Source organism: Bombiscardovia coagulans (assembly GCF_002259585.1).
In the GTDB taxonomy this organism is placed as follows: Bacteria; Actinomycetota; Actinomycetes; order Actinomycetales; family Bifidobacteriaceae; genus Bombiscardovia; species Bombiscardovia coagulans.
Window position 1 is genome coordinate 575,575 of the sequence record NZ_MWWS01000004.1, and the last position, 115,343, is coordinate 690,917.

Genomic DNA, 115,343 nt, shown 5'->3' on the forward strand with positions numbered 1-115,343 from the left:
AGAAATATTCCTCATCGACACCTGCGGCCTCGAAGTTGGAATCCATACCAAGCTTGTTATCACGATAATCTTCTAAAGCTTGAGCGTACTTCTCAACAGCATCAGCAGGAGATGAAGACTGAATCCCTATTGCTTTCGCTAATTCCTGGTAGCGCTCCGCTGCAATGTACTCACTATACTTCGGCCAAGAGGTAGGTTCCTGAGGAACTTGCCCGTTATACCGCACTACGTAGGGTAGAAGAATGGCATTAGTGCGACCATGGATAAGGTGGCACAAGGCACCTATAGTGTGCGCCATACCGTGGCACATACCTAAGAAAGATGAGCCAAAGGCCATGCCAGCCATGGTTGCAGCATTGTGCATCTTCTCTTGAGCTCGGATCTTACCCTCCCCCGGCTCCTCATTAACAGAAGGAGCTAGGTTATCCCAAATCAATTGGGCAGCGCGCAGAGCCATGGCATCGGTGTAATCGTTAGCATACACCGAAACAAAGGCTTCGGTTGCGTGAGTAAGCGCATCAAAACCAGAATCGCAAGCCAGGCTCTTAGGCTGAGTGCGGGCCAAAACAGGATCGACGATGGCCACTGATGGTGTCAAAGCATAATCAGTAATCGGATATTTGTAGCCGGTCTTGTGATCAGTAATAACAGCAAAAGGCGTTACTTCTGAACCTGTGCCAGAAGAGGTAGGGATGCAGATCAACTTCGCTTTATTCCCGAGTGGAGGAATTTTAAAGGCACGCTTGCGAATATCGAAGAACTTCTCGCGTACATCAGAGAAAGCGATATCGGGATGCTCATAGAGTAACCACATAATCTTTGCTGCATCCATGGGAGAACCACCACCAACAGCAATGATGGTGTCGGGTTTAAACTCCTCACGCATCATCTGAGCGCCTCGCTCAACGGTTTCTACGCTTGGTTCTGGTTCAACATAATCAATGGTCCGGAAGGTTACTGGCTCCTGACGCGCACGCAGCTGGTCGATAATCTTGTCAACCACCCCCAACTGTTCCATAACCTTATCGCAGACGATGACTGCCCGATGGATGCCGAACATATCACGCAAATACTTAATGGAATTAGGCTCGAAGTATGTTTTAGCAGGCACTTTGAACCATTGCATATTGTTGTTCCTCCGCGCTATCCGCTTGACGTTGATAAGGTTGACAGCCTGAACGTTGCCAGACACAGAATTCCCACCGTAGGACCCACAACCCAGAGTGAGTGAAGGAGCAATAGCGTTGTAGATGTCACCGATACCACCGAGGGAAGATGGTTGGTTCCAAATAATACGACAGGCATGCATGCGTATTCCAAACTCACGGACCAGTTCTTCGTTGTCAGTGTGAATAGCGGCAGTGTGGCCTGCACCGTGAACCAACATCTGCTCACACATCTCGAAGGCCTGCTCTTTGTTATCCGCTGTCAGTACAGCTTGAACAGGAGCCAGCTTCTCCATAGTGAGAGGTTCCATCTCACCAACTTCCTTGCACTCAGCAGCGAGGATGGTGGCATCCTCAGGAATCTCGAAGCCAGCTTCACGAGCTATGTACTGAGGAGACTTACCGGGTACTACCGAATTGAGCTTAGGAGCAGGAGCACCTTCACCAGGGTAAGCAGTCACTCCAAACATGTACCGTTCCAGGAGAGCTTTTTCTTGCGCATTCACGAAGTATGCCTTCCGATGCTTCATCTCCGTAACTAACCGAGCGTACACATCCTGGTGAGCTATGATTGCCTGCTCTGTAGCACAGATCATACCGTAGTCAAAATGCTTAGAAAGGATAAGATCGTTGACCGCTCGAGAAATGTTAACATTTGCATCTACATACGCTGGTGCATTGCCAGCTCCAACACCAAGGGCAGGTTTGCCTGATGAATAAGCAGCCTTTACCATGCCTGGACCACCAGTAGCTAGGATGGTTGCCACACCAGGATGCTTCATCAATGCACCAGTCGCTTCAACAGAGGGGTGCTCAATCCACTGGATACAATTGTCTGGCGCACCAGCGGCTATAGCAGCATCACGTACAATTCGGGCAGCTTGCGCCGATGACCGCTGCGCAAAAGGATGGAAGCCAAATACAATAGGGCAGCGGGTTTTCAGAGCAATTAAGGACTTGAAAATGGTTGTTGACGTCGGATTGGTCACCGGAGTCACTCCAGCAACCACACCCACTGGTTCTGCGATCTCTACAATGCCATCGACATCATCTTCCCTGATTACACCAACGGTGCGCTGATGAGCCAGATGGTTAGTCACATGCTCACAGGCGAAAATATTTTTGGTTGCCTTATCTTCTACCAGACCTCGCCCCGTCTCTTCGACGGCCATTTGAGCTAGTTCTAGGTGCTTATTCAAAGCAGCGATAGAAGCCTTGGCAACAATCCGGTCAACCTGCTCTTGATTGAGCTCCTCAAACGCCTTCAGTGCAACTTGAGCCTGAGCTACTAGGTTATCTACTTCAACTTGAGCCTCAGTCTTGGCCTGCTCGTTATTGCTTGCTTCTTGTGTTACTTCCTTTTGTGCCGAAACCACGGCCCCTCCTTGCAACAGCCTTCTTTGGTGTCACTCTCTATAGGCAACTTCCTGATAGATCAGGCACCCGATCTCAATTCAATACACTGGCACACGTAAAGTGTGACCAATATCACAATTTACTGGAAGGACCGTATTTTGCTGTCTCTCAGGTAAGAAAGTTCACTTATCAGGCGTGTCGCAAACATTAATGAGTCATAGATGCTCGTTTTGCGCACATAAGTTTGCAAGTCTTGACAATATTCATCACAGGCGCGCTCACCGAGTCTTGAAGTAGTGGAAGAGCTGTGACTCACGTATCAAGACACCAGTTCCCAAAGCACCGAGCATGGTACCCATATCCAAGGTTAGTGGCGAGCGCAAAGCCGTCAAGAGCACCTGTACGGCACCCGCAGGTGCTAACACGTAACTGAGTGCTGTCAAGATACCAATGGCAGCAGCAGTGCCCAATGTCAACCAGACCAGTGTCTCTACACCAATCGTCAGAAGCTGGGAACTCTTGTCTTCTCCCACATGAAGAGCTCCAGCATATTCCAAACGCCGGCGAACCACTGTCCAAATACCAAACAGGGTTCCCAGAGCCAAAGACAAGTATGGCATCCAACGCGTTAGCCTTGCCCGATAGGAAGCAAGCCCGTTATAATGCGCATCAAAACCCTTGTTTAAAGACGTAGTTGCACCTGCTTTATCATCCCCATCACCTACCGGTTGAGCTACCCTCATCAGGGCATCTAAATCCGGTGAACGAGGCCATTGCTTCGCCCAGCATTCTTGAAAATTCCCATCCGATGTAGCAACCGGTGTGACCAGAGCATAGGCCAGCCGGGTATCGCGACCATCATTGGGCCAATCAAATATACCTGCGATATGTGCATTACCGTAGTCAGTAGGCAGCATTGAGCCAACACTCAAACCAAAATCGTGAGCTAAACTTCGCGACACCCATACGCCCGTTGGATCCACAGGCTTCGAAGATCCAGCAGCAAGAATAGAGAGAAGGCCGGCGGAAACTTGAAAGGAAGCTAGGTCCATACCAGGTGTAGCCAAAGGTGTTATTTGAGGACCCTTGCGGATGGCTCCTGCATAATTGGGCCCTCCCCCAGCCTGAGTAAGTCGTTCACAGGTGACCCCATCAATATTGTCGCCCAAAAGTATCGTCACATCTGCATCTGCCTGCACCCTTGTCTTAGCTTGATTTTGTAGACCGGTGATGGTCAAAACTTCATAGCCTCCCGTCAGCAAGCCCAGACTCAATGTGACAAGCACCATCAGTGCCAGTTTGGCGGTACCGCACGTTAGGTTCCTCCACGCCTCGGAACAGATAGAAGACAATCTCATCGTTGCCTCCCAGTCTCATTGACTGCATTACTGGCCAGTTCAACGACCGTTTCCTTACGGGTATCATCCAATACTTCTGGAGGCACGAGGTTACTATGGTTAGTCTCGCTTGGTGCATAATCGGCAAGGTCAATGGCTCGCTGACAAGCTTCACGGGTATCTGTGTCGTGCGTTGCAACAACAACAGCCATGCCCTGTCCAGCCAAATTACCTAATACCCGGCTTATCGAGTGTGCCGTGCGTGTATCAAGCTGGGCAGTGGGTTCATCAACTAATAAGAGGTCGGGGCGGGAACAGACAGCACGCGCTAGCATAAGGCGCTGGGCCTCACCACCAGAGAGTGCCGAAAATGGACGCATAGCAGTTGCTTCGAGATCAAAGAGCCGTAAGGCATCATAAGCACAGATTTCCGCCTGCCTCCGTCGTTCCCCCTTTGCTAGCAGAGGAAGGACAACGTGGTCAAGTGCTGTGCGCTGAGCTACTCCATATGGGTTTTGGAAGACCCATCCAATTCGACCAACCCCCTCCAAATGCACTGCGCCAGTAGTCGGTACCTGCCAACCAGCCAAAATAGACATGAGCGTAGACTTACCACAACCCGAGGGGCCACACACTGCTAGGGTCTGACCTGGTTCAACACTAAAGGTCAGATGCTCAAAGAGGATGTCAGTGCCAGCAAAGCGATGGCCTAAATCTTCTACGTTTACGAACATTGCACACGTGCCAGTCCTGGACCTACATCTACCTGTTGCATCTTATCTGCTGCTTGCGGATTACTCTCTTCTAACTGAACCAAGCTCACCCCAAGCTCAGAGCCAACGATGGAGACTTTACTTACTTTTCCTTCTGATGCAATACAACCCTTATTCTCTTTTATCCCCACAATAGCGGCAGCTGGTATGCGAAGTGCTTTTACCGGTTGAGCGAACGCAAGAGCGCCATCCAGGCCAGCTTTCAGTTCTTCTTCCTTGTATCCAGCAAACTCCGGCTTAGAAGCCACCTTGCTGCAAAAAACTCCATCTGTTATTTCTGTAGAGCCAGCCGGCAGCCTAGTAGACTCTCCAAAAATGGTAATAATCTGCTCACGGTTGAGCGGCTTCCCGTTCTTAATGGTGAGCTTAGTGATAGTACCCGGAACCTCAGCAATCGGTGCCCCAGCTTGAACTGTCATACCAGTTTGTTGCACCCAAGAGGAAATATTGACTGCCTGTGCCGGCAACCAGACAATGCTCTCTAATGTAAAGTCACCTTTCGGCGTGATCCCGTTGTCTTTCAAGAGTTGACGCCAGCCTGCTGCCGTAGCTGACGTGTAGGAAGTAGGAGAATATGATGAAGCATAACCTAGCCGTGATAACTCAGCATTCAGCGCTTTAACATCATTACCAACATCTCCGGGTTTCAAATCTCTGTACGGAGGCGTCTCCAGAGCAAGTGCCAACACCGGCCGATCATTTACACTAAAAGCCGTTTGACCAGATGTCAACGTCGAAGAAGCAGACAAAGCTGTCAGCGTGCCAGCCATATTACTTACTAGCTCACGCTTGGCGCTGATGTAAGGAATCACACTCACCTGTTTACGACCCTCATAGGTCTGGTGAGCCACCGGCGCCGAGGTCACAGTTGCAGGCGCGCTGAGAAGTTGAGGTGCTTTATCAGGCAACACAAGAGCACACACGCCCACACTCACAGCAACTGCAACCACGACTGCAACCACAACCCACTGCCAACCCACAGCCTTCACCCGAGGAGCTTCCTGTTGCGAAGCAGTTGAGCTTAACTGAAGTCTTGTATTGGTAGCCATTCAAACCTTCTGTCCACTATGTTCCCCGTCAAAGGTCATTACTGTTTTCTGACATCATATAAAGAAATGCCATTGGGCACTAAACAGTCTTGAACAGGGGTGCTGAAGATATTGATACTTGCCTCAGGCCCTTTCTCTATATCCTTGTTTAACTGTTTAAGGCTATAGTTTTTGGGGACTGCACTGGATTTATGCAAGCAGTCTAGAGCTGCCTCATGCGGATTAGAGTACAGGTTGGGATTACCTACCTGCATTTCGTATACCAAGGCAACATATGACTCGTATTCATCGGCACATGTTTGGAAATCACGTTGGATCTTGTCAGAATTGGACTTTTCATCTGGAGGAATTTCATAGGCCTGGTTATAGATGCCGGTGCTGGTTCTTGTAAAGGCAATGTTGCCATGCCCTTTTTCTGTAAAACACCGCTTAAACAGACCCCAAGCATTTTCATAGTCGCCAGCGCTCATTGAACCTTCTCGAACAACTTTTTCGAGAAGGTTTCGCTGAAAGTCAGAGGGAGAATCTTCCCGTATAACCTTGCTCGCAAAATCTGATATCGAAGACGCTAACTTACCACCAGTGCTTTGATAAACTTGCTCAGTGCTGCTATGAGATGGCGATCCCGAATCGCGAGATTCATCAGCACCTTCCGTCCCAACACCACATGCAGAAAGGCAGAACAATAGGGAACAACAAATAGCGCAGATACAACAACCAATCCCTCTCCTCTTGGCTACCATCACTTGATATTCCTTACATCTGTATGCTTGTAGTGAGGTCTCAAAGCACTGAGACGGACCAACTGCGCTCTCGCCAGTATCGTGATGCAGATTTCCCCTTAAGCGTAAGAGTATAAAGCAACACATGGTACAAATGCAAGTTCAGCAAGCTCTACTTTTGAGCCCAAGCCATACTTCTAGACTAGGAAGGACAGCATCACAACTATGTGTTTGACAGATGACAGAACGATTGGACGTGCAAGAGCTTTTGTGTATATCTGAAGTTGATGGGGAAGATATTCGTACTGGATTCACTTTCAAAAAAAAAACGAAGGTGCTTGTCACAGCCCACAGAACCACCACAACGATATGCTTCATAGCAGGATTTTGCCTAGTAGGTGCCCTTTACTCGCCGCAAGCGCACAGACATCCCGTGGCTGCCTAAAGCTACAATCCACGAGCTGCTAGCTGTTGATGACAGCTACATGCAGTCATTCAAGCTTCTTCTCAGACAACGCTGGAGAATAAACTGTCTGCTTCCATCCCTCCGCTAGTTCAAAAAACCTAACAAGCTGGACATAGCGCTTCTGTTAGCACTACCTTACGGTCTAGTTCTTTAACAGGGCATTCGCTCGATGCAACCAGTACGCGGCTGCCTCATTCTGGTTCGCACACAGGTGCAGCATTCCCAACTTGTTTTCATATACATCAGTACCGCCAGGGTGAACTCTTGCGAGCCGGTATTATAGTTCTGACGGCACTTGTCCCCGATTTCATGATGCTTATCAGCCGTATCCGCAACCGAACCATAAATACCATTACATTACCGGTTTTCCACTATTTAAATCAGCAGAGCCCTGTCCAACCATACTGCATTTAAGCTGTCCCCCAAAAGCATTTCATAATCAGCAATGAGCATGGAACCCTCTTGCACATTTTTCGCAAGAGGTCCTTCTGAAAACCGCGGAACTGTGCTGAAAAAGTATGACGCTAGCGAAATCAGCAATCGAAGTAGCTAATGCACTCGCCTGACAGGCGCCCAATGAGCCTTGTTGTTGACTGTGAAATGTCAGAAGACCCATTCCCGTCCGCATCAGATCCTCTACCACAGGCAGAGCAGGTGATGTTTTCACTAACCTACAAACTGCATTTGCATACACAACAGCCCTTGCGAGTCCACACTGTGAACAAGCAAGGGCTGTGATATAGCTTGATAGCCTGATGCTTTTAACGCTTCGAGAACTGAGGAGCGCGACGGGCCTTATGCAGACCTGCCTTCTTGCGCTCGACGATACGAGCATCACGAGTCAGGAAGCCAGCCTTTTTAAGGGCTGCACGGTTGGCATCGCGATCAATAGCATTGAGAGCGCGGGCCACACCCAAGCGGACTGCTCCAGCCTGACCGGTCACGCCACCACCGTCGACGAGAACCTTAACGTCAAACTTACCTTCGAGCTTCAGGAGCACGATAGGAGAGTTAACTTCGCGCTGGTGCAGGCGGGAGGGGAAGTACTCCTCCAGGCTGTGGCCATTAATGGTCCACTTGCCAGTGCCAGGAACCAGACGGACACGAGCTACTGCTTCCTTACGACGGCCAGTGCCGTATCCCGGAGCAATCGTTGAAGTGCCAGTACCGGCACCAGCGTTTGTTTCAGAAGTGTACGATGCCGCGTTCTGCTCTGCTTCGAGAACCGCGGAGCTGTTGTTATTTTCAGCCATAGTAATCTTGTCTCCCTTCGGTTCTACTTAGCCTGTTGTGAGACCTGAGTGATGGTGTACTCTACAGGTTTCTGGGCTTCGTGCTTGTGGTCTTCGCCTGCGTATACATGCAGACGGGACATCTGGGCGCGTGACAGCTTGTTCTTAGGCAGCATACCCTTGACAGCAGTGGAAATAATCCGCTCTGGGTTGTTCTGCATGAGCTCGCCGTAGGAGTCACGACGCAGACCGCCGGGACGACCTGAGTGAGTGTAGAGCACCTTGCCATCCTTGTTGCCAGTTAGAGCAACCTTGGAGGCATTAATGACGATAACGTGGTTACCAGAGTCGGCGTGAGGTGCGAATGTTGGCTTGTTCTTACCGCGTAACAGGTTTGCAACCTGTGCAGCTAAACGACCAAGCACCATATCAGATGCGTCGACGATGTACCAGTCGTGAGTTAGATCGGCTGGCTTAGGGGTGAACGTTTTCACAGTTTCAACCTTTTCCTTGCATTGTGTTTCGGGCTGTCCGCAGCGCTGTTAAGGCAACGTGCAAACGACCGCATTATCCGTGGGCTCCCTGCAAGTCCTAAACGGCGAGTGGGAAAAGCGCTTTGAGGACCCCTGAGGGAAACACAACATTACACAATTGTAGCGCGCCCTTAGACAAGCTTCAAGCTCAGAAGCACAGGCATGTCACATACTCAACGGGATGCAGCCGCAGTTGCCACGTGTCTTTCTTGGTCAGACTTCAACCTCTCGATGGTTTCCGGGCTTGTAGAGGGGTTGAGTGCTACCGCACGCCGAACCATAGCAGCCAGCACTACAGGAGCTTTTGGCTCTATTTCAACTCCAAGCTTACCTAAATGATCGAGGGTTTGCGCATCGGTATCTGCATTTTCAGCCCCCTCTAAACGCATTTTCCAGGAAGTCATAGGGTTAGTGAGCGCTGCCGCCCGCACACCCTGATCTGGATCTTTAGTTAACAAACCAGCCAGCCAATTTTTATCATTGGTGTTAGCCGCTACTGCACGGCGGACAACAGGATCAGGATCCTTTGAAAGTTTGACCAAAATGTTGGGGAAGGGCATGGATTCTGCCAAGTACACCCGATCTTCTACAGGAGTATGTTCGTTACCAGCAATAGCTTCCAACAAGGCCGTCGCACGCGAAAAAGCAGCATTATCTGCCCTGTCTGGGAGATCACGCCGAGCTAATTGACTCAAAACTTCAGCATTCGTTGAATGTCGTAAACGCTCGTATGAAACCGTCAGAACTTCTCCCGGCTGATTCTCTTGTGACTGGTCTTCTTCCACATCGCTCATACTGTAAGCATATGCAGCACACCCGATTTCAGCTAGGTAGATGACATTGCAACCCGATAATACTGCTGATGGCGTTCACGAGCTATGGCATCTACGCAACGAGGCATAGTCCAAACAGTTAGGAGATTGGTATTGAAGAGCCCACTACCTCCCTTCCAGAAAACCGATCTCCTTGCCTCTTACAGCAATCTCGTGACTGGGAATTACAGTTAGGACTGACGATTTCCAGAACTACTGATTGGAGACAGGATGCATACGCTTCTCAATGCACCTGACCAGCCAGCAATCGGACAGTTTGAGGAACGTAAGTCAGTGTTCATAGGAGCAGCCTGCCGAATTAACGATCAGTCCCAGGCCTTAGCATTTTTAGAAACCCGCAGACTGGCAGATCCTAAAGCCAGACATGTGTGCCATTGCGCCATCTGGAAGTCACCGGACTCTAGCAGCAGCAATCAAGGTACCGGCAATCTGAATGAGCACATGAGTGACGATGGTGAACCGTCTGGCACAGCCGGAAAGTCCATATTAGAAGTTTTACGCCGTAACGAAATAACGAACTGTATCGTCACTGTAACCCGCTATTTTGGCGGTATTTTGCTGGGATCTGGTGGTCTTATTCGTGCATACTCTACAGCCGCTTCCCTAGCGTTACAGGCTGCCGACCTAGCTCAGATTGTGCCAGCACAGTGCCTGGCTATACAGGTAGATTACTCTCAATACCAGCGACTGCAACGTCTTATTGCAAGCGTCCACGGGCAGGTGTCCGGTGAAACTTTTACCGATCGTGTGAGTGTACAAGTCAACATATCAACGGAGCAAGTTCCGGCTTTTATTAGTTCACTCACCAACCTTTTCAATGGGCAGGTCCAGGCCAGCAATATCGGATCAGCAATCTTACTTGATCCCTGCTGACTCTCTCCACACCCAGGCCGTCAGAAAGCACCTAAAGTTCTACCCTTCAGGCAATAAAAAGGGCCGACACCGTTACCCTGATGTCAGCCCATATGCACATTGCGCAATATTGCGAATTCACACTGCAAACAGTGACTTGAAAAGGAAAACGCCTATGCTTGCACCCAAGATCGGCGCAAGCACCGGAATCCAAGCCTCATCCCAACGAGATGAGCCCTTGTGAGCAATGGGTAGAAGCTGGTGAAGTAAGCGAGGCACAAAGTCACGTGCTGGGTTCAAACCGGGTCCGGTAGGACCACCAAGGGATGTTACTAGTCCCCACACAATGAAACCAACTACAATTGCGGCGGCACCCTTTGACTTTACTCCCCATGGTCCTTCCAAACAGCACAGAGCTCCGAGAACCAGCAGCAAGGTACCTACACATTCATTGATAAAGTAATTAACCTTGGAGCCAGCAGCATCTGTTGTTGAAAAAGTAGCAAGGATTGCGTCCTGCGACTCAGTTTGCTGATAGAAGGGATAGTACGTTGCATAAACGACGAGCTGGCCGACCGCAGCTCCTAACAGTTGCGCGACAATATACGGCAGCACCTGTGCCCACGGAAACATGCCGCTGATTGCCTGTCCGATAGTCATTGCTGGATTAATATGGGCTCCAGAAATACCACCGAACATAAGCACTGGGAACATAACTCCGAAGCCGTATCCCATGGCAATAGTTAACCAACCCGAATGGGAACCTTTGGTACCTTTGAGTTCTACATTAGCTACAGCACCATTTCCGAAAATCATCAACATAGCTGTTCCCATGAATTCCGCAACCAATTTAGTTATGAAAGCGTAGTCCATATTATTTCCTTTACTTCATGCGCATCACTGCCGGTCATCCAAACTGGCGACGCTGCCAGACGGTTATAAGCAGTATTTTACAATACATATTCTGAGAACAGCACCAATTTTTACAGTAATTTTTCTACCGGCTCGGCAGCAAAAGAGAACCCGAAAACCGCTTACTTCCGACGGTTTTCGGGTTCTCATTCTCTACCTGCGGAGACGAGGAGATTCGAACTCCTGGACCGTTTGCACAGTCAACACCTTAGCAGGGTGCCCCTTTCGGCCACTCAGGCACGTCTCCACTCTCGTACGAACAGATAATCCGCTCGAGAGTTCAATCATTTAGTGTATCACCTCAGCAAGATCAGACGCGCCGAGAGCCGGATCAGCCATCCAGACATAGTCTCCTCGTTATGTAGACCTGTTCCTACAACATCGATGTCCGGGCGAATACCTCAAACAGACGCTAGGATAGGAATATGAGTACAGCACCAAGGTTAGCGGCCGCCAAGCGCGACTGGGGAAGCGACGAGACAGACTGTACTGTGCTCCATATTGACATGGACGCCTTCTACGCTTCTTGTGAGGTCGCCCGTCACCCAGAACTCAAAGGCCAACCACTCATCATCGGAACAGGACCACGATCCGTGGTATCTGCTGCCTCCTATGAAGCTAGACAATTTGGCATTAATTCAGCTATGCCAGTTTCACGAGCCCAGCGCCTGTGCCCGCAAGGCATCTTTTTACCTGTTGACATACGTTATTATCGCACTATTTCCTCGCGCATATTCTCTACTGTCTTTGCTCGCATCACTAACCAAATTGAGCAAGTATCTGTAGATGAATGCTACATGGACGTTTCCGGAACTTTACGACAGTGGAAGCGGCCTAGCAACATCGCACGGTGGATAAGGGAACAAGTAGCTTCAGGCTTTCACGTAACTTGTTCTGTGGGAATAGCTTCCAATAAACTCATTGCTAAAATGGCTTCTACCAACGCTAAACCAGACGGAATGCTGCTCATACCCAAAACTCAGCAGGCTCAGTTTGTTCAACTTATGCCCTTACGCAGTATACCCGGCATTGGTCAGTCCTTAGAAAAACGGCTCAAAGCTTGGGGTATTGATGATGTTGCCACACTTAGCCGGTGTTCAGAAGAAGAACTGTTTCAGGCTACAGGATCACACATCAGCGCACACGGACTATTCCTAGCTTCCCACGGCCTAGATGAACTTCCACTACAAACGCATAGCCAAGAAAAATCAATAGGAGCGGAACGCACTTTCCTTCATGACACTACATCCTTATCCAACGTTTCCGGCCTTCTACGTCAATGCAGCGACGAGGTAGCCACTTCCCTGCGCAAACGTCAGTTATTAGCCCGAACCATAACAGTAAAACTCCGTTTTGAAGACCTACACTACGCCACCAAGTCTCACACGTTACAAAAACCAGTGAACTCTGCTGCTGACATCTATCCTGAAGCTCTCAGATTATTACATTCAATGCTTGACTTAGACGAAACGCAGATCAACAGAGGGGAATTACCTCGACTCATTCGACTAGCGGGAATCAGCACTTCAGGATTAAGCAAGGTGCAAGATACTCTTATTCAGCCATCTCTTGATGACATTCTCCAAGAGGAGCAGCCCGAGACAGAACATGCTCAACGCTCACAGCTAGCACACGCTGAACGGATTTTGGACTCTATCCGCGGTCGTTACGGAAAAGACTCGGTCAAGCTAGGACTATGATTCCCGCCCTACACTAACGTTGTTTGGGGAGAGCTAGGACCCGAGGATGGTCATGATCGTATGGGCCTTGCGCTTGAGCCCCACCAGCATCCCCCACTTCATCGAAGAATTCAACTGAAGCATCCTTATACCAAGCCCAATCGTCGGGTAAGTCATCTTCATAGAAGATAGCTTCTACAGGGCAAACCGGCTCACAAGCTCCACAGTCTACACACTCATTGGGGTTGATATACAAGTTTCGAGGACCCTCATAAATGCAATCAACTGGGCACTCATCTACGCATGCCTTGTCCTTGACATCAACACAGGGCTGTGCAATTACATACGTCACGATTAGGCCTCCCTCATAAGTACCATCAGCCTACTGCCAAGAGGGGACTCACTGTAAACCGAGAACCTGGTTTTACAAGTACTACAGCTTTTATCATTATTCCTTTTCGGTACTGCTATGATTCCTCACACAATAAGAGTTTTAGCTGTTGTGACCCCTACCGAAGACACCCTTGTCTGAATAAATAGTTTCCATTCACAAGACTAGGTTTCAGTAAACCGGTCTTGTCTCACCTTGCGTTTGGGGATCAGCCAAACCTATACTGTCCTTGCTGTATAAGTCAGGATCTTTTACCATACGAATTACCAAATCAGCCACACTCTTACGAGAGACTGACACCCCCAAGTAGGGCTCATACCGGGTGGTAACCTGGTATTTCACTTCATCTCTGTCATTGAGCCAAGGCAGGCGCAAAGTAGTATAGTCAAGTCCTGACTCATTGAGCAGACGGTCAGAATTGATAGCAGCTGGTAGTCCCCAAGCAACTTGTTTCTTGTTCCAGGCACCGAACTCTCCTGGAACTTCATCATAGAGGCCCAAAATATTGGTAAACACTACCCTGTTCACCTGATTGGACCGCATGGCCTTAATAACATTGGTAGTCATGGCATTGTCTTGGTCGTGGTCAACCACTGCAACAAATACCATATCTTGCCCAACCATGGCCTGTTGAACCGAAGTAGCATCCTCTATATCCACATCTATCAGGGTTACTCTTGGGTTGTCAGACAGGGTAGATAACCGTTGAGGCTCTCGCAGCCCCAAGGTTAAGTGAACACTTCGCAGGGAATCATCTTGCAGGATCCCATCTTCAACGAGACGTGCAATTTGCCCATTGGCCGCCAATATTAGCAAATTCATCCTAGCTCCTTTCTACGTAGTTCAATTGCATTACGAACAACTATGAGACTTGAAGGCCTTTACGTATGGGGGCGCAACCACATATGGTTCAAGCACACTAGGGAGAAAGTCACGACAGACGTGTTGTATGTTTTTCACAGGCTGGAAGTTTTCCCCTAAAATCGTCCAGGTCAGCACAGCGCCATACAGTTGGGTCATCGATAGTTCCGCAAGCTCTTGTACTGGTGTTGCCTTTTTCAAAGAGCCGGAGGCAATGAGCTTTTCTAAAAGGCTGGTTATATTGGACACATCTTGGTCCCACTTACCTGTATTGCCAGCTGCGGATGAAATATATCTGACCCACTGCCTAGCCAGACCTATACCCGCATCCTTGATGACTTGCATGTACTCAGTCAGATACTGACCCATAGCTTCAACAGGTGCCTTACTCGCGTATGTGTCTGTGATGTCAGTAACCTGACGAAAATGCTGCTGACTGAGTGCCGTAATCAACGCAGCTTTACTCTCGTAATAGTTGTAAAAAGTGCCTTTAGCAATACCACAGGCCGCTACAATTTGATCAACTGAAACCTCTTCATAACCGTGTTCAGCAATCATCCTGTCAGCAATAGACAAAAGCCTTGATCGCGTCTGATGAATCTTATCTTCCCGCTTCCCCACACCAGGCCTCCTTGCAACGTTCAGCACTTTTCAAAATATGACTATCAGTCATTTTTATATACAGTGTAGCACTTTTACTAACAGCAGCAACATATGCGACACTAAGAATGTCGGCTACATTGCACCACTATTGAAGGGCAGATTTTCCATTAGACTCACTTGAGAACACAAACAAAAACAACAGTGAATAGGTTAATGTTGCGCTGGACCCAAGCAATCAAAGTGCCCTTACCACTACCTCAAACACTTGTGATGCTACTCGAAGGAACATTACAGGCAAGACCCTAGGCAGAAACAGTGTCAGCCGAGAGTTCCTCCCCCAACCTTGAATGACGGTAAGAATACCCAAAATACACGCAGAAGCCTATACCAAGCCAGACAAGGAAACGGACCCAAGTCAGCACTGTTAGGTTGAGCATCAACCAGAAGCACGCCAAAGCAATAAGTATAGGAATCCATGGGTTACCAGGGATCTTAAAAGACCGATCCAAGTCAGGTCTTTTCTTGCGCATAATCGGGATAGCAATAGCAACCAACGTAAAAGCGGACAGAGTACCAATGTTAACCATGTCTGAAAGCACATCAATATTACAACATGCAGCTACCAGAGCAACCACAATTCCCGTTATGACCTGAATGCGCACAGGGGTACCATGCTTTCCAGTTTTCGATAGACTGCGCGGCAAGAGACCATCTCGGCTGAGCGCAAAAATAACACGAGTTAAGCCCAGCAACAAGACCATAACTACAGTGGTAAGGCCTATGACAATGCCAAAAGAAATCACGGTAGCAGCCCAGGTAGCACCCGCTAATTCGAACCCAGTTGCTAACGAAGGACTTGGTATCTTAGCTAAATCTTTATAAGAAACCATACCAGTAGTTACGATAGCCACCAAGACATAAAGAACTACTACTATAGCCATGCCAAAGAAGATGCCTCTCGGCACAGTTTTACGAGGATCCTTAGCCTCCTCACAGGTTGTGGCGACAACATCGAAACCCAAAAAAGCAAAAAAGACCAGGGCTGCACCAGATAAGATACCGGGGACACCATAGACACTTGGGCTCATACCTGTTGCCCATTGCCAGAGAGGTTGAGCCATTGCAGAAGAAACCGCAGCACCACTGACTTCTGAAGCCGGCTGAGAAGGTGGAATGAAGGGATGATAGTTCTCGACCTTGATATAGAAGAATCCGACCACAATAACAAACAAAACAATGCCAATTTTAAGCACTGTCAGCACTCCGTCGAATCGAGCAGAAATCTTGGTTCCGAGGGCCAGCAGAACAGTAAAAACAGCAACAATAACCAAGGGCGCAATATCGATAGATACCGAACCAAAATTCATTACCGTACTGAAGTTTTTGCCACCCATAAGATGCACAAAATCATTCAGATAGACACCCCAGTATTTTGCAATAACCGAACTGGCCATTAACATCTCCAGGATTAAATCCCAACCGATAACCCAGGCCGCAATTTCGCCGATTGTAGTGTAAGTAAAGGTGTAGGCGGAACCAGACACGGGAAGCATCGAAGCGAACTCCGCATAGCACATAACCGCAGCACCACAGACGACACCTGCAATAATAAAACTGATAATGACTGCTGGCCCTGCATAAAAGGCGGCTGCTTGGGCGCCGATCGAAAAGATTCCTGCACCTACTGCTACAGCAACTCCCATTACCGCCAAATCCCAAGTATTCAAACTGCGCTGTAAACTGTGTCCTTCTTCGCTCGTTTCGGCGAGCGTCTGCTCCACCGATTTTGTTCGAAACACGCGCATAGAGAAACCCCCGATTCCATGTGGCTAGTTATCAACACTGGAAAACTGTAATCCTAGAACCACGCTTTTTCTACTTAAAAAGCCACTTTCATCTTTGAGCTATGACGACCGGTTCAGGAATGATACGTATACCAAAAGTCTTCTCAACGCCATCTTGAATTGTTCGCGCTAAGTCGTATACATGCTGAGCAGTGGCTCCACCACGATTAGTCAAAGCAAGAGTATGTACACTGGAGAGAGCAGCCATAGAATTTTCCAAATGGAATCCCTTGTGAAAACCTGCATGGTCAATCAGCCAAGCTGCTGAAGTCTTAACTGTCCCACTAGGCCTCCCCTGATACAGTACCTGGTATTGAGGTGCTTGTGGTGGAAGCTGAGCAGCTTTCTTTTGGTCAAGAACAGGGTTCATAAAGAAAGAACCACACGAATGCCGGTTGGTACGTATGTCACATTCAGTCGTTCCGCCTGATTGCTGAATCACAGACATGTGCAGAGCTTCAGTCGCAGCTTGTATGTTAGAAGTCTCACGAGTACCTTTCATCCAGGACAGCTGATAGCGTCCAGGGTCTTCCAGCATTCCCTTGCGTGCCCTAATTGCTAGCACAGCATCGCGTATTTGCTCAATTGGCATCAGATTACCGGTCTCAACTTGTAAGGCTTGAGCAAGTTGATCAGAATCTACTCGACTGGTGTGACTATGCCGCAGCACCAGAGTAACTGAGAGCACGATATATCGAGGAGTCGGAAAGAACTCCACACCAGGAACACCAGGCGCCCTATACATAGTTGCCTTCAATGCTGATGTCCGGTAACCAAAGGACATCTGACGAGCATTGAGTTCTTGAACAACTTTGAGCTGTCGGTCCCATACTTCAACTGTATCTACTGACTGACCGACTTCCTGCCCGTATGCTCCAATATTTTGCACGACAGATGCGCCGACAGTTCCAGGAATTCCAGACAGCCCCTCTATTCCAGATAGTCCCATGCGTACACAGTAGTTGACTAGGTCATCCCAATGAGTACCAGCGGTAGCTGCAACATGCACACTACGGTCTTGACCTTCAACCGGCGCCGCTTCATCGAGGACGTTAATCTCACGCCTCGCGTCACGAACCACGAGTCCAGAAAATGCTTCGTCGGCAGCGAGGATATTGGAACCGCCTCCGATAACACATAAGGGCTGGCCTTGAGCATCGGCCCCCTCGACTGCCTCGATCAAACCAACCCGGTCTGTAGGGCAAAGAAAAGACTCGATTTGACCGCCAACGCCCATGGTGGTCAAATCCGCAAAAGAAGGCGCTTGCACTGTGTCTTGCCTGGGTTGCAACATAGAGATTATCGTATCTTCTACCATGGTCCTGTAGGAGTCATCGGGAAATAAAAAAGACCTGGCACACAGCCAGGTCTTTAAGCATTCGTAATGGTGTACTCAGCGAGTCTCACGATGCAGGGTGTGCTTGCCGCAGCGAGAGCAGAACTTCTTCAGCTCGAGGCGGTCAGGAGTGTTACGACGATTCTTGGTCGTAATGTAGTTGCGCTCCTTGCATACGGTGCACGCCAGCGTAATGCCAGGGCGAATATCTGCGGCTTTTGCCATGGTTCACCTCTATAGTCTTTCTTCGCAAACTTATGCTTGCGATCGTAGCGAGGAAGAGACTCGAACTCTTGACCTTACGATTATGAGTCGTACGCTCTAGCCAGCTGAGCTACCCCGCCAGAGAGCCTCGGGTGAGAATCGGACTCACGACCTCTTCCTTACCAAGGAAGTGCTCTGCCACTGAGCTACCGAGGCGTGGCGGATAGAGGATTCGAACCTCTGAAGCATTACGCGGCTGATTTACAGTCAGCTCCCTTTGACCACTTGGGAAATCCGCCATGCCGTAATCAATCTAAACTGAATATGGCAACTTGGCTATAATGCCACTTTTTTCGTTATTGCGCAAGTCGAACCGTTAATCGTGTCGCGTGTCGAATCTCAGACCCTGCTAATAGGGTTAAAAATCCCAATCATCATCATCTGTCTCAACAGCCTTACCCATCACATACGATGAGCCAGACCCTGAGAAGAAATCATGGTTTTCGTCAGCGTTCGGCGAAAGCGAGGCAATTATAGCTGGATTAACATCAGTAGTATCTGCCGGGAAGAGAGCAGGATAGCCCAAATTCATCAGCGCCTTATTAGCGTTGTAGCGCAGGAATTTTTCAACATCTTCCACAAGTCCAACACCCGAGTATAGGGATTCTGTGTACTCTACTTCATTGTCGTAGAGGTCATTGAGCAGCTCATACGTATAATCATTCATATCTTGACGCTCTGCCTCAGAAACCTTAGCTAGGCCCTTTTGGTATTTGTAGCCAATGTAGTAGCCGTGCACAGCCTCATCTCGAATAATAAGACGAATAAGATCTGCCGTGTTGGTCAGCTTTGCATGGCTCGAGAAGTACATCGGCAAATAGAAGCCTGAATAGAAAAGGAAGGACTCAAGCAAAGTTGATGCCACCTTGCGTTTGAGAGGATTGTCACCTTCGTAGTAGTCCAGCACAATCTGAGCTTTCTTTTGCAAAAACTCATTCTTCTCTGACCAGTCAAAAGCAGCATCTATTTCTGGAGTATTTGAAAGAGTAGAGAAGATGGACGAATAGGATTTGGCATGAACAGACTCCATAAAGGAGATATTGGTGTATACAGCTTCCTCATGAGGAGTTAACGCGTCAGGAATCAGAGAAACGGCACCTACTGTACCCTGGATAGTATCAAGTAAAGTGAGGCCTGTGAAGACGCGCATAGTTAGCGTATGTTCCTCTTCGCTCAACGATTGCCAAGATGGAATATCATTAGAAACTGGAACCTTTTCAGGCAGCCAAAAATTACCAGTGAGCCTGTCCCAGACTTCTAAATCTTTCTCATCTTCCAAGCGATTCCAGTTAATAGCTGTAACGCGATCAATGAGTTTAAGAGGCTGACGTGGTATAGAAATTGGGACCATGAGATGGTTCTCCTTATGTTGCTAATTCATTGGTTCGTAACTTAGCTGCCCACCGGAACGATGGGCAGCACTGTCTTTCATTTGAGAGTCTGCGGGCTCACAGCATGCAGGAAACGCAATCCTTAACCTCTGTACCTTCCAAAGCTTGCTGGCGAATTCGAATATAGTAGAGAGTTTTAATACCCTTACGCCAGGCATAGATCTGAGCCTTATTAACTTCGCGAGTCGTTGTGGTGTCAGGGAAGAAGAGGGTCAACGACAATCCCTGGTCCACATGCTGTGTAGCCTCAGCATACGTATCTATGATCTTCTTCCACCCGATTTCGTATGCATCTTCATAGTAGTCGAGATTGTCATTCGTCATGAAAGGTGCAGGATAGTACACACGGCCAATCTTACCTTCCTTACGAATCTCAATCTTGGATGGAACCGGCAGGATAGAAGACGTAGAATGGTTGATGTATGAGATAGAACCAGTTGGCGGAATGGCCTGGAGGTTCTGATTGTAAATACCATCATTGATAATTTGAGCTTGAAGCTCTTTCCAGTCATCCACACTAGGAATGGCTATATGGTATTTAGCAAAGATGTTTTGCACCTTTTCAGTCTTTGGCTCCAAGGAACGACGTCCATCAGTGTACTTATCGAAGTAGTTGCCTTGTCCAGGCTGCTTGGCGTAGTCAGACTTCGGGAAGGTCTTAAAAGCATGACCACGTTCCACAGCAATCTGATGAGAAGCCTTATAAGCATGGAAGGCCACCGTCATGAAGTACATATCAGTGAAGTCCAAACCTTCATCAGACCCGTAAAGGATGCCTTCTCTAGCCAAAAAGCCATGTAGGTTCATCTGACCTAAACCAATGGCATGTCCTTCATCATTACCACGCTTGATTGAAGGAACAGCTTCAATGTTTGTGTGGTCAGAAACTGAAGTAAGAGCACGAATAGCTGTCTCTACGGTATCGGCTAGGCCACCATCAACAGCTTTGGCAATGTTCAAAGAACCCAGGTTGCAAGAAATATCTCGACCTACATGCTCATAGTTGAGGTTTTCATCGTAACTAGAAGGTTCCTGCACCTGCAAGATCTCAGAACACAGATTACTCATAGTGATACGGCCATCAATCGGATTAGCTTTGTTGACAGTATCTTCAAAGAGAATATAAGGATATCCTGATTCAAACTGAATCTCGGCTAAGGTCATAAAGAAGTCGCGCGCATCAATATACTTCTTGTGGATGCGATTATCCTTGACCATCTCTTCGTAGTGCTCGGTGATAGAAATATCAGCAAAAGGTTTACCGTAGACTCGCTCTACATCATAGGGAGAGAAGAGCGCCATCGGTTCCTTACGCTTGGCAAGTTCAAAGGTGATATCAGGAACCACCACACCCAAAGCAAGAGACTTGATACGGATTTTCTCATCTGCATTCTCTCGCTTGGTATCCAAGAAACGCATGATATCCGGATGATGAGCAGATAGGTAAACAGCACCTGCTCCTTGACGCGCACCCAGCTGATTAGCATAGGAGAACGAGTCCTCCAAAAGCTTCATCACAGGCACAACACCGGAAGACTGATTTTCAATATGCTTAATGGGAGCGCCTAATTCACGCAAGTTAGAGAGCAATAGCGCTACACCACCGCCACGCTTGGACAGCTGGAGAGCCGCATTAACGCCACGCGAGATAGATTCCATGTTGTCTTCAATACGCACCAAGAAGCAAGAAACCGGCTCGCCTCGCTGGGCTTTACCTAAGTTGAGGAAGGTTGGAGTGGCTGGTTGGAAACGGCCTGAGATAATTTCGTCGGTATACTTCATAGCCGCATTCTCGTCGCCGTCTGCCAGCTCTAGAGCAACAGCAACACTGCGCTGGGGGAAGTTCTCCAGATATTCCTTGCCGTCAAAGCTCTTCAGCGCATACGAGGTATAAAACTTAAAAGCCCCCAAGAAGGTCTCAAATTCAAACCCTAGATTGTCTGCATGCTCATAGATTCGATCCAAAAACTCTGGGTTATATTTTTCAAAGACCTGCTGGTCATAGTACAAGTTGTCCACCAAAAACTTGATTCGAGCAGCTGTAGAGTCGAACTGCTTCGTATGAGGTTCCACATGAGCATGCATGTACTGATGCTCTGCTTCTTCGTCTTTATTGAACTGTATCTTGCCATCCGTGTCATAGAGGTTAAGCATGGCATTCAAGGCATGGTAGTCATGCGCAGGATCATAGGTCTCGCCATCTGTCTGTGTCCTGTCTAAAGCCAAAGAAGTGTCTTCTTGTACTGCCATCTGGCATCCTTTCGCGGGTTACCCCTGGGGTTTGTTACCTTCACTCAAAAACCATTAATGATGCTGACCCCGCAACGCAATCATCTACCGAAGATATTACGGGAGGGTACAGCTTTTCTACTCTGGGTGATTATGGAAAAAATCCAGTACACCCTGCTTCACCTTCTGAACGTCTTCTGCTGTTCCCATAAGTTCAAAATAATAGAGAAAAGGAACCTTACACTTTTGAGAAATAATATCACCTGCCATGCAAAAAGCATCCCCAAAATTCGTATTGCCGGAGGCAATAACTCCGCGAATTCCTGCACGATTTGCTGGGTCATTCAAGAAGCGCTTAATCTGTGGCAAGACTGCCTTGTGAGCTGATCCTCCCCCATACGTCGGAACCACAAGAATGTAGGGTTCACGCACATTAAGCGGGGGTTCATGCGGCTTCACTGGAATACGAAACACATCTATGCCCTCATCCTCTAACTGGCAGTTAGCAATGAACCTAGCTGTATTTTCGGACTGTGAGGAAAAGTAAACAACAGCGCCTATTCGTTCACCTACGGCCGGGTACTCAGGGGTGCTCGCCACCTGCAACGTTTGCTCCGCTGCTACTTCCTCCATTACAAACCTCCTACTGGCAATGTTAGCCATAATAAAGCTGGGAAAGAAAATCTCAGGCATGCATGAATCACTATATCTAGTTCCATGGAGAAAGGCGATAAGCACATATAGTGTTTCATGTACTCATTACCGCAAGTGCAAGGTACTGTCGTCAAACACCAGTGTTTACATACGAAGATACAGTAAGGCCCGCCAAACACCACAAGTGCCTAGCGGGCCTTCCATCGACTAACGGTAAAGCAACTACTTCAAGATAGCCAATACATCGCGGGCAGAGACAATCAAATAGTCTTCACCCTCATAGGTAACCTCGGTGCCACCATACTTTGAGTAAAGCACCTTATCTCCAACCTTGATTTCAACAGGAATCAATTCGCCCTTGTCATCCCTACGGCCTGGGCCTACAGCTAGAACTTCGCCTTGCTGTGGCTTCTCCTTGGCAGTATCTGGGATGACCAGACCTGAAGCTGTCTTGGTCTCAGCAGGAGCCTGCTTAATAACAACCTTATCTTCCAACGGTGTGAGTGAGATCGACACTGTGGACCTCCTCTTTCTATGAGTACGCTCAATAATTGCCCGCGCGAGAATGCCGATGAGAGGCTGACGAACACCCACCTAAGTATTCCTTTGCGCTAGTCTTAATGGTAGCGCGAAATTAGCACTCTGCCAACTTGAGTGCTAACGCTGTAAGTGAACGCACAGCATCTCTGTAGCATTCTGCCGGATATTAGGCGGTTTGAGAATTCTTCTGAGTTCTCCGAGCCAAAATGGCTTCAACACCTACTTTTCCTAAGGAATCATCGCTTGCTTCTGGAGCATCGACTTCTGCCTGCACTTCTTTTTTGTGAAAATCGGCAGGTTTACTAGCGCTGCCTTTCGAAGTAAGAGCAGGCTTGGATTCTACCTGAGCCTTCTCTTCAGACGTAACTCGGGGTACAGCACGAGCAACTTGCTTGGCTGACTTAATCTCCCGACTTAATATCTCTTCCGGTTTTACAGGCTGACCATGCCTTGGCTGCCCCATAGAAAATGAGAGTAAAGTCTGACTGTTTACAGCTGCTACAGTATCGGTCTTAGCGGTCTGCATAACTAGTTCTTGAGAAGATTTTTCCTGCACGGGCTGCTCATGCTGTACCGGTGCATATGGGGATTTAGTCACGTCGACATGAGCTACCGGTTCAACAGATGGCCTTGCTGTGTGTTGCAGCTGCTGTGCAAGCATCACAGCCGCCCTAATGTCTTCTTGACTCAAAGCGGTCGTCGTCTGTTCCTTCCCATTATTATGAGACAAACGAACAGTTGCAGACTGAGGTGGTACGATAAGGGGACGTTGCCGCTTACGCTGGCGTTCAGCTATATGCCTCTCCCACTCTCTTGCCTTCGCAGAAGCTCGGGCTCCGCTCATGAGGACGAACGCAACCAATGTCAGAGGAATCAAACAATACCAAGCACTGAATGCAAACACGTACGATAGGGCCACTAAACAGATAGTCACAATGCAGAGGGTGGCTACCAGAAAACGACGTCTACGGACAGCGGCCCGACGCATCATGCGTATTTGCTTAATGCGTTTCTCTTCCTGCTGCGTCCTGCTGCCATCCTCATGTGGCTGCATAACCAACCCTTTCACCCTATGCGGCTCAACATCACCAAACCGTATCGTCTTGTTTTCGTCAACCAGGTGGAGCGAGGTAGACATACGATCCTGCTGGTGCTGGGATGCACGCTTCATACCTCTAGACGTTTTCCCTGGCAACCAGCCGAGCACTAGAATCGCTGCAATCAGTACCAGAAGCACACTAGACAACGACTCATAAACCATACTCTCTACGATAGAGGACGGTATGGCCCAATCTCAAGTGTTCACAGGCGTGTCGCGTGTACACATCGATAAACGGTTAACCACTCCACCTTCACACTCATCTGATAACAGGCTAAATGCCAAATGATCACGCCATTGACCCCGGATAAACATATACCGCTTTCGAAGTCCTTCATTATGCATACCAAGCTTGCGAACTACAGTAAGGGATCGTTTATTTTCCGGTAAAATATCTATCTCAATACGGTGCAAATGCGGTCCAGAAGGAGAGAAAAAGGCCCAATCAGCGAGCATGGCCACCGCTAAGGGCGCAAAACCATTCCCAATGTGGCCTTGATCCACCCAGTAACCTACTGTTGCTGTACGCATTGCACCATAGCAGATAGCACCCAACGATATTTGCCCCACTATCTGCTTCTGAAACTCCATCAAAAAGACGGCACCAGATCCTGCGTCCTCAGCCTTACGCAGGCTGGATACCCACTGATGAAAAGTTAAGCCAGGAGACCCTTCAGGATCCCCCGCCTCCCAAGGTTCTAACCAACTGCTATTACAACAACGAACCTCAGTCCAATCCTCTTCATCATCCGTAAGTACTGGACGTAAAACAAAATCCCCATATTTATGGGGGGACAACATACGATCAGGCATGTTAAGAGGATGATTTACAGGATCCAATCTTGGCGAACGACCTAGGGCGTCTAGCAAAGCATGGAAAACTGGCATGACTCTATTTTAGAGCTTAGGACTACCAATGAAATTCAGTGACAGTGTTTTACAGCGTAAAAGTCATCATCTGGGGCGAATCGGGGTTAATATAAGAGGTTGTACAGAAATTGATTTCACACTCTCGGAGGGAACGAACGGTGCCTACCTACCATTATCGCTGCAAGAACTGCGGGTACGACTTCACCAAAGAGCAATCTTTTAGCGACGACCCCATAACGGTATGCCCCCAATGCAAGGAAGAACAAGTACATAAAGTGTATTCCGCTGTCCCTATAGAATTCAAAGGACATGGTTTTTACCGGACAGACGGAGCTAGTTCTTCAAACTCTTCCAGCAAAGAATAATGACAGCAGAGAGGGATTGCTCCCACACTTAACCACATTAGCAATCCCCATGCAGGTTCGGTCGCCGAAAAGAGCACACTCATAAGCATGACTGACTTGCATACTTTCTCACAACATTTAGGACTTACCAATAGGCTGGCCGGGCGCCAACGCAGGGCTATACTGAAGCGAATACTCGTAGCCCTATGCGCTGGCCTAGCTATCTTTTGCGCATTACAAGCTTTCTTAGAACCGCGAGCTCAAACTCAAGTCCTTCTTACCCGTCGTGATATACCAAGAGGAACACATATCAAGGCTGACATGCTCAAAGAAGTGCAGTTACCAGTATCACCTGTTTTTGCAACCGTACTCAGCCATCCGCAAGATGCGATAGGACTCGTAGCGACCATTGATCTAGAAGCAGGACAGCCTATCACTAAAGCTTCACTCAGCTATATGCCCCGCCTACCACAAAACAGCACTAGCGTACGCATCAATCTTGCCTCAGCTCCCGAAGCTCTGTTGCCAGGGCAATTCGTCAAACTAGTTGCCTCAGCAGGGTGTGCACAGAGCACCCCCGACCAAACAGCCCATAACGCAGAACACAAACCATCTGGTTGCATCATTTCATCCTCGGCACTTATCATGGCTTTACCGAACAAAGATCAAGGTACTTCTGGAATTTCAAGCGCACTACTAGACAAAACCCCGCAGCATTACACAACATTTGCACTGCCTGTCCAAGATGCGGTTACCATACTGAGTCTGCCACCTGAGACCGCTATCGTTGCCGTCCATATCGATAATTGATTTCAATACAACTTATACGCCTTAGGAACGGTGCATATCAAATATAATCGGTCAGATGCTCGCAGCATAATAACAGTTAAGCATATCTTTCCACGGCGGAAAGTATCAGCTTTCACAATGGAGGCATCATCATGGCATCTCACAACAAGGTGAAGCAACAGGCTGCGCAAGCTGCCCATCAGCTGGCACTCACCGAGCAAAAGGAACCCCTGGCAGGCTTCAAAAAGTTCATATCCCGCGGCTCCATGATTGACATGGCAGTAGGTGTCGTCATGGGTTCAGCAGTCACAGCTGTAGTCAACTCTATAGTGAAAAACCTACTGAGTCCCCTGATTGCCATGATTTTCGGTAAACCCGACCTCAGCGGTATACTCACCATTACCAATGGCAAAGCAACCATTTCTTTCGGCGCAATTTTGGGCGAGATTCTCAATTTCTTGCTTGTGGCCGCAGCTATCTATTTTTGTATTATCCTGCCTATGAATAAGCTACGCGATCTCACTCACTCTGCATCTGGAATTAGCACCGATCAAGAGGAAAGCAAACCTAGTACCGATGAACAAACCCTACAGACACTCAACGAAATTCTCGTTCTCATGAAGAAAACTACCAGCTCATACCAGCAGCAGCAACCATCAGAAAACCTCGAAATTACTCATTCACGTTCAGCTGAGAACAGCCCCCAATGAGGGGGTAGCTCACTCAGAATACGGTTGTCGTCGTCAGTCAACTTACCTTCTGGAGGTTCGATGCTGTGTTTCCCCAGCTCTTGGTCGTCTAATCCGTCGCCTTCAAAGCGCTCATTTCCTTGACGTATAACACGACGATGCTTTTTACTAGAACGATTACTGCTGGACTGCATCCTATTACTCACTACTCATCCTTGCTTTGCAGCGAGTGGAGATGTCGGGCAATTCGATCTGCTTCCTTACCAGGGTTCACGAATGCTGAGACGCTCCAGGATGTCATGACTGGCCAGCCCAAACGTTCTAAGCCTTCCAAGCGGAAACGATGACGACTCCTAGTTGATTGTGTGTGCATGAAGTCCGCGTCATCCGTCACCACCGCTAAGTTAAATGGCTGATTTGGCAATCCAACAACCATAGGAATTCTTGTGCCTTCATTGAAGCCATAATCCAAAGCCACGTTTAAGCCCTTTTCCTTCAGGCGCTGAGCTAAGTCTACAAAGAGAACATTGTTGCTCGAATCAGCCTGACTTGCTTCAAAGTGCTGTTCATCCAGATGATCAGCCCAAGCTAACAACTCTTTGAGCAGACGGGGACCACTCTGGTGCAAACGAGCTTCCTCCATATCGTCAGCACTAAAAGCACAAACTAGGTCAACATGCCTCTGCGCAAGAGCTAGGGCATCCAGCAGCATTCCAGAACCACCATCACCCTCAAGTTTACCAAACTGCTGGAGCAGGCGACCGTGAGAAGTCTTAGCGAAACCGATAGAAATGATAGCGTCAGTGCAAGCAGCACCAGACACTTCATCAATATCAACAATACGCACATGTCGCAAGAATGCAGCAAAAGCAGAGTCTTTTGCAGCCTGCACTTTTAACTCTGCACCCAGACGAACTCGATGGGTCTGGGAAAGCGTCACTATGGTAAGGATGTATGCTCTCGGCACCACCTCAAAGCTCGCCGCTCGCTCCCGTAGCAGCCCAACGACAGCATCAATTTCCTGCTGGCTTGATTCCACCAGTCCTGAAGTAAGAACAGGAACGCCGTTGCCACTGACCTGAGTACGCGTCATCTGTCCCATGACGGCCTCTTGAATAGGTGCAAATGGAATAGCGCCGTATCCGTGATGCTGCAAAAAGTCCATTACAACTGGTGGCCGACGAGAGGGATAACCTGGACTACTCACCTTGACCAGCATCTTGCACAAATAAGAAAGACCGTCAGAAGTTATTGTTTGCTGGTGTCCCACAACAACTACTTGGCGTACACGAGCTAAAATAGACAGCATTTGAACAGAAGGAACATGAGCTGCCGCATCAATAATGGCCACATCAGCTATTGGCTCTGGCTTCGTTTGTAGAGCGAGAGTTCCAGGAGTAGCTACCATAATCGGTTTAGCTGCCGCCATCAATGTGGGGAACGTATCAATGAGTTCATCCAGGGAAGGTCCCGACTGACTAGAGAGGGCAGCATGAAGCTGGTTAGCTTCCTGTTTATGAGCAAATAGAATTTCACTCAGTCTACGTTGGCTTTCCTGCCCAACCATGGGACCAATACTCAAAACATGCTCAAGGTCAACTTGGTTGAAACGTTCCGCAGCCGAAGAAAGAGCCGAACCGTCTTGATTTGAGATGATGCGTGACGAGTGCATAATATCATCGAAAACGGTAGTCCACCAGGCCAAACTCAATTCTCCACGGACCGCGTCTTCTGAAACTTGACGGTTACGTAGATCATCTACCAGTTCCTGCAAGCCTGCGGCCTTGAATTCTCGTTCCAATGAGCAACGTTCAGGCAAGGTATCTAGGGCTGTATGGTCGTCAAAGAGAGCTCTCAAACGCTGTTCAATATCTTCGAAAGGTGTAGCTTCTAAATCACCGCCAGCTGGAGTGGAAGCAAGGACCGTATCTAGGGCAGTCATATCTCGACTGAGAGCCTCGTAAGTATCCAGAATATTGTCAAGCTTACTGGGCAGCACTGGCCATCCCCCGTGAGGAACAACAGCACGCCACTGTTTCGCCTGCCTAGCTACTACCAACAGCGCTGCATGTAAGTCATCTACCTGAGTACCTACTCGCACCAGCCCTTTGGCCTCTTTTACCAGACGTCGACGCTCCCAGAAACCCATGGAACTGCCTGCATCTTTGCGATCTTCCTTAGACTGAGTTGCCTCAATCATGGAAGGGATATCGCGCTCGAAAATCGCTGGCTGGAAAATGTCAAGAACACGACGCAAGTTCTTAAGCATCGCAACCTGCTTGCCCCATTCTTGAGCAGTCTCAGGCACAGGAAAACCACATGTGTTAACCGTTGACGTAACTTGATCCCTGGTAGCAGGTAAAAGTCGTTCAAGTAAACGAACAACTCGCTTATAGGCGTCAACTGCCTCATCTTCGGTATACAGAGAGGCTCCGTACCATGCAGTTTCTTGCGAGCCAGCAGTGAACTCTCCCAGCTTAGCTGCACGTTCTAGCTTGGTGCCCCACTCATCTATGCGGTCACGTATTTGGCGAGCTGTATCCGCACTTAAGCGGATTCTAGTAGCAGGATGGGTTGGTAAGTTGGCTGTTTGCGCCAAATTCTGAATTGTCTGGTAAGCCGAAACTCCCCACAGCTTGCTTACACCATGCAAATCGCCCAGATAGCGAGCTAACCGTGAACGAACACCCACTAACTCATCAGAAACCTGATCGAAATGAGCAGTAGCCTTACCCGGCTTGAAAGTTACGCCTTCAATCAGTTCCTGGTCAATAGCTTGTTTGGCATTGCTAGATTGGAAATCTAATACCAAATCACCCATCTGATTGGCTTGTAGGTACCGCACAAACCGCTGCTTCTGCTCTACTACGCAGGGCACATAAAGGACAGTTCGCCCGTTCATAATGCATCGAGCAGCTATCGCAGCTGAACTGCTGACACCATTTCGGCCTGAACCTTCATCAAGCAGGACTGAATGTCCTGCAGCAGCCAGGGCTGCAGCATGACGGACCTTATTGTCCACATCACCAACTTCAAACTCTGTGTGTGGGTCAGCATCAAAGGGGCTATATTGAGGTAGTGGATCACCCTGAACTACTGCTAAAGCATCTTGATCACCACTGAGCGCATCAAGAAGAATATTGCCAGTTCGGCCACTAGCCATCTGATCGATAATCTCTTGGCTTTCCGCTAAAAAGAGCGCTGATGGTTCCACAAAGCAACCCAATATAATTCTCGGGTCTATGGCGAAATCTGAAAGATGAGGTATAACGGCCGCTGTGATGGTCTTAAAGAGCGTAGATGTTTCCACGGTTCCACCCTGGTGGCGGGCCGGGTTAAAAATACCACTCATATCGAGGCTAATACCCCGATTACGAAGAAATGCAAAAAAGGCACTATTGATGCTTGCTCGACCAGAGAATCTAATTACTGCCTTGTTATTAGATTTGCCTTGGTGCTCTACTACCACCGGATACAGAAGAACCGGCATGGAAGTAGTATTCCAAGTTGCCACACCAACAGACAGAGAGAGTTGAGCAGAACCACTTCGCCGCTCTTTATTCTCGAGATCGACTAGCACTCGTTCCAGCTTGCGATGGGCTGCGCGTAGGGTGCCGTTGTCCCGGAAAAGTGCGTCCAAATGAACCTGTCCAGACGCAAAGAGTTGCGCGATGCCGGATGGATGAGCATGAGTCAAGTCCAGCTGGGCAGCCAAGCGGCTAGTGTCCTCTAACGGTGTTGGATCGCAAACACTCTCATATGACTGCCGCCAGCTACGTATACGCTCCAGCGGATCCAGAACCTCACTTTGATTCTGTTGTGCTGCCTCTTGGACTGGTTCCGCAGTAGAGTTCTGATTCTGATCCTGGAATTTATTATCGCCAGCTTGTATTGATGACGCTTCGTTCATCCCCTGCTACTCCTGTGCCGCTAAGTACTCGCGATACCCTTCATTCTTCTCTAGCGCAGAGTCAATATCCTCATTACCTTGTGCAGATAACCAAGCATATAAGTCATCGTATAAGGAAGGATTCATAGCTAGGAAGGGGAGCAGCTGACTGTGCTTGGCCATATTAAACTGCAATGTGAAGTCAGTAGAATTCTTTGCATCTTCACTGGTCATACCCTCTACCTCGATAACCTGCTCCTGGTCATCAAAGTCACCTTTTGATACCTTATCAAAAACAGATCCGGGTTCGAAAGCTGGCTTATAAGTCGGCTGTTGAGGTTCAGATTGCTCTTCCGATTCCTGGAGTTGAACGATTTCTTGTTCATCCGATTCCTGAGCTAGCTGAGCGGCAGCCAGGGGTTGGAACTGTAGTTCTCCATCGTGATCAAGTTCATGAGATTCCTCATATTCCTGTTCAAAATCTTGAGGCTTCTCTTGCTCTGGAACACTCTCGCTTTGGTGTTGGTTGACAGCCTGTTCATGCAAAGCACTGATTCTCGACCGCACTCCCTCAGCATGGAAAATGCCCGTAGGTTCTCCGGCCCTCAAATCTAGAATGTCATCTACAGATAAGTCAGCTTCGTCTGGCTCCTTGGCGTTATCATTTTCCTCATGTGCAAATGAGAAAAGATCGGGAACCAAAATATCTACGTCATCATTCTCTGCATTCTGAGACTCGTCTATTTGAGAAAAGTCCACTAGAATATCTCCGAATTGGAACCGTTCAGAGGTATGTTGCAGCGGGTAATCACTATCTTCTGATACTCGAATCAGATCACCATCATTTTGCACGACATAAGAGCCATTAGTAGAACCCAAATCTCGCACACGCGCTTGACCGGACTCATCAACAATAAACGATGCATGTCGTTTAGACATCGATTTAGTGGAGTCCTGCACTTCAAGGCGTACCATACCATCATCCGGCAAAGGCCGGATTGGCTTACGCCCAATCTCTATGCTCTGCCCGGGGCTCAAACGAATCTTTTCTACACCATTAATCGTAACTACCCATTGCCGTGTCGGCCGCTGACCGTCGCTCACCGTTCTCGACCTCCCATAATCTTCCCAAGACAGACTTCGCACGTGAATACACATGCCCTACTTGTTTATTGTGCCATGAAATATCGAAATCCAAGTAAAGAGCATGCAACTTATACACAATACTCGAACCGACAAACACGCTGAGTCCCTAAAAGTCCTTCTAGAGCGCCCAACGTCTTCCCGGTCTAACAGATTTCCGTCCTCATACTATTCTACTGCAAACAGTGCCCTGATAGTGTCTCTGTCCAGTACCCTTCTGTTATAGCAGCACTACCGACATTCATGAATTGACCAGCAACGACACATGCTATGTGAACACACCCCCTCACCAGCTCCTCATCACACACTCTAACGATGGGGTCTCAAGAAGAGCTCTATGCAGATACGCATGCTGCACACTTATCTCATCTGAAGATTGTCTCATCAATACGTACCTGGACATTATTCCCCAAGAGCCGTAGTATCCGATTAATGTGCAGCAGAGGGGATGCGTTAGAAAATTGCTTATCTCCTTGAAAGATTCGATAGCCTCGCTCTACTACACGAGCGTCATGTAATTCGACAGGCAAGCCTGAAGTTAAGCTCATGGTGGGTGCATAGCCATATGGGCTTTTTCGCGTTCTTGAGTAGCCTGAGATCGTCAGCTTACTTAAGAGTAAAACCGAACATTTGCTTTATAAGCTTCTAATACCACAAAACCCCACACCAAACATCTGATGTAGGGTTTTGAATAGCTTATATGAAGCTGGTCTGTGAACTACTTGAGTTCTACAGTTGCACCGGCCTCTTCCAGCTGAGACTTTGCGGACTCAGCGTCTTCCTTGGAAGCACCCTCAAGAACTGGCTTTGGAGCACCGTCAACCAGGGCCTTAGCTTCGGCAAGACCCAGCTTGGTGATGGCGCGAACGGCCTTGATAACTTGGATCTTCTTGTCGCCAGCACCGGAGAGGATAACGTCGAACTCAGACTGCTCCTCAGCAGCAGCACCTGCGGCAGCACCTGGAGCAGCAGCAACAGCAGCAACAGGAGCAGCAGCTTCAACATCGAACTCTTCTTCGAACTTCTTCACGAAGTCAGAGAGCTCAACTAGGGTCATTTCCTTGAACGCATCAAGGAGCTCATCAGCAGAGAGCTTAGCCATAATGGCTTCCTTTCAATCATGGCAACTGGGTATTGATAACTCGTCACCTTACAACTTTTATATATTTCTAATTCCTATGCAGCAAATCCTAGGGCTTGCACTGAAATCAGGCAGCTTTCTCCTGCTTGTCGCGCAAGGCATCGATCGTACGTACAGCCTTGGTAGGCAGAGCAACGAAAGCATAAGCAGCCTTGGACATAGTACCCTTGAGAGCACCAGCCATCTTGGAGAGCAACACTTCGCGGGATTCCAGGTTTGCAACCTTCTCTACCTCAGCAGCATCGCAGACAACTCCATCAATGTAGCCGCCCCTGATAACCAACTGCTTGTTTTCGGCAGCGAAATCACGTAGAACCTTTGCAGCTTCTACGTAGTCACCCTTGACAAAGGTGATGGCGCAAGGACCAGCAATGAGGTCATCAAGACCTTCGATGCCTGCCTCTTTTGCTGCAATGCGAGCCAGCGTGTTCTTGGTTACAGCATAGGAAGTATCGCGGCCTAGCTTGTCACGCAAATCAGAGATCTGCGGAACAGTGAGCCCGCGGTACTCGGTAAGGATAATCGCATCGGCAGTACGGAATTGTTCCGTAAAGTCGGCAACCACCTTTTCCTTTTCGGGCCTTTTCATGGCATTCCTTCCTAAGTCGACTCTTGGACCTATTCAGCAAGCCAAGCCATTGGGCAATAAAAAAGCCCTGCGCACAGGCAGAGCATACGAAATCTTTGATTCCAGCAGCAGCGGGTATTCCCACTGCCTATCTCAACCTATGCTGGCTCGGCAAGCCGAACTTCGGAAGACCTTACGGTCCTCAACCAACAGTCTTTGGTTTACGAAGTAACACTATACCCTAATAGACAGACTTTATGCAAGGCCATCAAACCCTGAGTGTCACAGCTTTGCTGCAATCCGAAGTACCAGTTGAGCTGCAGTGTTTGCATACTCTGAGATATCGAACTCTTTAAACACCTCATAATCAGTGTCAGCATTATCACTTAGTGCTCGAATCACTAGGGCAGGAACATGATTACGGGCAGCGACATGGCAAACCGCTGCTCCCTCCATCTCAACCGCATCAGCAGCGGTTTCTTTTATTACCTGGGCTGTTTTTTCAGGTGTATCGACAAAATAGTTCCCTGTAGCAATAGTTCCGACTATGTGATTAATCCCCATCTCAGTAAGCGTCTCATCGGCAACTTTCAACAAATGTGGGTCTGAGTGAAAAACCTCAGTTTTCGGTGCAAACTGAGCAATCATTCTCATGTCTGAATCCAAATAGCGCAAATTGCCACCCAAGACCACATCATTGATATGTAGCTTTTTATTAAGGTTGCCTGCAATACCTGAGAAAATAAGAGCCTTGGGCTTATACTTATCAATCAAATATTGAGCTGAAGCAGCTATGTTGACAGTGCCCATGCCACCAACAGCAGCTGCTATCTCAAGATTGCTACCGTCAGCCTGCATTACGGTACCTCTGACCACATCTAGACCAGCCTGCTGAGAAGCATGGTCATGCCTCATGCTTTTGAGCTGCTGTGCAACCAAGGCCACTTCCTCATCCATGGCTCCCAACACCGCCACCAGATTCCGGCTTTTGTTCTCTGACAGCTGCGAACTGACATTCTCCACGGACTTCTCCCAACTTTCAATAAGGGTGAATCTTCTCGTACTGTTTATACTCAGGAACCCGCATAATAGCTAGTTTCCAAACTACATCCTAAACGCACGCCTACTCAATATAATCCCAACGGAATGTTAAGACCTTCGCTCTTCAACTGCCTGTGCTAACAGACTCAATAGTTCCGCAGTTCTAGGCCAAGAGATACATCTGTCAGTAATAGATTGCCCATAAGCCAGTTGATCTAGAGGAGCTGTAGGCTGAGCACCACCGACAATGAAGCTCTCCATCATCACTCCACTGATACCTCGCTCGCCAGCAGCTATTCGAGCAGATAACTCTTCTATTACCTGAGCCTGACGGCCCTCATCCTTACCCGAGTTACCGTGAGAAGCATCAATTACGAGACCACGGGCCGCTGCACTTGCCCTTGGTAACTTCTTACGGGCTTGCTCCAAAGCAATGCGAACCGACTCAACATCACAGTTAGGACCATGAGAGGAACCGCGTAATACTAAATGACATTCGGGATTGCCCAGTGTCTGCACGGCTGAAGCCCTTCCCTCATGATTAATACCAAAGAAGGTATGTGGCTGGGCAGCCGTATAACAAGAGTCAATAGCAACACCAATATCACCGTCTGTGGCATTCTTGAAGCCGATCGGCATAGACAGCCCAGACGCTAACTGTCGGTGGACCTGACTCTCTGTATTACGGGCTCCTATAGCACCCCAGGAGATAGCATCCGAAATAAATTGCGGAGAGGTGGGTTCGAGGAATTCTGTTGCCACCGGAAGTCCAGCACCAAGTATGGCAAGCAATACACGACGGGCAAGCAACAGGCCTTTTTTAATATTGTGGCTCCCATCCACATCAGGATCGTTAATGAGCCCCTTCCACCCAACTGTTGTACGTGGCTTCTCAAAATAAGCACGCATGACCAACAGCAGCCTATCGTTGAGCTTACTGTTGAGTTCCGCAAGCCTATGGGCATAATCAACGGCAGCTTGGGGATCATGAATGGAGCAAGGACCCACGATGACAAGCAGTCGATCGTCCCTGCCCAGCAATACCGAACGAATATCTTCGCGCGACGACAGCACCAGATCCTGCGCTGCTTTGTCTAGGGGATATTCTGTAAGGACCTGAGCAGGTGTAGGTAGTGGATCTAACTCTATAACCCTTCGATTAACAATCCGGCCAACCCCTACTTCGTCTTCCCAGCGGGTAAATTCACTCTCCACCAAAGGATTGCGCCCTTGATGGATCGCTTCCTGTGCTGCTTGAGCCTCCCCAGGTTTGCTCTCCTGCCAAGACTCCATCTCACTCCCCCTGAGTATTATGCAAACGCCGCAGTCTCACAGCATCAGCCAGATTGTATAAGAGCTCACGAGTTGTCTCCCAAGACATACAAGAATCAGTAATGGATTTACCGTACACCAGCTCTTCAAGCGGAGCAGGAGATTGCTTACCTCCCACTAAGAAGCTTTCCATCATGATTCCCAAAATTCCTTTTTCACCCGAAGCAAGTCGTTGTGCCAGCTCCTCGACTACTTGAGCCTCCACTTGTTCATCCTTACCTGAATTACCGTGAGCCGCGTCGATAAGCAGTCCTTCACTACTATGCTCCTGAAGCTGAGATGACTGCAATTCTGCAAGTGCTTTCTGAACAGCCGACTTACTGTAATTGGGGCCTTGAGAAGACCCACGAAGAATGAGGTGACAGTCTGGATTACCTTTCGTTTGCGCCGAGATGACCTGTCCATCTAGATTAATGGATAGGAAACGGTGTTCAAACGCTGAAGCATAACAGGAGTCAACTGCTGCTTGTACATTGCCATCTGTTGCATTCTTAAATCCAACCGGCATAGATAAACCTGAGGCCAACTCCCTATGAACCTGACTCTCAGTGTTGCGAGCGCCTATAGCACCCCACGAAACCGCATCCGAAAAGTATTGAGGAGTAATTGGGTCCAGCCATTCTGTGGCAGTTGGAACCCCAAGAGCCACAATACTTGTTAGAGTCTTCCGAGCCAGCCACATGCCTTTGCATATATCATAACTACCATTCAAGTCGGGATCGTTGATGAGTCCCTTCCACCCAGCTCGCGTACGCGGTTTTTCAAAATAAGCACGCATAACGAGCAGCACACTATCTTCAAGGTCTTTCTGTACTTGAGAAAGTCGTCCGGCGTATTCCATGGCAGCCTGAGGGTCATGAATAGAGCATGGACCTACAATGACGAGTAAGCGGTCATCCTGTCCATGCAGAATATCGCGTATCGCTTGGCGTGAACGCATTACCACCTGAATTTGATCAGGATCGAGTGGTAATTTCTCAATAAAGTACCGGGGAGCAGGAATGGGATCGAGTTGGCGAATATGCACATCGACCGTTTCAGGATATACAGCACTACCACTTAAGCCATATGATCGATCGTGAGGTGACCTATCTGTCTGCTGCGCATCCTGCATACTTATTCTCTCCTAGCGGCGGCTCCTCACCTAATCATAAACTGGTTAATGACCAGGCAGTTTAGGACCACGAATTCTAGCTACAATTAAGCCTAATTCTAAGCCTGTTCCAATAGAACATCATAGTTGTACGCTAATTGCTTGACCAACGAAACCAGCAAAAACTTCCTCATCGTCAGTCACCTCACATGCATACATTAATCGTGAGTCTCGTTGAAAAACAAGCGACCAAATGCAACAACACTGCAAACTTCCATAGCTAGTTGCCACTTGCCAGACATGTGACCCCATCAAGCTCGGCACCAACATGAGCACACGGACTCGATCAAGTGATAGCCATCGTTAGTCCTGCAAGTTATCGCCATCCCCAAGGATCTTGCCGCCAGCTCAAGAGGTCTTCTCTTTCTTCAGCCGTTACCAGTCTGCCCTCTTCTGCTTGCTCAAGCAAGGTAGAGTAATTGGTTAACGTGACTAAGGGTAAGTTAGCCTTTTCGAAATTAGTTTGACCTTCTGGAAGTTCATAACTAAAAATAGCCGCTATTCCCAACACAGCATAACCTTCATTACGCAAGGTTTCTGCTGCTTTTATTACACTTCCACCTGTTGAAATTAAATCGTCGATGAGGACGACACTTGCGCCTTTTTCAAGATACCCCTCCACTTGTTTTCCTCGTCCATGGTCTTTGGGCGCAGATCTTACATAGCACAAAGGAAGCCCCAGACGATCAGCAACACTAGTTGCGTGTGGGATACCGGCAGTCACCACCCCTCCTATTGCGTCAACTGTGGGATAGCTTTCAATAATCAATCGTGCTAGCCCACTGGCAATCCGAGCCCTCACTTCTGGGTAACCAATTGTCAACCGATTATCAGTGTAGATCGGAGACTTAATTCCACTGACCCACTGAAAGGGTTTATTAGGCGATAAGGTAACAGCTTTGATGGCAAGCAGGTCTTGCGCAATTTGCTTCCTAATGTTCACTGGTACTCCTGTTCAAATTCGAACTTGACTTGTTGATATGCTTTCAAGGGATTTGCTGCTTTAGTAATGGAACGTCCCACCACAATTCCATTGCTCCCCTGCTCTGCTGCTTGTTGGGGGGTAACTACACGAGCTTGATCATCTGTTGCATCACTCAGTAAACGAATTCCAGGGTTAATAGTCAAAAAACCCTCCGGCGTCTGCTGATGAATTGCAGGGGCTTCGAGTGCTGAACTGATGACACCATCTGCCCCAGATTCCGCAGCTAGCTGCGCCAGGTGCACCACTGAATCAACCATTGAAGTCTGATTATTTTGGAGGGTCTCATGCATGGCAGACTCGGTCATAGAGGTAAGTTGCGTTACAGCTAGCAACTTCGGTTTTTCAATTCCTGCCTCATGAGCCCCATCCAATAAGCCCGTCTTGGCAGCTGTAATCATGTGAGCTCCTCCGAGACCAGTTACAGTTGTTAATTCAACCCCGAGTCTCCCGATTTGCGCCATCGCCTGCTGCACAGTATGCGGTATATCATATAACTTTAGATCGAGAAATACATGTAATCCCCGTTCACGCAAGCTCCTAATGAGCGCAGGTCCTTCTCCATAGAACAACTCCATTCCGACCTTCACCCACAGATTTTCTTGTGTCGTAAAGTGCTCAAGAAACTCATTGGTCTGTGCTGCGCTCGCAAAATCTAGCGCAATAATAACGGGCTTTTCCATCGTTCCCCTTCTGTTTTCAAAAAAGAACTCTGACAATCCCGCTGTCAAAGTTCTCATAGTGTTATCGTATCACCTTAACCGCAGGGGATTAGTCAGGTGGCCTTTACTCTTATTTGGCTGAGGACAGGAATTTATTCTCTGGCGTGCATGAATCCTGTTCGCTGACGATCTCTAAAAGTACCTATCCATCGTGTTAGCACTTATCAAACTCCAAAGAGAGTAGTACTGATCCCGCTTTTTCGATAACTCATAGTGAAGGATCACTGCACTGCACTCCACGCCTACGCGAAGGCAGCCAATACGTCAGACAGCACTACTGCAAAAGCAATTACAATATATGCTCTATTTTTCACGATATTGCTTTGACAACAAAATGCGCCTACCACCCTTTTAAGGAGGACGGTAGGCGCAATATAATTCGATTTACTCAGGCTAGAGCACCCATTGGATCCCATGCAGGGAGCATGATCGCTGGCTCGTCGAAAGCCTTGCGATACTCCTCAGGCAGCATGGACTTAGGTACAGCCACCTCGTAGACATACTGGGTGAACCAGTCATCACTCATTGCAAAGTAACCCTTGTCAGCAATGTCGCTACCCCAAGAGTTCTCTACTTTCCAACGGTTGGTCGTCTGACCATCATCTGCCACATCGACACCCACGAACGCCATAGCATGATTCATAGCTGACTCGCCAAAGCGTACCCGCTGTTCCTTATCCAGGTCAAAGTCCACATCGTAGACCCTTCCGTATTCGAAGAGGTCGGTCGCCCACTTGCCTTCCTTGCGATCCATCATCGGATGGCAGTCAGCACCAAACCAAACTGGCAGTCCCTGCTCAGTCATAATCTTACGGGCGCAATCCTTCATAAACTGCGCAGGCACATTCAGATATTCAGTAGGATCTCCACCAGCCACGTTTCCTAAGTGCTCGATAGCGATCTTCTTCCCTTTTGGATGCTCACGGCGAGGATCATCAATCAGGCAAACATAGTCTTCTAATCCTGCGCTGACATACTTCTGCCAGAACTCCTGAGGTGTAATCTGTCCATCACGGTGGAAGTTGCCATCCTTATCGGTCCACTCCCAGTCGAAAGCAGTAGGGGGTGTGCCAAGGTGGATGGTCAAAATTCGATGACCGGCAGCTGTGTAGTCGCTGATAATTTGTTCAATGGAACCGGGGTCAGCAACCATATGGGCTACAGCCTGATGCAGAAGAGAACGTAGCTGAGAATTCATCTGGCTAGTATTCTGCGAAGAAGCAGTCTCAGGGAAATACTGCTTAGGTACTGCACCATACTTCTTGTATAGATTCATAGCCATGATCCACTGTCCGCCATCACCCATCACATCGGAGAGTAGGAACTGCATGAGCTGTGAATCCACTGGCTCACCAGCACGAACTAGAGCGGCCATATCCTGAAGGAAGTAATTAACTCGCTCCAACTTGTCATAGTACATGGCATAGTTTTGTGAAAATTCGAAGTCACCGGCAGGATTCGAAGGACTGTTGGTATCGATGTTGAGAGCTTTACGGGCCACAAAACGAGCCACATTCAAAGAACTAAAAAGCCAGCAACGGCCAGAATGAGCCTGAGATGTTACCTTGCCATTGTCTACTGTAACCGAAAAACGATGCTGCAACAGGCGTGAGCGATCATAATTATGGGCTACTGGATCAATACCAGAGCTAGTGACCGCATTCATAGCCAGACGGTTAGCTTCTCTCTTGTCAAAATTACTACGAAGTTCCTGGAGTGCTGACGATGATAATGGATTCAATTGAACTGTCATATACCTAACTTTCCTGTATTCAAGACCGATGTTAATGATCCAGACGTAATCCTTGCTTCTAGAGACTACCCACCGGAATCAAGCAAGATAAACTCTTAATCCGAGAGCTTAGCCCATCTCATGCTTCTATTGTTGCCAGCGAAGCATTATTCTTCATGTGCTTTGCTGCGCTGAATAATCTGAGTTGGAGCAGAAGTGCTGTGATCATGATTATCTTGCTCGCTGTGCTGAGTAGTTTGCGTGGGAGGGGGAACCGGACTTGCGGACTTAAGAGCACCTGGAGCAGGAACTGGAACAGGTTCCTGCTCTTGCTCTTCTTCCTCTTCCTGTTTGTCGGCAGGCGCATCAAATTCTGTTTTATCTTCAACCACTGGTGTAGAACCGCGCTCCCCACTCTGAGTGAGGTCACTGTCCAGCTGGTCCAAACTTCCGAAAGAATGGGAGAAGATGGAACGTAACTGATCAACCCTCGCAGTGATATCAGCCTCACGGCGTTGAAGCTTGCTAATCTGTTCTTGAAGATTGTCTAATTCGTTCTGAGCTGCCTGCCTACGGTTTTCAATCTCTTCTTTAGCTTGCTTATGGCTCTCATCCAAGATTTGGGCAGCCTTTTCTTCGGCTTCCTTCCTCTTAGATGCAGCAAAGTCATCAGCTTCCTTGCGAGTCTTCTTGGCTTGCTCGATGAGTTGTTCACTCTCTTCTTCAGTACGTTTGCGACGGTCTTCCAGCCCTTTGAGCAGCTCATTTACCTTAGCGGTTGCCTCATCCTGTTGGATAGCAATCTGCTCTCGCACTTCCTGAACTTCGCTACTCACTTGTGCTTTTGTGTTTGCGCTACTTACATTGGCATCATCGATAATTTTCTGAGCCTGCGTCTTAGCTTTATCAGTAATGTCTGCTGCTTGACGCTGAGCTTCCGTCAGCATCTTGGAAACCTGCTCACGCACCGTCGATAGCTTTTTGTTAGCTTCTTCTAGAGCCTTCTGAATCTGATCATTGGAATCACTCTTGATCTTTGCTAATTCATCGTTAGCACTCTGTCGTTGCTGTGCGATTTTCTGAGTAGTCTGAGCGACAGTTTCAGTAATCTTGCGCTCGTGTTCAGCCTTTTCGGCAGCTAGTTTCTTTTCTTGTTCTTCTCGCGTGTTTTTGAGTTCGAGCTGTAAAGCTTGACGCTGTTCTTCAGCTTGCTTCTGAGCGGAAGCCTTAAGCTGGTCTGCTTGTTGGCGGGCTGTAGTAGTGAGCGTACGGGCTTGGTCATCCGCAGTCTCTAAGACTGAACCAGCCTTAGCTTTGGCCTCATCAATAATTCTCTGAGCATCAATATGCGCATCTTTAACTAGTGTCGATGCCTTTTCTTGAGCAGAAGTTCTAGTGGCTGCCGCGTCCTGCTTAGCTCGTTCTAAGAGCTCGGAAGAAGTCTGTTCTGCAGATGCCAGCAACTGCTGAGCATTAGCACCGAGTGAGGCAAAGGCGCCTTGCCCAGGAGCCGACTTTTTCTGCCTCTCCTCCTGTAGCTGAGCTTCGAGCTTGAGAATTCTTCCATCATCACTCTTTATTTGCTGGCGCAACCGTGCTAAGTTGCCTTGCAACGCGCTTAGCGCTTCATCTACTTTGTCCTTATCGTACCCTCGTAATACGACGGGAAACTGATCGTCCGCCATGCTCTCACTCCTCTTTGCCACACATTGATGATCTCATTTGTCATCCGGCGGGCTTAGTGTCCAAACAAATGACTTTTATGTCATTCTACTCTATAGTCACAACACAGTAGGTGTCCACGTATCCCACTGCGTCTTCACAACTGATACCATCCTACGTACAAGTAAACAATCATGTCAGGCAATCAGCATGTCGCAAGAAGAAGGCTGAATATAGTAGCGGACAGCTTCCCTAACAACATCTTGTCCCGCCTGGATTTGTTGTTCCAAGGGCAAACCTAGATTACGTTGATTGGTTGCCGTTGCATCCACAACAGGCGGCAGACTCACAAAACCAGCAAGCACATCTGGATGTGCTTTAGCCCAGTTCAGAATTGAATAAAATACAGCATTGCACACATAGGTACCTGCGTCTGAACTCAAGGTTGCTGCTATGCCATGCTGAGAAAAAGCGTGCAAGATAGAACGTAAAGGCAGACGAGTCCAGTAAGCTGCCGGACCTTTTGAATCGATAGGTTCGCCGTTGGATGTCAACGACCGCTCTGCCGACTCACCTTCTTGAGTGGTGTCTTTGATATTGACCGCACAACGTTCCATGGCAATACTGCGAGCCCGACGCTTCAAGCCCGTAGAAATAACAATGTTGGGTTGAAATTCCTCTATAGCCTGATGGAGAATAGGCCAAGCTTGCTCAAAAGATACAGGAAGTGCCACAGCTTTAATCTGCATACTCAGCCTATCTAGAGGGTCTTCGCCCTTTACTGAGTCATGCGATGGCGTTATGCCACGCTCAGCTAGAGCACGGGCTACTTCCATTGAGGGATTGACCTGCACTCCCTCATAATGGTCGTACCCTGAAATAATGACGTTGATCTTCTCCATACATTTACCTTAGTCCTGCTGCATTACACGATTCAATAAAGCGCTCATACTATATCGTTCGAACTATGAGAGCCAGCATTCGTCCTTCTCTTGGCTTGCTGGATAATGATGCCCTACGATGGGAATACCACAAAGGATTTTCTAAGGTACACTGAGGATGATTGAGCTGACGAATGCGCTCAACCAATCGTGAGCCTTCACCATCCTGTTCACACAGGCGTTCTAGCTCCTCATCTTCTTGCAAGTATTGGGTGGCCGCAGCAATGCGAGAGCATGAGTCAACCAGATGAACAACCCCAACATCAGCAAGCGCCTGCTTAGCAGCTGCCACAATATCGACTCCTAGACCACCAAAACGGGTCTCACCAACAGTATCGGGAAAATGTTGTGCAAATGCCTGTGATGTCTTCTCTCCCAGCTCATAGCAGTCTGCACAAATAGCAGGGCCTAAGGTTGCCACAATGGTATCAATCTGGGCGCCCTTATCTACCATGAGATTGACTGTGGAGCGAATGATGCCCGCTTCTAGACCCTTACGCCCACAATGGGCAGCTGCAATAATTCCCCGTTCGGAGTCAGCCAAGAGAACAGGCAGGCAATCAGCAGCAAAAACACCTAGTGCTATGTGGGTTTGAGTAGATACCAGACCATCAGCTTCTTGGGTAGCTAGTTCGCTTACAGAGCCGATAACGGAATCGACATCCACCGCCTTAGCTGAATGCACTTGGTTGACCAGGGCTAGTGGAGCACCTACAGCATGTTCCAACGCAGACCTGTTACTTCGTACAGCCAAGGAATCGTCTCCACTGAACTCAGATAGGTTCAGAGAAGCAAAGTCACCTATTGAGCTGCCACCAAGACGTGTGGTATATACCACTTGCACTCCTGGCGCCAGATCAATTGGTATGGTGACAGGGATCGGAAGACCTTCGCGATCATGATGAGGGACAGCAGTGCTATCTACCAGCTCATATTCATCAGTCCACTGTTCAAAACTATCTTTTCCTGGTAGATGTGTCACTGTTGTCCCTTCACTAAGGTTTGTCTTTTGTTCAGCCTAATAAAGCTAGTTCCTCGGCACTCAACTCTAATTCACCAGCCTGAAGGGAATCTAAGATTGTTTGCGGCCGATGAGCACCTGGCAGCACAAACACATGATCTCCCTGAGCAAGTTCCCAGGCTAACACAACCTCTTGGTAAGAAACGTTGTGAGCCTGAGCTACCTGACGGAAAGAATCAAATTTGGTATCGTCCTTGGGCCGGCGGAAACCGCCTAGAGGGCTCCACACCACGAAACTTAATCCCGTCTCCTGCGTGTGCTTAATAGTATCGCGCGAATCAAGGAAAATGGGAGAAAACTGATTTTGAACCGCTGTAAGATCAGCACCTATGATTCCCCGCGCTAAGTCGATTTGTTCTACCGTCACGTTGGAAATACCAATTTCTTTGGCTACACCTTCTTTTACCAGCTCAGCCATCGCTTCTATAGATTCCTGATAGGGAACCTTCGGGTCAGGTCTGTGCATGTACAACAAGTCAATAGCATCGACACCTAATGCCCTAGCTGACTCCTTAGCCCTTTTGATGAGATTTTCTGGTCTACCATCCACTCCCCAAGTCGGTTTACCGTCGGTAAAGTTTCGATAATGACCTACCTTGGTAGCCACTAAGACTTCTGTCTTAGGACCCTTCCACGAAGCTAACGCTTCACGGACTAGATTTTCATTCGTTTGCTCAGGGCCTCCCGACTCATAGTAAGACCAAGCAGTATCTAGATGCCGACACCCAGCGTCTAAAGCATCATGAATAGTCTGAACCGCAAGTTCTCTACTTGGCTTGCCTTCGATAGACAAACCCATACAGCCCAAACCAACAGCCGTTGTTTCATACGATCCTAAGGTTCTAGATAAAAGTGTCATCAATCTTCCTTCCTACGCTTTATGTTCACCACACTTTGTTGTACCAATGTCAACGTTCAATCACCACCGAAGGAACCGCCACCGGAACCACCGAAGGAGCCATCAAAACCGCCACCGGAAAAGCTACCGTCGGAATCAGATGAAATCCCACTGGCACTGATTGCTGTTTCAATCTCAAAACAACTAGAAGCTAACTCACTGCCGATATCAGAAAAGTCTGAAATAAACACCTGCTGCGAACTTTCAAAACCTCCGGATCCTAGGTCTTGCCAACCTCCTTCAAATCCGTACGGTCGATAGGACATGTAGATAAGAGGATAGCTAGTATTGCTATCCAACCAGCTGCTGTCTGTCACTTGAGGATAGGCCTGAGCTAGCTGCTCCATAGCCTTCTTACTGATCCCCATAGCAGCTGCATACACCAAATAACTGCCCCATAGTGTTAAATCAGTAACCCCTCTATCTGTGAAAGAAGAAAAATCAGTGAGATATTGATGGAGTCCTATAATCTTCCCAGCTTGCTCTTGACCGTCCACAGTCAAGACATCAGACGAACCGTAACTCAGACAAAAAACGACACAAGCAATCACGACAGCAGCCAACACACATCCTACCAGCAAAAGGCCCTTATGCGAAGCATGTATGACAAGACCAAAGGCCACAATGACTGCCAAAATACTTATCACCACTCTCAGAGAAGCATGCCTTAACACTAGAAAACCTGACTCTGAAGCTACAGCATCATCAAAGCTCTGTTTCAACTTCACACTTGAAGCATCGTCTTTAAACGTCTCCTTCACTTGAATCAAATCAAAAGTAGAAGATTCAAGCTTGCCAGACACTGCTAGCAACATATCTAGGGCTGCTTGTTCACTTCGACTCACATCCAGTGAACCGTTGTCAGCATGGGCCAGAGGGAGAATGACTATAGTTGAGGTTTTCTCTGAAGATTCATCTACGTCCTTTACGTCCTTCTGCTTGCGCAAAATCTGCCCTAAATCGCTGGTACCCATATGAGAGGGGTCACAGTCCTGATAAAGCGAAGCTGGCCCTGGATAGATCGCAATTGCTCTTTTGTTGGCCAAAGAAAGGATCGTAGCAGCCATTTGACGTGACTGGGACTGTCCCATACCAGCAAATAAAACTTCACTCAAAACAGCAGTAGCCGCTGGAGTGATTCCTGGAATTTCCCTCCAATATACGGCATCACCATGATATCGAGATTTGTTGTATGACGAGAAAGCACTAATTATCAATACGATAGCAAAAACTATTGTAATAACAGACAGTACGATAAAAGTCTGCATTTTTTCACGCGCTTTTGCGAGATTTTCCATCCGCGAACGAAGTTCATCAGATCTCTCAGATGCTTCTATGCCATCTTTGGCTTCATGTGGATTGACACGTGCAACATTCGGCGTAAGACTCTTATCCATATACACGTTGACATCTAAGTGTTGTTCTGGTTGTACAGGACCAGCTTCGAAGTGAAGGGTTCCGTCTGCATCACGCCAATTGTTGGATGGACCATTAAAATGAAGCCAAGCCTTCGAATTTTCACGATTGGTATTCTTTGGCAGGCGAATGACACCGCTTACCCGACGAATGAGAGTTTCATTTTGACCCCCAATAGGCTCCCATTCAAAGTTTGAGACATCATTGTATGCCGTTGTTACACCGTGCATAGTCATCTCTATCTCAAAGACCCTGCTATCCGCTTCTACGGTTTCCGGAATATTCCAACCTATTTCAAGAAGACAACTCTGCTCATCCGGAGCGCACCCAGCCGGTGAGCTCTCGTCTGTGCTACTTTTAGGAGTCGCTGGATCATATTCATAATCTATATAATCGTCGGAATACTGCGCAGGATATTGCTCAACTATGGCGGCATACCAATGGTTGGCTCGAACACGATTCCAATCAATAAAATTCCTGGCAATGTCCGGTGAGAGAGCTGTGGTGGGTTGATATTCCGTGCCCTGCGTGAGATCACGAACTGAGATATCTGATATACCTGTCAGATCTGAAGAGTCTAACCTATACTGTTGATACAACCTCCGCCATGTTTTATCGCCGCCGTTAGTGTCCTTCCGGGCCCGCAACTTGATATCGACTTTCTGCTTAACTCGTAGATCTCCATTCGGTAAGACCTGCATATCATAATGAAGATCGTTGTATACCAGATTAGGTTGTTTAAAATGCCCAAAGCTAACTACGAAAAAAACAAATACACCGATTGCCAACAGCACACTCAGCAGCAGCGACATACAAAAACGACGGGTAGACCACCAATACCGGCCTTTAGAGGAAACAGCTTGCGTGGGAGTACCGCTGTCGGAATGTCTGATTACGGCTTCTTGCTCTTCAATTCCTTGTTGTCCGTCTGAGTTACTCACCGCCATCCCCTTACAACATTTGTGCTCCTATAGCCGACTGGCGCATATTCGCATTAGACCTGTTCTCCCTACATGCACTACTTCACTATTTACTGAAATCTACCTTTGGAACTTCTTTTGCCTCTGGCTCCGCTTCGAAATACTGGGCCTGCTCAAAGTGGAAGATCCCAGCGATAATATTGCTGGGAACCTGCTGAATTCGAGTATTGTACTTCTGAACCACATCATTGTAGAACTGACGAGCGTAGGCAATCTTCTGTTCCAAGTCGGAAAGTTGAGACTGAAGGTTCATGAAATTCTCGTTCGCTTTTAAATCTGGATAGGCTTCAACCGTAGCTAACAGGTTAAACAGAGCGCTACTAAGCTTATTTTCCGCCAAAGAACGTTGGGCCAAAGATGAAGATCCCGAGGATGAAGAAGGAGCCGTAGCTGCCTGAACAGCGCCAGCACGAGCTTGAGTCACAGCAGCAAGAGTACTGGACTCATGGCCCGCATACCCCTTAACTGTTTCTACAAGGTTGGGGACCAAATCAGCACGTTGTTTTAATAGCACATCAATTTGAGACCAACCATTGTGCACACGATTTTTCAAACTAATAAAACCGTTGTATGCACTAATTCCCCAAAGAACTAGCAACACAATGAGACCCACAATAACAACCAGAACTATAAGTAGCGTCGACATGAATATATTATCCCACACTCTTATTTCAGATTCATACAGACGCAAAATACATTGAGCGGTTCCGACCAATTAATCGGAACCGCTCAATGTAGTACAAGTTGCGGTAGCAAGCACTATGAATCGTTACTGCTTGCTACAAGGAACTTTAGTCCTCAGTGTCAAAGGGATTGAAGTCCCTGCGAACACGGCGACGAGGACGTTCAGAACGCTCTTCACGTGTTGCCTCATATTCGTCGTAATGCTCATCAGCTGCATAGCGTGGATTTTCTCTACGTCCACGATAACCACCACGTCCAGCATTAGAACGATCTCGACGGCGGTCACCACCCCGACGCTCACCGCGCTCACGAGTATTAGACCGCTCTCCGCGGTTACGGCTTGCTCGATCGTCACGATTATAGTCACGGTCTTCACGACGGCGACGAGGATGAGCAAACTCGTTTTCTGAATCAAAGTTATCTTCGATATCAGCCAGCGGAGCATCATCCTCGTAACGGTTTGATCGCTCAGAGCTACGAGAACGGCCGCGTTCGCGGTCACGCCGATCATAGCGGCCACCCCTATCGCGATCGTGATCACGATGCCCGGTCCTATCAGAATGCTCATGGCTGTTGTGCGTATTAGAATCCTGATCCTCAAAACCAGGAACAGCTAATGAGATCTTGCCGCGATCGTCCACACCTTGGACAACGACCTGAACTTCATCTCCTTCTTGGAGCACGTCTTCAACTGCGTCGATACGCTCACCATTAGCTAAGTTACGGATCTGCGAGATATGCAGCAGACCGTCAGCTCCTGGAGTCAGATTAATGAAAGCACCAAAGCTTGTCGTCTTAACAACTTTACCGTTGAAGGTCTCACCGGCTTCAGGCATATGGGGATTAACAATCTGTTCGATGGTCTCCTTGGCCTTCTCCGCAGCCTCTCCACCCTCAGATGAAATGTAGATAGTTCCGTCATCCTCAATAGAGACTTCAGCACCGGTGTCTTCCTGGATTTGGTTGATCATCTTACCCTTAGGGCCTATGACCGCACCGATCTTATCGACAGGAACAGAAGTGGTGATGATTCGAGGAGCGAGAGGGCTCATCTCAGCTGGCTCGTCTATGCATTCGTTAATCACTTCAAGAATGGTCGTACGAGCTTCCTTGGCTTGCTGCAAGGCGCCTGCCAAAATATCTGCAGGAATACCATCAAGCTTTGTGTCTAGCTGAAGGGCAGTAATGAACTCGGCAGTACCAGCTACCTTGAAGTCCATATCTCCGAAAGCATCTTCAGCGCCCAAAATGTCGGTCAGAGTCTTGTAGGTAGGCCTACCATCGACCTCTCCAGTGACCAGACCCATAGCAATACCAGCAACTGGGGCCTTGATTGGTACACCGGCAGCAAGCAGGGAAAGCGTAGAAGCACAGACTGACCCCATTGAAGTGGAACCGTTAGAACCAATGGCTTCAGATACCTGTCGAACTGCATAGGGGAAGTCTTCGCGACTCGGCAGCACAGGAATCAAAGCGCGTTCAGCTAAGTTGCCATGTCCGATTTCACGACGCTTCGGAGAGCCCAAGCGGCCAGTCTCTCCAGTGGAATATGGAGGCATCTCATAATCATGCATGTAGCGACGGGTTGCTGGGCCCGAGAGAGCATCCACTGTCTGCTCCATCTTGAGCATGTTCAGTGTAGTGATTCCTAAGACCTGGGTCTCTCCTCGCTGGAAGAGAGCGGAACCATGGACCCGTGGAATAACATCTACTTCAGCTGACAGTGTGCGAATATCGCGCAAACCACGACCATCGATACGATAATCCTGAGTCAGAATACGACGACGAACGATGTGACGTTGCAGCTCTTTAAAGGCATTACCGAGCTCCTTGTCTTTTTCGTTTTCTTCCATGTCACTGAATTCATCGGATAAGGTCTCACGAACCTTTTCCTTGATCTCATGAATACGATCTTGCCGGGGTAGTTTCTCTGCTATAGAGAGGGCTTCATCAAGATCTGTGTGGGCAATCTGATCAACCCTTGCATACAATTCATCGGTATATTCGGGGAAGAGTTGGAATTCTTTGGTTGGCTTAGCTGCCTGAGCTTTGAGGTCATTTTGAGCTTGGCAAAGAACCTTTATGAAGGACTTCGCAGCTTCAAGACCATCAGCAACCACTGACTCATCAGGCTTAATCTGGCCTTCGTTGTAGATGAGCTCCCAAGCATTTTTGCCAGCGCCAGCCTCAATCATAGCGATAGCAACATCGCCACCTTCGATTACTCGCCCTGCTACAACTAACTCGAAAACAGCACGATCGCGCTCACTCCAACGGGGGAACGCTACCCACTGTCCGTCAATTAACGCTAAACGCAGACCTGAAACAGGACCTTCAAACGGAAGACCAGAAATCATAGTGGACGCAGATGCTGCGTTCAAAGCCAAAACATCGTATGCATCTTCAGGATTGAGAGCCAGCACAGTCTCAACAACCTGAACTTCGTTGCGGAAGGTGTGAGGGAAGAGCGGACGCAAGGGGCGGTCTATCAAACGGCAGGCGAGAACAGCCTCAGTCGAGGGGCGGCCTTCACGGCGGAAGAAGGAGCCAGGGATTTTACCCGCTGCATACATCTTTTCTTCAACATCTACAGTCAGCGGGAAGAAATCGTAATTCTCCTTGGGACTGGAACCAGCTGTGGTGGTCGAAAGAACCATCGAATCATCATCTAAATAAGCGGCTACTGCCCCATCCGCCTGCTGGGCGAGACGACCTGTCTCGAAGCGCACCACGCGCTTGCCAAATGATCCATTATCTATAATGGCTTCTACAGCCTTTATTTCGGGACCCTCCATAGGGTTCCTCCTTTGTTACTTCTAATTATCTGTTTCCTACTACTTCATTCATCCTCATACATGCTGGACGCAATATACCTGATTGCAATCGTGTGCTAGTCATCCTCATACGTAGCAGTGTTGCAACGTGTTTCAACGGCCTAGCAATACTAGGCACTCTGCGCCTTCCGGGCGCTATCCCTCAACACGTCTCTTCTGTTCACTGTTTCATTATGTTCCATTAGTCAGCATGCAAAAGCGCCCGAGCACGAAGCCCGGGCGGAAGTTTACTAGTGGCGCAATCCTAGACGCTCGACCAAAGAGCGGTAGCGCGCAATGTCTACCTTCTTCAAATAGTCCAGCAGACGGCGACGGCGGCCAACCATAAGAAGCAAACCGCGACGAGAATGATGGTCGTGCTGGTGAGTCTTCAAATGCTCGGTGAGGTCTGAAATACGCTTGCTCAAGAGGGCAACCTGAACTTCAGGGGAACCCGTGTCGCCTTCGTGCGTCGCATATTCAGCAACAATCTTATTCTTTTCTTCTGTCGTCAGTGCCACGACTTCTCCTTATGCTCGTTGCGCGGTGCCACAGCCCTACGCTGAAGCGCTCTCTATCCGCGGGCGAGTTCACGCCAAGTTTCAATTGTACACCGCTCCCCTGTCATGAGATAGGGAGTTTTGCGAGATATACGCAAAACTCAGTTACTAAAAGTATTTTGTAACAGCTACGTCCTTTGATGAACTCAAATGGGAAGCAAGAACTGAAGTCATTGCAGTCAACACCTAGGAGATAAGGTTAATAAATGGTATATAGGTATATACAGAATTTGTCGAATATAGTACCGTTGATATTGGTCGATAAAGGCACAGAAAAGACGCCAGACATGGTTGGGATATTGGAAATTTCTCTACAGTCTCGCTGACTGAATGATTAACGCACCAACCAAGGCAAAGCTATCAGCAGCATAATCTGCGCTTATATCTGCATGGAAACCAGCTACTGAAGCCGATATGGGGGTAATGACGAAATCGTGAGCACCCAACTAGACAGGCCGAGTATAGAGTAGACGCTAGTGACCAGTTCTATCTTCAATCGATCACCGAAAATACCGATCGTTGCTCTACTAATGACGGAGACTTAGCATGATACCAGAAACGACTAGAGCGCCCTCTTTAAGAGTCAAAACACGCAATACCAGTAGGTTGTTTTATTATAAAAGTTTGCGCATTTGCTAACTGTAAGCAAATGCGCAAACACAATCCCCACAGGTGCGGGGAACACTTCACCTAAAGGAAATATTCCATTAAGTACAAAGGATCATCCCCGCGGGTGCGGGGAACACTAGCTTGGATGCTGACACCATGTGCAACAGCTAGGATCATCCCCGCGGGTGCGGGGAACACAGCGTCAATAATAATAGTGCTTGTAGCTGGTTGGGATCATCCCCGCGGGTGCGGGGAACACTCCTGATATCCCAAGACCCACCAAAATACCCCGGGATCATCCCCGCGGGTGCGGGGAACACATAAAGGGTTGGAAATTTGCGCAGTCTAAGGGGGGATCATCCCCGCGGGTGCGGGGAACACTGGTGACCTTTTGCTACTTGGCTCTCGTCCAAGGGATCATCCCCGCGGGTGCGGGGAACACCAGAAAAAAAAGAAAGAGTTGTTGTAGATGAAGGGATCATCCCCGCGGGTGCGGGGAACACACTTAACAAAGTTAATAATACCGCGGATCATGAATTTCGTTTAAACGATTTTTTATCAGTTTGATCAATATGGTACAAATATCCATTTATCTCAGCTTACAAAGATGTATAAACCTACAAAAACATATGTAATTCTCAATCTCATATCAACACAGGGGTGCTTATTACTACACAAAAACACAGAAGACTACCCATAACTGCTATTACATACTCCATCCAACAATAAAAACAGTATGACTGAGACGAACAGAATTACATATGTGGAGCGGATGACGGGAATCGAACCCGCGTAATCAGTTTGGAAGACTGAGGCTCTACCATTGAGCTACATCCGCGAAGCAAGTGCTCGCTAAAAAGCATAACACAGTCCCCTCCCCTTCCGCATCAATCTTGCATGGCGCGTCTAAAAGTTTCTACTGTCTGCAACAGTCAAAGCCAAATATTTCATGTGCACAAAAATGCTAACCTACCTCACCCCAGCAAGGAGAGAATGTCATCTTTTGTGAGCGAGGAAATAGTTGGAGCACCAGAGGAAGATGCCGAATCAACGAATCGTGCGGCCAGATCAGATTTGGACTGTTGCAGGCTCAAAATACGCTCCTCTATAGTGTCTTGAGCAACAATTTGGTAAACGTTGACATCCTGTTCCTGCCCTATGCGGTGAGCTCGGTCGTTGGCCTGTTCTTGAGCAGCCGCATTCCACCAGGGATCAGCATGAACTACAACACACGCACCTGTCAGATTCAGCCCAGTATTACCAGCCTTGAGAGAAATCAGGAAAACGGGAGTGTCATCTGAATTAAAGCTGTCGACCAATTCTAAACGCTTTTTCTTAGGCGTTGCTCCGGTGATGACGTTATATGTGACACCACGCAACCGCAGGCGTTCAGCTATGAGTTCCAGGTATGAAGTGAACTGAGAGAAAATCAGCATCTTTCGTCCAGCATCTTGGCAGGATTCCACTAGTTCTTCGATAGCATCCAATTTTGCTGATGGGATCTGCTGGGCAGACCTTGCCGATTTCTGGGCTTGAGCTGTTAACTCTTCTCTTGCAATGCTCTCAATTTCAGCTGGTTTCCCAAACGTCTTCGGACTATTAGCCGCTTGAGCTATAACCTTTGCCGCTTGAGGAACTCCTTCTCCTACATTATCAAACAGCAAACGCGGGTCACAGCAGGCCTGACGCAAACGGGTCAGTTGAGCCAATACCTGCAACTTCTCATTCTTAAAATCGACATCCTTTTGCTTGTTGAGCGTCAGCCTGAGTTTCTGCTCAAGTGCCGCATAAATCCGCCTCTGTTCGCCTTGTAACTGCACAGTAATAACGTTTTCGATCTTGTCAGGAAGATCCTTTAGCACATCTGCCTTACGCCTGCGTAGAATAAAGGGCCCAACAAATGCTTGAAGTTTACTCTCTGCGTTCTGGTCACCACTCAGAATCGGTAGTTCGAAACGCTCTCTAAAACGCCTATACGACCCCAATATGCCAGGCATAAGGAAGTCGAAAATGGACCACAGCTCTGACAAACGATTTTCTATAGGTGTGCCCGTTAAGGCAAACCGATGATGAGCTTGCAATTTACGTACAGCCTGGGCAGCTTTGGTTGCATGATTCTTAATATATTGAGCCTCATCAAGGGTCACACAATAAAAATGTATGTGCCCATAGTCTCCTATGTCCCTGCGCAAGAGATCGTAAGATGTGATGAGAAGGTCATAACCGGTGGCTTGGGAGACAATCTTACGTCTCTCGGCTTTGTTACCAGCAACGGTAGCAACCCTGAGATCTGGCACAAACTTCTGGCATTCAGCTGCCCAATTGTAGACAAGAGAAGCAGGGCACACAATGAGGCTGGGACCCTGTTGACGGGCCGGTTTGAGTTGAGAAGCAAGGAAAGAAAGTAGCTGAACAGTCTTTCCCAATCCCATCTCATCAGCCAAAATTCCCCCAAACCCTTTGTCACAGGCTGCGCTCAGCCAACGGAAACCTTCCTCCTGATAGGGCCGTAGAACACCCCTTAGTCCTTCTGGAAGCTGGTAGCGGGAAGGATCAACTGTTTGCAAATTGTTGATGTAATCCTTGAATGCTTCATCCTTGTGGTCCTCTTCTACTTGAGCATCCCAATAATAAGCCTCATAGGCTGGTACGGTGATAGGACCAGATTCCAAATCGCGAGCAGGAATACCCATGTCTGCTTCAACTTCATCCAAGACAGACACATCAGTACGAGTTAAATCTACAAAAGCACCATTGCGCAGCCGATGGAACCGTTGACGTTTGCGGTAGCTCTCCAACAAGGCCGGCACCTCTTGAGGGTCGATTTCGTCCGCAACCGGCGATATCTCGACCAAACCCGAAGCAATCGACAAACCCAATTTGACGGTGGTGTGAGTGTCTAAGGTCAATCCATCAAAAGCAGGTGTTGCATATACTTCACCTAGGCTACGCAGAACTGGCAAACCTTCAGTAAGAAGCCTATAAATAGCTTTGTCATCAGATTCAGCAATTCGGGCAGTGATACCTTCAGGCGTAGGGAAATAGTGACGTAGCGCCTCTACAGCTAGACGTTCAGTTGTTTTATCCCGAATCACCGGTTCATGTGGACCTATGCCGCTGAAAACATGGAAGCGCTGATCACCATACCGTGCTTGTAGATCGCAGGATACTCCTTCACTATCTCGATCAAGATATATCTCAATAACGCAGGGCAGACGGCGCATACTCATCAGTTCTGCCGGCAAAAGAGCAGGTATCCCCCCTTCCGTTCTCGAATGATGGTCAACAGGAGTATGTGCCTCATCATCTTCATCATCGGTCTGAGTCACCTGAGGACTGAGAACGGGGAGTACAGTGCGGGAGAACACTTCCATATCTTCTTGATCAAGGAAGAGTCCTGGCGTATCCTCATTCTCACCTGAAGATGGTCCACAAAGCACTTGAACAAGCTTGTAGTTGTCCGCCAAAGCTTGAGAACATCGATATATGCTGATTTGAGCGCCGTCCAAATAGTTATGGAACTCTGCTGGCCAAGCAACCATAAAAGAAACCCTGTGACCAACAACAAAGCGCTCAACTGTCAAGCGATGATGGATGGCATACCCAGAAATCTGAGCTGGTGCACCGTCAGTGTGAGTTTCTGAGTAAACGGGCTCAATACTCAGCCCTAGATCGGGCTGCATACTACTAACCTGTGCTTGGTGAGCTAATGTGCTCGAACGCCCACCCGGCGCGTAGTCGATACTTATTCCAGTGTCAGTATAAAGATCAAGCACATCACTTACTTCTTCTTCTGACAATGACAGCTGTCCCAAGGCACCGCGATGCTGTCTGTAATAGCCCACCATGCCTTCTTGCCCGCTAGAACGAATCTCCACACCGCGTTGCAAGATATCAAAGAGCTTGAGAGATATGGGGTCGAACGTGTCTCGAGTATGAACAAAGGCCAATTTTTGACCGTAGGCATAGAAGCTTCCCTGGTTTACAGACTCAAGTAAAGCATCAATATCTTTTACCACATAAGAGATATGTCGGGTGGGTACTCCAATATGGAGCCGCAAATCCCAGCTTGAGCCAGAATATGACAAGGTTGGCCTGAGATACACACTCCCAATGGCCAGTCGAGAACGACTAGCATTGGGAGCAACTTCTAAATTGCCACCTGCGGTACCGTTGACTTCTTTGAGCAAGGCCAATTCACGCGCTTTACGCTGACGCTGCGCTTCCCTGCTGGCCTCAAGCATAAAGTCCTGCAAATCGCGAGATGTTGTCCGATGAGCAGTGCTGACCGATTGGCCCGTATGTTCAAAAAGGTCAGGAGACTCGTTATACATCATGATGAGAGCAACAACATGCTTGCATACTGCTCCTAATCTTCCATACGCCGGGCAAGTGCAAAAAGATGAACTGACAGTAGCTGAAGCAATATCTACGTCGGCATTAACCTGATAATCATCCGAAAGCTGATAACTGTTTTCCACTGATCCGCTAAGGTGAAGTTCTCTGCCTTCAGCCCGGCAGGACAGTGAACGCAAGTGCTTAGACTGCACAACTTCGTATGCCCTGTAGTAAGCCCCCCTGCCCAAACGCTTGAGTTCAGCCTCAGAAACTGTTTCTATGCGACCAAAAGCCTTACCTTCTGAATCCACCTCTGCGTAATCGTAGCTATCATCATCAATATCGAATCCCCGTCTATTCTCTCGTCCAGCTCTGGCTCCGTACACAGAAGCGTGCCAATCCAAATTTCCCACCTTTCATTCAATCGCAACCTTTTACATTACCGCGTTTTTATACGCCACGCTTACACAATGGCTCTGAGCGCAAGTTTGTACTCATTGGGTTTGCCAGTGGACAGACAACCAGTGAGTAAGGTACTTGACTATATAGTTGTTGGGAGTACAATAAATCATAGTAAGGTACCTTACCATTGAAGATAATGGTTATGCCGAGAATCATGCATCAAGCTTTTTCAGCACAACTGTACTATCCAAACCCTCAAACGACAGGAGCACACGATGAAAGATTTCTCAGAATCGTACGATCAAACAGATCAAGTGAAGATACAAATTATGGAGCGCTTCCATGAAATTTCACGGTTACTCCGTCTACCCTACAGTAACTATGAACATGATCCATTTACCAATCGTAACCAAATGTCAGCAGACCACAAACAAGCGCACGTTCCTTCATCGCGTTACCGGGGACAAGGGAGAGTGTTAGCAATTTTGGCACTCAAACCAGAGATTGAGCAACGAGATCTTGGGTATATGTTGGGGATGAGCAAACAAGCACTCGGTGAGCTCATCGCAAAACTAGAGCGATCTGGATACGTAACTCGAGAGCCTCATCCAGAAGACCGCCGACGAATGGTAGTACACCTCACCCAAGCCGGCCAACAGCAGGCTGAGAAGCTTAGAGAGCAAAACCCAGACTATGCGGGCATTTTTGATGCGCTGGACTCTGAGGAATTAACTGAACTCAATAGGCTTCTCGAAAAACTTGCAGCCTCCATGGAAGAGCACTTGCCTGAATATCGCGAGCGCCTCGAACAGAGACGTCATACTATTGCTGCATTAATGCACAACCGCCATCATGCCTGCAACCGAGCCCCAATCGATTACTTCCAGCATTATAGGAGAAGTATGGGGCAGGAATCATGGAATTGAAATTGCTAGGTTGCCTGGAGCCACAGCAAAGAAGAGCTTACATGACTCGCCAACTTACGAAAACTCAAATTTTTCTGTAACGTGACAGGCTGTCTTAGTACAGAATATTAGAGGAGAATCATGGTAAGTAAACAGACAGCCACAACACACCCTCATATAAATCATCCATGGCTCGCTATTGCTGCATTGATGATTGGTGCCTTCGTAGGAATGTTAAGTGAAACTTCTCTCAACATCGCTTTGCCTAACTTAATGCAGGCATTCAACGTTCCTGCTGCAACCATTCAGTGGCTGGTGACTGGCTATATGCTCATCATTGGCATCGTCTTACCCTTTTCAAGTCTCATTGGCAAGTGGTTTACCACCCGCCAAACCGTCATCTTTGGGTTGTCTGCCTTCCTGGCCGGCTCAATTATTTCAGCCTTAGCACCCACTTCATCCTTCTCTATGCTCTTGATTGGACGACTCATTCAAGGCATCGGCACGGGTCTTATTCTTCCACTGATGTTTACTGTGGCCATGCTCATGTTCCCACCCGCTAAGTTGGGAACAGTTATGGGCATGTGTGCCTTAGTTATTATGTTCGCTCCTGCTATAGGACCAACTCTTACCGGCATTATCCTAGGCAAACTCACTTGGAACTGGGTTTTCTGGTTCTTTACTCCTTTCTTAGCTATCGCACTTGTACTTGCCATCTTCTTCCTCAACAACGTTGGAAACATTACCCGCCCTCATATCGACCTACTCTCTATCGTCGAATCCATTGTTGGCTTTGGAGGCTTAGTGACTGGCGTGAGCATGTCCAGTAAGTTTGGCTGGCTCTCGCCAGTAACACTATGTATTCTGGTGGTCGCCATTGTTGTCTTGGTCTGCTATGCACACCGTCAGTTGAATGCACAAGAGCCTGTACTCAACTTACGAATCTTCAGTATTCCAGCTTTCCGTTCAGGTGCTTGCCTAGTCATGTTGGACTTTGCTGTGATCTTATCTTCGATGTACCTTTTGCCTCAGTACCTCCAAAGTGGTCTCTTACTACCAGTGGCTATGACGGGTATTCTCATGCTGCCAGGAGGCATAGTTAATGCTTTAGTCTCTGCTGCTGCTGGACGTCTTTACGATGGTTTCGGCGCAAAATGGCCTATACGGGCAGGATTTGTTATTGCTCTTATTGGCGCTCTGATGCTCATATTCACCAGCAGCCATAGCCCCACCGCTTTTGTCGTTGCTGCACATATCGTCCTTATGATTGGATGCCCTCTGGCTATGTCTCCAGCACAAACGTATGCACTGAATTCCTTGAGCCCATCACAGTCTGGCGACGGTTCAACTATTATCAACACTATGCAGCAAATAGTAGGCGCCGTCGCAACTGCTATTACTACAAGCCTACTAGCTATGGGTGAGGCACACTCCGCTAACGGAACGCCAGCTCAGGCTTTTACCAATGGAGTCCACTTTGGCCTCTGGTTTACAGTGGTTTTAATCGTAGCTGCTCTTGCTGTTTCACTAACAGTCAAAAACTTCTCTCATACGCATGAAGAAGCAACGACTGAGTGAAAATTAAGTAACCGTCACAGCTTTGCCCCTTAGAGTAGACCTACTACTCTAACAACAAGTTCTGAGCCTTGTCTTCCCTTGGAGACAGGGCTCTCACCATACAGTCGGTATCTTTCCATCAATTATTCAAAAACATTTCAACCCATGAACACTAGACTTGTATCAGTGGTTTGGGAACCCAAACCGATACACTGGCAGTCGTACTGGTAAGGCGTAAACAACTGAACTGTCTTCTGCACTCTCACGGTGGTGATGAGTACCTAGAAACAGACAGCCCAGAGAAGTGGGAAGGATGCCATGTTCGTCCTGAAGAACGCATGGAGAGCAATTACACGAGCTAAGGCACGCAATATAACGTTCCTTATCATTTGTGTAGCAGTAAGTGCGTCTACTGTAGTAGGCCTGTTCATCATGCAAACCGACAAAGATGCACAGACCACTATCTATGACACACAACGCGTTGACGCAGTCATCAGCCCCAAAGCTAATGGCCTCGGAAACGGTAAAACTGCTCGACCCTTGGGATGGGAGCAGTATTCAGCCTATGCTCAAGGCCTACAGATGACTGGCAACCAATTCAATGTCTACTATTACGAGACAGCACCTGCTAAGTTCCGTAATATTCATGCTGTTGGATCACAGTCTCAAGACTTGCAATTAGTTGGACTTTCAGATGCTACAGCTATAGACAAGGGCCCCTACGGATCAATTACACGCACTAACGGCAGTAATATCGACTTCTCAAATAATTCCTCAGATAGCGTCCTAGTCTCCCAAGCACTAGCTTCGGCCAACAAACTCAAGCCGGGATCTCAACTGAGCATGGAAGACCCAAAGGACCCCAACAAGACAATTGAAGTTAAGGTAGCAGGTATCTACAAACCGGCCAACAAGACATCTTCAGGTCCATCCACAAACGCTGTTTATTCTAGTTTCACCACTTTCGGTTCTCACGGTTTTGATCAAGCAAGCAAACCTGGTGACCCAGGGCATGACCTCAAAGTGGTTTTCCAACTATCCAGCCCTGCCGCATATGACAGCTTCAAAGAAAACCTCAGTAAGAGCGGCCTCAATCAAAAGCAATATGAGGTCAATTCCCCTAGCCTAAGAGATTACAATAATTCTATCGAACCCTTGCACAAGGTAGCCAGCAAAGTCAGAATGGCTTTGATAGCTATCTTGGTCTTCGGAGCCATCCTAGCTCTCGCCTGGCTTGCATTTGGATTAATGCAACGCGGCAACGAACTCGCAATGGCCATAGCTATAGGTGTAACTAAGCCACGAATCGGTTGGCAGCTGGCCCTCGAAACACTCATCATCACCCTTCCAGGTCTTGCACTTGGTATTGGTGCTGGTTCGGCCTTAAGTCCACTGGCGGTAAGATCTGCGACGTCCCTACCGGGTATCCGACAGACTCCAGCACTTTCTACTCTCTGGCAGGTAGTCGGATTGGGCTTCTTAGTATGTGCGATTCTCGCTATGCTGGCTAGCTTATATGCAGCTGCTTTTAGAACTTCACGCTTATACGCACCGGTTACACCATTGCCCCATACTTCTGACACTGACTCTAAGGAGACAGCATGAGCGACAGCGACAAGGAAACACCAACTCTGAATACAGAAGAAGGCCCAGAGTTCAAGGTCATTATTGAAGACGAGAGCATTGATATTTCGGATAATCCAGATGGTGATGAAGACCTGTTATCTGCTCTCACTCCTAGTCTCAATGAGGCAGACGTTCCGGTTCCGAGCGGGTATCCGGTCCTAGAATTACGTCATGTCAGCCTTCCTGCGCAAGTAAAAAACTCCTTGGACCTTTTGCTCGATGATGTAGACCTGGCATTTAGGATCCGCCGAACACACTATGTGCAGCTGCATTCTCCAGAGCAACTTTCTGCACTGGTTGCAGTAATGAGCGGTCTCATGGCTCCCCAAGAGGGCAGTGTGCTCTACCGAGGCACAGATATTCGCCAAATTGAGGCTTGGGATTACCGGGGGCATCAGTTAGGTGTTATCTTTGCTCATGATACTCTGCGCACAGACTTGAGTGCCATAGACAACCTGATATATACCATGGACGCTTCTGGACGCACATTCTTGAAGCCCAAAGATGTCCTAGCTCATGAACTCTTAGCGGAAATGAACTTCCCTGAGCGCCTTGAGCACAAGTCCGTACATGAGCTTACACGTCTTGACTACATGCGTGCCGCCCTGGCCCGGGCAGTTTGCTGCGAAGGCGATGTACTCCTTGCTCAAGAACCTATGATTGGACTCAAAACTCAGGAGCAGGAAATCATTTTCAACCTACTAACGAAAGCTGCTAAACGCCATGACTGTGCGGTTATTGTAGCTAGCTGCCAAGAGCCACAAGAAAACCCCTACAATCAGGTTTATCTTATTGACTGACAGTAGGGGTCTACATAGGAAAGCGCTGTTTAGCGATTTGCCTCCACAAACTTAGCAAACGTCTGGGCATATCCGTGGATAAACTCCACGGAGTTGTCAGCAATATTGCCCTGTTGGTCTAACCCAGTAGAGGAGTTAAAGTAAACCTCGGGCTGGCCCATCAGTTTCATATCTAGGAATAATGCAACGTTGCGTAAGGCAGCTTGAGCTTGAGAAGTGCCTAAGCCACCGGAACTAGCACCTACAATTGCGGCAGGTTTACCAGCAAATGAACTTTGTCCCCAAGGACGCGAAGCCCAATCGATAGCATTCTTCAAAACTCCGGGATAGCCTCTGTTGTACTCAGGAGTCACAAAAAGAACCCCGTCTGCCCGCTCGACAAGCTGCTTAAGCGCCTGCACCTTAGCGGGTAAAACGTCTTCATTGTCTTGGTTATACAGGGGCAAATCCAAGTCTGCATACTCAAACTTAACTCCCTCTGGCAACTGACGTTCGATACCTTGAGCGAGTTTCTTGTTAAAGGACTCTTTACGCAAAGATCCTACGAATACAGCGATGGTTGTCATATGCACTCCCCTTATAAGAGTATGTCGCTGCCAGAGCAGCTGAAATGGTACTTCGCCTGGCTCATACTTACCACAACACAGAAAGAGTCATGCTGATATTTAGCTTATCGGCGTTGGGGCCTGCCGTCACGCATTGCGCCTACGGGGCAAATACTGTTTTTCATAGAGTCAGACCACAAAAGCTAAAACTCATACTCGTAACAGGACTAATGGGGCTGTACAGCAATTCTGATATGACATTGACAGAAGGTGAATTATGTCACACAACAACCACATCATGATAGATAGACAGACCAAAGTCTTCCAAGTTGTTTCCCCGCATGCCTGGGTGGGGCAAACTATCACTGACACGTTGGCACAGGCAGGCCAGCCCTCTATTTGGGAGATCCGCTCATATAATGGCTTAGCACCAGTAGAACATATAGGCCAAGCGGATGGCTTGTGGATTGCTCCAGGTCTACTCATTGCCCACCAATCATGGTTGCAAACTCAATGCAGGCAACCCCTTCACCTACCAGCCCCTTCGCCTTATTGGTTGTCACAACTTGCCTCAAGCGCACCTACGCTTGCAGGCCGACAGGTATGTGTGGCACCAGTCAGCGAAATTGCTAGCTGGAAGCACTTACCAGAAGAAGTTGGTAACCAACCTTGGTCACAACTTGCTCAGGGCAGGGTCACTGCCTTTCGCGCTGCCCGCCGTAATTTGGAACAACTCCAGAAAGACGTGAGTCACGCTCCCGCAGACTCTCTCATTCAACTGAGTAGCCAAGTTGAGAGCATCACGGAAGAGTGGAGAGTTGTTGTCGCAGGCGGGCTACCAGTAGCAACTTCTGGCTATTGCGTGCACCAGCCTGCTGGGAGTCAACAGGTCACCTCCATTTTTGATGGCGCACCTTTCCTGGACACTAACCGAAATAAAGTCGAAGAAGTAGCCCTGCAAGTAGCCCAAATAACAGGATTGCAGAATGCAACTTTAGATCTGGCATTCACTGAAGATCACAGAAAAGGGCAACCAATAGTCTTGGAGTGCAACCCTCTCTGGTGTTCAGCAGCATATGACTATGGAGCAACTGGAATGGAAGCGTTTGTGAATGCTGTGTCCAGCAGCCAGCACACTGCTACTACATTAAACGAGCATAACTGGCAGCCAGACCCTTGGATGGTTCAAGAATTTGCGCACCGCTACGCGAGTTTCCTGAACGACCGTTAAGCAGATTTTACAAAGCAAGGTCTTTAAACGATAGCCATCCCATACTGTTGAGCAAGAGGAGCTACATCAGGCACACCGTACTTTGTTACTAGCATCCGCCAACGTTGCAAATTGTCATCACCAAAACGAGCAGTGCGCTTTGCAGCAGTTTGTTCACTGACAAAAATAGGCGGTTGATGTTTACTGTGGTAGTTGTCTGCATACATCACCAGCTCTTGTTCTAAGTTTTGAGGAAGGTAGTCGTCTACCGGTATATCCAAGTGCTCTTCTTGGACCTGCTGGCGGGCGAGTCCAACTCCCGTGTGATTTCGCGCAAACTGGGCAATTGACTCGTCCACTCCTTCATCTTTGAGTAACTCATAGCCAGCAATCCCGTGCTGAATATAATGATGATCGAAAGCAAGAGGTCTACCTTCTGCTCCATCAGAAGCGAGGATTTTGTATGTGCCAATGTCATGCAAGAGGCCACCTAAATATACTAAGTCGACATCCAACTCACGTTGAGGAACAGCCAAGTCGTGGTGATGCCCACTAAGCCTAGGAGAAGCCGCGCCCTTGCCCTCGGGTCCATCCTGGGAGTGATCGTGTTTTGCTGGCTCGTATACGCTCTTTGCTTGGACTGCCTTATAGTGCGCATTCACCTGCTGAGCTAGCTCCTTACTGAGACTGGCAATGATCACGCAGTGGGTATGGATCAAGTTGTAGGCTGCCTGCGAGGGCGCATACTTGCTATGCAGCTCCTCAGCCATCTGAACAGTAGGAATCATACTTTCTATGGTAGGTGCCAACCTGGTCCTTAAGCTGTTGTGTAAACACTTATGCCGTGCCTGCACTGGGATAAGCTGTTTGAAATACGTTCTCAATCTCACATATCTCGATCTATTTACAATTTAAGTACGCCTTAAGCTTGATTCAATTTCAGACAGCACTAGAATCAGAGTAAAGACCGTTGCGAGGAGCATTCATGGAAAGTCTACAATCATCAACTGATGAAGGCAGGTCAGCAGGGGACAAGCAGTGGTCCAACCCACTACTTGACCATAGGGATTTACGTATGCCGCGTATCGCAGGCCCAAGTTCTCTTGTGATCTTCGGGGTTACCGGCGATTTAGCGAAGAAGAAACTCCTTCCCGCCGTCTATGACCTCGCCAATCGTGGTCTTCTGCCGGCGTCATTTGGGTTGATTGGATTCGGACGCAGGGAATGGTCCAAAGAACAGTTTGCTGCTTTTGCAGAGGAAAACGTTCGTGCCCACTGCCGTACACCTTTTAACGAAGCAACATGGAAGCACCTTGCAGAAGGTATGCGGTTTGTGACTGGAAACTTCGATGATCCTGAAGCCTTCCGCAAACTTTCCCAAGCAGTTTCTGAACTGGACCGCGACAGGGGCACACGTGGCAACCACGCCTTCTACATGTCTATCCCGCCTAAGGATTTCCCAATTGTTGCCGAGCAGCTGGCAGCCTCTGGTCTGTCACATTCAGTACCTGGTGCATGGAAACGAGTCATCATTGAGAAACCATTTGGACATGATCTGGCTTCAGCCAAAGAACTAGACCGTGTAGTCTCCGAAGTTTTTGAACCTGACTCCGTCTTCCGAATTGATCATTACCTGGGCAAGGAGACAGTACAAAACATTCTGGCCTTGCGTTTTGCCAACATGATGTTCGAACCTGTGTGGAACGCCAATTACGTTTCCCACGTACAGATTACTATGGCCGAAGACATGGGAATCGGAGGGCGAGCAGGGTATTACGATGGTATTGGAGCCGCCCGAGACGTGATTCAAAACCATCTCATTCAGCTGATGGCTCTCACTGCCATGGAAGAACCAGTCTCATTCGCGGCCGCAGATCTTACAGCAGAAAAAACAAAGGTTCTTTCTGCTGTCCGCCTGCCAAAAGACTTAGGACTTCATACTGCTCGTGGCCAGTACTCAGCAGGCTGGCAAGGCTCAGAGCCTGTAGTTGGCTATCTGGAAGAACAAGGCATTGACCCTCAATCAACGACCGAAACCTATGCTGCCATACGTCTCAACATCGATACTCGCCGCTGGGCTGGCGTGCCTTTCTATCTGAGAACCGGTAAGCGTCTAGGTAAGCGTACCAGTGAAATCGCTGTAGTTTTCAAACGTGCCCCCCACCTACCCTTCGATGCCACAGCAACCCGAGAACTTGGCTCTAACGCCATAGTCATACGAGTACAGCCTGATGAAGGCGTTACCTTGCGTTTCGGCGCTAAAACTCCTGGCTCAGCCATGGAAGTACGCGACGTGAATATGGACTTCTCATATGGAAGCTCTTTTACTGAAGCATCGCCAGAGGCATACGAACGTTTGATCCTCGATGTGCTTTTAGGAGACCCACCCCTCTTCCCCACCACTGAAGAAGTGGACCTGTCTTGGAAGATTTTGGACCCCATAGAAGAATACTGGTCTACGCTAGGGCAGCCAGAGCCTTACAGGGCAGGAACATGGGGTCCAGCCCAAGCAGACCAAATGCTGGCAGCAGATGGATACCATTGGAGGATGCCATGATTGTAACAATGCCTAATACCACAACCGCTGCCATTTCCCACGAAATCGACGAGCTACACGTAGAACGTGGAGAAGCTGCGTTGGGAAGAGTTCTCACGCTTATTATCTCTACCCGAGAAGCTGATTTGGAAACAGCCTTGGCTACTGTCAATGCAGCAAGTCGAGAACATCCTTGCAGGGTAATTGCGATTGTGACTGACACGCAAACACTTTCGGAACAGTCAACAGTCAACTCTGATCCTGATTGCTACAAGCTGATACAACCAGACAAACAGGGTTCAGGAACCCTAGATGCACAGATTCGTTTTGGAGCCGACGCAGGTGCAGGTGAGATCATTGTGCTTGCACCGGTCAACAAGCTTCTCGACCATCTGGATGCTCTCGTCATTCCTCTGCTGGTACCAGACGCTCCAGTAGTAACGTGGTGGCCCAGCGAAGCTCCTGCTGATCCTTCAAACACTCCCCTGGGAGAGAAATCAACAAGTCGCATCACTGATGCCCAAAAATCCGCCAACCCAGCAGACACCGTAGCTGAACTGCGCCAGCATATACAACCTGCCGACGTTGATCTATCGTGGACACGTATAACTGTCTGGAGGGCCATGCTGGCTTCAATTCTCGATCAACCTCCTCACCTGCCAGTCCAATCAGTGCGAGTTTGCGGGCAAAGCAATTATTTGCCTTTGGAACTCCTTGCTTCCTGGCTGGCTTTAAAGCTACAGGTACCTGTTACTGTGGAACGCACTCCTGATGCACAGGCCATAACCGGAGTCTACTTCACCCGCGAAGATGGAGAACTTGGTATGGATCGTCTAGAAAGTGACCATGCTGTTATCCACCAACCTAACCAAGTAGACCAGACTGTTTCGCTGCCATTGCGATCTGACAGCGACTGCTTGAATGAGGAGTTGGGACGACTTGATCCCGACGAACTGTACGCTGAAGTTATCTCGCAAGGCTGGGACTTAGTTTCCCACAACTGACCTGCACCAGTCACAAGGAGTCATCATGAATCGTCACGTAATTACCTATCCAACTGCTGCCATGTTAAGCGAAGCAACAGCCGATCGCATATTGCTCGAGTTAGGCGATTGCTTGGCAGTTCAAGACCGCGTGAACGTAGCACTCACTGGTGGAACTGATGCTAATGACATCTACAGCATGATGCAGGCCAGCATACTGAGCAAGAGCGTGGACTGGGAGCGCGTCCACCTCTGGTGGAGCGATGAGCGATTTGTCCCCCCGGAGGACGAAGACCGTAATGCCGGGCAAGCTCGCGATGCCTGGTTCGGGAGCCTTATACAACAAGGACTCCTCCCGAAATCCAACGTACATGAAATGCCAGTAGACTTACGTGAACCACAACAAATACAAGAGGCGAGCGATGCAGACAATGATCGTGCCCTCTTGCTGGCTGCACAGGCATACAACAAAGAGCTTGTTAACGAATTGGGAGAAGAACCTAGTTTCGATCTAGCTATCTTTGGAGTAGGTCCAGACGGCCATTTTGCTTCTCTCTTCCCAGACCATGGTGAGGCTGAGTTAGACGACCCTCAGATTAATGTTGTCGGCGTGAGCCACTCTCCCAAACTACCTCCGCTTCGTATGAGTCTCACGGTTCCATGCATTCGCAGAACTCGTAAAGTGTGGATTTTTACCTCGACAACTCAAAAAGCAAACGCAGTCCGAGCAGCTCTGTCAGTGCACGACGATCCACATGTTCCTTCTTCTTATGGGCAAGGACGGGAAGAGACACTGTGGCTGCTAGACCGTGATGCGGCTTCTCTCTTGCAATAACAGCTAGTCTCAGACATTCGTTGTCGTAGACAGATGCAGTGGTATCTCAGATAACTGTAGCTGGCAGCAATAGCTAAGTAAGACAGTAGGTCAAACGAAACAATCCAAAAATACTATTTTATTGAGGTTGCGGTGCTGACGACTTACCGTATCGTCAGCACCGCAACCTCAATAAAATTATGAGAGATCCAACATTTCTTGAAGGTCGGACTTAGTCCTGTTTAACTTCAGACCCATCACCAGCCCATAAGGTATGGAAGGCCCCAGGCTCGTCAATACGCCCGTATGTGTGAGCACCAAAAAGATCTCGCTGACCTTGAATCAGAGCAGCAGGCAGGCGCTGAGACCGTAATGCGTCATAGTAAGCCAAGGACGAAGAGAACACAGGAACCGGTACACCGGCCTCAACTGATCGCGCAACAACCCTGCGCCAAGAATCCTGGGCTTCCTCTACAGCCTTCTTGAAGAAGGGATCGAAGAGGAGTGAGCCAAACTGCTCACCCGAATCGTAAGCGTCAGAAATACGGTTGAGGAACTTGGCACGAATAATGCAACCTCCACGCCAGATACGGGCGATAGCACCCAAATCTAGCTTCCACCCATAGACCTTAGCTCCCTCTTCCATCTCGTTGAATCCCTGTGCATAAGCCACAATCTTGGAAGCATACAAGGCCTGGCGGATGTCTTCGATGAAGGCCTCCTTCTCCTTAGGATCAGCAATCAAAGCACTGTATGCGCCTTCTGTCTTAGGGCCGCCTAAGCCCTTGTTCTGGGCTTCCTGACGCAATTGCGGAGTTGAAGATAAACCACGAGAAAAGACGGCCTCACCTATACCAGTAACAGGTACGCCCAATTCAAGGGCGGTCTGTACGGTCCATGTGCCGGTTCCTTTCATGCCTGCTTGATCTGTAACGATGTCAATAAAGGGTTTACTGGTTTTGGCATCCATATGGCGGAGCACCTGAGCAGTGATTTGTACTAAGTACGAGTTTAAGTCACCCTTATCCCATTCTTCGAAGACCTCCGCAATAGATTCAGGGTCCATGCCCAGTCCGCGACGCATTAAGTCGTAGCTTTCTGCGATAAGCTGCATGTCAGCATATTCAATGCCATTGTGAACCATTTTCACGAAATGACCAGCGCCATCAGTTCCAATATGCGTCACACAAGGCTCACCCTCGGCCTGGGCAGCAATTGACTTGAGGATTGGCCCTAAGGTGTTCCAAGATTCATCGGTACCACCAGGCATCATCGACGGCCCCAATAGGGCTCCCTCTTCGCCACCTGAAACACCACAACCAACGAAATGCAACCCACGAGCACGAATAGCCTTTTCTCGCCTAATCGTATCTTTGAAGTAAGCATTGCCCGCATCGACGATGATATCGCCCGGCTCCATGAGATCAGCAAGAGCGTCGATCATGTCATCTGTGGGTCCACCAGCTTTGACCATGATGATAGCTGTACGTGGTTTTACCAAAGATCCTACGAATTCTTCTAAGGACTGCGCTGGCACAAATGTGCCTTCATCACCGTGTTTACTGATGAGAGTCTGAGTACGCGAATAATGGCGGTTGAATACAGCCACTGTATTACCATGCCGCGCTAAATTGCGAGAAAGACTAGCTCCCATCGCCGCCAAGCCAACCACACCAATGTTCGCTACTGCTTGTGTCATATCAGACCACCTTTCCGAGGGCTGGGCGGGAATATCCAATCTCACTCCTTAAACCTAAGTTTATGGCGCAACCATGACCAAACAGGGTCGGCGGTAGAGCAAAAAAAGCCCTACTACCGACCCTGTTTTCAGCAGATATAGCTTAACTCTTGCTGCCCGATGAGGATTCTGCTGCATGAGAGACCTCGCGGGATACTTGACCGGTCTGTGTGACGGTGACTGGAACCTGTGAGGCTGTCTGCTGAAGTCCGTTGTGATTCTTTGCCTTGGGTCGTTTTCCCTTACGGGACTTGGGCAAGGCTACCCGGTTGAGCCGGGGCACTGAGCGAGTCGTAACGAAGAGCGGCTGCACTTCAACCAGAGGGTTGTAGGGGGCCAAACCGAACCATTTGACAGGATTTCCTGCCATGTGACGGATTGCATACTTCACCTTCAGGGAAATTGCACCACGCGTGGTGATCTTAGATTCAGGCATGAGAGCCTTGTGAATCAGCACGTATGTGATGGTACCAATCTGAGGATCTTCATCCACCTTAGGATAGGTTGATGTCTGCTTAGGCAGTTCACCACCATCAATGAGCTCATGCATAATTTGGTGAAGGTAGGTGGCCACATTCTGGTCTACCTTGAAGCCCAGGCGGATACGTACACGGAACAGATAGTTGGTACCGAAGTTCTCGACGGAGTACTCACGTGTAAAGGGAGCATCAGTCGTTTGGACCGATACTGCCCACCATGCACGAGCCCTCTTAGGGTGATCAGCGAAAATCGAGAAGAAGATGTCTGTATCCAACCGCCGCATTTCAGTATCTGAGGTCAAATACACTAAATTATCTGCAAAGTATGGAATACGGAAGTCGTTGTGGAGCATTTCCAAAGCGGGCAGGCACTCTTTCGGCGTCATATGCCTACGCTGGGAGCGCTCAACCTTCGTTCCCTCTTTCCAGGTGTACATAACGAAAAGAATGGCAGCGGTCAAAAGCATAGTGAACCAGCCACCGTGCATGAACTTAGCCATTGAAGCCAAGAAGAAGAGAATTTGGATAGCGAGGAAGACCACAGCAAAAACGACGGAGAAAATACGCTTGTGGTCGTACCAGAGGTAGACCATCAGCAAGATTGTCGTCGTAATCATCGTAATGGTCAGTGCAAGTCCATAAGCGGCAGAGATGTGCTCAGAATCCTTAAAGATGAGGAGCACAGCCAGTGTGGCAACGCACAATACCCAATTAATGGTTGGGATATAAAGCTGTCCTCGAGTCCGAGCTGGGTAACGAACCTGCAAATGAGGCATCCAGTTCAAACCAGTTGCCTCAGAAACCATAGTGAAAGCACCAGTAATCAGAGCTTGGGAAGCAATAACACCTGCTGTAACCGAAAGAATCACCGCTGGGTAGCGAACTGTCGTTGGCATCATCTGGAAGAAGGGATTCATATCGGTAGCACCCTGTAAATCAGGATTATTGGTGTTCCGTAGAATCCAGGCTCCTTGACCGAAATAGTTGAAAACTAAAGCAATATTAATGAACGGCCAAGTGGCGTAGATGTTACCTCGACCTACATGTCCCATATCAGAGTAAAGAGCCTCAGCACCTGTAGTAGAAAGGAAGACTGTGCCCATGATGGCCAAACCAACCGTGTTATAGGGACTGAAGAGGAATTTAACACCGTACACAGGGTTGAGCGCAGCAAAAATAGACCAGTCCCCTTGAATAGAGAACAGGCCAACAATTGCAAGGAAGGCAAACCAAACCATCACAACGGTCCCAAAAACGTGACCGATGCGCTCAGTGCCACGGGACTGAACAGCAAATAGGATGACAATAATAACCAGGGTAATCATCATCGTAAGGTTTGGGGTCTCTTGGAAAATTGGCTTCAGCACAGGGATGGTTCGCATACCTTCGACTGCTGAAGAAATAGAAACAGCAGGCGTCAGTACAGAATCAGCTAAGAAAGCTGCGCCACCAAGCATGGCAGGAATTGCTAGCCAGCGGCCATATTTGCGCACGAGCGTATATAGAGCGAAGATACCACCTTCACCTTTGTTATCAATACGCATAGCCACGAGCACATATTTAACAGTGGTAATGAGGGTAATAGACCAGAACACAAGCGAGAGCATGCCCAAAACAGAAGTACGATCTACATTTTGAATGCCACCCTGACCAGCAACGAAGGTCTGTAAGGTGTACAGCGGTGAAGTACCAATATCGCCGTACACCACACCTAAGGCCACGATAGCCATGCCCAGAGTCACCTTATCAGGCGAATCCTGCACTTTACGCCACCAACGTCCCACAGGACCACGCGCAGGCTTTTGCTTACGCATAGCCTGTCGTTGCGCTTCCCGTCGAGCTCTTTTCAGCTCAATTTCCTCCTCAGGAGTGCGTGCCTTACTCGACAGCTTAGGCGCTTTAGTGATTGATTCCATCAGAAGGATAGAATCCTGCTGATCAGCTTTACCGTCCCTGCTCTCCTCAGATTCGGTGGACGGTGAAGCGGAGCTTACCAACTGCCCTGCTTCCGCCTTACCCTGCACCTGTGATAAGCGAGGAGCATCATCTGTCTCACTAACGTCTTCTTGGGACGTTTGGCGATCCTTGTTCGACATACAGCCCTCCATTAGCCGACCTGCAAGTCTGCTGTAACTCTTCTGATATGAATAACAATATTGTGCGCGCACTTCTTCTATAGGATTTAAGCACGCGACGACTACCGTAGCACTTTTTCACCTAATATATGCAATTGAACGTCACCAGTTTATTTACTCTTAGATACCATAAACAACTTGTGTGGTATTTCTGGTGGCTTCTGCTACCTGCTGAATAGACAGTTCCAAGGCCTCTGCCATAGCTCGCAAAGTATATGGAATCATATAAGGAGCATTAGTCCTACCCCTGTAAGGCATTGGCGTTAAGTATGGTGCGTCAGTTTCTACCATGACGTGGTCAAGACCCACAATATTGAGAGCCTGACGGATGCCTTCATTGCCTTTATATGAGACTGTCCCAGAAAAAGACAAGTACCAACCATGTTCTGCCGCTACCTGAGCCATAGCAGCATCACCTGAGTATGAATGAAAAACAGTACGCTCAGGAGCTCCATCAGCCAACAGTGTTTCGATGACCTGCTGGTGGGCATCCCTATCGTGGATTTGGAGCGGCAGGTTCAATTCCTTAGCAAGCGCGATATGGTTGCGGAAGGCCTGCCGCTGGATATCCTCGGCAGCCTGGCCCGTACGGAAGAGATCCATGCCAGTCTCACCTATGGCCACTACCTCCTGTGTATGTGAGCTGGCAAGATTGACAACACGCTCAAAAGCCTGATCGAAACTCTGCTCATGCCAAGGCTGGTAGCGAACGGGCAGCCCATCAGGGCCAGGAACCCCCCGGTGACCATGCAGAACAGCTTCATTAGGATGTATAGCCAAGGCTGCCCACACCGTTCCAGGATGCTGCTCAGCAAGTCGCACAGCTGTCTCCAGGCTTGGCAGCTCGCAACCAACATCCACAAAGCCTTCTATGCCTACCTCCTGAGCCTGTTCAATCAACTGTTCCACAGCGTAGACTGGCACCGGCTGCTGGCCACGCGCACGAGCCTGGCGATCCATCTCTGCGGCAAATGGTGGCACAGAAGCCAAGTGTGTATGGTTGTCGACAGCATGAACACCTGTTGGAAGTGCAGGAGGCGCCGGAGCCCAATCCCTTTGACGATGATGTTTGCTCATATGTACTAGTCTAAGTACCAGGGGTACCCATTCGAACGTACCATCACTGTGAATAGGTTACAGGGTTACACTCTCTGTGATAAAGAAAAACGGCTCTGACTACCCCGAGTCAGAGCCGCAGCACTACGAAGATTCCATCACTTACTTGGTAAGGCAGTGGAAAAAACGGTATTCTATTTTGTGCTATTTGATGCCTGTCATCGCGATACCTTGCACAAAGCTCTTCTGAATGAAGAAGAAGATAATAAGCAAGGGTAAGGCAGATATGAGAGCACCGGCCATCACCACACCATAGGGGGTAACAGAAGAGCCGTGACCAGTCAGCATAGCTAGGCCAGCAGTTATAGTCCGCGTCTCCGGCTTAGACGTCATAATTAAGGGCCAGAGGAGATCATTCCAATTGCCCATAAAATTGAACATTGCCACTACCAATACAGCAGACTTAGCATTGGGAAGTACAATCTGCAAGAAAATACGAAATTCTCCTGCACCATCTATACGCGCAGCATTATCTAGATCCTTAGGTAACGAGATAAAGAACTGCCGCAAGAGGAAAATACCACCAACATCAGCCAGTCTAGGAATAATAATGCCCCAGTACGAGTTAACCAGATTCATCGAAGCCAGGAGCTTGTATACGGGAATCAAGAGAGCCATAGCTGGAATCATCATAGTCGCAATAAGCAGGCCCAGCAGGAAACCACGCCCCTTAAAATCAATGCGGGAGAGGCCATACGCAGCCATAGCATCGAAGAAGACTGAGAAAATAGTCACCGTTCCAGCAAAAATTACTGTGTTTACCATTTGGCGACCAATAGGCATTCTTTGGAAAAGCGACGTGTAGTTATCAAAGGTGAACGATGACGGAATAATCTTAGGTGGCCAAGTCTGCGTCAATTTATTAGGGGTAAAAGACGTAATCAAAACAATAAGCAGGGGAAAGATGATGACAATCGTCATCGCAATCAGTAGCACATATGTAAGTGTCCGAGCAATAAGAGAACGGGTGTGGGCCCTCTTCTTTAGCTGATCACTCCTGTGACGTTCACTGCTCACTTGGGAAAGCGATGGTGCTTGTGCAGCGTGACTCATCCGATTTCCTCCTTCTCATGCTTGTTATTACTGATCAGCTGAGCAAGGCCCAAAATCAGTGTCATAATCAACAAAATATAAGACAGTGCTGAGGCGTAGCCCATCTTGCCATTGCCAAAAGCTTCAGTATAAATGCGATACACAATCGTTTCTGTAGATCTGTCTGGACCACCGGAAGTTAAGATGAAAACTTGGTCAAAGACCTGGAAAGAGCCAATCAAACCGAAAATAACCACATAATTAAACGTTGGTCTCAAACCTGGGATAGTGATATGCAAGAATCGCTGCCAAGCATTAGCACCGTCCAATGATGCCGCTTCATAAAGTTCTTGAGAAATGCCTTGTAAACCAGCTAAAAAGATGACCATGAAATAGCCAAAATTCTTCCAGATAGTAATGGCGATGATGGTTGCCAGCGCTGTAGACTTAGACCCTAAAAGATCTAGGTGCTGGATGCCGAAATACTGATTAGCCCAATATGGAATCAGACCGAGCGAAGGCGACAGCAGGAAACTCCAAGCTATTGAAGCCACCGTCAGCGAAATAATAAACGGCATAAAGAGGCAAGTACGGAAGAACCCAACGCATTTTAAGTCCTTGCGGTTCAGTAAAAGCGCAAACGCTAGGGCAACAATAACGACTAGAGGTGCATAAAAAACGGCATAGATGACAGTATTGCGGAAGTCAATCCAAAAGTCGCCGTTAGTAAAGAGCTTCGCATAATTTTCGAAGCCCACGAAGCGTCCACTGCGGTTAATACGGTCTGTAGTCAGTGAAGTAAAGAATGTTTTAACAGTGGGATAAAAAACAAAAACTGTTAAGACAATGAGGGCCGGAGCCACAAAAGCTAGACCAATACGGATATTCCGTCTCGATAAGCTCTTTTTGTTTTCTTGTACCTCCTGGGCAACACCTTGAACAGTTGGAACCTTATGTGATGTGGACATCGATACCTCCAATTCGATGTTGGAATGAAAGCAAGCAGTGACTCACCCTTTAGTCAACGTTCACCCAGGCCCGCCAGCAGAGCGGGCCCAAGCGAAAAATGAGATGGCTTAGATGTTGAGCGAGCCGAGACTCGGATTAGTCTTCAGCCTTGTATTCATCGAGATAACCTTGGATCTTTTTAGCTGACTTGCTGAGCTCAGTACTGAGATCATTGCCAGTACGAGAAGTGTTCTGAGTCAGGGAGTCGACTGTTGCGGCGATATCTCCGAAACCACCCTTAAGACCAGCAATACCAATATAGGATTTGTCGGTATTCTCAGCCACCTTAGCAATTAGCGGACGCTTAGAAAGCTCTTGCGCGGTAACTGTCTTGTTATTGGGTGGATAAGCCGAGCCCAGAGACCACATCACCTGATTATCATGGTTGTTGTAATACTTGAAGAACTCATAAATACCTTTCTTCTTGGCTTCATCCTTCACCTGTGAAGTAACCCACCAATACAGGCCTGTCGAACCAGTGTTGGAGCCCTTCTTACCGTCAGCATACACATATGAACCTTGTCCTTCAGGGACTGGGAAGAGGTCGTGTTTGATACCTTTATCTGTAGCAGCCTGATCTTCCCATGGTCCTACGATAACCATGGCGGACTGACCGGACTCGAAAGACTCACGAGCTGCGGTATCGTCCATACCAGCCTTGGAGTAGCCGGCCTTATAGAAAGCCCGCATTTTTTCCAAGAACGCTTTGTTTTCGGGCGAATCGAGGGTGATTTTACCCTTGGTATCGTAAATACCAGTACCATTACCCTTCAAGAACGGTGCCCATCCTACATCTGCGAGCGCCATGCCATACTGTTTCTTACCAGGATCTGTTAACTTCTTGGCTGTTTCTAGAAGGTCATCCCAAGTCTTTGGATAGTCGTTTTCAGTAAGGCCAGCAGCCTTCCACATATCTGTGTTGTACCAGACAGTAGTGGGAGCATAGCCCATAGGGACAGCGCACTGCTGTTTCTTACCATCGATTTTAAACTCAGTTTGAGCAGTTACACTAGGCAGATAATCTTTGGTACCGTTAGCTGGATCGTCGTAGAAATCCTGTACACATTGGAAAGTGCCGTCAATGGACCAGCCTTGCCCATTATCTGCACCTGTAGTGACGAAGTCTGGTCCGTCACCAGAAGTTACCTTCGTCACCATAGTTTCGCCGATAGTACTCCAGGGCTGAAGCTGGGCATCAATGTGATACTTCTTCTGTGAAGCATTGAAATTATCGACTATTTTCTTAAGGGTCTTGCCGTCAGCCTCAGAGAAGCCGTGCCACATCGTAATGTTTGTTACGCCATCTTTGCCTGTGTTACTACTCTCATTCGAGCTACCACAGCCTGAAAGTCCTACCGTGCCCAGTGTAGCTAGGGCAACAGCTGCGACAGCAGCTTTTTTAAATTTCTTCATCATGTCCCTTCCTCTTGAGAAAGATCTCGACTGTTCAGCAGCCTTGCTACATTACAGACTTCGTAACCTAGCTTCAGTGCTTGGTCGGCAACATTTGGTTATGCGTCCTCACATGCCCATGCCGCCAACTGTTGCCAGCCGCGAAACATGTTTTGCAACGTTGCAAATCTCATAATACCAATTTCTCTAACGATGTACAAGTTCACTCGTAATCCCCAGCAAACCTAATAGGTATCGCCACTTGGCGATAGAATCTCGCCTGTCTTTGGCGTCCAACGGTCATCAGGCGCAGGTTCACCAAAGTCAGGACCATTGTCGGCCCAAAGGACCACTCCCACACGCGCATGACGGTTGGGATCAAACAGCGGATCCCCTTCAATATGAGTGTAATTGCGAGCATGGTAAACTATTACGTCTTGGCTGTCATCCTCAGACACAGTAAAACAGTTATGCCCAGGGCCGTACTGATTATTGGCCTCACACGTCTTAAAAACAGGTTCCTTACTCTTACTCCAAGAGCGAGGATTGAGCAGATCGTCGCTCTCTTGTGCAGTCAGCATACCTACTGCATACGGCACACCTGTACCTGAAGCCGAGTAAGTCACATAAATCTTGCCATCATGTCGCAAAACCGCCGGACCCTCATTCACCATAAAGTCAATGCACTCCCAGTCATATTCTGGTTTAGACAGCATAACTGGTTCTGAGGCCAGAGTCCACGGATTCTCCATACGCGCTATATAAAGGTTGGAATTACCTTCAATTTCAGGATCCTTCTGTGCCCAAATCAAGTACTGCACACCATCAATTACATCAGTCGTGGCATCAAGCGAGAAAGAATCAATGGGCGTATGTATTTGCCCCTTTTCCACCCAGTGATCAGAACAAGGATCTTCGTTGGTATTCTCTAAAACATACATGCGGTGAGTAGGCAAATCGTGAGATCCAAAATCATCTTCTGCCGCAGCAAAATAAATATACCAAGCACCCCCAATTCGATGTAGTTCTGGAGCCCAAATATATCTGCTCATGGGTCCTGAGTCATGCTTGCGCCAAAGAATTTGCTCCTCAGCATGCTGCAAATCATTAATACGATCCGCTTTCCGCAAGATAATACGGTCGTACTCTGGGTGCGAACCAGTGAAATAGTAGTGACCATTATATTTCAGCAGCCAAGGATCTGCACGCTGCAACACAATCGGATTATGATATTGAGACATTTCACATTCCCATCAAGTCATCGTTGAACAATGCAAACTTACAACGTTATAATATACACCAATTCCTCATGATTCTCATCAATTAGCGTTCGCTTGTTATCAGCTGCCCCTTAAGGAAGAGGCAGCTGACCCACCTAAACCGTCGGTACATCAAATCGAACTACTGGCGATGCAATCCTGCCAGAAACACACCAGCACATACCAAACTCAATAGGCCCAATACCAGCGCTACACCTATGACAAAGCCCAGTGAAACACCAGTGTAAGCTAATTGAGATTGAGTAACTGCCTTCATCAACCCATGAGATCTATGTTCACTATTGTGCGTTTCTCGCCGAGACACTGGTAAGGCGATAGCTTTTGTTATATAACCATCTTTACGGTTGTTGAGCGCGTGAGCTGGATCAAATTGCTTATTCACACCTGTAGCGTTTTGGCGTTCCTTTTCCTTGACAGAGTTGTCAATCGTACTTGCGTGCTGTTTTGATTGATCCTTACTCCCAATATTCCCGTCAGTATTTCCATGGTTGTCATCGTTGACGGAGCAAGGCACCGGGGTACTTGATGAGTCCCCCAATATTCGTGAACCCCAAACAGCTACCGCACCTGAAGCAGCAGGAACATCAGAACCAGCATTCGTGAATACGTCACCACCAACACCACTCAACACGATGCGCCGCTGGTTGTACTCATCTACTTGCGTCGCTATAGCAAGCTCATAATTACCATGAATGCCGCTCATCGCTGAACTACCACTCACATGCAACTTGAGGTTGGACCCATGAATCTCCCAGCGCCCTTTTGCCACGCCACCCAAGCTACCATCAGCTTTGAGAACCAATTGTTGAGTTTGATTTATGCCAGCTGCCGTTACTGTCCCTCCTGCATAGAAAGAGGTCGGATTATGCACAACGAATTCATATTCGCCAGGCACTGAACTCGCTTCGGTCACTGCACCCAACTTCCCTGAATACTCATATGGAGAGGAGACCAACCAGCCGTCAGCCGTAGCCAGCATCTGATTTACCCTAACTTGATGTTCTTCTTGGTTACCCGAGGTCCGCACAAAGCGAGAGTGGTACACATTAAAAATAGAACCATCAGCTTCTGTCAGTAACGCATTACCACCTTGAGCAGTCATTACTTCATGCTGTCCTGTTTGATGAACTGAGCTCATAATTCTTAGCCCTCTATTCACAAGCTTATCGTCTGGAAGTTTACGGGTATATATAGCAGGGTTACCATTTTGATCCAGATACGGACCCGTTATCGACCGAGAACGGAATTCGCGCATTTGATACCCACCAGTTTGCGTAAGTCCGCCATATGAGAGCATGAGATACCACCAGTTTCCATGCTTAACCAAGGCTGAACCCTCACCCGAGTTACCATAACCACCCGCTAGCTTATGCCCATAGTAGGCGTCAGAAACATTGGCCTGGGTTGGATATTTCGTGTCATAATCACGAAGCCCTGTGGTTTTATCGAGTTTTATCATCCATATGCCACCAAACCAGGAGCCAAAACTCATCCACAAATCACCATTTTCGTCATATTTGACGCAAGCATCTATCATATTTAAGCCAGTATCTTCTAAGCTGGAATAGCGAGTAAGATCTGGGTGCTGACCAAGTACCTTGAGAACATCAGTCTTACCTGCATTAGAAGCCTGGAAACCTGAGTAAATAACTGGACCCACATACGTCCAGTCCCCTTCGATGTCATCAGCGGTAAGCAGCACCATCACTGACTTTTGGTATGGAAAACCACCACCGTTGATACTCATATACATACACCACTTGCTCATACTGGTGTTCCAAATAACCTCAGGAGCCCACATATTGCCGGCTACATCTGGGTTGGACGCTTGCTTAGGCCAGGAATTCCAGATAGGTGCAAAAATGCGCTCATAATCAGTGCTGAGGTTATTGGTAAACGGCTCCCAATGTTGCAAATCTGTACTTCGAGCCCAAGCACGGTGGGACCCGAAAATGTAATACTTACCATTGGCCTTTACGATGGAAGGATCATGCGAAGAAGTCCTCACGTGACTTGAGTCTGCCCCGGCCGAAAGAGGCTGAAGGCTCACTTGAACTTGCTTAGTTACTGGCTTTGCCAGCTGAGGTACCGTAACAGTAGCCGTAAGCACTACACTACGAGCAGTACCACAGTCAGGACGATGGACTATAGCTGCAACTGTTTGAGAACCAGCGATCGGTTTCTGCGGTCTTACTAGGTTAGGATCAGACGACTTCCAGCTGATTCTACCCTCTACATGATATGCAGGTAGGCTCATACGAGCAGGCAGCAGAAAATCACCCCGCACATCATCGGCCCGCTCAACCTGTATAGCATCCGCAATTTTAGAAGCTAAGCCATCTGTACCCACACGTTGAGGAACCAGAACTTGAAAAGCACGGGTGACATGTCGACTGGGTTGCGCCATACCCGGTAGCGGTTGTGCCCTTGCAGTTAGCGTTACCTGCTGATCACTTGAGGATTGATGTACCCGCGCTTGTGCACGGTCGGCATCAATAGTGATTATTGACGGATCAGATGAGGTCCAAGAAAGCTGAGCAGCCGGCGTGGTGGCGGGTAAAGCAAAATCGTCTATCGCAGAAGACGGTAAAGTCAATCCGTGCAATTGCTCATCCAGCAAGCGACCAACCCCATCAGGCTGCAAACTTTGTGCTATCTGCATAGGAGTCAGCACACGGTCGTAGATAGCAAAAGCCTTGATGCCACCATGGAAGAGAGCATCACCAACACCCGGATATCTCGATTGACCTATGACATTATGGGTCTGATCGCCAAATTGAGCTGGATTAACGGTAGCTTTCGAAGAACCGACTACACTACCATCTATATATAACGTCACTTCATTATTAGTGCCATCGATGGTGGCAGTGAGCGTCTGATAATCACTCATTGACACATTCCGGGAAGCAGAGAAGAAGGTCTCACCAGCACCATTACCTTGAGAAGTTATAGACGTATAGAGCGATGTATGGGTAGAGACAGCCCAAGACCCTTTACTCGCCTGCCCTGTACCACCCAGAGACCACAAGTACGTCCATGGTCCAGAAGCATTGAACGCATCATTTTTCACAACAGTAGAAATAGTTACACTCGAATGGTTGGACAGAAGACCATTGGGAAGCTTGACGTAATAGTTTCCCTGCATAGCCAATGCACCGTCTTGCATTATGGCAGAAGCAGTCGCCTCGTGCTCATCAAGCAAACGAGCATGCCCAACATTAGTTTGAGAACCCAAATTCGCCAGATCATGATCTCCAGCTCGCATAGATGAAAAATCATATTTTACTGAAGGTTGAAGCGTTGGCTGTTCAGACTTTTGTAAATCCTGAACTGCGGACGCCCTAGGAGACACGACTACAGCGCACAGTGTCAGTACCATAGCGGTAACCATGATCACTATCCAAAAAGCTTTTAATCTTCCAGATATCGATTTTCGATAAAACTTGACAATATGACTCATTACACAACTCCTTTGTATGCGTATACCAGCAAGATGCAGGTTCAAACCCGCGCCCTGAGTCACCGATCGTTCATCAGCGAACAACTCTATCTTACAACGTTATAAAGTGCCTGTCTAAGAGGCTTCACACATAGTAATGACAGCTACAAGTGTCTTTACAGCATGCCCTGGCCGGGCTACTTTTGTTGAGTCAGAGGGCGCGTAGAATTCCGTATCTCCAAAGTAGACGCAATCTTGCAAAATACGTGTTCACCAGATTCAACACCGAGTGGACGAACGCCGTCGATCCGGTTTTTCAACACTTGAACAGACAGATGAGCAACATCATGTAAGCCTGGCGAAATCGAAGTCAACGAAGGTGATAAATACTGAGAATCCTCAGAATTATCAAAACCGATAACTGAAATATCGTCAGGCACCTTGAGACCACGCATCTGGATAGCATGAAGGGCACCCGCTGCGAGCATGTCATTAAATGCCACTACCCCATCAGGCACAAGTCCGGAATCCAACAACTCATTCATCGCACTTTCACCATCAACACGATGCCACATACGGGACGGCACAGTCAGTCGCGAATCAAAAGGCAGGCCTGCTTCTTCCAGAGCTTGCTTGTAACCGGTTAAACGCAGGGCTGCGGACCCCAACTCCTCGCCCGGATGTGTACCAATTACAGCAATCTTACGGCAGCCTGACTCAATAAGGTAGGAAGTTGCTCGTTTAGCACCTTCCACATTTTCCGTTGCCACATGATCAACATCACGCGTAAAAATACGCTCTCCTAAAAGCACTATTGGGTATGAAACGTTGAGTTGTTCCACATCACCCATACCTAATTCAAGAGGGCTGTATATAAGTCCATCAATCATTGAGTGCTGAGAACCGTGCAATGCTTCCAACTCACCCTGGCGGGAATACAATGTGGGTTCAACCAGAACCCGTAAACCAAGTTTTTTTGCTTCCTTAATAACCAAGGATGACAGTTGGGCAAAATACGGCAACGTGAGGTCTGGAATCGCAAGCGCAATCATACCTGTATGCCCTAAACGCAAATTTCGTGCAGGTACATTAACCACATATCCCAGCTCTTCAATAGCTTGGTTTACCTTCTGCCGCGTGGTTCCTGAGACAAATTCGTAATCGTTCACTACGTTCGAGACTGTTTTCACTGAAACGCCAGCCCTTTGTGCCACATCTTTCATAGTAGGCATTGAACTGTGCATACTATCCTTCTCAGAAACATCAGGCATCAGATATTCACCTCCACACAAATCTTCGAGTTCGCGGTATTAAGTTCTTCATTACACTGCATGTCGAGAACCGGCATTCCTTCTTCAGACCAATGGACACGTCGAACTTGGGTATCACGCCCACGGTACTCTCCCTCACTATATTCGGCATTGTGGAAAACGTACAGCTGATGCCCATCCTCATCTCGACTCCACATGCCATGCCCCGTACCAAGCTGCCAAGAACCGTTGTAGATACTCGACTTTTGTAGAGGATAATCTAGTTTCGTCCAGTTCTTCGCATCAGTCAAATCTACACCTTGATCCGAGGGAGCGGTCGCTAAACCGGTGGTATAGTCTATGCCTACCAAGGATCCAGAATAAATCAGAAAAATACGCCCATCATGCACAACAGCATTAGGCCCTTCTGCAATCATATTATCCCAAGCAAACTCGGGTACAATAATTTGCCGAGGAAGACTGATCACCCGATCGGGTACAGCTGGATCAAAGCGGGCTATCCAAATTGACCCCACTTGCTGCCAAGCATAATAGCAAGTCCCCGAATCCTCAATGACGGTCATATCCAAACTGATCCTCTCTACCGGATTGAGAGGTGAACCGTCCTTACATAGAATGGGCCGGGGACTATCCCAGTTAGACGGATTACGTGGATCCAAATCTTGGCCTGCACGATCTTTCCTCAGCTGCATAATATGACAAGAACCAGTCCACATGTCAGGCTTACCTGCACACGTATTAGCGCTCCCGTCCGGGTTGGTCAATTCACCGTCAAAACACGGCATAAAGAGGACAGAAAGACGGCCACCGATGATATGAAGTTCTGGAGCCCAGAAGCATCCTGTCATACGCCGGCCTTCACTATTACAATCACCGCATTTGAGTAGGTCAATTTCACACACACGTCCACCTGACTCGTCCGACAAATCTGCGATGGATTCAGCAACCCTCAGAGGCATATGGGTATGCCCTCCTCTAGGATCGACGCAGTTTCCACCTTCGTCTTCAGTGGCCATAAACATGAAGAATTGCCTACCATTCCAAGTGAATGGAACCATCGAAGGATCAGCACGCTCCCTAGCAAAGGGCACTGGATACAACTGCTGGCGGACCCGACCGCGCAAATGACACCGAAAACCGGGCTGTAGTTTTTCTTCCTTCCATGCTGCTTCCAAAAGCGCAAGTTGATTCTTGTCAATTTCAATTCCACGCATAGCCGTAGAGCCGTCAGAATATCTCAGCTGGGCTTGAACACTGGTCAACTGTTCCCGCAACTGATACACAGTATCCGCATGCACATGCAAGGGTTCGACACTGACAGCAGTGTTATACATACGTCCAAACCTGCCTTCAAGCACTTCCGCTTCACACTCGGTTATCGCCACTATATTGCAAGGATGAACATCCGCTATGGGAAAATCTGCCGCCTTCAGCGATTGGTCTGGATCCAAAGCTATTACATCTGAATCTACGGCAACTAGGTCTATACTGAAAGCATTATTCATATCCAGATCGGTCATAGCAGCACAAGCTAGTTGCCCTTGACTGTCATTACAGAAAATCAGATAACATTGCTTTGATTCGTCCCATACTGCTCGCGGTCGGTGTACTCCGTTTGCACCCTTAATATGAATTTGACCAAGACGATCAAAACTTCTCAAATCTTTGGAGACGGCTACAAGAAACGAATCTCGTTCAGATCCATCAGGCTGACCATCTCGATCAGTTCGAGTAGCAATAATACCGAATCGTCCGTCAACTAAGCGAAAGAGCCAGGGGTTTATGAGACTCTTGAGCACAATATCCACACCCGGCATAACTGCATCCCAGTCTATGGCAGAAGAAATTGCCGATTTGGCTTGTCGGGAATGATCATGGTGAGACAAGCCAGGATTAGCAACTTCCTGAACCTTTGGTTCAGGCACAAAGCGGCGCGCAGCAGTACAGGCAACCCGGGCTGACTGGGGCACCCCTTCAACTGGAACACCTGCTGCAAAGAAAATACCATAATTATCGTTCAACGGATACCATGAACCATCAGTTGTTGAACGCAAAGCTAAGTGCATGCTGAACGCAATGTCTGCGTTATTGGCTTCTTCCCTAGACGTAGGTTGCCTGGTATAGCAGAGCAAAGACCTACTACACTCTTCTTCCTGGCGCACACTTACCATAGTGCAATTCCTTTCAGTCGCCTCTGACACACGGGAGCAGAGCTCATTCGCTCTTATCTTTATAACGATATAAACTATACAGTGACACCGTAGAGCAAGCAGCAAAATGGCACATACCTATGAGTTTTTGCATGATTAACAACGTTGTATAAGTGCTCCCGGCGTCTCACGAACGCTGCAAAAGCAGGAAAAGAGAGGAAGTCTTGTCTTCTATGCACAAGCCAACGCGATATGCCAGTCTGCTAGCACTCATAGCTAGTGTCACACTACTGCTCACCTGCATACTTTCTGGCTGTGGAAAAGCTGGCACCAACAATACGCAAGCAGTTGACTCAAACAATAAGGAATCCAACTCTTCTTGGCCTTCCCCCAAACGAATCTCTGTTCACGATCCTTCGATCGTTAAGGCAGGTAAAGAATATTACACATTTGGAAGTCATCGTGCCTATGCACGTTCCTCAGATATGATCAACTGGACCCCATTTACTAACAACTTGAGTACAGACTATGAAACCATATTTGCCGACATTTGGAAGGAATGGCCTCAGCAGTCTTCTAACCCAGATGTCAAAGGAAACATGTGGGCACCAGATGTTATATACAACAAAGCCTTAAAAAAATGGACCATGTATCTGAGCCTGAATGGAGCAGACTGCCGTTCGGTTATCGTCCTTCTAACTGCCGACCGTATCGACGGCAACTGGACCTATGTAGGGCCAGTAGTTTATTCAGGCTTTAATCAGGGTAACTTTTTCTCTACTGACGTAGGAAGAGTTCTCGGGAACAATGCAGATATAACGCGCTACCTCTCCACAACCGATACTGGCATTAATGCTATTGATCCTTCCGTAGAGTACGACGAAAATGGCAATCTCTGGATGACCTTTGGTTCATGGTTCGGCGGAATCTGGATGATTAGATTGGACCCCAGTACAGGTCTGCGTGATTACACAATAACTTATCCCACCGAAGCGAATGTCTCCGACGGATACTATGGACATAAACTAGCAGGGGGTTATGGTAATTCCGGAGAAGGTTCATACCTAATTCACGTCAACAATTACTGGTTTCTCTTTCTTTCTTATGGACACTTAGAACAGAAAGGCGGCTACCAAATCCGCATGTTCCGCTCTCAGTCCATCACCGGACCATACGTAGACGAAGATAATCACCCTGCCACCTCTATAGGACCTTCATCCAACAATTGGACTGATAGTACAGGCGTCAGACTCCTCTCCTCCTATCAATGGTCTGGCAGCAGTAAAAGCCATATTGAAGTTTCACAAGGTCACAATTGTGCACTTGTTGATACTGACGGAACCATCTACTTGATCTATCACACTCGATTCAGTGATCGAGACGAAGAACACCAAATACGAGTGCGCCAACTCATGACCACAGCCAACAACTGGCTGGTAGCATCCCCCTATGAATATAGGGGAATAAAAGCTAATCCAAAAGGTTACCCAGCTGACCAAGAGTCAGGCAAGTATGAACTGCTGTTCCACCGTCAGGACCAATACTTCAAAGGGCCTCACAAGGTGACAGACAAGAACTCAACGAATTACCGTGGCGTCAATCAACCACAACGGGTTCGATTTGAATCAGACGGCACTGTAAGCGGAGATGTTAACGGCAGTTGGAAGAGAGCAATCGACACCAATCAGATAGTGCTTACCATAGAGACTGGTAGTTACGCGGGACAGTACCAAGGAGTGTTCTCTTATGTACCCCGAGAGCAAGATGGCAAAAAGGTTATGACCTTTTCTGCCATCGGCTCCAACCTTTGCATCTGGGGATCACGCTATTAAAAGAAAGCTAACAACATTATGGAACTCTACCCGGCAGCAGAACACGGTATAGCCTATATTCACGATCCGGCAATCACTAAAGAGGGTGACTGCTACTATATTTTCGGCACCCACCGCCGGTTTGCCAAGAGCTTTGATTTGCTCCACTGGGAACGTCTCGACAATAACATTACCCGGAATTATAAAACCTTATTTAAAGACCTATGGCAATCATGGCCACAGCAAGAAACTAACCCTAATATAGATGGAAACATGTGGGCGCCTGACGTGATTTGGAACCCATCTTTAGGTAAGTGGTGTATGTATATGAGCATTAATGGAGATAATTACCGTTCTCTTATCGCCCTGCTTACCGCAGACCACCTAGACGGAGACTGGGATCTGGTTGGACCTGTTATATACTCAGGCTTTACACCTGAGAATGTAGGGAAAACCGATGTGCCACAAGTGTTAGGCAACCATGCAGATATAACACGCTACCAATCTCTAACCAACACCCGCATCAACGCCATCGACGCTGGCATCAATTTCGATGAACATGGGAAACTGTGGATGAACTTTGGCTCTTGGTTTGGTGGCTGCTGGATGGTTCAGTTAGACCCAACCACCGGCCTGCGCGATTATACAGTCGAATATCAAACAATCGCCAACGTTTCTGACCCTTACTATGGGGTGAAGTTAGCTGGCGGATATTGGAATTCTGGCGAAGGAACTTACCTCATGCACTACGGGGACTGGTGGTACCTCTTCATTTCTTATGGCTGGCTGGGACGTACCGGCGGTTATCAGGTTCGAGAATTTCGTTCGCATTCCATCACCGGTCCCTACCTCGATGAAGCAGGAAATCCTGCCATCTCTACCAGTAAAGTTGCCAATAACTGGACAACTTCCACCGGCATTCGTTTGCTATCTTCTTACCAGTGGATAGGAGGTCCACAACAAGATGGACCAATAGAAGTTGCCCAAGGACATAATTCAGCTCTCATTGACTCCGACAGAAGCATCTATATGGTGTACCACACTCGCTTCGCCAACCAAGGAGAGGACAACTACCAAACTATGATCCGCCAGCTCTTGCCCACTGCTGACGGCTGGCTAACCGCTGCACCCTTTACCTATCAAGGCGTACGAGCAGGTCAATCCCACGATAAACTACTGCATGCTGAACAATTAGCCGGTGATTGGGAGGTTATTGTTCACCGCCCCAGCACTTTCTTTAATGATAAGCAAGGAGAGCATACAAGGCACCAAGAAGCAACAGCAGATGGGACAACAGGCATCAATATGCCCTTACTTGCACACGTGGAAGCCAACGGCAGATTCACATTGGACAACACTCAAGGTAGCAAGGATGGGAACTGGCAGTTGCTGCAAGACAAATCGGAATCCATACAGCATATTCAGCTGACCGACGGCTCAGACGACTATGAAGGATGCCTATCGTTCCTTCCCGACGATGCCAGCAACCAATTACGCTTCTGCTTGAGTGCAATCGGCAACAATATCTCCCTCTGGGCCACTAAAATCTGATTGACTGTAACTACAGACCCAACAAGACAACCGCCGAAGCAACTGGCCCATCATGACTTATAGAAATAAGCCACATCAGAGGCTGCTGTTGCTTCATTGACTGTGCCAGTTGAGCCTCCACCGTTTGACTCAAGTAGATACCTGGGCGCCCAAGTACATCATCGATAACCTCAACCTCTGCCCACGGAAAGGTATCAACTGTATAAGGGGGCCTTTGGGAACCTAGGGCTGTGCACCAAGCCTTGAGCACGCTCTCCTTGCCGGCCCACTTCGCAGCCAAGTGCAAACTCGACGCATCACCTTTGCTGGCGGCTAGGGCCTCTGCCTGTCTCAGCTCGCGAACTGAAAACAATTGCCTCATCCTAGAACCTGTCTCCTGCAACAGGCCCTCAAAGGCCCCCACATCAACCAGGTCATGCCCGATCCCAAGTACCCGATTCAGACCACCGTGGACTCCATACTCTTCCATAATTTCTAGTATGCTTCAGAACCACTACAAGAAATTAAGAGCCCAGAGCTACGAACTCCGGTGCAGCATAGTCTTGTTTCCTACAGCCTTCTATGCATCGTTCTTAAACAAAACCTATTCTTGTCATTTCATCATTTTCGAACTGAAGAAAGTATCCAACAGCCGATGCCTCCGCACAAGACGCATCAGCAGGTCTTTCCAGTATTTCTCATTTGACCATAATACAGCTACTTATTCCGACGGCCAATCATGACCAAAACGTCCCGTTCTCAGTTCTCTATGTGTACAAATACGGCGAAGAGTAATAGTACCTTTTGGATTGAAGGGACTATAGATAACGAGAACGTCATCAAGCAAATGAAATTCACCACATCCGTTGTAGAGACCACCACGATTGTCTAAGGTATGAGGTCGACACTGCTCGGGCACCCGACCATATACTTGCAATTCATGTTCCAGCAAGTCAGTTAGCTCCCGAGCTAGTTTAGGATTCCACCGAGAGAGCCGTCGATAATCTTTACGAAAATCCTTAGAGACCTTGAGTTCGTACACGACCGGTTTCTTCCTGGACTATACGATCAAAGAACGCCCTCGTCTCAGCCGGAGTATGTAAGACAATATCATCATCCGCATCATCCTCATCAGCTAAATTGTGCACGAAAGTCTGCACCAGCTCAGTGAGTGTCGTACCCTCTCGACGCGCATTCGCCTCACCTTGCTCAAAGTCAGAGACGGTCAGTGGAACACTGAAATCGATCTTCACATCAGATGCATCCATATCATCCTCTTCCCCTCGAACCGCTATCACTCCATGTTACCCGATGCAACAACTATTAAACGCCTTATCTTCACACATATATGTATGCATCACTTCTCTAGCAGTGCAAACAACCGTGTACAGAACATAAACCGGCACACCTCAGGCAGTAGTAACGTTCGTTAATCCTTTCATGGCTTCTTTGAATGTTGTTGTGCACCGACTTTGAACAGGCATCAGCTTCTGCATTCGCGCCTATCCATCTGTGAGGAGCAAGCATTACTAACCCTCATGAGCAACTGACTGAAGACACAATACTGCATTACCATGATCGACAAACTCCCTTGGATGCTCAGTACCGAGCACTGGTCGCGCATATGGTTTGTGTTTGAGCTGAATACTAACAGGACGTTCTGGGCGAGCTATACCTTAAAACGTTTTTCTCCATTTTGAACGAGGATTCCTGCCCAAGGCCCCATGAAAGTACCAGGATCCCGGATACCCTTGGATTGGTCATGGATACCTGGACCTTGAGCTACTCACGATTACGTTGCAAGCCTTATCTCAGCAGGAACAATAAATAATACAGGCATATGTCAAGGCAACGCCAAGTCACTATACCTGCTTGTGCCTATAATCAATCCCCTCTAGTATCCGCGCTGAAAATACAGTATTCGCCCGATCTCTATTAGAGACCAGGCGAATACTCGGATCAAACCACTAGAATGATTGCACGCTCACTCGTAACATCAAGCCTCAAAGTAGCCTTCAAATCCTAGGCGAGCATCGGGATTGAGAAGCATGGCCTTTTCAATCTCATGAGCACTGTATCCTGGGATATCTTCATGGAAGCGACGGTTATCAATGGGCTCATAAAGGGCTGCACTCCCCATCCGACCTTCTTGCATACGACGCTGACCAGCAGCCAAGCGTTCGTTAGCTTTTCTTCGCCACTCTTCAAGCGCATCAAGCCCCTCGCTCCTAGCGACAGCAGCCTCGAAAGCACCCGGGCTGACGATAGCACCAATGCCAGAAACATGACCAAAGCCTAGAGAAGTAACTAAGCCAGCCTTGATCGCACCTACATGCAAGGGCCTCTCCAACCAAACCATATGGTCGTCACGCCTGAGCTCAGGATCCACACAGTCAAGTGCCACGTTGGCTGGAATAACTCCAGAACGGAAGAGCTGAGTCAGACCGTTAATTTGGAAGATGCACGCCCCACCTTTAGCATGACCGGTCAGCGTCTTCTGAGAAATAATATAGAGGGGGTTGCCCTCAGTGCGACCAATGGCACGAGCCAGTGTATTATGTAATTCAGATTCGTTGGGATCATTGGCGTTGGTAGATGTATCATGCTTGGAGACCACTGCAATCTCATCAGGAGCAACACCTAGTTGCGCCAAGGAGCGCACCAATTCAGAATCCTTACCACCCATGCCAGCAGCCAGAGCACCTAAGCCTGGAGCTGGAATTGAAGTGTGAGCTCCGTCAGCAAAGGAATGAATATAACCCACTACACCAGCAACCGGCAGCCCCATCTTCAAGGCGATGTCACCACGAGTCAGCAAAATAGTACCGCCGCCTTGTGACTCCAAGAAACCACCTCGACGGCGGTCATTGGCCCGAGAGAAGAACCGAGGATCGATACCCTTACCATACATTTCTGCCGAATTGGCTGTGGCATTCATGTTACCGAACCCAATAACCGATTCAACACCAATATCATCAATAGCACCAGTGACCACAAAGTCGGCCTTGCCTAGAGCAATCTTATCGACGCCCTCTTCCAGTGAGACAGCAGCAGTAGCACAAGCCGACACCGGCTGAATCATATTGCCGTAGCCACCGATGTAAGACTGCATGACGTGAGCTGCCACCACGTTAGGCAGGGCTTCCTGAAGGATGTCAGTGGGAATTTCTCGGCCCAGATAGCGGTCTAGGTAGAGCTTACGCATGGATGACATGCCACCGAAACCTGTGCCTTGCGTTGAAGCCACTTTGGAAGGATGCACAGCCTGGAGAATTTCCACTGGACTGAAACCAGCCGACAAATATGCATCCACCGTAGTCACAATGTTCCACAAGGCAATCTCGTCCACATCACCGACCATGGAAGCAGGAATACCCCACTTGACAGGGTCGAAGCCTTTCGGGAACTGACCGCCCACAGTACGACTCATGGTAGCCCTACGGGGTACACGGATCTTAGAACCAGCAGTCCGGGTGACGCACCACTCGCCAGACTCCTCATCCAGAGCTACCCGCGTATGGTCTGGATCGAGCTTGACATATTCTTGAGCCATTTCCTGAGTGGGGACAGAAAAATCGACATCATGGTCAAGGAAGACGTCCACTTCCTCCTCATTGGTACCAGCCTGATAATCAGCACCCATACCATCCTCAAACGGGCGGATACCCGACCGGGCTACGATCTCATCATGATAACGTTCAGCAATATCTTCCTCAGGAACTAGGTTGCCGTCCGTATCATACCAACCTGGCTTGGGACTGTCTTGCCATTCGATGAGCCCCATATTCCAAGCCATTTCAAGAACAGCAGCAGCAGAGAGGTCTACCTGCCCATCGGAATGGATACCAAGCTCAGCCTCAAAGCGAGTGCGACCTGAGCCCCAGGGTCCCATCTCTCCAATAGAAACAATAACAATTTCATCCTCTGGTTTAGCAGTAACACCCTCCCACTGCGTAAGATCAACAGCTGGTTGCTGGGGTATCCGCGGGGTAGGCAGAGCTTTTACCATATGCTGATTCTTTCCAGGGGGAACACTCGGTACCACCTGCGAAACATCTTCATCAGGAGTTGCATCTCCTGGCGCATCTTCAGCTGCCTGAGCTTTGAGCTCTCCCAAGTCAAGAGGCTCACCACCAAGCCCACCAGTCAAATCAACACTCAACGGCGCCAATAAAGCCTGCTGGCGAGCTTGAGTTGTACACAAATCAAGCAACTTATTAGCCATTTCCTCAGTTGAATATGTGGTTACCCCCTGGCGTTCTACAGCAGCAACAAGTGGATCATTGCCTCCCATGAGTCCGGTTCCTCGCACCCAGCCAATCAACGGGTGCGCAAAGGTTACTCGGTTTGACCAATCACTCTCACTGCCTGCACGATTAACGATTGCATCAAGCGAAGCCTTCACCTCACCATAAGCGCCATCACCTCCAAACATGCCTCGGTTAGGTGAACCTGGAAGAACAACATGGAGCTTATGGTCAACGTCAGTATCTGCACCAATTTGAGAGAAACCAGCAATCATCCGTTCAACGCTCCACAGCATGAGCCTGGCCTGAGACTCAAAAAGACGGCCAGAATCTGCCATAGTGCCATGCATAGGTGGAGCAGCAAAAGGCAATAATATAGTGGGTTCCAAAGCTGGCTTAAGCACAGTTGTAGTAGCACCAGTCGTCTTCTTCTGAGTTGCCCCAACCCAGTGAACTAGCGCATCCACATCCCTAAAGCTCGACAAATTGGCAGGTAGAATCCACAATTTCGCTCCAGCAACTGCATGCTGTCGGTAGAGACTCTTAGCCCATTGCACACTGTACTGATTTAACGTATGGAAGACTGCGACAACAGTTGCACCACCTTTCAGCAAACCAGCCACCAATGAACCCGCTATAGAGTGTAGGGAAACACCCGTCACTACAGCTACATCTCCCGCAAAGCGGCAAGCAGCGGGGTCGAATGTCAGTTGTTGCCCAGCTTCACCAGCAATTCTCGCGAAGACCTGAGCCAAGTCTGCCTTACCATCCAAGTCAGCCCGTCGCTCATACCATGCAGCTTGGGCTTGCACTTCCTTACCTGCACCGATAAAGGAAGCAGAGCGCGCTTGAGTATCGCCTTCATAGTAGATACGAGCCAAATCCTCGCGAGCAGTAGCCCAACGGTCGTCAAAGAGCACTGCCTTTCGCTCATCGAACTCAGCTTCTACTTGCTTGGTCCAGTCAGACCCAAGCTCTGCTTCCATAGCCGCCACAACCGCAGCATCTTCGTTCTCATCTCCAGCAGGTACAGGCGAGCTCAGACCTAGCTGGTCCAAAACATAACGTGCCGTAGAAGCCAATAGCCCTTGAGAACCTGTAACTTTGGCCGCAAACGCATCCAAGGCTGCAGAATCAACCACAGATCCACCAGAGGCACCTCCTGCGCTCGGCAGCGTTACTGTTACACCATGGGCCTGGGCTACGTTTTGCACCGCCTGATCTATCAAAGATTTAGCCGCTGCAACAGTGGAAACTGGCTGCGAAGATAACGTAGCCAACTCACCACCTCGAGAGGATGTACCTTCACGCGTATCCAAAACCAGATTAGCCACAACAGCAGTAGCCCAACCCGAGCCCAGCTGCCAGACACCAGTCACCCTATCTTCTACCTGCTTGAGTTTCATACCAGCTGGGCCAAAGAGGGCTTTCACTCGCTCACGTACGATATCAGAAAGCACTGGGCCGAAAGGCTTGTAGTTCGGGGCAACTTTGTTGACCAAGGCACTTAAGTCTGCCATAGAAGCCTCTGCCGCACCATCCACGGAAGCCACACCGAGCTCGGAAGAGATGTCCATCAAGAGCTGATTGCGCCGAGAAGAGACACCGTTTGTGAGACTGTCAGTCGTATCAGTAACACCGATTTGGTCAGTGCGAATCTTAGCCGAATATGCCAGGAGTACCTGAATCGCATCTGAAGCCTTGAATGGTATGTCTGCCACATCTGCGCCGGATGCAGCACCGGCAGCACTCTGGACAGGCTCTGGGCCAGTCTCAGCATGCACCGGTTCCTGGGCAGGTGTACTTGTGGCCGTCTGAACGACTGTTTGAGAAGCAGGAGCTGGGTCATCAGACACAGGTGCAGCATCCTGCTGTACGTGTTGCTCATCTGCCACAGTTGGAATGGGGTCAGAGTCAGTCAGGTAAACCCGAGACTCGTCCCGACCTAGGTTATAAACCGTCACTTGACGCTCACGAAAATCAGGCAAGTTGAGCGTCTTAGTGGCCATATTGGCAAGCGTAGGAGAATGACCTAAACCAATCTCTACCAGCTCTTCTAGCCCCAGACCACCTTGCTCAGGAGTCTCAAACATCAATGACTGCGTTTCAATCCAACGAACTGGAGAGGCAAACTGCCAAGAGAGGAGCTCAGTTAAGAGTAAGCGTCCAAGCTTCTGGTCATCAGCAGCGTAGGATTGCCACACTGTTGGATCATCCAAAGCTTGCTTAATGCGCTCTGATGGCACTACTTCGAGGATAGAAGCCGCAAATTCCCGGCTCATCTCGAAGGGCTGAGCTACTAAGTTAGGAATATACCGCCCTTCCAAACGGGAGTAATCAATATATTCTGGCAAAAGCTTGTCTAAGGTGTCACGGAATTCGGGAACACCCTTGCGCAACAGTGAAGAGTGGAAAGGCACGTCGATACCAGGCACGTACATGAAGGCAGGTTTACCACCCGCCTCTTTAGCCCTTCGATCCGAATCCTCTTTAAGGTATTCCAAGCCAGCGATAGTTCCAGCAATTGCATACTGCTGACCTGCCAAATTGTAATTGACGATTTCCAGGAATTCGCCAGATTCTGCTGCTACTGATGCCACATACTCTTTGACGCGACTATCCACCAAACCAAATTGATTGGGCCGCAGGGCTCCCATCCGGTAATTAGAACGACCGTGTTCGTCACGTTCAATCAAAGAATGCATGGTCGAACCACGGTGGAAGACTAATTCCAGAACGGTCTCCAATGACATAACACCTGCAAAAGAACTGAGCGCATTATATTCACCCAGTGAGTGACCAGCGAAGTAGGCAGGCCAGACATCGGCACCCGATTCACGCAAACGAGCAGTTTGCGCAAAAGCTACAGTCGCCAATGCCACCTGGGTGAACTGGGTTAGATTGAGTAAACCTTCAGGGTGATAATACGTAATTCCTTTAGCGGTCAGCGTCTTAGGATTATCTCGCACCACAGCCAGAATAGAGAAGCCCAACCTAGAACGAGTGAGAGCATCAGCCCGCTCCCAAGTTTCACGGGCGGCAGGAGACTTGGCCCGCTCATCCAAAACCATGCCTTGTTGCTGGATACCCTGACCCGGGTACACATACGCTACTTTTGGTGCACGGGCAATAGCAGTTCCACGGGAGACTAACTCACCCCGAATACGGCCAATGACCTCCAAAACTAGGCCACCATGACGGACCTTACCCACGCGTTCAACAGAAATCTCCACTTGGTCGCCCAGCTGTACCATCCCGTACATGTTGTAGGTCCAACCAGCAATTTCATAATGAAGACCTTGTTCATCTGCGGCTTGAACCGCATACTGTGCCGTAGCCGACAACCACATACCGTGCACCAAGGGAGCCTTGAGACCGGAGACTTGGGCCCCGCGAACAGAAGTGTGAATAGGGTTAAAATCACCAGATGTCCGCGCAAAAGCTGTCATATCCTCGGGAGCCGTCACCGTAACCCGCCGTAGAAGGCGACGGGGTGTTCCAACAGTGTCTGCTTTAATTCCTCCCCAATCTGGAGCCGGTTGAGGTAACTGGTCAGAGTATGCGCGTCCACGAATTGCAAAACGCTCAACTTCGTTCGCCAGCACTGTTCCGTCACCAGCCTGGTGGCGCACATGAATGGTGACTACACGGCCCGAAGCAGATTCACTATAATGCTCCGCCCAAGAAGTGAGCGAAATCCTCTCTCCCTCATGTTTGAGGAGTTCATCTTGGCTCACTTCCAACTCCATGAGATGGTCGAGGTGAACGGCGTTGAGTAGACCTTCAATAATGGGGAAACCATCCACACTTACCGAGCCTAGAGCAGCATAGATAGCAGGCCACGCAGGCCCTACAAGTGCATCCGGCGCAATGGCAGAAGGCCGGAGATTGGCAGGTAGAGCAGCTCCTGTGACTGCCTCATGGTCGAAGCCTAAATTATTCGAAAGCGTGTAACCACTGTGAGCCAAACCAAAGGGGTAGGTGGCTGTATCCTCAACATGCTCAATATCTGGCATAGATTCTAGTTTGTCGCCAGTAATACTGGTATTACCAATACCTGCCGTCGCTGCTAAGAGATCATACACATCCCGCGGAAGGCGGTCTCGATCCACTACTGGGAAAGATCCAGAGGAGTGGGCATCTACAGTCAAGGGTATTACAATATGGCGGACTGCATGCTTACTGGAACCACCATCAGGGTCATCATCCCAGAAAGTATCTAAATGAATATCTAAGTCAAAGAGATCAAGTCCATTCTGGCTCCCCACCGAGCGAATCTCATAGTTAGGATCACCCAGATCGGTACCACAGGCAGGGTTGTCCATGAGATGCCCCACCCACGATATATGCGGACTGTGACGAATGAATTCCTCAGCAGACTGAGCACAATCAAGCTGCGAGTACGCTTGAACCGAGTTTTCTGATTCTTGACGCACTCTCTCTAGAGCGGCCTGCTCGAACCTAGACAGAATAGACGCCACAGGCTCATCCACCGTCGTGATACCAGCCACAGAGATAGGACCGGGAATAGCTCGCACAGAATCGGCACTGTAGCGAGAGTCCTCAGACTGCCACAGCTGATCTTGTCCCCACCAACGCAGGAGATCATTATCAATAGCAGGCACAAATGGCATAGGTTTGGGATATTCGCGGACCAATGTCGGGAACCAAGCAACATCTGTGGGAGTCACCTTAACCTCATTGGCTTGCGGATACGTCTGTCGCAACCTCTCTAGAGCCTGCCCAGGTTCGCGCACGTCTTCACGGTCAACAAATATGGATTCAAACTCACCAGATTCCAGCTTGCAGACACGAGCCTCAATGCGGCGTAGCAGGTGAAGAAAACGATCCACGTATGTGTCATCAGCCCATGGGCACGCCAATTCAGCAAAACGTTCTGCCCACTGCTGGTAGGTCATTTCGTCTACGTCACCAAAATATGGTTTAGCAGTCTTACCGAGGGCCTCAATAATCTCTGAACGTCGTGAGCTTAACTCTTCAGGATGCTTCATCACTCGAACCAACAAGCGACCGCATTCTGCTGAGGAGTTCTCAATTTCGTAAATATCAGCATGTAGGTGACTCAAACCAGAGCCTACACCACCGACCGACTGTCCAGAAGGCACCCAGCGTTCACCAATTGGAGCGAATGGGTCAGGATCAGGTTGACTCATATCAATGCCAGGTGTTGCCACTAGAGCCCGTTTAACCTCAGGGCTGGTATGAGCTTCTTGCGCTGTCATAGCAGCTGTACCCACGAGAACACCATCGACTGGCATATCTGGGAGGCCGTACACACGTGACCACTGACCAGAAATATAGTCAGCTGCCCTCTCAGGAGTGCCAATACCACCACCCGCTACAAGAACAATATTAGAACACTCGCGCACTTGAGCATAGGTAGCCGCTAGGAGGTCATCCAGCGATTCCCATGAATGATGACCACCTGCTGCACCTCCCTCAACTTGCATCAAGATTGACTTGGGAGCTACCTGCTTAGCGATAGCTACCACCTGCCGAATCTGTTCCACAGTACCTGGCTTGAATGCTACATAAGGAAAACCATCAGCATTGAGTTGGTCGATTAATTCCTGAGCCTCATCTATTTCTGGAATGCCAGCAGAAACCACTACACCATCTATGGGTGCTCCTGACTCACGTTTCTTTGAAACGATCCGTTGTGACCCAAACTGCAGATTCCACAAATAGCGATCCATAAACATGGCGTTAAACTCGACGGTTCGCCCTTCTTCGAGTTCTTCTTCCAATTCCTTCATATGGCGTTCAAATACTTCAGCAGTCACCTGACCGCCGCCAGCCAGCTCGGCCCAGTAACCAGCATTAGCGGCAGCAGCTACAATCTGCGGCTCTACCGTTGTAGGTGTCATACCAGCCAAGAGAACAGGTGGCTTACCCGTCAACCGACTAAAAGCTGTAGCAATCTTTTCACCGGCAGGAGTAGATAAGACAGTCGGCTTAAACCGTGACCAATCTTGGCTACGCTCAGGGTCGCCCTCTAGCGTAGACAGGCTCCCACGCTGAGCCGTAGTAGCTGCCTCTACTACACCAATACCTGTACCTTGGGTGAGACCACCCACTAATTTTCCGAGGGTTTCACCGGGCCCCATATCCACCAGCCAGAGCTTACTTGGATCAGCCTGCTCTATGAGCGCATGAACCTGGCCTGCCCAGTCAGCATGACGCACAAGTACTTCTTCTGCTAACAGGCGAGCTCGTTCTGTATCCAAACCGCAACGGTCTGCCCAGCCCACACACTCTTCTACAGCTGCTGCCATTAGTGGCGAATGGAAGGGCAAGGTAACTTCTAAATATTCTAGAATTGGATCGAAGGGACTGCCACCACGCACCTTGTTCTCCCGAAGTTTCGCCTGGCGACTAGCTTCTTTACCTACTTCAATAGAGAAGGAAGCCAGATCTTCTGGATAACCAGACAAGACTAAATGCTGCCGGGAATTCGTTACAGCAATACTAATCGGACCTTTAGGGGAGGATACCCGACTTATCAAAATCTCAACTTGCTTGCGGCTTGCTCCTTTAACAGAAAGCATGGGCGTAGCTTCTCCCTGAGCATGAATCCCAAGCCGTCGAACCTGCCGCGTCCCGGCAGAACCAATCAGCATAGCTATTGCCAGGATCTGATCGATCTGCTTACTTGCTGCTTTTAAAGAACCTTCATCTTCGATAGCCTGAGCCATGTGAACACCGATAATGCCTTGGGAATGCCCCAAAAGTGCCACAGGGCGTGCAGATGCAAGCTGGTAGCCAAGTTGATCCATATCAATCAGGGCACCCAATTGCACTAGTGCGATTCCAGGGACAGATGCAGACGCGTCAGCAGCTGAACCTAATGTGACCGAATTAGCTTGATATGCGAACAAATCCAAAGGTCTACCATTGGTCGCAAGAAGGTCGGCAGCTACGGGACTCACTATACGATGAGCAGACGCAACATGTTCCGTGAGCGCATCCGCCTTGGCTGCATCATCAGTTAGGTCAGCTAGGGCCGAAGTCCAAGGCGTAGATTGACCAGAGAAAAGCAGAGCGTGAGATTCTGTGGCTAAGCGATTGATAAAGAATGAATGTGTCATGATTTCCTTTTCTTCAACTACTGTCTGGACTTGCACTACAACGTGTTTAAGAGTTGGCACTGAGCCACTACAAGGGCTGGTTGCCATGGTGTTTGTCTACTAATCGATGCCTTCGCTTGCTCGAGAGCGTTCGCAACGATTCAGCTATAGCTTCTCGCGTTTGCTCAGGGTCGATCATGGCATCGATCTCTCCCATTTCCAGCGAGAGGTTGGCATTAACCGTTGTGGCCTCATAATCAGCAACCAACTGTTGGCGCAAAGCATTCACATCTGCACCAGATTCCTGAGCTTTCTGCAAGTCTCGACGGTGAATGATATTGACCGCTCCTTGCGCACCGAGAACAGCAATCTGCGAAGTAGGCCAAGCGAAGTTCACATCTGCACCTATTGATTTAGACCCCATCACAATGTAAGACCCACCAAAGGCTTTGCGCAGCACCACTGTTACTAGCGGCACCTGAGCGTTAGCGTAAGCATAAATCAACTTGGCACCACGACGAATAATGCCTGCATGTTCTTGGTCACTGCCAGGCTTGTACCCTGGCGTATCTACCAGGGTAATTACGGGTAAATTAAAAGCATCACACAGGCGAACAAATCGGGCAATTTTTTCTGAAGAGTCAACATCAAGACTGCCAGCATCCACCAAGGGTTGATTTGCCACAATTCCTACCGAACGCCCCTCTAAGCATGCAAAACCTACCACCGCAGAGGAAGCGAAAAGCTCCTGAACTTGAACAAATTCCCCGTAATCCACAATAGAGCGAATCACGTCAAGCACATCGTAGGGTTGTCGTTCGTTGTCGGGAACAATAGTTGCTAGACGCTTGGCTGCTTCCCTCTCAGCATGACCCGAAGCAAATGCGTAACGTAACGGCTCTTCCTTGCAGTTCGCAGGCAGATAAGCCAGCACCGTTCGCGCATAGTCAATGGCATCTGCCTCATCTGAACCCAAATAGTGAGCTACACCAGATGTAGAGGCGTGTACAACACCTCCACCTAAGTCATCCATACTGATAGTTTCACCAGTGGCAGCCTTGACCACATCTGGACCAGTGACAAACATATTGGAGTTTTCACGGGTCATAATAATGAGGTCAGTTAAGGCAGGACAGTAGACTGCCCCACCAGCACAAGGGCCCAATATCAGAGAAATCTGGGGTACGTATCCAGAGGCCTGGCAGGTCTTGCGGAAGATATGTCCGTACTGGGTAAGTGCCGCAACACCCTCTTGTATACGAGCACCACCAGAGTCTATGACCGCCACAATAGGTACACCCATCTCGATAGCCATATCCATGAGACGGCATATTTTCTGCCCCTCAGCCTGCCCCAGAGTGCCACCACGGATGGAGAAATCCTGAGCATATACCGCAACCTTACGCCCGTATACTTCACCAAAACCAGTGATGACCGCAGATCCAGCCTTCCCCTCAACGATGCCAGCCCCAGCAAATCGTCCCAACTCCTCAAAACTATCCGTATCAAAGAGCAGGTCCAACCGTTCTCGGGCCGTAAGCTTACCTTTAGCGTGCTGCTTGGTTCTAGCACGCCCTTCAGCTTCCTTAGCCAGAGCGGCCGCCCTTGCAATCCCTTGCCTCACCGGCTGTTGCGCTACTGTTTGAGTCTGGTCTTGGGAGACGTCAGTTGGTAGAGTTTCCTGTTTGACTATGTCTTCAGTCATGCTTGCCATCAGTATCACCCTCCTTCCTCATGCCTGTCTCCAGAGCAATGTCCATATCAGACTTCTTGTTTGAATCTGTACTCAAATCCAGCTCCACTAAGGTTTGCCCCGCATCTACCCCGTCTGCCACACCTACATTGATGCTCTTGACTCGCCCTGGTGCCGGAGCATACACATAGTTCTCCATTTTCATAGATTCGAGCACTACCAAGAGGTCAGACTTGTTGACTGCCTGCCCGGGAGCCACCTGAATACGAGTGACTACTGCTTGCATGGGAGCCACAATCTTGCCAGAACGAGCCGGATCATCTTTGGGAGTCCTACTAACGCGGTCCTTCATCCCCTGCCCACGCAAAGGCTGTTGCAAACGCGAAACTGCCTTACTGGCACCTGAGCCAGATCCACCAATGCCTTGGAGCATGACTTGCGGCAAAGTAAGCTTTACCCGCTTGTCATCGACTTCAATGGTGAAGGACTCAACATCCTCTCCGTCGCGACTTTCAGGAGTGCTCACCGAAGCAGGTTGACCAGCTTTGGTAGCCTTCGGTTCTACAGTCAGGTACTTTCGTTCCAACCATTTGGTGGAAATATCAAAAGAATGTCCATTCTCAGCAGTGAAATCATCGTCAGAAAAAATCTGCTTAAACAGGCTGATAGGTGTAGGAACACCTTCAATCTCGATTTCCTTGAGTGCTCGACGTACACGGGCCACAGCTGCTTCACGAGACTGGGCAGTGATTACCACCTTTCCCATCATAGAATCATTGCGAGGCGAAACTGTATCACCTACATCTACACCAGAATCAATACGGATACCAGGACCAGACGGCCAGCGCAGCGTTTCAATCGTGCCAGAGCTGGGAGTTAGATTGGTAGCTGGATCCTCGCTGGTGATACGCAATTCAAACGAATGACCGCGGGGTACTGGCGCAGGAGTTAATGGTCCACCTGAAGCAATAACCAGTTGTTCACGAACTAAGTCCAGACCACACACTTCTTCGCTAACAGTGTGTTCTACCTGCAATCTCGGATTGACTTCTAAGAAGTAGATCTTATCTAGGGGAGTTACGAGGAATTCACAAGTGCCCAAACCCACATACCCGACAGCTTCGAAAAGCCTGTGAGAGTACTCTTCTAATTTCGAGGTCACCGCAGATGAAAGATAAGGTGCAGGAGCTTCCTCTACGAGTTTTTGGTTTCTCCGCTGAACTGAGCAGTCTCGAGTAGAGTAAACAGTAAAACTTCCATTGCTATCTCGACCAGATTGTGTTTCCACATGACGGGCCCGATCTACAAATTTTTCAATGAAGTAGTCGCTTAAATCACCACCTTGGAGAGCATCGTGGTTCATGTAGAAGGTACGCAGCTCATCGTCATCATGAATGAGGGTGATACCTCGCCCACCGCCACCGTCCGCCTTTTTCATCATCACCGGGTAACCTGCCTGTTGAGCAAAGTCCAAGAGCGTCCGAATGTCGGTCACTGGCTCACTGAGTCCAGGAACTATGGGGACCTTGGCCTGCTCAGCCACCTTGCAAGCCTGAATCTTGTCGCCAAGATCGGTCAGCACCTGATCTTTAGGCCCAACCCAAGTAAGACCTGCCTGCACCACTTTCCCCGCGAACGAAGCTACCTCGGACAGAAAACCGTAACCAGGATGAATTGCATCAGCACCTGATCGCTTGGCTACCTCTAGAATCGCATCCTCGTTGAGATAGGTTTGATTGTTAGTTTCACCAGGTAGCAGGTAGGCTTCATCAGCCATCTGCACATATGCAGCATCCCTGTCTTGGTTAGCGTAGACTGCAACTGTGGTAACACCCATCTCTTGAGCTGTACGTACAACTCTGAGCGCAATTTCACCCCGGTTGGCTACGAGGAGCTTCTTCATAAACCCTCCCAACGGTCAATATACCTGCAAACGTATGTCTCAATACCTGAACTGCATCGGTACTACCAAATACCGCCCCTACCTCGGCCCTACCGTGGGCAATACGCCAACATCGCCAGTAGATACCCACAACATCCGACCATCATCTGTAGCCACTTGCACAGCAGCATCAGGACCAATACTTAAGGCCTTGCCCACAATTGGTTTTCCACCTACGGGTTTTACAGTGACCTGCTTACCCAGAGTCCATGAACGCCTGCAAACCCGTTCTCTCAGGTCATCAGTTGCTCGGTGAACATCTTGCAACAGGGCACCAAACTCCTTGCTCAAGTGCTCACTGATAGAAATTGCCAACTGCTTGCGCAGGACAGCAAAAGGAGGCAACCCATCATAACTGAGCTGGAGGGAGGTAGATTCAGATGTCGGTAACTCTTCAGCGGGCACAAAAAGGTTGATCCCAAGACCAGCTACTAGCACCGACCATTCTTGGTCTACGGTTACAGCCTCACATAAAACCCCAGCTAATTTGCGGCCTGAGCAAAAGATATCATTGGGCCATTTGAGCGCCAAAGGAGCAGCCAAGTTTTCAGCAACTGTGGGATGAGCATGACACTCTTGTAAGGTCTGAACCAGACCATCCACAGCCGCTATTCCTACCGCCATCGGAAGCCAACCAGACTGTGAGCCTACTAGAAGATCAGTAGGAACGGCGAGTGCCCATGTTGCCAGGAAAGACTGCCCCTTATGGTCATACCACTTACGATCCAGTCGACCTCGACCACGGGTTTGGGAATCGGCAAGTACGAGCGCCATGGTCGGTTGCGCAGGTAAAATTGTGGATTCACTTCCAGTTTCACACGAGTGCCAACCGGGTTCTTGAGCAAAATGAGCAACCCGCTCACGGGCATCTGCACAAGGCGAACTTGGAATTGCCTGAGCCACGTATGTGTTAGACGAGTCTACACTCTCTAGGATGCGCACTGCCGAAAGAACTGGTGAACAAGGAATTAGCTCTTGCTCTTGCTTATGATTATCATGCCACACAAGAGCCACAGTAATCAGATAGACAAAGCCACGAAAGCTGGTTATCTACAAATCCGACGAATATATTTTGTACATTCTTACAAATTCTTGCATTGCTCATAGTAAATAGTTAGCGATCAGGACTAGCAGTGGCTAAGCTGAAAGATATGAGTAAATTAGGGGCATCAAAAAGCTTGCCTGAAGACGACCACAAACCAGCTAAGGCTTCAAACAGCAGCAATAGCGAAGGTAAAACAGGCACCGGACGCACCCTATGGCACGTGCTACAGTGGCGGGCCAAGAGCGCCCAGTTTTCTGAATCGAATCAGCCCTTACCCTTTGACTCAGGCACACAAGACAGCGAAAACCTCGAGAGTGAGCACATAAATTCTCAACTGCCTACACCGGTGCAGCACATTCTTCGATATGCAGAAGACCATTTGAGCGAAACCCTCCCCTGGTACCAATCCCTGTCAGATAAAGATAAAGACACACTTAACCTGGTCATCGAAAAAGCTGTTGCCAACTTTGTTGACTGGCAGCATGACATAGGTTCTCATCCAGATACCGATGGGATTCCTAGACCATCTACTGACCATATCTTCTTCATTGCTCCACTTGAATTTACGCAAGTAATAAGCTTGCGCCAGGCTTTAGATGTAATGCGAGTAATCGTTGATCTCCTAGAAGGCAATGTGGACACCTTCGCTGAGCCTGGTCAGGAGAGACAAACCCATGATGCCATCCTCTACTATGCCCGGGAAGTTGCCTTTTCCGCAGCCGCTATTTATGCTGACACAGCAGAAATGCGGGAGAGTTGGAATGTACGGAACGAAACCTTTGCCATGGAGAATTTAGCCAATGGTGTGACCGACAGTAAAGTTTCATCACAAATGTCAATTCTTGGTTGGCCAAGCAAGTATTCATGTTTTGCATTAGTTGGCAGGCTGAGGCAAAACACTCAACTGAGTTCCAGTGCTATCGCCAGTCGTATCCGCCGCAAGGTACAAGCAATAGGAGGACATTGCCTAGTTTCCGGATACAACGACCTTGCTATCGTACTGATAGATCCACGCAAAGAAGGCAGCCCCGAAGAAGTAAGCGCCAATTTGCTTCATTTCTTCGCCAAGGATGCTCCGGTGAGCATCGGCCCCCTGAGACAAAACGTTCAGGGAGCAGCTGAAACAATACATGCCGCACTCACCACCTACCAGGTAGCACCTGCTGCGGTCGATATTCTCTATGCTGAAGGGTCAGTACGTCCCTTACATGCCGATGACATGCTACCCGAGCGTGCTCTCATCGGAGACCAGTACGCGGCAGACCAGTTATATCGTGACACCTATCTACGGCTGCTACACGGCGATCCTCATCACATCATGCTCACTACCTTGAGTACCTTTTTGGCTTGCGGCCGGTCCCTGGAGCTTACGGCTAACAAACTGAGTGTCCACCCCAACACTGTTCGATACCGGCTCAAACGCTCTGTGGAAGTAAGTGGCTGGGACCCCAATAACTCCCGCGAGGCCTTCGTCTTGCAAGTGGCTATTAAACTAGGGCAAATCCACCAAGGAGACACCCAGTAGCATCAACTGCCAGCAATCTAAAAACCGCTCACTGGGCAGAAAAAGCACGTTGAGCAGGCTCGCAGTCAGACAAAAGCTAAGCCAGTCCACACAAACAGGAACGGCAATACACTCGTTGCAGGCGTTCATGCTCAGACCGCATCACTAGAAGCACTTCCATGCTTGGTATAGGGAGCACTCTTATAATACGTTTTATGGGTATACGCATCGAAGATGTAGCTCAGGCTACTCACGTATCAACAGCTACAGTTTCTCGAGCTCTGCGTAACCTACCTGGCGTGGGGCCCACAACCAAGAAGCGTATCCTAGAGACCGCAGAGGCATTGGGTTATATACCTTCACCTACTGCTGCTTCCCTTGCAAGCGGACATACTCATTCCATAGGTCTTGTTCAACCGGATATGTCCCGTTGGTTCTTTGGCAAGATTCTAGAGAGCGCTGAAAATACCTTCCGCAAAGCAGGTTACGACGCATTGGTTTATTCTCTTCCAGATTACTTGGGGCCAGTCCGTCAGCGGTTCAATGCCAATGTGCTGCGTGGAAAAATTGATGCCCTTGTCGTGCTTTCACTGTTTTTCGATCCCAGTGAGGAAGAACAGCTCCGATCCCTCAAGGTACCTGTAGTATTCGTCTCCGTTGAGCAGCCAGGTTTTAACTACGTGGGAATTAACGATGAAGAAACTGCAGCCAGAGCGTGTAGGCACCTTATTACTCTAGGGCATAAGCACATTGGTCATCTTTCTGGGCAAACGAATGACAAGTGCCCGGTAGCGCCTACCCAGCGCAGACGCAACGGATGGCACAATACCATGCAGCGCTTCCACTTAGACTCTAGTGACGATCTCGTAGAAGCAGTAACTATTATGACAGCTTCTAATGGCTACATAGCAACCCAAAGACTACTTGATCGCCGCCCCGACATCACTGCAATACTTGCTTCTTCTGATGAAATGGCCATGGGAGCTATACAAGCCATTAAAGAACGAGGATTACGGGTAGGCCACGATATTTCGGTTATGGGCATCGATGGTCATGATTTAAGCCCTTCTTTTGGTCTAGCCACTATGGCTCAGCCTGTCTCACAAGAAGGCACAAAAGCAGCTCAGCTGGCCTTAGCCTCTATCACAAACCAAACAGAACCCAAGACTATCGTGCTACCGACCACGCTTGTGGAAGGCCCGAGTATAGGACCTGCACCTACATCATAATGTGACCAGCGCAACCTCAGACAGCACCCAACCTTGCGATACTGTTTACACTATGCAATTAATGCCGTTTACCTTCACCGTCAGCTCCGGACCAACCAAACGCTCTAGGTGGGTTCCAGTTTCATCAACAACAACTTTTATGCGTGTCCCTCCGATAGTCAGACGGTAGGTGAGTGATTTCCACGACTGTGGAAGCCGGGCATTGATGCTTATATCTGTGCCTCCTGTATCTCGCAGACCACCAAAACCACACACTAGCGTGGACCACACCCCTCCTGCCGCAGCTAAATGGATGCCATCAGTTGTGTTTGCATGTAAATTACAGACATCTGCAAAGAGAGATTCCATAAAATAACGCTGGGCCAACTCTTCGTATCCCACTTCCGCAGCAATTACCGATTGAGAAGCTGCTGACAGCGTTGAATCACCTACTGTAAGCGGATCGTAAAAGTCAAAATCAGCCCTTTTCTGTTCTAACGTAAACCATGAAGACAAGAGCATGAGGCATAAGACAACATCAGTTTGTTTGAGCACTTGATGACTATAAATCTTGAGAGGATGGTAGTGCAGGAGCAAGGGACGAGCAGTTAAGTGCTCAAAATCCCATCGGGGCCGTGCCATGAACTGGGAATCCTGCGCATGCACTAATGGATGACCACCAGTAGCCGTATACATAGCCTCGGCAGCCTGAGACCAGTGTTCTATCTCCTCAGAACCGAGTGCAAGGCGCTCCTGAATGTGCCGGTATGCTTCTGAGTCGCGTTCCTCAAGCGAGCGTGCAGCAAAGCAAGCTGACTGGAGATTAAACCGTGCCATCTGATTGGTATAGAAGTCATCATCAACTAAAGCTGTATACTCATCTGGACCTGTTACACAGGCAATATGGAACTGTCCATCGTCTTGGTAGGAACCCAAAGAAAGCCACATGCGCGCAGTTTGGACTAAAATATCAATACCTTCTTCAGCCAAAAAAGCCACATCTCCACTGACTAGTACATACTGCACTAAGCCATACGATACATCAGCATCGATGTGGTATTGGGCTGTTCCTGTAGGAAAGTAAGCGGACGCTTCTTCTCCATTAATGGTGCGCCAAGGGTACAAGGCTCCTTCTAAGTTCATCTCTGCTGCCCGTTTACGAGCAGCTGGTAGCATGAGATAGCGGTAGTGAAGCAGCTTCTGGGCACGAACAGGGTCTGTATATATCAAAAAGGGCAGGAGATATATCTCTGTATCCCAAAAATAATGTCCATCGTAGCCTGAACCGCTCAGCCCCTTTGCTCCAACACCGTTGGTTACCTGCGCAGTGGCCTGAGCCAGTTGAAACAGTTCCCATCGCACAATCTGCTGAATGCGACCGTCATCACCAGCTTCGACTTCTATATCTCCCCGCTGCCAAAAATCATCGAGCCAGATCCGTTGCTGTTCTCGCAGACCTATTACTCCACTAGAACTAGCCCTTTGCAACGTTTCAATGCATCGAGATACAAGTTCATCAGTATCGCCTCCACAAGTATGAACACTGAGATCTTCACCCGCACCATCTGGTCGTAGTGGGAATGCATGATAAGCGATGAAGCGCTCGATAACCAGCGACTCCCCACGCTTTACGCTCAACTGCCAGTTATCACCTGATAAGGCTTCACGAACGCAATCTTGCTGTATCTCCTGTCTTACTGCCATGGCAACGGACAGGGCAGAATTGTTGGTCTCATAGAGGTGTACTTCACTATTATCAGTGGTCAGTTGACCTTCTATGGCTACCTCGTGAATACCACATCCATCAACTGGCTGAGATTTGCGGGGGTCACCAGAGGATACCCCCGAAGGAATGTCTGCATTAATATGACCGTTGACCGTTAATTCACAGTCACGGTCAGGAGACTCTACCCGCAGAGTACACACTGCTATGTTCGGGTCAAACAGACAGGCCATTCGTTCTACCTCTATGGAAAGTTCCGCCCCATCCTCCATCCGAAATTGATGATGAACCTTAGAGATACCAGTCTTAAAATCCAAACACTGATAATTCTGTTGCGGTGCAAGCAACGGTTTACCGTCCACTTGCAAGCTAAAACCACAGGCGTCTGGCACCCCCTGAATCATCTGCCCCACTCTGGCATAACCGTATGCTCCCTCCGCATGCTTAATAGCATATGTGTCATGGAAACCACTCATGAAGGTACCAGAACCAAGCGCTCTTGTAGGATCACCGGAAGCACGAATTCCTATATTTCCATTGGAAACCGAGAACAGGGTGGCAGATTCAGACGTTAGATGCCCTACCTGTTCAAAGCTCCAGGCATTGACTGGGTATTGTTCTTGATTCAGCAGATGACGGCTTTCAATAATGTGACGGTGGGCTGATCCTTCTATGAGCTCCACTAACTGATTGACAACAAGTTCAGCACCAGCAGCAGCTAGAGCCTCACGCCCCGCCCCCCTATCTAGTCCTACCACCAGACCAAAGGACCCGGCTCGACCTGCTGCCACACCTGAGAGGGCATCTTCCACAATCAGACATTCAGCATTTGGCAATCCCAGCTGCTGAGCCGCAAAAGCATACGTATCCGGAGCTGGCTTACCTTGTAAACCATGCTGAGCACGGGTATTACCATCCACAACTTCAGAGAAAAAGTGATCGATACCAGCTAGACGTAAGACAGTTTGAGTATTTCGTGAGCTCGACACTACAGCTAAACGCTTTCCTAGTCCCAGCAGGTGCTGCAAGACATCAACGGTATCCTGGTATGGCTCTATACCTTGCTCATCAAGCAACTGCTCAAATAGGGCATTTTTCCGGTTGCCAAAACCACAAATTGTCTCCGAACCTTGCGAATCCGATGGGGCACCCCAAGCTACGTTCATTCCCCTACTTTCCAGCAACGCAGCCACACCGTCGTACCGAGGTTTTCCATCTACGTAAGCATAGTAATCCTGCTCACTATAAGGCTGAACATGAGATGGGAGTATCTGATCAAAAAGTTGCTTCCAAGCCTGCTTATGCAAGCCAACAGTAGGGACAAGCACACCATCCAAATCGAAAAGGACAGCTTTACTCTGTGCAAGTGTAATAACCATGGTTCGAATCAACCTTTCACGGAACCAGCCAGCATTCCTCTTACGAAGTAACGCTGGAGTAAGAGAAATACTGCCACAGGTACGATCATGGCGATGAAAGCTCCAGGCGCCAGCAAATACCATGCTGAACCCCGTGAACCAACCATGTCAGACAAGCGCGAGGTCAGTGGAGCGGTGGCTGGTGTATTGCCAGCAAAAGCCAAGGCAACCAAAAGATCATTCCACACCCAGAGGAATTGGAAGATGGCAAATGATGCAATTGCGGGAACCATCAGCGGCAAAACGACCTTGAGAAAGATTTGCACATGACCGGCACCATCCATTTTGGCAGCTTCGATCAATTCTTTAGGAATATCAAGCATAAAGTTATGCAAGAGGAAAATTGCCAGAGGCAAGCCGAATATTGTGTGTGAAAGCCACAGGACCCAGAAGGTATTGTTGAGACCCCAGTTGACATACTGTGTTAGGAGAGGAATCATCGTCACTTGGACAGGCACGACTTGCAAGGTAAACACCGCTACAAAAAGTACATTGCGCCCCGGAAACTTGCACCAAGCGAAAGCGTAAGCAGCCAACAAAGCCAAAGTTATAGGTATTACAACACCCGGGATAGTAATAACAAAAGAGTTAACAAAATATGAGCCTAGGTTATAACCGCCGCCCAAAACAGCCTTGTAATTACCTAGTCCGAAATCCTTCCAGTGCGATGGGGCAAAGCTGGTCCACCAGCCACTCGTTGAGATGGCCATACGGTTCTGCCGAAAACTAGTGACCAACAAGCCCATCGTAGGAACAGTCCATAAGACAGCAATTACTATTGACAAGAGGGAAGCCCAGGGCGAAGAGAGCTTATTTTTTGAACGAATCAACGCCTTTTCTCGACGCGTCAGTTTCTTACTCATCGGACCTCCTGAGACTGTTTCATCTGATAGACATTAAAGACAATCAGAGGAATGACGACTATGAACATAATGACTGCGAGCGCCGCTCCCAATCCTGTGTTCTGGTACTGAAAGGTCTGTGTGTAGAACTCATTAGCAATAACAGAAGTACCGTAATTACCAGCCGTCATCGTGCGAACTACATCAAAGGATTTCAATCCTGCCATGGCCACTGTTGTAAGCACCACAACGATGCTAGGCCTGATAAGCGGTATGGTCATGTAGAAGAATTGCTGGCGCCCGTTCAAACCGTCGAGGCGTGCTGCTTCAACAATATCATCTGGAATTGCTTTGATGGCTGCTGATAAAACGGTCATAGCATATCCAGCTTCGATCCATATCATAACCAGAATCAACAGAAAGGTATTACCAGGAGCACCCATCAGCCACTGCGGGGGCTGAACATCGCTGCTACCAAAGAGGTGCGCAAACCATAAGTAGATAGCTGAAAGCAAACCGATTTTTTGATCGTATACAAACTTCCAAATGATTGCTGCACCAACCATGGATATAGCCATAGGTAGGAATACCAATGATTTAGCAAGTTTCTCGAAGCGGGTTCGGTCAACGAGAACTGCATACAGTAGACCAACCGCGGTGGCACATAGCGGCACTAACACTGTCCATAAAACAGTATTGAGTAGCACTTGCAAGAAGTGCGGATCTGAAAAGATTTTTATATAGTTTGCTAAGCCCACAGCCTCCTGTCCGTCTCGACCGTAGAAGGAAGACCGAAACGTAACGATTGTTGGATACAGCAAACCAAAGCACATAAGAGCTATTGAAGGCAGTAAAAACAGGGCGGCCACTCCCCATGATGGCATGTTTTTGGGCACATTAGTCAAGAACAAAACTAAAGCCATAACACCTACGAACAGGAGGATCGCCACTACCATAGCCAACAGTTTGCCTAGGGTAGTATCAGGATGCAGTATAGGATCAAAACTCATTACATAGCCTCTCTACCAGCGTTTGATGGACGGGCTCAGTATCACAAAACGAATATCCTCTGTTTTACTGTGACACTGAGCCGGTTATCAGTCAGTTGCATCAGCAGGCCCAGGGATTATTAGGGCTTACTTGCCAGCTGGCCAAGATTTCTCAATGGTATCTAGCACGTCTTGCTCAGACTTACCCTGACCAAAGTAGGAAATCATCTCTTTGAAGAAGATTCCTGTTCCTACCTCAGCAGGCATCAGATCGGAACCATCAAAGCGGAAAGTTGTATTCTTGTCCGTCAATGAGGTGTATGCCAACTTATCAATTGGTTTAAGGAGGCTTTCGTCCAATCCCGTATTGGCTGTAATCCAACCAGTCATAGCCTTTGCGCGAGCATTTGCATACTCGGGAGATGCAAGAAATGCTTCAAATTTCTGAACTTCGGGCTTATCTGAGAATGCAACAGCGAAGTCTCCACCACCCAACATGTTCTTTTTATCCTTTTCCAAACTCGGCATTGGGAAAGCCCATGCGTCACCATCAGGAGAGATTGAAATATCTGGGTTACTGCTCTCATAATTACTCTGGTAGAAGAGCGCCATATGCATCAAGTAGCCCTTGCCGTCAATCAATGAATTACCTGCATCCTGCCAAGAGGTAGAAGCGATGGACTTGGTGTCACCAAATCCTCCGTTAACATAGTCTGTATTTTTTAGTAACTTACCAACTTCTTTGAAGGCAGCCACAATTTTAGGGTCATTGAAAGGTATCTTGTGAGCTACCCACTGATTGTAAGTATCGCCGTCCGTAAAACGAAGAACTGCGTCCTCTAACCAGTCAGTTCCCGGCCAACCGGAGTCAGCCCCACCTTCCAAGCCAACTGACCAAGGCTTGACACCAGTATCACCCTTATTATCTTTTGCTATTGTCTTGGTGAGAGACACCATCTCATCCCAAGTTTGTGGGACTTTGTAACCCTTTTCTTTGAACTTTTTGGGTGAGTACCATATAAATGATTTTGCATTGGCATCAACAGGGATAGACACTACTTTGCCACCTACGCTAGCGTAATCCTGCCAGTCCTTTGAATAGTACTTGCTTACATTGGCTAAAGCATCTTTTGATAATTTTGCAACTTTGCCAGTATCAACCATCGATTTAACCAAGCCCGGCTGTGGGAGAACAGCTATATCGGGCGCAGAACCAGACTTAATACGTACTGGCAGCTGGGTGGCTAAATCTCGTGAACCTTCGTGGGAAACTTTAGCCCCAGTACATGATTCAAACTGACTGAAGGCTTTTGCGGTAGCATCACCTTCTTGATCAACCCAAATCGTGTATACACTAATTTTCTTACCACTCAAGTCACCATAAACCTTGTAAGGAGCACACTGTGCGCCTGAACTTTTTGTACTTTCACTCGAGTTACTGCTTCCACAACCTGCAACTCCCACCAGCGTTGCTGCACTGATGGCAGCAGCTAGACCCTTGTATACATTCGCTCTTTTCATTTACTGCTCCACTTCATTGTGTTGTAACTGTATGAGAAGTAGCTGATACTTCAAACGCTTCCCCGCGCAATTACAGTATAGGCAAAAATTCCACATTACGCAAGCGCTTACTCTCCTCTTTTTATTAGGTTTCGAGGCACTCTATACAGCCAGCCTGTCCCTTCCAAATACATGGCAAACCTGGCATATATTCAATTCCACATAAAGAGAAAGCCCGGCTGTCAATGAACCGGGCTAGAGAAAAGAGAAGGAAGATTCAGTTATGAAGTCCCTCAATTACAGGCCTTCACAACTGCCAGTGGGCAGTTGATACTCTTGAGTATAAACAAGCGTCGCTGAGCAACAGAATAGGATTGTCTCAAAGTTCCCTCAAAGTTGTGTACCCAAACTGTGAAACACAACTTTCTGAGCCTGCTCACTCAGCTTTAAGCTTGGCTTGCGCAGCCTCGAACCGGGCTTGAGCCTTGGCATTACGCTCGTCTAATTGAGCCTGAAACCTATCTAATTCCTCCTGGATAGCTTCCTTGGGAATCTTTGCAAAAATAGGTTTAGGCTGAGCAATTGGCGCACCCTCTTCCAGCGGTTCACTCTTCCAAGGATGTACATCCTTACCCAAAACATAATCTCCAGTGATGATTGAGTAAGTAAAACCAGGCCTATCTAAATCTTCCACCTCTTCTATTCGAGGTAGGGGCGAGAAGGTACCGGTACCCCCCAAAGCCTCCCAAACCTTCTGTGCAGAATGTGGCAGGAAGGGCGCTAGCAAGTGGTTGGCATCTGAGACCGCTTGGGCTGCCGTGCACAAGACAGCCGCGAGACGTTCCTTGTCTTCTTTTATTTTCCAAGGTTCCGTTGCAGATATGTACTTGTTAATGTCACCAACAAGCCTCATGGCTTCGCCTAAGGCTGCCTTTTGCCGCTGACGGTCAATCAGAGCTCCCACTATATCGAAGGCAGCTTTTGACTCTTCCAGTAAGGCACGATCTGTCTCATCCAACTTATCAGGATTGACCGCAGGAATACATCCAAAATTCTTATACAGGAGGTTGGCTACACGGTTCACCAAATTACCCCAAGAAGCAGCTAGTTCTTCATTATTATGACGAACAAACTCAGCCCAAGTAAAGTCCGCATCTGAGGATTCAGGCCCAGCTACAGAGATGTAGTAACGTACAGCATCCACCTGGTACCGAGCCAAAATATCTTTGACATAAATGACGATGCCCCTGGAAGAAGAAAACTTTTTACCTTCCATGGTCATAAACTCACTGGCTACCACTTGCTCGGGCAGGTTAAGTTCGCCATACCCACCACTGTGGCCACCCTTTGAACCTTGTCCGTTATACGCCAGGAGTTCAGAAGGCCAGATTTGGGAGTGGAAGGTAATATTGTCCTTACCCATAAAGTAATAACCCAGTGATTCAGGATCATTCCACCACTTGCGCCAGGCCTCAGGTTCCGACTGCCTGCGGGCCCACTCAATCGACGCCGACAAGTAACCAATAACCGCGTCAAACCACACATAGAGTTTCTTGTTAGGGTTGTCAATCCATCCATCGACCGGAACTGGAATACCCCAATCAATATCGCGGGTAATAGCACGGGGTTTGACTTCTCGGAAAAGTCCTAGTGAAAAATTAAGTACATTGGTACGCCAACCCTGGCGAGTTCGCAACCAAGCTTCATTGGCCTCCGCCAGTGCTGGAAGATCTAAAAAGAAGTGTTCCGTTTCTTCAAAACGTGGTGTCTCACCGTTTATCTTAGACCGTGGATTCAAGAGTTCATCTGGGTCTAATTCATTACCGCAGTTGTCGCACTGGTCACCACGAGCACCATCGTAGCCACAAATTGGACAGGTTCCCTCAATGTAGCGATCAGGTAATGTACGACCGGTTGAAGGCGAAATAGCGACCTTCTGCTTACCT

The 115,343-nt window shown here is 48.5% G+C and carries 81 protein-coding genes, 5 tRNA genes, 3 pseudogenes and 1 CRISPR repeat array (2 of these 90 only partly in view); of the genes and pseudogenes, 17 read left to right on the top strand and 72 right to left on the bottom strand.

Annotation, left to right across the window (positions count from 1 at the left end; translation table 11 throughout):
• The 8 genes from adhE to BOCO_RS04310 all read right to left on the bottom strand — a co-directional run.
• On the bottom strand, positions 1-2,542 hold the 5' portion of the coding sequence (gene adhE / locus BOCO_RS04275; RefSeq protein WP_094722819.1) for a bifunctional acetaldehyde-CoA/alcohol dehydrogenase. It extends 200 nt beyond the left edge of the window; 2,542 of the gene's 2,742 nt are visible here — the first part of the coding sequence; the start codon lies at positions 2,540-2,542; its stop codon lies beyond the left edge, outside the window.
• A gap of 258 nt (positions 2,543-2,800) precedes the next feature.
• Complete coding sequence (locus BOCO_RS04280) at positions 2,801-3,811, bottom strand: hypothetical protein (protein WP_094722820.1); 1,011 nt, start codon at positions 3,809-3,811, stop codon at positions 2,801-2,803.
• A 65-nt stretch (positions 3,812-3,876) separates the two neighbouring features.
• Complete coding sequence (locus tag BOCO_RS04285) at positions 3,877-4,593, bottom strand: ATP-binding cassette domain-containing protein (protein ID WP_094722821.1); 717 nt, start codon at positions 4,591-4,593, stop codon at positions 3,877-3,879.
• The gene (locus BOCO_RS04290) at positions 4,584-5,681 is read right to left on the bottom strand and encodes a peptidoglycan-binding domain-containing protein (RefSeq protein ID WP_094722822.1); all 1,098 of its coding nucleotides are present in this window, start codon (positions 5,679-5,681) and stop codon (positions 4,584-4,586) included. Before BOCO_RS04290 ends, BOCO_RS04285 begins: the two co-directional genes overlap by 10 nt.
• Before the next feature lie 38 nt (positions 5,682-5,719).
• A complete protein-coding gene (locus BOCO_RS04295) occupies positions 5,720-6,424 on the bottom strand; it encodes a hypothetical protein (RefSeq protein ID WP_094722823.1) in 705 nt (234 codons plus the stop codon).
• Between the two features lie 1,206 nt (positions 6,425-7,630).
• Positions 7,631-8,122, bottom strand: a complete 492-nt coding sequence (gene rpsI, locus BOCO_RS04300) for a 30S ribosomal protein S9 (RefSeq protein WP_094722824.1) — start codon at positions 8,120-8,122, stop codon at positions 7,631-7,633.
• 23 nt (positions 8,123-8,145) lie between these two features.
• Positions 8,146-8,595: a 50S ribosomal protein L13 gene (rplM, locus tag BOCO_RS04305; protein ID WP_094722825.1), complete on the bottom strand. Its 450-nt coding sequence runs from the start codon at positions 8,593-8,595 to the stop codon at positions 8,146-8,148.
• 212 nt (positions 8,596-8,807) lie between these two features.
• Positions 8,808-9,428, bottom strand: a complete 621-nt coding sequence (locus BOCO_RS04310; protein WP_094722826.1) for an AbrB family transcriptional regulator — start codon at positions 9,426-9,428, stop codon at positions 8,808-8,810.
• A 249-nt stretch (positions 9,429-9,677) separates the two neighbouring features.
• Between BOCO_RS04310 and BOCO_RS04315 the strand changes: the two genes are divergently transcribed.
• Positions 9,678-10,340, top strand: coding sequence for an IMPACT family protein (locus tag BOCO_RS04315; protein WP_094722827.1), 663 nt, complete (start codon positions 9,678-9,680; stop codon positions 10,338-10,340).
• A 117-nt stretch (positions 10,341-10,457) separates the two neighbouring features.
• Here the strand turns inward: BOCO_RS04315 and BOCO_RS04320 are convergent, their stop codons facing one another.
• Positions 10,458-11,192 (bottom strand): MIP/aquaporin family protein, encoded by a 735-nt coding sequence (locus tag BOCO_RS04320; protein ID WP_094722828.1) that lies wholly within the window; start codon positions 11,190-11,192, stop codon positions 10,458-10,460.
• A 199-nt stretch (positions 11,193-11,391) separates the two neighbouring features.
• Positions 11,392-11,478: transfer RNA gene (locus BOCO_RS04325), tRNA-Ser, on the bottom strand.
• A 178-nt stretch (positions 11,479-11,656) separates the two neighbouring features.
• Between BOCO_RS04325 and dinB the strand changes: the two genes are divergently transcribed.
• On the top strand, positions 11,657-12,931 hold the full coding sequence (gene dinB, locus BOCO_RS04330) for a DNA polymerase IV (RefSeq protein WP_094722829.1): 1,275 nt from the start codon (positions 11,657-11,659) through the stop codon (positions 12,929-12,931).
• A 13-nt stretch (positions 12,932-12,944) separates the two neighbouring features.
• Here the strand turns inward: dinB and fdxA are convergent, their stop codons facing one another.
• The 15 genes from fdxA to BOCO_RS04405 all read right to left on the bottom strand — a co-directional run bounded on the left by fdxA (position 12,945) and on the right by BOCO_RS04405 (position 25,010).
• Positions 12,945-13,262 carry a ferredoxin gene (fdxA, locus tag BOCO_RS04335; protein WP_094722830.1) on the bottom strand — a complete coding sequence of 106 codons (318 nt, stop codon included), beginning with the start codon at positions 13,260-13,262 and terminating at the stop codon, positions 12,945-12,947.
• 210 nt (positions 13,263-13,472) lie between these two features.
• Positions 13,473-14,123: an NAD(P)H-binding protein gene (locus BOCO_RS04340; protein ID WP_094722831.1), complete on the bottom strand. Its 651-nt coding sequence runs from the start codon at positions 14,121-14,123 to the stop codon at positions 13,473-13,475.
• A gap of 30 nt (positions 14,124-14,153) precedes the next feature.
• The gene (locus BOCO_RS04345) at positions 14,154-14,783 is read right to left on the bottom strand and encodes a TetR/AcrR family transcriptional regulator (RefSeq protein WP_094722832.1); all 630 of its coding nucleotides are present in this window, start codon (positions 14,781-14,783) and stop codon (positions 14,154-14,156) included.
• Positions 14,784-15,067: 284 nt separating this feature from the next.
• Positions 15,068-16,570 carry an APC family permease gene (locus BOCO_RS04350; protein ID WP_094722833.1) on the bottom strand — a complete coding sequence of 501 codons (1,503 nt, stop codon included), beginning with the start codon at positions 16,568-16,570 and terminating at the stop codon, positions 15,068-15,070.
• Positions 16,571-16,658: 88 nt separating this feature from the next.
• Positions 16,659-17,927 carry an FAD-binding protein gene (locus tag BOCO_RS04355; protein WP_244568730.1) on the bottom strand — a complete coding sequence of 423 codons (1,269 nt, stop codon included), beginning with the start codon at positions 17,925-17,927 and terminating at the stop codon, positions 16,659-16,661.
• 75 nt (positions 17,928-18,002) lie between these two features.
• Positions 18,003-18,170, bottom strand: coding sequence for a 50S ribosomal protein L33 (rpmG, locus tag BOCO_RS04360; RefSeq protein ID WP_094722834.1), 168 nt, complete (start codon positions 18,168-18,170; stop codon positions 18,003-18,005).
• 45 nt (positions 18,171-18,215) lie between these two features.
• Positions 18,216-18,289 (bottom strand) — tRNA-Met (locus BOCO_RS04365).
• Between the two features lie 4 nt (positions 18,290-18,293).
• Positions 18,294-18,365, bottom strand: a tRNA-Thr gene (locus tag BOCO_RS04370).
• Between the two features lies 1 nt (position 18,366).
• Positions 18,367-18,448, bottom strand: a tRNA-Tyr gene (locus BOCO_RS04375).
• Positions 18,449-18,567: 119 nt separating this feature from the next.
• Positions 18,568-19,560: a class 1b ribonucleoside-diphosphate reductase subunit beta gene (gene nrdF / locus BOCO_RS04380; RefSeq protein ID WP_094722835.1), complete on the bottom strand. Its 993-nt coding sequence runs from the start codon at positions 19,558-19,560 to the stop codon at positions 18,568-18,570.
• A gap of 97 nt (positions 19,561-19,657) precedes the next feature.
• Entirely contained in the window at positions 19,658-21,850 is a 2,193-nt protein-coding gene (nrdE, locus tag BOCO_RS04385) for a class 1b ribonucleoside-diphosphate reductase subunit alpha (RefSeq protein ID WP_094722836.1), read from the bottom strand.
• Between the two features lie 117 nt (positions 21,851-21,967).
• Positions 21,968-22,462, bottom strand: coding sequence for a class Ib ribonucleoside-diphosphate reductase assembly flavoprotein NrdI (nrdI, locus tag BOCO_RS04390; RefSeq protein ID WP_094722837.1), 495 nt, complete (start codon positions 22,460-22,462; stop codon positions 21,968-21,970).
• A 243-nt stretch (positions 22,463-22,705) separates the two neighbouring features.
• A complete protein-coding gene (gene groES, locus BOCO_RS04395; RefSeq protein ID WP_094722967.1) occupies positions 22,706-22,999 on the bottom strand; it encodes a co-chaperone GroES in 294 nt (97 codons plus the stop codon).
• A gap of 190 nt (positions 23,000-23,189) precedes the next feature.
• Complete coding sequence (locus BOCO_RS04400) at positions 23,190-24,194, bottom strand: hypothetical protein (RefSeq protein WP_158520412.1); 1,005 nt, start codon at positions 24,192-24,194, stop codon at positions 23,190-23,192.
• 123 nt (positions 24,195-24,317) lie between these two features.
• Positions 24,318-25,010 (bottom strand): GNAT family N-acetyltransferase, encoded by a 693-nt coding sequence (locus BOCO_RS04405; RefSeq protein ID WP_420835393.1) that lies wholly within the window; start codon positions 25,008-25,010, stop codon positions 24,318-24,320.
• A 140-nt stretch (positions 25,011-25,150) separates the two neighbouring features.
• Here BOCO_RS04405 and BOCO_RS04410 point away from each other — a divergent pair, with 140 nt between their 5' ends.
• The 3 genes from BOCO_RS04410 (at position 25,151) to mscL (ending at position 26,835) form a co-directional block, all read left to right on the top strand.
• Entirely contained in the window at positions 25,151-25,357 is a 207-nt protein-coding gene (locus tag BOCO_RS04410; RefSeq protein WP_094722839.1) for an FmdB family zinc ribbon protein, read from the top strand.
• 87 nt (positions 25,358-25,444) lie between these two features.
• Positions 25,445-26,146, top strand: coding sequence for an SAF domain-containing protein (locus BOCO_RS04415; RefSeq protein ID WP_094722840.1), 702 nt, complete (start codon positions 25,445-25,447; stop codon positions 26,144-26,146).
• Between the two features lie 131 nt (positions 26,147-26,277).
• Positions 26,278-26,835: a large conductance mechanosensitive channel protein MscL gene (gene mscL / locus BOCO_RS04420; RefSeq protein WP_094722841.1), complete on the top strand. Its 558-nt coding sequence runs from the start codon at positions 26,278-26,280 to the stop codon at positions 26,833-26,835.
• Here mscL and BOCO_RS04425 read toward each other — a convergent pair.
• From BOCO_RS04425 to BOCO_RS04525, 21 genes are all read right to left on the bottom strand, one after another.
• Positions 26,802-27,020, bottom strand: a complete 219-nt coding sequence (locus tag BOCO_RS04425) for a hypothetical protein (RefSeq protein ID WP_148140057.1) — start codon at positions 27,018-27,020, stop codon at positions 26,802-26,804. The genes mscL and BOCO_RS04425 overlap by 34 nt on opposite strands.
• Complete coding sequence (locus tag BOCO_RS04430) at positions 27,020-30,724, bottom strand: helicase (RefSeq protein WP_244568731.1); 3,705 nt, start codon at positions 30,722-30,724, stop codon at positions 27,020-27,022. Before BOCO_RS04430 ends, BOCO_RS04425 begins: the two co-directional genes overlap by 1 nt.
• Before the next feature lie 6 nt (positions 30,725-30,730).
• Positions 30,731-31,807 carry an FHA domain-containing protein gene (locus BOCO_RS04435; protein ID WP_244568732.1) on the bottom strand — a complete coding sequence of 359 codons (1,077 nt, stop codon included), beginning with the start codon at positions 31,805-31,807 and terminating at the stop codon, positions 30,731-30,733.
• 757 nt (positions 31,808-32,564) lie between these two features.
• Positions 32,565-32,948: a 50S ribosomal protein L7/L12 gene (gene rplL, locus BOCO_RS04440; protein WP_094722844.1), complete on the bottom strand. Its 384-nt coding sequence runs from the start codon at positions 32,946-32,948 to the stop codon at positions 32,565-32,567.
• Between the two features lie 106 nt (positions 32,949-33,054).
• Positions 33,055-33,576: a 50S ribosomal protein L10 gene (gene rplJ / locus BOCO_RS04445; RefSeq protein WP_094722845.1), complete on the bottom strand. Its 522-nt coding sequence runs from the start codon at positions 33,574-33,576 to the stop codon at positions 33,055-33,057.
• A gap of 261 nt (positions 33,577-33,837) precedes the next feature.
• Positions 33,838-34,557 (bottom strand): 5'-methylthioadenosine/S-adenosylhomocysteine nucleosidase, encoded by a 720-nt coding sequence (gene mtnN, locus BOCO_RS04450; protein WP_420835400.1) that lies wholly within the window; start codon positions 34,555-34,557, stop codon positions 33,838-33,840.
• Between the two features lie 147 nt (positions 34,558-34,704).
• Entirely contained in the window at positions 34,705-35,889 is a 1,185-nt protein-coding gene (locus tag BOCO_RS04455; RefSeq protein WP_094722846.1) for a 3-deoxy-7-phosphoheptulonate synthase, read from the bottom strand.
• A 1-nt stretch (position 35,890) separates the two neighbouring features.
• Positions 35,891-37,042 (bottom strand): 3-deoxy-7-phosphoheptulonate synthase, encoded by a 1,152-nt coding sequence (locus tag BOCO_RS04460; protein WP_094722847.1) that lies wholly within the window; start codon positions 37,040-37,042, stop codon positions 35,891-35,893.
• 355 nt (positions 37,043-37,397) lie between these two features.
• Complete coding sequence (pyrE, locus tag BOCO_RS04465; protein ID WP_094722848.1) at positions 37,398-38,024, bottom strand: orotate phosphoribosyltransferase; 627 nt, start codon at positions 38,022-38,024, stop codon at positions 37,398-37,400.
• Positions 38,021-38,803 carry an orotidine-5'-phosphate decarboxylase gene (pyrF, locus tag BOCO_RS04470; RefSeq protein ID WP_244568733.1) on the bottom strand — a complete coding sequence of 261 codons (783 nt, stop codon included), beginning with the start codon at positions 38,801-38,803 and terminating at the stop codon, positions 38,021-38,023. Before pyrF ends, pyrE begins: the two co-directional genes overlap by 4 nt.
• A gap of 370 nt (positions 38,804-39,173) precedes the next feature.
• Positions 39,174-40,538 carry a C1 family peptidase gene (locus BOCO_RS04475; protein WP_094722850.1) on the bottom strand — a complete coding sequence of 455 codons (1,365 nt, stop codon included), beginning with the start codon at positions 40,536-40,538 and terminating at the stop codon, positions 39,174-39,176.
• Between the two features lie 146 nt (positions 40,539-40,684).
• On the bottom strand, positions 40,685-42,202 hold the full coding sequence (locus BOCO_RS04480; protein ID WP_094722851.1) for a coiled-coil domain-containing protein: 1,518 nt from the start codon (positions 42,200-42,202) through the stop codon (positions 40,685-40,687).
• A 174-nt stretch (positions 42,203-42,376) separates the two neighbouring features.
• Positions 42,377-43,081: a pyroglutamyl-peptidase I gene (locus BOCO_RS04485; RefSeq protein ID WP_094722852.1), complete on the bottom strand. Its 705-nt coding sequence runs from the start codon at positions 43,079-43,081 to the stop codon at positions 42,377-42,379.
• Positions 43,082-43,130: 49 nt separating this feature from the next.
• Positions 43,131-44,048, bottom strand: coding sequence for a purine nucleoside phosphorylase YfiH/LACC1 family protein (locus BOCO_RS04490; RefSeq protein ID WP_244568752.1), 918 nt, complete (start codon positions 44,046-44,048; stop codon positions 43,131-43,133).
• Between the two features lie 85 nt (positions 44,049-44,133).
• The gene (locus BOCO_RS04495; protein WP_094722854.1) at positions 44,134-45,000 is read right to left on the bottom strand and encodes an aldo/keto reductase; all 867 of its coding nucleotides are present in this window, start codon (positions 44,998-45,000) and stop codon (positions 44,134-44,136) included.
• A gap of 56 nt (positions 45,001-45,056) precedes the next feature.
• A complete protein-coding gene (locus BOCO_RS04500; RefSeq protein WP_158520413.1) occupies positions 45,057-47,396 on the bottom strand; it encodes a DUF2207 domain-containing protein in 2,340 nt (779 codons plus the stop codon).
• An 85-nt stretch (positions 47,397-47,481) separates the two neighbouring features.
• Positions 47,482-48,081, bottom strand: a complete 600-nt coding sequence (locus tag BOCO_RS04505) for a LemA family protein (protein WP_094722856.1) — start codon at positions 48,079-48,081, stop codon at positions 47,482-47,484.
• Positions 48,082-48,226: 145 nt separating this feature from the next.
• Positions 48,227-50,914 carry a polyribonucleotide nucleotidyltransferase gene (locus tag BOCO_RS04510; RefSeq protein WP_094722857.1) on the bottom strand — a complete coding sequence of 896 codons (2,688 nt, stop codon included), beginning with the start codon at positions 50,912-50,914 and terminating at the stop codon, positions 48,227-48,229.
• Between the two features lie 269 nt (positions 50,915-51,183).
• On the bottom strand, positions 51,184-51,453 hold the full coding sequence (gene rpsO / locus BOCO_RS04515) for a 30S ribosomal protein S15 (protein WP_094722858.1): 270 nt from the start codon (positions 51,451-51,453) through the stop codon (positions 51,184-51,186).
• A 756-nt stretch (positions 51,454-52,209) separates the two neighbouring features.
• Positions 52,210-52,604: direct repeats of the CRISPR family, unit length 29 nt; unit sequence GGGATCATCCCCGCGGGTGCGGGGAACAC.
• A gap of 261 nt (positions 52,605-52,865) precedes the next feature.
• Positions 52,866-52,939: transfer RNA gene (locus BOCO_RS04520), tRNA-Gly, on the bottom strand.
• A 136-nt stretch (positions 52,940-53,075) separates the two neighbouring features.
• Positions 53,076-56,843: a DEAD/DEAH box helicase gene (locus BOCO_RS04525; protein WP_244568734.1), complete on the bottom strand. Its 3,768-nt coding sequence runs from the start codon at positions 56,841-56,843 to the stop codon at positions 53,076-53,078.
• A gap of 273 nt (positions 56,844-57,116) precedes the next feature.
• On the opposite strand from BOCO_RS04525, the gene BOCO_RS04530 reads away from it, so the two are divergent.
• The 4 genes from BOCO_RS04530 to BOCO_RS04545 all read left to right on the top strand — a co-directional run bounded on the left by BOCO_RS04530 (position 57,117) and on the right by BOCO_RS04545 (position 61,729).
• Positions 57,117-57,767, top strand: coding sequence for a MarR family winged helix-turn-helix transcriptional regulator (locus tag BOCO_RS04530; RefSeq protein WP_094722859.1), 651 nt, complete (start codon positions 57,117-57,119; stop codon positions 57,765-57,767).
• Positions 57,768-57,887: 120 nt separating this feature from the next.
• Positions 57,888-59,324: a DHA2 family efflux MFS transporter permease subunit gene (locus BOCO_RS04535; RefSeq protein WP_094722860.1), complete on the top strand. Its 1,437-nt coding sequence runs from the start codon at positions 57,888-57,890 to the stop codon at positions 59,322-59,324.
• Positions 59,325-59,621: 297 nt separating this feature from the next.
• The gene (locus tag BOCO_RS04540; protein ID WP_094722861.1) at positions 59,622-60,908 is read left to right on the top strand and encodes an ABC transporter permease; all 1,287 of its coding nucleotides are present in this window, start codon (positions 59,622-59,624) and stop codon (positions 60,906-60,908) included.
• A complete protein-coding gene (locus tag BOCO_RS04545) occupies positions 60,905-61,729 on the top strand; it encodes an ATP-binding cassette domain-containing protein (RefSeq protein WP_094722862.1) in 825 nt (274 codons plus the stop codon). Before BOCO_RS04540 ends, BOCO_RS04545 begins: the two co-directional genes overlap by 4 nt.
• Before the next feature lie 29 nt (positions 61,730-61,758).
• Here BOCO_RS04545 and BOCO_RS04550 read toward each other — a convergent pair whose 3' ends face one another.
• The gene (locus tag BOCO_RS04550) at positions 61,759-62,295 is read right to left on the bottom strand and encodes an NADPH-dependent FMN reductase (protein WP_094722863.1); all 537 of its coding nucleotides are present in this window, start codon (positions 62,293-62,295) and stop codon (positions 61,759-61,761) included.
• A gap of 256 nt (positions 62,296-62,551) precedes the next feature.
• On the opposite strand from BOCO_RS04550, the gene BOCO_RS04555 reads away from it, so the two are divergent.
• A complete protein-coding gene (locus BOCO_RS04555; protein WP_094722864.1) occupies positions 62,552-63,505 on the top strand; it encodes an ATP-grasp domain-containing protein in 954 nt (317 codons plus the stop codon).
• Between the two features lie 23 nt (positions 63,506-63,528).
• On the opposite strand, the gene BOCO_RS04560 is transcribed toward BOCO_RS04555, so the two are convergent.
• Positions 63,529-64,293, bottom strand: coding sequence for an HD domain-containing protein (locus tag BOCO_RS04560; protein WP_244568735.1), 765 nt, complete (start codon positions 64,291-64,293; stop codon positions 63,529-63,531).
• Positions 64,294-64,469: 176 nt separating this feature from the next.
• On the opposite strand from BOCO_RS04560, the gene zwf reads away from it, so the two are divergent.
• From zwf to pgl, 3 genes are read left to right on the top strand one after another with little or no spacing between them, the layout of a single operon-like run.
• Positions 64,470-66,041, top strand: a complete 1,572-nt coding sequence (zwf, locus tag BOCO_RS04565) for a glucose-6-phosphate dehydrogenase (RefSeq protein ID WP_094722865.1) — start codon at positions 64,470-64,472, stop codon at positions 66,039-66,041.
• Complete coding sequence (locus BOCO_RS04570) at positions 66,038-67,024, top strand: glucose-6-phosphate dehydrogenase assembly protein OpcA (protein ID WP_094722866.1); 987 nt, start codon at positions 66,038-66,040, stop codon at positions 67,022-67,024. The genes zwf and BOCO_RS04570 overlap by 4 nt, the downstream gene beginning before the upstream one ends.
• A gap of 25 nt (positions 67,025-67,049) precedes the next feature.
• Positions 67,050-67,838: a 6-phosphogluconolactonase gene (pgl, locus tag BOCO_RS04575; RefSeq protein ID WP_094722867.1), complete on the top strand. Its 789-nt coding sequence runs from the start codon at positions 67,050-67,052 to the stop codon at positions 67,836-67,838.
• A gap of 211 nt (positions 67,839-68,049) precedes the next feature.
• Here the strand turns inward: pgl and gndA are convergent, their stop codons facing one another.
• The 10 genes from gndA to BOCO_RS04625 all read right to left on the bottom strand — a co-directional run bounded on the left by gndA (position 68,050) and on the right by BOCO_RS04625 (position 84,878).
• Positions 68,050-69,516 carry an NADP-dependent phosphogluconate dehydrogenase gene (gene gndA, locus BOCO_RS04580; RefSeq protein WP_094722973.1) on the bottom strand — a complete coding sequence of 489 codons (1,467 nt, stop codon included), beginning with the start codon at positions 69,514-69,516 and terminating at the stop codon, positions 68,050-68,052.
• Between the two features lie 142 nt (positions 69,517-69,658).
• Positions 69,659-71,950, bottom strand: a complete 2,292-nt coding sequence (locus tag BOCO_RS04585; RefSeq protein WP_094722974.1) for a KUP/HAK/KT family potassium transporter — start codon at positions 71,948-71,950, stop codon at positions 69,659-69,661.
• A gap of 339 nt (positions 71,951-72,289) precedes the next feature.
• The gene (locus BOCO_RS04590) at positions 72,290-73,246 is read right to left on the bottom strand and encodes a TatD family hydrolase (protein ID WP_094722868.1); all 957 of its coding nucleotides are present in this window, start codon (positions 73,244-73,246) and stop codon (positions 72,290-72,292) included.
• A 183-nt stretch (positions 73,247-73,429) separates the two neighbouring features.
• Positions 73,430-74,338 (bottom strand): carbohydrate ABC transporter permease, encoded by a 909-nt coding sequence (locus BOCO_RS04595; RefSeq protein WP_094722869.1) that lies wholly within the window; start codon positions 74,336-74,338, stop codon positions 73,430-73,432.
• Complete coding sequence (locus BOCO_RS04600) at positions 74,335-75,285, bottom strand: carbohydrate ABC transporter permease (protein WP_094722870.1); 951 nt, start codon at positions 75,283-75,285, stop codon at positions 74,335-74,337. The genes BOCO_RS04595 and BOCO_RS04600 overlap by 4 nt, the downstream gene beginning before the upstream one ends.
• A gap of 136 nt (positions 75,286-75,421) precedes the next feature.
• The gene (locus BOCO_RS04605; RefSeq protein ID WP_244568736.1) at positions 75,422-76,741 is read right to left on the bottom strand and encodes an ABC transporter substrate-binding protein; all 1,320 of its coding nucleotides are present in this window, start codon (positions 76,739-76,741) and stop codon (positions 75,422-75,424) included.
• A 221-nt stretch (positions 76,742-76,962) separates the two neighbouring features.
• A complete protein-coding gene (locus BOCO_RS04610; RefSeq protein ID WP_094722871.1) occupies positions 76,963-77,958 on the bottom strand; it encodes a glycoside hydrolase family 43 protein in 996 nt (331 codons plus the stop codon).
• A gap of 160 nt (positions 77,959-78,118) precedes the next feature.
• Positions 78,119-81,457: a family 43 glycosylhydrolase gene (locus BOCO_RS04615; protein ID WP_094722872.1), complete on the bottom strand. Its 3,339-nt coding sequence runs from the start codon at positions 81,455-81,457 to the stop codon at positions 78,119-78,121.
• Between the two features lie 176 nt (positions 81,458-81,633).
• Positions 81,634-82,707 carry a LacI family DNA-binding transcriptional regulator gene (locus tag BOCO_RS04620; RefSeq protein WP_244568737.1) on the bottom strand — a complete coding sequence of 358 codons (1,074 nt, stop codon included), beginning with the start codon at positions 82,705-82,707 and terminating at the stop codon, positions 81,634-81,636.
• Entirely contained in the window at positions 82,707-84,878 is a 2,172-nt protein-coding gene (locus tag BOCO_RS04625; RefSeq protein ID WP_094722873.1) for a family 43 glycosylhydrolase, read from the bottom strand. Before BOCO_RS04625 ends, BOCO_RS04620 begins: the two co-directional genes overlap by 1 nt.
• A 212-nt stretch (positions 84,879-85,090) precedes the next feature.
• On the opposite strand from BOCO_RS04625, the gene BOCO_RS04630 reads away from it, so the two are divergent.
• Positions 85,091-86,689 carry a glycoside hydrolase family 43 protein gene (locus BOCO_RS04630; RefSeq protein ID WP_094722874.1) on the top strand — a complete coding sequence of 533 codons (1,599 nt, stop codon included), beginning with the start codon at positions 85,091-85,093 and terminating at the stop codon, positions 86,687-86,689.
• Positions 86,690-86,707: 18 nt separating this feature from the next.
• Positions 86,708-88,219, top strand: a complete 1,512-nt coding sequence (locus BOCO_RS04635) for a family 43 glycosylhydrolase (RefSeq protein WP_094722875.1) — start codon at positions 86,708-86,710, stop codon at positions 88,217-88,219.
• 10 nt (positions 88,220-88,229) lie between these two features.
• On the opposite strand, the gene BOCO_RS04640 is transcribed toward BOCO_RS04635, so the two are convergent.
• The 9 genes and pseudogenes from BOCO_RS04640 to BOCO_RS04670 all read right to left on the bottom strand — a co-directional run bounded on the left by BOCO_RS04640 (position 88,230) and on the right by BOCO_RS04670 (position 104,182).
• The gene (locus BOCO_RS04640; protein WP_094722876.1) at positions 88,230-88,688 is read right to left on the bottom strand and encodes a holo-ACP synthase; all 459 of its coding nucleotides are present in this window, start codon (positions 88,686-88,688) and stop codon (positions 88,230-88,232) included.
• A 231-nt stretch (positions 88,689-88,919) separates the two neighbouring features.
• Positions 88,920-89,240: a type II toxin-antitoxin system YafQ family toxin gene (locus BOCO_RS04645; RefSeq protein WP_094722877.1), complete on the bottom strand. Its 321-nt coding sequence runs from the start codon at positions 89,238-89,240 to the stop codon at positions 88,920-88,922.
• On the bottom strand, positions 89,218-89,466 hold the full coding sequence (locus tag BOCO_RS04650) for a hypothetical protein (protein ID WP_094722878.1): 249 nt from the start codon (positions 89,464-89,466) through the stop codon (positions 89,218-89,220). The genes BOCO_RS04645 and BOCO_RS04650 overlap by 23 nt, the downstream gene beginning before the upstream one ends.
• A 728-nt stretch (positions 89,467-90,194) precedes the next feature.
• Positions 90,195-92,204: pseudogene (locus BOCO_RS07660) on the bottom strand (beta-ketoacyl synthase N-terminal-like domain-containing protein); the annotation flags it as partial.
• A gap of 74 nt (positions 92,205-92,278) precedes the next feature.
• Positions 92,279-94,193, bottom strand: a pseudogene (locus BOCO_RS07665) (type I polyketide synthase); the annotation flags it as partial.
• 90 nt (positions 94,194-94,283) lie between these two features.
• Positions 94,284-99,554, bottom strand: a pseudogene (locus BOCO_RS07670) (fatty acid synthase subunit beta domain-containing protein); the annotation flags it as partial.
• 67 nt (positions 99,555-99,621) lie between these two features.
• Complete coding sequence (locus tag BOCO_RS04660) at positions 99,622-101,238, bottom strand: acyl-CoA carboxylase subunit beta (RefSeq protein ID WP_420835401.1); 1,617 nt, start codon at positions 101,236-101,238, stop codon at positions 99,622-99,624.
• On the bottom strand, positions 101,231-103,141 hold the full coding sequence (locus BOCO_RS04665) for an ATP-binding protein (protein WP_094722881.1): 1,911 nt from the start codon (positions 103,139-103,141) through the stop codon (positions 101,231-101,233). The genes BOCO_RS04660 and BOCO_RS04665 overlap by 8 nt, the downstream gene beginning before the upstream one ends.
• Before the next feature lie 66 nt (positions 103,142-103,207).
• Positions 103,208-104,182, bottom strand: a complete 975-nt coding sequence (locus BOCO_RS04670) for a biotin--[acetyl-CoA-carboxylase] ligase (protein ID WP_094722882.1) — start codon at positions 104,180-104,182, stop codon at positions 103,208-103,210.
• A 119-nt stretch (positions 104,183-104,301) separates the two neighbouring features.
• On the opposite strand from BOCO_RS04670, the gene BOCO_RS04675 reads away from it, so the two are divergent.
• Positions 104,302-105,738 carry a PucR family transcriptional regulator gene (locus BOCO_RS04675; protein WP_094722883.1) on the top strand — a complete coding sequence of 479 codons (1,437 nt, stop codon included), beginning with the start codon at positions 104,302-104,304 and terminating at the stop codon, positions 105,736-105,738.
• Between the two features lie 194 nt (positions 105,739-105,932).
• Positions 105,933-106,946 (top strand): LacI family DNA-binding transcriptional regulator, encoded by a 1,014-nt coding sequence (locus BOCO_RS04680; RefSeq protein WP_158520414.1) that lies wholly within the window; start codon positions 105,933-105,935, stop codon positions 106,944-106,946.
• A gap of 45 nt (positions 106,947-106,991) precedes the next feature.
• On the opposite strand, the gene BOCO_RS04685 is transcribed toward BOCO_RS04680, so the two are convergent.
• From BOCO_RS04685 to metG, 5 genes are all read right to left on the bottom strand, one after another.
• A complete protein-coding gene (locus tag BOCO_RS04685; protein ID WP_158520415.1) occupies positions 106,992-110,027 on the bottom strand; it encodes an HAD-IA family hydrolase in 3,036 nt (1,011 codons plus the stop codon).
• A gap of 8 nt (positions 110,028-110,035) precedes the next feature.
• On the bottom strand, positions 110,036-110,929 hold the full coding sequence (locus BOCO_RS04690; protein WP_094722886.1) for a carbohydrate ABC transporter permease: 894 nt from the start codon (positions 110,927-110,929) through the stop codon (positions 110,036-110,038).
• Positions 110,926-111,918 carry a carbohydrate ABC transporter permease gene (locus tag BOCO_RS04695; protein ID WP_094722887.1) on the bottom strand — a complete coding sequence of 331 codons (993 nt, stop codon included), beginning with the start codon at positions 111,916-111,918 and terminating at the stop codon, positions 110,926-110,928. Before BOCO_RS04695 ends, BOCO_RS04690 begins: the two co-directional genes overlap by 4 nt.
• A gap of 126 nt (positions 111,919-112,044) precedes the next feature.
• On the bottom strand, positions 112,045-113,418 hold the full coding sequence (locus BOCO_RS04700; RefSeq protein WP_094722888.1) for an ABC transporter substrate-binding protein: 1,374 nt from the start codon (positions 113,416-113,418) through the stop codon (positions 112,045-112,047).
• A gap of 415 nt (positions 113,419-113,833) precedes the next feature.
• Positions 113,834-115,343: the 3' portion of a methionine--tRNA ligase gene (metG, locus tag BOCO_RS04705; protein ID WP_094722889.1), read on the bottom strand. The gene runs 356 nt beyond the window's last position; 1,510 of the gene's 1,866 nt are visible here — the last part of the coding sequence; its start codon lies beyond the right edge, outside the window — the gene reads right to left on this strand; the stop codon is at positions 113,834-113,836.

Excerpts from the sequence above, each read along its gene's own strand:
- BOCO_RS04555 (WP_094722864.1), top strand. The coding sequence starts at position 62,552 with ATGTCACACAACAACCACATCATGATAGATAGACAGACCAAAGTCTTC.
- nrdF (WP_094722835.1), bottom strand. The coding sequence starts at position 19,560 with ATGGTCCCAATTTCTATACCACGTCAGCCTCTTAAACTCATTGATCGC.
- BOCO_RS04280 (WP_094722820.1), bottom strand. The coding sequence starts at position 3,811 with ATGGTGCTTGTCACATTGAGTCTGGGCTTGCTGACGGGAGGCTATGAA.
- BOCO_RS04405 (WP_420835393.1), bottom strand. The coding sequence starts at position 25,010 with ATGCCAGTTTTCCATGCTTTGCTAGACGCCCTAGGTCGTTCGCCAAGA.
- BOCO_RS04320 (WP_094722828.1), bottom strand. The coding sequence starts at position 11,192 with ATGGACTACGCTTTCATAACTAAATTGGTTGCGGAATTCATGGGAACA.
- BOCO_RS04700 (WP_094722888.1), bottom strand. The coding sequence starts at position 113,418 with ATGAAAAGAGCGAATGTATACAAGGGTCTAGCTGCTGCCATCAGTGCA.
- nrdI (WP_094722837.1), bottom strand. The coding sequence starts at position 22,462 with ATGGAGGAAGTAGCAGCGGAGCAAACGTTGCAGGTGGCGAGCACCCCT.
- BOCO_RS04415 (WP_094722840.1), top strand. The coding sequence starts at position 25,445 with ATGACTGACTTGCATACTTTCTCACAACATTTAGGACTTACCAATAGG.
- BOCO_RS04530 (WP_094722859.1), top strand. The coding sequence starts at position 57,117 with ATGAAAGATTTCTCAGAATCGTACGATCAAACAGATCAAGTGAAGATA.
- BOCO_RS04570 (WP_094722866.1), top strand. The coding sequence starts at position 66,038 with ATGATTGTAACAATGCCTAATACCACAACCGCTGCCATTTCCCACGAA.
- BOCO_RS04540 (WP_094722861.1), top strand. The coding sequence starts at position 59,622 with ATGTTCGTCCTGAAGAACGCATGGAGAGCAATTACACGAGCTAAGGCA.
- BOCO_RS04620 (WP_244568737.1), bottom strand. The coding sequence starts at position 82,707 with ATGCCTGATGTTTCTGAGAAGGATAGTATGCACAGTTCAATGCCTACT.
- BOCO_RS04615 (WP_094722872.1), bottom strand. The coding sequence starts at position 81,457 with ATGAGTCATATTGTCAAGTTTTATCGAAAATCGATATCTGGAAGATTA.
- BOCO_RS04595 (WP_094722869.1), bottom strand. The coding sequence starts at position 74,338 with ATGAGTCACGCTGCACAAGCACCATCGCTTTCCCAAGTGAGCAGTGAA.
- mscL (WP_094722841.1), top strand. The coding sequence starts at position 26,278 with ATGGCATCTCACAACAAGGTGAAGCAACAGGCTGCGCAAGCTGCCCAT.
- rplJ (WP_094722845.1), bottom strand. The coding sequence starts at position 33,576 with ATGAAAAGGCCCGAAAAGGAAAAGGTGGTTGCCGACTTTACGGAACAA.
- rpsI (WP_094722824.1), bottom strand. The coding sequence starts at position 8,122 with ATGGCTGAAAATAACAACAGCTCCGCGGTTCTCGAAGCAGAGCAGAAC.
- BOCO_RS04285 (WP_094722821.1), bottom strand. The coding sequence starts at position 4,593 with ATGTTCGTAAACGTAGAAGATTTAGGCCATCGCTTTGCTGGCACTGAC.
- zwf (WP_094722865.1), top strand. The coding sequence starts at position 64,470 with ATGGAAAGTCTACAATCATCAACTGATGAAGGCAGGTCAGCAGGGGAC.
- BOCO_RS04485 (WP_094722852.1), bottom strand. The coding sequence starts at position 43,081 with ATGGAGAAGATCAACGTCATTATTTCAGGGTACGACCATTATGAGGGA.
- BOCO_RS04400 (WP_158520412.1), bottom strand. The coding sequence starts at position 24,194 with ATGAAGCGTGCATCCCAGCACCAGCAGGATCGTATGTCTACCTCGCTC.
- BOCO_RS04585 (WP_094722974.1), bottom strand. The coding sequence starts at position 71,950 with ATGGAATCAATCACTAAAGCGCCTAAGCTGTCGAGTAAGGCACGCACT.
- BOCO_RS04315 (WP_094722827.1), top strand. The coding sequence starts at position 9,678 with ATGCATACGCTTCTCAATGCACCTGACCAGCCAGCAATCGGACAGTTT.
- BOCO_RS04630 (WP_094722874.1), top strand. The coding sequence starts at position 85,091 with ATGCACAAGCCAACGCGATATGCCAGTCTGCTAGCACTCATAGCTAGT.
- BOCO_RS04310 (WP_094722826.1), bottom strand. The coding sequence starts at position 9,428 with ATGAGCGATGTGGAAGAAGACCAGTCACAAGAGAATCAGCCGGGAGAA.
- rplL (WP_094722844.1), bottom strand. The coding sequence starts at position 32,948 with ATGGCTAAGCTCTCTGCTGATGAGCTCCTTGATGCGTTCAAGGAAATG.
- BOCO_RS04430 (WP_244568731.1), bottom strand. The coding sequence starts at position 30,724 with ATGAACGAAGCGTCATCAATACAAGCTGGCGATAATAAATTCCAGGAT.
- nrdE (WP_094722836.1), bottom strand. The coding sequence starts at position 21,850 with ATGGCAGTACAAGAAGACACTTCTTTGGCTTTAGACAGGACACAGACA.
- BOCO_RS04505 (WP_094722856.1), bottom strand. The coding sequence starts at position 48,081 with ATGTCGACGCTACTTATAGTTCTGGTTGTTATTGTGGGTCTCATTGTG.
- BOCO_RS04590 (WP_094722868.1), bottom strand. The coding sequence starts at position 73,246 with ATGAGCAAACATCATCGTCAAAGGGATTGGGCTCCGGCGCCTCCTGCA.
- BOCO_RS04495 (WP_094722854.1), bottom strand. The coding sequence starts at position 45,000 with ATGACACTTTTATCTAGAACCTTAGGATCGTATGAAACAACGGCTGTT.
- BOCO_RS04290 (WP_094722822.1), bottom strand. The coding sequence starts at position 5,681 with ATGGCTACCAATACAAGACTTCAGTTAAGCTCAACTGCTTCGCAACAG.
- gndA (WP_094722973.1), bottom strand. The coding sequence starts at position 69,516 with ATGACACAAGCAGTAGCGAACATTGGTGTGGTTGGCTTGGCGGCGATG.
- BOCO_RS04610 (WP_094722871.1), bottom strand. The coding sequence starts at position 77,958 with ATGTCTCAATATCATAATCCGATTGTGTTGCAGCGTGCAGATCCTTGG.
- BOCO_RS04605 (WP_244568736.1), bottom strand. The coding sequence starts at position 76,741 with ATGATGAAGAAATTTAAAAAAGCTGCTGTCGCAGCTGTTGCCCTAGCT.
- pgl (WP_094722867.1), top strand. The coding sequence starts at position 67,050 with ATGAATCGTCACGTAATTACCTATCCAACTGCTGCCATGTTAAGCGAA.
- BOCO_RS04695 (WP_094722887.1), bottom strand. The coding sequence starts at position 111,918 with ATGAGTTTTGATCCTATACTGCATCCTGATACTACCCTAGGCAAACTG.
- BOCO_RS04340 (WP_094722831.1), bottom strand. The coding sequence starts at position 14,123 with ATGAATTTGCTAATATTGGCGGCCAATGGGCAAATTGCACGTCTCGTT.
- pyrF (WP_244568733.1), bottom strand. The coding sequence starts at position 38,803 with ATGAGAACTTTGACAGCGGGATTGTCAGAGTTCTTTTTTGAAAACAGA.
- BOCO_RS04640 (WP_094722876.1), bottom strand. The coding sequence starts at position 88,688 with ATGGAAGAGTATGGAGTCCACGGTGGTCTGAATCGGGTACTTGGGATC.
- BOCO_RS04625 (WP_094722873.1), bottom strand. The coding sequence starts at position 84,878 with ATGGTAAGTGTGCGCCAGGAAGAAGAGTGTAGTAGGTCTTTGCTCTGC.
- BOCO_RS04480 (WP_094722851.1), bottom strand. The coding sequence starts at position 42,202 with ATGGCGGACGATCAGTTTCCCGTCGTATTACGAGGGTACGATAAGGAC.
- BOCO_RS04600 (WP_094722870.1), bottom strand. The coding sequence starts at position 75,285 with ATGTCCACATCACATAAGGTTCCAACTGTTCAAGGTGTTGCCCAGGAG.
- BOCO_RS04510 (WP_094722857.1), bottom strand. The coding sequence starts at position 50,914 with ATGGAGGGTCCCGAAATAAAGGCTGTAGAAGCCATTATAGATAATGGA.
- BOCO_RS04295 (WP_094722823.1), bottom strand. The coding sequence starts at position 6,424 with ATGGTAGCCAAGAGGAGAGGGATTGGTTGTTGTATCTGCGCTATTTGT.
- BOCO_RS04545 (WP_094722862.1), top strand. The coding sequence starts at position 60,905 with ATGAGCGACAGCGACAAGGAAACACCAACTCTGAATACAGAAGAAGGC.
- BOCO_RS04350 (WP_094722833.1), bottom strand. The coding sequence starts at position 16,570 with ATGCGCGTGTTTCGAACAAAATCGGTGGAGCAGACGCTCGCCGAAACG.
- BOCO_RS04550 (WP_094722863.1), bottom strand. The coding sequence starts at position 62,295 with ATGACAACCATCGCTGTATTCGTAGGATCTTTGCGTAAAGAGTCCTTT.
- BOCO_RS04680 (WP_158520414.1), top strand. The coding sequence starts at position 105,933 with ATGGGTATACGCATCGAAGATGTAGCTCAGGCTACTCACGTATCAACA.
- BOCO_RS04475 (WP_094722850.1), bottom strand. The coding sequence starts at position 40,538 with ATGACAGTTCAATTGAATCCATTATCATCGTCAGCACTCCAGGAACTT.
- BOCO_RS04650 (WP_094722878.1), bottom strand. The coding sequence starts at position 89,466 with ATGGATGCATCTGATGTGAAGATCGATTTCAGTGTTCCACTGACCGTC.
- rpmG (WP_094722834.1), bottom strand. The coding sequence starts at position 18,170 with ATGGCAAAAGCCGCAGATATTCGCCCTGGCATTACGCTGGCGTGCACC.
- BOCO_RS04660 (WP_420835401.1), bottom strand. The coding sequence starts at position 101,238 with ATGACTGAAGACATAGTCAAACAGGAAACTCTACCAACTGACGTCTCC.
- dinB (WP_094722829.1), top strand. The coding sequence starts at position 11,657 with ATGAGTACAGCACCAAGGTTAGCGGCCGCCAAGCGCGACTGGGGAAGC.
- BOCO_RS04535 (WP_094722860.1), top strand. The coding sequence starts at position 57,888 with ATGGTAAGTAAACAGACAGCCACAACACACCCTCATATAAATCATCCA.
- BOCO_RS04355 (WP_244568730.1), bottom strand. The coding sequence starts at position 17,927 with ATGGTAGAAGATACGATAATCTCTATGTTGCAACCCAGGCAAGACACA.
- BOCO_RS04690 (WP_094722886.1), bottom strand. The coding sequence starts at position 110,929 with ATGAGTAAGAAACTGACGCGTCGAGAAAAGGCGTTGATTCGTTCAAAA.
- BOCO_RS04685 (WP_158520415.1), bottom strand. The coding sequence starts at position 110,027 with ATGGTTATTACACTTGCACAGAGTAAAGCTGTCCTTTTCGATTTGGAT.
- BOCO_RS04455 (WP_094722846.1), bottom strand. The coding sequence starts at position 35,889 with ATGGAGTCTTGGCAGGAGAGCAAACCTGGGGAGGCTCAAGCAGCACAG.
- BOCO_RS04460 (WP_094722847.1), bottom strand. The coding sequence starts at position 37,042 with ATGCAGGATGCGCAGCAGACAGATAGGTCACCTCACGATCGATCATAT.
- BOCO_RS04635 (WP_094722875.1), top strand. The coding sequence starts at position 86,708 with ATGGAACTCTACCCGGCAGCAGAACACGGTATAGCCTATATTCACGAT.